Here is a 113,557-nt window from a genome sequence, read left to right as displayed (position 1 = left end):
TGATCGAAAGGGGCGGCGATTCATCCTGCAGACCACGGGCGCTAAAAACCTCGACGATGCCCGTCAGGTTTTTCTGAACGATGCAGAAAAGCGTGCGCAAATCATGCTGAAAAACGCCGACTCGTTGACCTTGCTGATCTTCCGCATGGGTGAACGTCTGCATAGCCCGAGCGTACCGGCAGCTCGCGTAGGCGGCTAATGCGACACCTGTACGCAGGCAAGCCCGTCTCCCACAACAGCCTCAGGCGTGCTGGGTTGCAGGAACGGGCTTGCCGGCGAGCTTTAGTGGTGCTCGCGCGTGGCGCGGAACTTCACATCTGGCCAGCGCTCTTCCATCAGTGCCAGGTTGACCCGGGTCGGCGCCAGGTAGGTCAGGTGACCACCACCGTCGATGGCCAGGTTTTCCATGGCCTTGACCTTGAATTCCTCGAGCTTCTTCTTGTCGTCGCACTGGATCCAGCGGGCCGACCACACGGTGATCGGCTCGTAGGCGCATTCAACCTTGTACTCTTCCTTCAAACGGCTGGCGACCACATCGAACTGCAGCACACCCACGGCACCGAGGATGATGTCGTTGCTGCGCTCTGGGAAGAACACCTGGGTCGCGCCCTCTTCGGCCAACTGCTGCAGGCCCTGACGCAGTTGCTTGGACTTGAGCGGGTCTTTAAGGCGAACGCGGCGGAACAATTCAGGGGCAAAGTGAGGAATGCCGGTGAAGCCCAGGTTCTCACCTTCAGTGAAGGTGTCGCCAATCTGGATGGTGCCGTGGTTATGCAAACCGATGATGTCGCCGGCCCAGGCTTCCTCCAGTTGCTCACGCTCGGAGGAGAAGAAGGTCAGAGCATCGCCGATACGCAGGTCTTTGCCGGTGCGTACATGGCGCATCTTCATGCCCTTCTCGTAACGGCCCGAACAGATCCGCATGAAGGCGATACGGTCGCGGTGTTTCGGGTCCATGTTCGCCTGGATCTTGAAGACGAAACCGCTGAACTTCTCTTCGGTCGGCTCCACCGTGCGCTCATTGGCTACACGCGGCAGCGGACGCGGCGCCCAGTCGACCACGGCGTCAAGGACATGGTCCACACCAAAGTTGCCCAGCGCGGTACCAAAGAACACCGGCGTCAACTCACCGTTCATGAACTCGTCCTGGTCGAACTCATGGCAAGCGCCCTGAACCAGTTCCAGTTGCTCGATGAAACGCTCGTATTCATCACCCAGGTGCGCGCGGGCCTCGTCCGAGTCGAGTTTCTCGATGATCTTCACCTCGGTACGCTCGTGACCGTGGCCCGGGGTGTAGACAATGATGTAGTCGCCGGACAGGTGGTAAACACCCTTGAAGTCCTTGTAGCAGCCGATCGGCCAGGTGATCGGCGCGGCCTTGATCTTCAGGACCGCTTCGATCTCGTCGAGCAACTCGATCGGGTCACGAATATCACGGTCGAGTTTGTTGATGAAGCTGACGATAGGCGTGTCGCGCAGGCGGCAGACATCCATCAGGGCAATGGTACGTGGCTCAACGCCTTTACCGCCGTCGAGGACCATCAGCGCCGAGTCCACCGCTGTCAGCGTGCGGTAGGTATCTTCAGAGAAGTCTTCGTGGCCCGGGGTGTCGAGCAGGTTGATCATGTGATCGCGGTAAGGGAACTGCATCACCGAGGTGGTGATGGAGATGCCGCGCTGCTTCTCCATTTCCATCCAGTCGGAGGTGGCATGGCGATCGGACTTTCGCGATTTCACCGTACCAGCGACGGCAATCGCCTTGCCCATCAGCAGGAGCTTCTCGGTGATGGTGGTTTTACCCGCATCGGGGTGGGAAATAATGGCGAAAGTGCGACGCTTCGCGACTTCGGCGGCCTGGTTGGTCATGGGAAATCGCCTGACTGGGGATTCAAAAGGGCCAAAATTATACCCGAACTTGCCGGTGGACCAAAGTCGAGACTCCCAACGACCAGGGCAGACTCACACACGGCGATCGTACAGCGGCCAAGCCCCGGTACAACGGCCGCAGCAATGGCCTTGGCATGAGCCGATGTGGACTGTTTTCAAAGACATCCATCTGTCATGCGGCTCGGTTACAAAGAGACTGCGCAACGCCGGGCGACAGACGTGTGCAAAAACGCGACATTTTTTGTTGATCTTGAACCCCTCAAGTCCTAAAGTTCGCGCCGAGCGTCCATGCTGGAAACGATCCATCCGGCTCAAGTACTGACGACGAGACAGCAAGGTCACCCGTAGCGCCTTTTTTCACCGCACGGTTGACCTTTTTGCTTTCGGCGACATGCCTTGGGAAGTAGGCGAACCAAAGTGGGGATACGGAGGGCGCTCAGCTGCAGCCACTTATTTTTTTAGTTTGCCCATGGAGTCCCTAAGCATGTCGATTCAGGTCGAAGACTACTTCGCGCGCGAAACCTTTCAAAAAATGAAGGCCTTCGCCGACAAGCAAGAAACCCCGTTCGTACTTATCGACACCCAGATGATCAGCCAGGCCTATGACGACCTGCGTGCTGGCTTCGAATTCGCCAAGGTCTACTACGCGGTCAAGGCCAACCCGGCGGTCGAAATCATCGATCTGCTGCGCGACAAGGGTTCGAGCTTTGACATCGCCTCGATCTACGAGCTCGACAAAGTGCTGGGCCGCGGTGTCACCCCAGACCGCATCAGCTATGGCAACACCATCAAAAAATCCAAGGACATCCGCTACTTCTACGAGAAGGGCGTGCGCCTGTATGCCACCGACTCCGAAGCCGACCTGCGCAACATCGCCAAGGCCGCACCGGGCTCGAAAGTCTACGTGCGTATCCTGACCGAAGGTTCGACCACCGCTGACTGGCCGTTGTCGCGCAAGTTCGGTTGCCAGACCGACATGGCCATGGACCTGCTGATCCTCGCCCGCGACCTGGGCCTGGTGCCTTACGGCATCTCCTTCCATGTGGGTTCGCAACAGCGCGACATCAGCGTCTGGGACGCGGCCATCGCCAAGGTCAAAGTGATCTTCGAGCGTCTGAAAGACGAAGACGGCATCGAACTGAAGCTGATCAACATGGGTGGCGGCTTCCCGGCCAACTACATCACCCGTACCAACAGCCTGGAAACCTACGCCGAGGAAATCATCCGCTTCCTGAGGGAAGACTTCGGTGACGACCTGCCAGAAATCATCCTTGAGCCTGGCCGCTCGCTGATTGCCAACGCCGGTATTCTGGTCAGCGAAGTGGTGCTGGTCGCCCGCAAATCGCGTACCGCGGTTGAGCGTTGGGTCTACACCGACGTGGGCAAATTCTCCGGCCTGATCGAAACCATGGACGAGTCCATCAAGTTCCCGATCTGGACCGAGAAAAAAGGCGAGATGGAAGAAGTCGTGATCGCCGGCCCAACCTGCGATAGCGCCGACATCATGTACGAGCACTACAAGTACGGCCTGCCACTGAACCTGGCTATCGGCGACCGCCTGTACTGGCTGTCGACCGGCGCCTACACCACCAGCTACAGCGCAGTAGAGTTCAACGGCTTCCCGCCGCTGAAAGCCTACTACCTGTAAACGGCTGAACCTTATCGCCGGCACGCTCGGCTCCTGCAGCGATTGCAGGAGCCGGCCTTGCCGGCGATTGCTTTATGGCATAACGCCAAGCTCGCCAAGCCGAGTGCGATAGGCCAACGCCATGGCTCGAATCTCGGGCTGTGTCGCCTGCTCCAACGCAGCGGCAGCAACCGTCAGAAAATTTGCATTCCCCGCAACCAGCGCCTGACGCAACCAGCCCAGCGCCTGCTCGACCTGCCCCCGCGCCGCCAAGACCCCGGCGTGGCTGAACTGCCCACGAAAGTCCCCGCCTTCTGCCGAGCGTCGATACCAGTCGTGTGCCGCCGACACATCGGCCGGGCAATGCACACCCTCCTCAAGGTAGCGCCCCAACAGGTTCATGGATTTCGCATGCCCTTGCTCAGCGGCTTGCCGATAACAGCACAGTGCCGCACCAGGATCTATCGCGACACCACGCCCCGTGGCCAACAGGTTGGCATAGTTGTACAGCCCCCAATCAAGCCCGGCGTCTGCCGCGAGGCGGTAATGGCGAGCGGCTTCGACAGCATCCACCTCGCCACCCCAGCCATGCTCCAGGCAACGCCCGAGCATGTTATGCGCCATGGCACTGCCCTGATTGGCGGCAATGGCGAACCAGCGTCGGGCCAACGCCGGGTCGCGCTCGATACCGCGTCCGTCCAGGAGTATCTGCCCCAGCAGCAACTGGGCCTCGACGATCCCCTGCCCCGCCGCCATCAACAGCGCTTGGGCCGCCTTGGCCGGGCTTTCTTCAAGCATCTGGCCCAGTTGATCGCCGTCGAGCACTTCTTCACGGCGTAGGTGAAAGGCCATGAGTCAGACCTCGGCCCAGCGACGCAGCAGGTTGTGGTACGTCCCCGTCAACTGAATCAGTGATGGATGATCGGGAACGTCGGCAGTCAGTTGCTGAATTGCGTTGTCCATCTCGAACAGCAGGGTACGCTGGCTGTCTTCGCGGATCATGCTCTGGGTCCAGAAAAACGCCGCATAACGCGCACCGCGAGTGACCGGGTTGACCTTGTGCAAGCTCGTCCCCGGGTACAACACCATATCGCCAGCCGCCAGCTTGACCCGCTGCAGTCCGTAGGTGTCCTGAATTTCGAGCTCACCGCCGTCGTACTCCTCAGGGTCACTGAAGAACAGCGTCGAAGACAGATCGGTACGCACCCGCTCGTGACTGCCACGGGGCTGGCGAACGGCATTGTCGATATGAAAACCAAAGTTGCCGCCTTCGCGGTAGCAGTTGACCAGCGGCGGGAAGACCTTGAAGGGCAAGGCCGCAGACATGAAACGGGGGTTGGCCCACAAGCGCTCAAGCATGGCCGCGCCAATCTCCTTGGCCAATGGATGGCCCTCGGGCAACTGGAGGTTATGCTTGGCCTTGGCCGACTGGTAACCCGCCGTGATCTTGCCGTCAGCCCAATCGGCCTGCTCCAGCGCCTCACGAATACGCAGCACTTCCTCGCGCGTAAACAGACCAGGAATGTGTAAAAGCATGGCGCGGATACCTAAGGCCAGAAAAGACGCCAATGGTATTGATTCTTATTGCATCACCACAAGCCCTTAGCGCTTGCCAAGACGAATGAGCCCGCAAAAAACACAGGATGAAAATGTAAAGATTGTAAATTCAACACAAATAACAATTCTTCTCAATTGATAGTCGTATGTATTTACATTACATTTCGCGGCCTTGAAACCTTGGGAGGGGTCATAACAATGTCGCGCCACTACGTGCCAACCGCTGTCAGTTCACCACGCTTGCTCGCTTCTGCCATCGGTGTGGCCATTACCGCCACCTCTACTGCGCACATAGCGTACGCTGCCGAAGCTGCACCGGCCAACGATGGGGCGATTGCTCTGGATGCCACCAGCATCAACAGCGTGCAGGATGAAACCTCTTACAAGACCGACACAGCAACCTCAAAGAAATACACTGCCCCACTACGCGAAACACCTAAAAGCGTGACGGTTATTCCGCAACAAGTGATCCGTGATACAGGCGCAACCAGCCTGGCAGACGCCTTGCGCACAACCCCTGGGATCACCTTTGGTGCAGGTGAAGGCGGTAACCCAGCAGGCGACCGCCCGATCATTCGCGGCTTCAACGCAGAGAGCGACGTATTTGTCGACGGCATGCGCGATGTCGCCTCGCAAAGCCGAGAAATCTTCAACATCGAATCGGTAGAAGTCAGCAAGGGCCCTGGTTCAGCGTTCACTGGCGCCGGTTCCACCGGTGGCAGCCTGAACCTGGTGACTAAAAGTGCCAAACTTGGCGATGCCTATAACGGTGGATTTACCTGGGGCTCGGACCAAACCAAGCGCACCACCCTGGACCTTAACAAGCAGCTGACCGACACCTCGGCATTTCGCCTGAACCTCATGAAGCATGAGGCCAACGTTGCCGGGCGTGACGATGTCGACGTAAGCCGCTGGGGGGTCGCACCTTCCTTTGCCTTCGGCCTGGGTACCGATACCCGCGTCAGCGTCGGCTACTACCACATGGATACAGATGATATGCCGGACTACGGCATTCCACTGACCAAGAGTGCAAACCGCAGCAAGTACAACGTCGACAAGCCCGCAAACGTCGATCGCGACAACTTCTACGGTTTAAATGATCGCGACTACCGCAAGAGCAGCAACGACAGCGGGACCATCAAGATCGAACACGATCTGAATGAGAACCTGACACTGTCCAACAGCTTCCGCATGTCGCGCTCCACGCTCGACTATATCGTTACCAACCCTGACGACAGTAAAGGCAACGTGGCCAACGGCCTGGTCTATCGCTCGACCAAAAACCGCAACTCGACCTCAAAAGGCTGGGTCAACCAGACCGACCTGAGCGCCAAATTCAATACTGGATTTATTGAGCACAGCATGGTCACCGGCCTGGAGTTTTCCTATGCCGACACCCATAACCGTGGCTACGTCATTACCTCTGATGCGGGAAAAAGCACCACATGCAGCCCTGCCCTGCTAGCCTCGGGTGACTGCACCAGCCTGTATGATCCATCGCCTGATGACAGCTGGTCAGGAACCATTACCGACAGCCCGGCGTATACCGACACAAACACCAAAACCAGTGCGGCATATGTCTTCGACACCCTGAAATTCAACGAACAATGGTCGCTGAACCTGGGTCTTCGATATGACGACTACCAAACCAAGTCAAGCGGTTACGCAACGGCAGGCCGCACGACCCCTGCGGGTAGCTTCTCCCGCGAGAACAACGCCCACCTCTGGAACTACCAACTTGGCGTGGTCTACAAGCCGCTGCCCAACGGCAGCATCTATGCCGCCTGGTCGACCTCAAGCAACCCTTCGGGTGAAACCAGCGGTAACGGTGGTCTGGAGCTGACAGCAGCCAATGGCAACCTCGAGCCGGAACGTAACCGCAACTATGAAGTAGGCACCAAGTGGGATTTCTTCGACGAGAACTTGTCGCTGACAGCAGCCCTGTTCCGCACCGACAAGACCAACGCCCGCGTCACCGATCCGGACAACGCCACCTACCAAGTGCTTGATGGCGAGCAACGTGTCCAAGGCGTCGAGCTCACCTACTCGGGCAACCTTTCGTCGAAGTGGAAGGTCTATGGTGGCTACACCTACATGGAAAGCGAGATAGTGAAGACCTCTACCGCCGCGAACGAAGGCAATCACATGCCGAGCACGCCACGTAACAACTTCACCTTCTGGTCGACCTACGACATCGTTCCGAAACTGACCGTTGGTGCCGGTGCAACCTTTGTCGACTCGCGCTTCGGTGATGAGGCCAACTCGGTAGAAGTGCCTTCCTACTGGCGTTATGACGCGATGGCAACCTATCGCCTGACCAAAAACGTTGACCTGCAACTGAACGTGCAGAACCTGACCGACAAGCGCTACTTCGATCAGGTATTCCAAACCCATTACGCTCATGTCGCAGCAGGGCGTACCGCATTGATGAGCGCGAACTTCCACTTCTAAGGCAGTTCAACGCAAAGCCCCGCCCACTTCAGTGAGCGGGGCTTTTATGTATCTCGACAGCGTGCATACCCCGCACAGGTATACAGCAAGACAAGGTGGTCGATGTGGTGAAAAAAACCCTGTTTCAACTGCACTGGTTCTTCGGTATCACCGCAGGCCTGGTACTCGCACTGATGGGCATTACCGGCGCAGCGGTGTCATTTCAGGATGAGCTGCTGCGTCTGTTCAACCCCGAAGCCCTCAAGGTTCACGTGCGTGAAGGCGGTGTATTGCCGCCGGCTGAACTGGTACGCCGGGTAGAGGCCGAGCACGGCGACAAGGTTGCCATGCTCTGGGTCGATACCCGCACCGATAACGCCGCGCGGGTGTTCTTTACCCCGCCACCTGGCGAGCGGCGAGGCGAAATGCGCTATGCCGACCCATACACTGGCGCGCTGCAAGGCGATGTCAGTGGCCAGGACTTTTTCGGCCTGATGCTGCAACTGCACCGGTTCCTGGCCATCGGCGACACCGGTCGGCAGATCACCGGCGCCTGTACCCTGATGCTGGTGTTCTTCTGCCTTTCTGGCCTCTACCTGCGCTGGCCGCGCCAGGCGCTGAACTGGCGTAACTGGCTGACCCTGGACTGGGCGAAAAAAGGCCGCGCGTTCAACTGGGACCTGCACGCGGTTGCCGGCACCTGGTGCCTGGTGTTCTACCTGCTCGCAGCACTGACGGGCCTGTTCTGGTCTTACGAGTGGTATCGCGAAGGCCTGAACAAACTGCTGGCCGACGGGCCGGTGGCGGGCGAGCAACGCAAACGCGGTGAAGGCCGCGGCCGCCCACCTGCACCAGACAAGAACGCACCGCCTCTGGTGGTTGACTACGATGCGATCTGGTCCAGCCTGCAAACGGCTGCCGGGCCAGGCCTGAGCACCTACAACCTACGCCCTGCCACCTGCTGGTGGGCAACCGGCCACCCTGTTCTACCTGCTTGAAAATTCCGATCACGAAAGAGCCTTCAACACCCTGACACTCGACCCTGCCACCGGTCAGGTGCGTAAACACGAACGCTTCACCGACAAGTCGTTCAAGGCCCAACTGCTGGCCAGTGTCTATGCCCTGCACGTCGGCAGTTACTTCGGCCTGACCGGGCGCGTCCTGATGATGCTGGCCAGCCTGAGCATGCCACTGTTCTTCATCACCGGCTGGTTGCTGTACCTCGACCGTCGGCGCAAGAAACGCCAGATCCGCGTCGCACGCAACGGTATGACCACGCCTGCATCTGGTGAAAACAGCTGGTTGGTGGGCTTTGCCAGCCAGAGCGGTTTCGCCGAACAACTGGCCTGGCAAAGCGCCGGGCAGTTGCAGGCGGCGGGCTTTGCGGTAAACGTGCGAGCCTTGGCTGACTTGAGCGAAACCGACCTGCGCCAGGCGAACAAGGCCCTGTTCGTGGTGAGTACCTTTGGCGACGGCGAAGCACCGGACAGCGCCCGTACGTTCGAGCGCAAGGTGCTCGGCCAGCCCTGGGCGCTGGGCTCACTCGACTATGCCCTGCTCGCCCTCGGTGACCGTCAATACACGCAATTCTGCGGTTTCGCCAAACGCCTGCATGACTGGCTGGGAACACGCGGGGCCAAAGCCCGCTTCGCCCCGGTAGAAGTGGATAACGCCGACCCAAACGCCCTGCAGCAGTGGCAAGAACAACTGGCACAGTTGACCGGCAGCCCAGTCGCCAGTACCTGGCAAGCACCAGCCTTCGAAGCCTGGACACTCACCCGGCGCGAACGGCTCAACCCAGGAAGCCAAGGGTCAGCCGTGTACCTGCTCGGGCTGATGCCAGCACAACCGGCACGTTGGGAAGCGGGTGATCTGGTAGAGATCCTGCCGCAGAACAACCCTGCGATCAGCCCCCGGGAGTACTCGATCGCCTCGATTGCCAGCGATGGCATGCTGGAGTTGATCGTGCGCCAGGAGCAACACCCTGATGGCGCACTGGGCCTGGGGTCAGGCTGGCTGACCGAACACGCGCCGCTGGCCGGCCCAATCAACCTGCGCCTGCGGCGTAACAGCGGCTTCCACCTCCCGGCAACGCCTGCACCGCTGATTCTGATCGGCAACGGCACAGGGCTGGCAGGCCTGCGCAGCCTGCTCAAAGCGCGTATCGAAGCAGGCGAGCGGCGTAACTGGTTGCTGTTCGGCGAGCGTAACGAAGCACACGACTTCCTCTGCCGGGAAGAGCTGCAAGGGTGGTTGCGTACGGGTGAACTGGCACGCCTGGACCTGGCGTTCTCCCGTGATCAGGCAGAAAAGGTCTACGTACAGGATCGCCTGCGCGAACAGGCGGCAGAGTTGCGCCAATGGCTGGCCGAAGGGGCGTCGCTTTATGTGTGCGGTAGCCTGCACGGCATGGCTGGTGGGGTCGATGCGCTGCTGAAGGAAGTGCTGGGCACTGCCGAGGTTGAGCACCTGATCGAGCAAGGGCGTTACCGGCGGGATGTCTACTGACGCCTGACGGCCCAGGCGTTGGCAAACCTCCCACAGGCTGCATTTTCTGTTGGAGCTGGCTTGCCTGCGATGGCGTCGGTGGGGTGGCCGTGAGTTCGCGGCGCCTGCATCGCGGGCAAGCCCGGCTCCTACAGGTTGCATTTTCTGTTGGAGCTGGCTTGCCTGCGATGGCGTCGGCGCGGTGCCAGTGAGTTCGCGGCGTCTGTATCGCGGGCAAGCCCGGCGCCTACAGGTTGCATTTTCTGTTGGAGCAGGCTTGCCTGCGATGGCGTCGGTGGGGTGACCGTGAGTTCGCGGCGTCTGCATCGCGGGCAAGCCCGGCTCCTACAGGTTGCGCGGACTCTGTTGGAGCTGGCTTGCCTGCGATGACGTCGGTGGGGTGACTGTGAGTTCGCGGCGCCTGCATCGCGGGCAAGCCCGGCTCCTACAGGTTGCACTTTCTGTTGGAGCTGGCTTGCCTGCGATGGCGTCGGTGGGGTGGCCGTGAGTTCGCGGCGCCTGCATCGCGGGCAAGCCCGGCTCCTACAGGTTGCATTTTCTGTTGGAGCTGGCTTGCCTGCGATGGCGTCGGCGCGGTGCCAGTGAGTTCGCGGCGTCTGTATCGCGGGCAAGCCCGGCGCCTACAGGTTGCATTTTCTGTTGGAGCAGGCTTGCCTGCGATGGCGTCGGTGGGGTGGCCGTGAGTTCGCGGCGGCTGCATCGCGGGCAAGCCCGGCTCCTACAAGTTGCACTTTCTGTTGGAGCTGGCTTGCCTGCGATAGCCTCGGCGCGGTGCCAGTGAGTTCGCGGCGTCTGCATCGCGGGCAAGCCCGGCTCCTACAGGTTGTTGGAGCTGGCTTGCCTACGATGACGCTTACTGCAACTCGAAGACGTCGGCGTCCAGGTTCGCCGGGAAACGCGTACGGTAGGCTGCCAGGTCGGCTGCGCTCAACACCACGGTAAATACACCATCCGCCTCTCCCGCGCTGAGCAGGCTCTCACCCTGGAAATCCAGCACCTGGCTGTCGCCCGTGTAGGCAAAGCCTTTGCCGTCTGTACCCACCCGGTTCACCGCGGCCACATAACAGAGGTTCTCGATACCGCGAGCCGGCAACAACCGGTTCCAGTGCTGGCGCCGTGCTGCCGGCCAGTTGGCGGTATAGAGCAGCAGGTCGGTGTCCTGAGGGTCACGGCTCCAGACCGGGAAACGCAGGTCATAGCAAATCAGTGGGCGCACCCGCCAGCCGTTGATCTCGAACTGCACCTGGCGCTCGCCGGGCGTGTAGTGCTTGTGCTCGCCGGCCATACGGAACAGGTGACGCTTGTCATAGTGCAGGATTTCGCCGTCTGGGCGCGCCCAGAGCAGCCGATTACGATGGCTGCCGTCCGCGGCCTGGATGATCACACTGCCGGTGATCACCGCGTTGAGCTTCTTCGCCTGGCTTTTGAGCCATTTGTACGTCGGGCCATTCTCAGGCTCTGCTAGGCGTTCGGAGTCCATGGAAAACCCAGTCGTGAACATCTCCGGCAGCACAATCAAATCGCTGCCACGGGCCTGTTCCATCAGGGTTTCAAAATGTTCATAGTTGGCCAACCGGTCCTGCCACGCCAATGTGGTCTGGACCAGGGCAACGCTCAGGTTAGGCAGTGAGCTCAGATCGCGCATAGTTTCTCCGCTGCTTGACGCAGCGTCTCCTCGCGTTTGGCAAAACACAGGCGCACCAGGCGCTGTTCGGGAATAGGTTGCTGGTAGAACACCGATACCGGGATGGTCGCCACGCCGTGTTCACGGGTCAACCACACGGACATCTCGAGATCGTTCAGGTCGGGGCGGATCTGCGAATAGTCCACCAGCTGGAAATAGGTGCCCGCCGCGCGGCTGAAGGTGAAGCGCGAGGGCGTCAGCAGGTCGCAGAACAGATCACGCTTGGCCTGATAGAAGGCTGGCAATTCTTCGACATGCTCCGGGTGCGCAGCCATGAAGTCGGCCAGCGCCCATTGCAGCGGGGTCACGCCGCAGAAGTTCACGTACTGGTGAACCTTGCGCAACTCCACGCTCAAGGCCGGCGGCGCAACCACATAACCGGTTTTCCAGCCCGTGACGTGATACGTCTTGCCGAACGAGCTGACCACAAAAGCGCGCTGATACAGAGCCTCATGGGCCAGAACGCTGGCGTGGCTTACGCCATCGAACACCAGGTGTTCGTAGACTTCATCGCTGATCAGGTAGATATCGCGCTCGGCAATCAATGCCGCCAACTGGTCAAGCTCGGCACGGCTGATCAGCGCCCCACTCGGGTTGTGTGGCGAGTTCAGAATGATCATCCGCGTACGCGGGCTGAGCGCATCGCTGAATTTCTGCCAGTCGATGGAGAAATCGTTGGGGTTCAACTGCACATGCACGCAGCGACCACCGGCCAACGCCACCGACGGCTCATAGCTGTCGTAGCACGGGTCGAAAACGATCACTTCGTCACCCGCGCGAATCACCGCATGGATGGCACAGAAAATAGCTTCCGTCGCACCGGGAGTAATGGTCACTTCAGTGTCGGCATCAACCGTTACGCCATAACTGCGGGCGATCTTTGCTGCAACCTGCTCACGCAAGGCGGGCAAGCCGGTCATCGGCGAATACTGATTGTGCCCGGCAGCAATATGGCGGCCTACCGCATCGAGCAGTTCTTGCGGGCCATTGAAGTCGGGAAACCCTTGGGACAGGTTCAGGGCGCCGGTTTGCGCGGCGAGCTGGGACATGGTGGTAAAGATGGTCGTGCCGACGTTCGGCAACTTGCTGCTGATCATGTAACCCTCTTTCTACACAGAACATCCGGCTCGAGGCGGCACGGGAGGTAAGCCCCCGAGCATAGCGGATTGAACGGTCAGGAAAAAGGTTAGGTGATCCTAATCGCCGGCACAGCCGGCGATTAGGCCTGAAAGCTTACTTGCGCTTGTCTTTGCGCTTCTTCTCGGCTTTCTTGTGGTGCGACATCAAACGACGCTTCTTGTTGACCTGGCGGTCGGTCAGCGTGTTCTTGTTGCCTTCGTACGGGTTGTCGCTGCCCTTGTACTCGATGCGGATCGGCGTACCGACCAGCTTCAGTACCCGGCGATAGGTGTTTTCAAGGTAGCGCGAATACGACTTCGGTACCTTTTCGACCTGGTTGCCGTGGATCACGATCAGCGGCGGGTTGGCGCCACCAAGGTGGGCATAACGCAGTTTGATCCGGCGACCATTGACCATCGGCGGCTGGTGCTCGCTGACCGCGTCCTCGAGGATCTGGGTCAGGCGGCTGGTCGGCCAACGGGTCACCGCAGACTTGAACGAGGCCTGTACCGATTGATACAGGTTGCCCACGCCAGTGCCGTGCAGCGCCGAAATGAAGTGAATGTCGGCGAAGTCGACGAAGAACAGCCGGCGCTCCAGCTCGGTCTTCACGTAGTCGCGTTCGCTAGGCTGCATGCCGTCCCATTTGTTCAGGGCGATCACTAGCGCACGGCCCGCTTCCAGGGCGAAGCCCAGCAGGTTCAGGTCATGGTCAACCACGCCTTCGCGGGCGTCCATGACGAAGATCACCACGTTGGCGTCCTTGATCGCCTGCAGGGTCTTCACCACCGAGAACTTTTCAACTTCCTCGTGGATCTTGCCGCGCTTGCGCACCCCAGCCGTGTCGATCAGGGTGTACTTCTCTTCATTACGCTCGAACGGAATGTAGATACTGTCGCGGGTGGTGCCGGGTTGGTCATAGACGATCACCCGCTCTTCGCCGAGCATACGGTTGACCAGCGTCGACTTGCCGACGTTTGGACGACCGATGATGGCGATCTTGATCCCGTCCTTCTCGCTCGGACCAGGAATGCGCACGGCCTCCTCGCCCTCGGCGACGTTAAGGTCGACTTCTTCCTCGTCCTTGTCGCGCGGGAACTCACCCAGCACGGTTTCCAGCAGGCCATTGATACCACGGCCCTGGGAACCGGCCACCGGCAAGGCATTGCCCATGCCCAGTGGCGAGAATTCGGCGATAGCCATCTGCGGATCGATGTTGTCGATCTTGTTCGCTACCAGGTACGAGCGCTTGTTGCGCTTGCGCAGGTGCTCGGAAATCATCTGGTCGGCGGCGGTCAGGCCCGCACGGGCATCCACCAGGAACAGGACTACATCGGCTTCTTCAATGGCCAGCAGCGACTGCTCGGCCATTTTTTCATCCATGCCCTGCTCGTCACCGGAAATACCACCGGTGTCGACCAGAATGTAAGAACGCCCTTGCCAGCGCGCCTCACCATACTGGCGGTCGCGGGTCAGACCGGACAGGTCGCCGACGATGGCGTCGCGGGTCTTGGTCAGGCGGTTGAACATGGTGGATTTACCGACGTTCGGCCGGCCCACCAAGGCGATTACGGGAACCATGCGGCTCTCCACTGCGTAAATTCAAAAAATACAAAGGCCGCTGCACAGCAGCGGCCGGAGTTCGGACGGCACCAAAGTGCCGCAACCCGAGGCCCTTGCAGGCCTCAAGCATAGACTCAGCGAATGGTCAGCGCTTCCAGCTTGCCGCTGTTGCCATACACATAAATCGTGTCACCCACCACCAGCGGACGCGCGCGCAGGCCGTCACTGTCGATGCGCTCACGGCCAACGAAACGACCATCGACCTGGCTCAGCAAGTGCAGGTAACCCTCAAGGTCACCGACTGCCACATAGCTGGAGAACACCTCAGGGGCCGACAGTTGGCGACGTGCCAGCGAATCGTTGCTCCACAGTGCGGTGGACGAACGCTCATCGATACCTTCGACCGCGCCCGTTGCTTCGCTCACGTAGACGTTACCGAAACCTTGAGCGACACCTGCCGAACTGGAAGCATCACGCTGCCAGAGCACACGACCGCTTTCCAGTTCCAGGCCGGCAACACGACCCTGGTAGCTAGCAACGTAGATCACACCACCCGACAGCAGCAAGCCACCATCGATGTCCACGACACGGTCCAGCTCGGAACGGCCTTGCGGGATGGCCACGCGCTGTTCCCAGACCGGTACACCGTTCTGGGTATCAAGGGCGATGACCTTGCCGGTCGACAGCCCGGCAACCGCCAGACGGTTGGTCACGATCGGCGCGCCTGTGCCACGCAGGGTCAGTACGGCCGGGGTGCTTTCATAGATCCAGCGGCGGTCACCCGTGCTGGCATCCAGACCGATCACGCGGTCGTCCTGAGTCTGAACGACAACCACGTCACCGTTGGTGGCAGGCGGTGCCAGCACTTCGCTGGTAACGCGCGAGCGCCACTTTTCTTCACCGGTGCTGGCATCCAGGGCAATGACGTCACCCTTGAGGGTACCGACCATGACCAGGCCATAGCCAACACCGACGGCGCCGGAAACCGGCAGTTCCAGCTTCTTCTTCCAGATCACGTCGCCGTTCAGACGATCAAGGCCCATGACCAGGCCGTTGACGTCCGCAGCATAGATACGGTCGTTCTCGATAGCCGGAACGAGCATATTGAAGGTTTCGCCCTGACCGTCACCGATCGAACGACTCCATTGCTTTTTCAGCACCACTTCTTCGGTGAACGAAGTCAGCTCGGCCGGCGGCAGTTCCTTTTTACTGTTGCTGCTGCAACCCACGGCCAGAAGAGCCAAGGCCAGCACTGCGGCAGGTTTCCATGCGATCACGTCAGGCATCCCCTTTGGCCAGGTCGTCGAGCTTGAGTTGCAGGCCACCGATGGCGGCATCGTCAGAGAGCGCCGCCTTGGCCTTCTCATAAGCGCTATGGGCGTCAGCACTGCGGCCCAGTTGCACCAGCAGGTCGCCCTTGAGCTCTTCGCGGCTGGCCAGGAACGCTTTGTCGGCATCACCATCAAGCAGTTTCAGGGCCTCGTCAGCCTTGTTCTGCGCAGCCAGCACGCGGGCCAGACGCTGGCGGGCAATCTCGCCCAGCGTGGCGTCGGCCGGCTTGTCCATAACACTCTTCAGCTCAGCGGCTGCGTCATCCAGCTTGCCGCTTTCAACCGCAACCTTGGCCACGAACAGGCTGGCGTACTGCGCATAGGCAGAACCGCCGAACTCGCTCTTGAGCTTGCCGGACAGTTCGGCAACCTTGGCGGTATCAGGCTGACCGCTCGGCGTGAGGGTCGTTTCCAGCAAGGCCTGGTAGAGGTTGGAGGCGCCTTGCGACTGATTGCCCTGGTACTTTTGCCAGGCCTGCCAGCCGAATACCACCACCAGCGCCAGCAGGCCACCGGTTACCAGTGGCTTGCCGTTACGCTGCCACCAGTCCTTGAATGCCGCCAGCTGTTCATCATCGGTACTCGACACCCCAATACTCCTTTTCACCAAATCGGCTGTTGACCCGCTTCACGCCTGCGCGAGGGAAGCTTCCAGGTGCTCGGCCAGAGCATCCCAGGCAATGTTTTGTTGTTCGCCCTGACCACGCAGGGGTTTGAAACCTACCACTTGTTGCGCCAGTTCGTCGTCCCCCAGGATCAAGGCGAACAGCGCTGCGCTCTTGTCGGCCTTCTTGAACTGGCTCTTGAAGCTGCCACCACCGGCGTTCACCTGCAGACGCAGGCCCGGCAGACGATCACGCAGCTTCTCGCTCAGGGTCAGGCCAGCCAGCTCGGCCTGCTCGCCGAACGCACACAGGTAGACATCGACCTGACGGTTGATCGACTCGGGGATCTGCTCCAGGGTTTCCAGCAGCAGGATCAAGCGCTCGATACCCATGGCGAAACCAACGCCCGGGGTCGGCTTGCCGCCCATCTGCTCGACCAGACCGTCGTAACGGCCACCCGCGCACACGGTACCCTGGGAACCGAGCTTGTCGGTGACCCACTCGAACACGGTTTTGCTGTAGTAGTCCAGGCCGCGTACCAGCTTGGTATTGATGACGTAAGGAATGCCAGCGGCATCCAGGCGCGCCTTCAGGCCTTCGAAGTGCACGCGAGACTCTTCGTCCAGGTATTCCTCAAGCTTCGGCGCACCGACCAGTACCGCCTGGGTGTTCGGGTCCTTGCTGTCGAGGATACGCAGCGGATTGCTTTTCAGGCGGCGCTGGCTGTCTTCGTCCAGTTCGCTCAGGCGTGCCGAGAGGAACTCGACCAGGGCATCGCGATAGCGCGCACGGGCTTCGCTGGTGCCCAGGCTGTTCAGCTCAAGCTTGACCGCGTCGCGAATGCCCAGCAGGCCCCACAGGCGCCAGGTCAGGACGATCAGCTCAGCGTCGATGTCCGGACCGTCGAGGTTGAAGACCTCGACACCGATCTGGTGGAACTGACGGTAGCGGCCTTTCTGCGGACGCTCGTGGCGGAACATCTGGCCGATGTACCACAGTTTCTGTACCTGGCCGCCGCCGCTGATGCCGTGCTCCAGCACCGCGCGAACGCAGGCGGCCGTGCCTTCAGGGCGCAGGGTCAGCGAGTCGCCGTTACGGTCGGCGAAGGTGTACATCTCTTTCTCGACGATGTCGGTCACTTCACCAATCGAGCGCTTGAACAGCTCGGTGAACTCGACAATCGGCGTACGAATCTGACGATAGCCGTAGGTGTCGAGCAGGCCGGCCACGGTGCTCTCGAAGTAGCGCCATAGCGGGGTCTGCTCGGGCAGAATGTCGTTCATGCCACGGATGGCTTGCAGCGATTTGCTCACGGGAAATCCTTAGCGATACGGTGTCAGCCGCGGGCGATCAGCGCCGCGTCGGCCTCGGCCTTCTCGGCCGCTTTCTGGCGGATAAGCTTTTCCAGCTCATCAACCAGGTTGTCATTGGTCAGTTTCTGCGACGGCTTGCCATCGATGTAGATCAGGTTCGGCGTACCACCGGTCAGCCCGACATGGGCTTCCTTGGCTTCACCGGGGCCATTGACCACACAGCCGATGACCGCAACGTCCAGCGGTACCAGCAAGTCTTCCAAGCGCCCTTCCAGCTCGTTCATGGTCTTGACCACATCGAAATTCTGCCGCGAGCAGCTCGGGCAGGCGATGAAGTTGATACCACGCGAACGCAGGTGCAGCGACTTGAGGATGTCGTAACCGACCTTCACTTCTTCGACCGGATCGGCCGCCAGCGAGATGCGGATAGTATCGCCAATCCCTTCGGCAAGCAGCATGCCCAGGCCAACCGCCGATTTTACCGTCCCCGAACGCAGGCCACCGGCTTCGGTGATACCCAGGTGCAACGGCTGGATGATCTGCTTGGCAAGCAAGCGGTAGGCTTCGACGGCCATGAACACATCGGACGCCTTCACGCTGACCTTGAAGTCCTGGAAGTCCAGGCGATCGAGGTGCTCGACATGGCGCAGGGCCGACTCAACCAGCGCAGCCGGGGTCGGTTCACCGTACTTTTTCTGCAGGTCCTTTTCCAGCGAACCGGCGTTGACGCCAATGCGGATCGGGATACCACGGTCACGTGCCGCATCGACCACCGCACGCACACGGTCTTCACGACCGATGTTGCCCGGGTTGATACGCAGGCAGTCGACACCCAGTTCGGCCACGCGCAAGGCAATGCGGTAGTCGAAGTGAATGTCTGCCACCAAGGGCACGCTGACCTGTTGCTTGATCTTGCCAAACGCTTCGGCAGCGTCCATGTCCGGTACCGAGACACGCACGATATCGACACCGGCATCGACCAGCCGGTTGATCTGCGCCACGGTGGCGGCGACATCGTTGGTATCGGTGTTGGTCATGCTCTGGACGGCAATGGGTGCATCGCCGCCGACAGGTACATTACCTACCCAGATTTTCCGGGATTCGCGCCGTTTGATCGGAGATTCGCCGTGCATGACTTATTGTCCCAACTTCAGGCGAGCGGTCTCGCCACTGGTGAACGGCGCAAGGTCGACTGGCTGACCGTTGTAGCTCAGTTGCACGCCCTTGGCGTAGCCGAAGCGCACCGCAAACGGTGGCTTGCCGCTGACGTCCAGGCTGTCGCCCTTGCGCTTGATGGCACTGAACAGCACCTTGCCGTTGCCGTCGATAACTGACGTCCAGCAATCGGCATTGAATTGAACATGCACCTTGCCACTGCCTGCAACCGCAGGCTCTGCGGCCGCGACGACAGCAGCCGGGGCCACAACTGGGGCCGGGGCCGGCACGACGGGCTTGGCCGGCGCAACAGGTACCACAGGTACCACAGGTGCAGCCGGAGCGGCTGGCGCTGCAGGCACGACCGCTGCAGCAGCGGGTTTGGCAGGCGTCACAGCCACTGGCGCGGCTGGAGCCACGGCCGCTGCTGGTTCGCTCGCAGGTGCAGGGGCTTCCACGTCTGGCTGGGCCTGTTCAAGGCTCAAATCAGTGCTTTGCGGTTGTTGCGATGCATCGACGGCCTGATCTTCCGGCTCGTCCAGCGGATGAATTTGCGTCGTGCCGTCGGCGCTCTCGACCTCGACATGCTCCATGGCAATGGTGGCCAGGTCCTTGCCATGCCGACGGGTTTGATCCTGCCACCAGAAATAACCACCGCCGACCACCGCCAGCAGCAGCACGAGGCTCACACCACGCAAAATGTTATGCGACAGCCGCACAGGCTCTTCGATACGGCCCAAGGCATGCACATCGCTGCCCTGGGCATGGGTGCCGGTGCACTGGTCAAAGGCCTGAACCAACGCTGCCTGATCCATGTCGAGCAACTTGGCGTAGGCACGGATATAACCACGGGCAAAGGTATGCCCAGGCAGCTTGTCGAAGGCGCCGGCTTCAAGATTGCTCAGGGAACTCACGGTCAAGTTGAGCTTGTGGGCCACTTCGGCCTGCGACCAGCCCCTGTTTTCACGGGCCTGACGCAAAATCTCACCGGGATTCTCGCGAGTCGCTGCTACTGCTTCGGGATGCGCCGCTTTCATCATTGCTCCGACAGGTATTGCTGATATTCCGGCGTACCGGGATAAAGTCGTTGTAATTGCAGGCCCAGCTCGGCGGCCTTGTTCGATTCTTCAAACACCGTTGCCAGGCGACTGCCCAGCAGCAGGCTGCGGGCATTGGGGTCGCTCAGTTGGCTGAAACGATCGTAGAAGTCTCGGGCCGGCACATAATGCCTGTCTTCGTAAGACAACTCAGCCATTTCCAACAACGCATGGGGTTGATGACGGTTGAGCCGTAAAGCCTTTTCCAGGTATTCCCGCGCCTGCTCGCGCTGATCGAGCTTCAAGGCGGTTAGCCCCAGGCTTTCGAACACCCGCGAACGTTCAGGATACAGGGTATCGGCAGCCGCGCGACGAAACATCTGCTCGGCATCGGTGTAGCGGCCTTGAGCATAAAGGAAGCTGCCGAAATTGTTGCGAATTCGGGTGTTGTCCGGGGCCTGCGCCAGCGCCTTGCGAAAGTGCTGCTCTGCCAGTGCAGCTTCACCTTCAGCCTGGAACACCAGGGCCAGGGCGGCATGCGCATCAGCATCGTCAGCATTGAGTTCAAGGGCCTTTTTCAACGGCCACTTGGCACGCTCGGTCAACCCCTGCTTCAAGTACCCCAGGCCCAACTGCACATACGCCTGAACCGCCTCGACCCGCGCCTTGCTGCTGACCGGCGTACCAGGCTCACCGGTCGACGCACAGCCTGCCAACAGAGCGACCAGCAGGATCGGCAGCGCAGCGCGTGGGGTCATGGAGATCCTCTCTTCAGTTCTGCACGGCCGTGTTCGGCGCATCACCATCAGCATTCAACTGACGAACGGCGATGTAACGCTCACTACGACGGGTGCGATCCATGACCTGACCGACCAACTGACCACATGCCGCGTCGATGTCTTCACCACGGGTGGTGCGTACCGTCACGTTGTAGCCGGCATGATGCAGGTGGTCCTGGAAACGGCGGATAGCGTTGTTGCTCGGCCGCTCGTAACCGGAATGCGGGAACGGGTTGAACGGAATCAGGTTGATCTTGCACGGAACGTTTTTCAGCAGCTCGGCCATTTCCACGGCATGTTCGAGCTTGTCGTTGACGTCCTTGAGCAGGGTGTACTCGATGGTCAGTACGCGCTTTTCGCCCAGCTCGGACATGTAGCGCATGCACGAGTCGAGCACCACGCTGAGCGGGTACTTCTTGTTGATCGGCACCAGTTCGTTGCGCAGCGCATCGTTCGGCGCGTGCAGCGAAAGTGCCAGGGAGACGTCGATGTGCTTGGCCAGCTCATCGATCATCGGTACCACGCCGGAGGTGGACAGGGTCACCCGGCGCTTGGAAATGCCATAGCCGAGGTCGTCCATCATCAAATGCATGGCCGCGACGACGTTGTCGAAGTTCAGCAGCGGCTCGCCCATGCCCATCATCACCACGTTGGTGATGGCACGGTCGATCTTGGCCGGCACAGTGCCGAACGACTTGTTGGCAATCCACACCTGGCCGATGACTTCGGCGGCGGTGAGGTTGCTGTTGAAACCTTGCTTGCCGGTGGAGCAAAAACTGCAGTCCAGGGCGCAACCGGCCTGGGACGAGACACACAGCGTGCCACGCTTGCCCTGGGGGATGTAGACGGTCTCGACGCAGCTGCCGGACGCCACGCGCACGACCCACTTGCGGGTACCGTCGCTGGAGATGTCCTCGCTGACCACTTCCGGACCGCGAACCTCGGCACAGGCCTTGAGCTTTTCGCGCAAGGCCTTGCCGACGTTGGTCATGGCGTCGAAATCATCAACGCCAAAGTGGTGAATCCACTTCATGACCTGACCGGCACGGAAGCGCTTCTCCCCGATTGAGTCGAAGAATTTTTCCATTTCCGGCTGGGTTAGACCCAACAGGTTGATTTTGCCAGTCGATGTCGTCATGGATTCACCCTCACTCGTCAGCCTTCGCTTAGCGAGTGGTTACTTCAGTAGCTGCGAAGAAGTAAGCGATTTCGCGAGCAGCAGCGGCTTCGGAGTCCGAACCGTGTACGGCGTTGGCGTCGATGGACTCAGCGAAGTCAGCGCGGATGGTGCCGGCAGCAGCTTCTTTAGGGTTGGTAGCGCCCATCAGCTCACGGTTCAGAGCGATGGCGTTTTCGCCTTCCAGAACCTGGACAACAACTGGACCGGAGGTCATGAAGGCAACCAGGTCGCCGAAGAAGCCACGAGCGCTGTGCTCAGCGTAGAAGCCTTCAGCTTCGGCTTTGGACAGTTGCTTCATTTTCGAAGCGACGACGCGCAGGCCGGCTTTTTCGAAACGAGTGGTGATCTCGCCGATGACGTTCTTGGCAACTGCGTCAGGCTTGATGATCGAGAAAGTACGTTGAACAGCCATGGAAAACTCCAGAAACAGTAAGTGAAGCGAAAAATTAAACCCGCGAATTATACGCGGGTTCTTAGGGATTGCCTAACCTGCCGAGCGTACTCAGTCGGCTTCGTCGATCCAGGCGGCCTGGATCGCTTCCAGAACCTTCTCGCCGCCGCGCTGTGGATCGTCGCTGAACTCCGGCAAAGCCAGAACCCACTGATGCAGATCGACGAAGTTCACATAACGAGGATCGACTTCCGGCTTGCTTTCGGCAAGCTGGATTGCAATTTCAAGTACATCAACCCATTTCAGACTCATGATGGCTCCTTGAATCAGTGCGGCGCTTCGGCGGCCAGGTTGATCGTGTACTTCGGAATCTCGATGGTCAGGTCTTCCTCACCCACGAATACCTGACAGGCCAGACGCGACTGGCGCTCCAGGCCCCAGGCCTTATCGAGCATGTCTTCTTCGAGCTCGTCAGCTTCCTCGAGCGAATCGAAACCTTCACGCACGATGCAATGGCAAGTGGTGCAGGCGCACACGCCACCACATGCGCTTTCCATCTCGATATGGTGCTCGTGGGCCAACTCCAGGATATTAGTACCCGGCTCCACCTCCACCACAAGACCGTCCGGACAGAACTTCTCGTGGGGCAGAAAAATCACCTGCGGCATCAGTTATTCCTCGATCTCATTCAGGTTGCGCCCGGCCAACGCGGCTTTTACCGTCGAATCAAGGCGGCGGGCTGCAAAAGCATCGGTCACCTGCGACAGACGCTTGGTCTGCTGCTCGATGGCTGCGCCATCGGTGCCGTTCATCAATTCACGCAACTCGTGCATCTGATGCTCGATCGCCAGACGCTCTTCGGCGCTGAGCAAACGGTCACCATCGACATCCAGGGCGCCTTGCACCGCCTCGATCAGGCGCTGAGCATCGACCTGGTGCTCGCGCAACTGACGGGCGGTCTTGTCGAAGCCGGCATGCTCGAAGGAGTCCTTGAGCATGCGGGCGATCTCACCGTCGGTCAGACCGTAGGACGGCTTGACCTGAATGCTGGCCTCGACACCCGAACCCAGTTCACGGGCCGCCACGCTGAGCAGGCCATCGGCGTCGACCTGGAAGGTCACACGGATTTTTGCGGCACCGGCAACCATGGCCGGGATGCCACGCAGCTCGAAACGCGCCAGGGAACGGCAGTCGCTGATCAGCTCACGCTCGCCCTGCAGCACATGAATCATCATGGCTGTCTGGCCGTCTTTGTAGGTGGTGAACTCCTGAGCGCGTGCCACCGGGATCGTGGTGTTGCGCGGAATCACCTTTTCCATCAGGCCGCCCATGGTCTCAAGGCCCAAGGACAGCGGGATCACGTCAAGCAGCAGCAACTCGCCGCCGTCGCGACGATTGCCGGCCAGGGTATCCGCCTGAATGGCAGCGCCAATGGCCACGACCTGATCCGGGTCGATTTCGGTCAGTGGCGTACGCCCAAACAGTGCGCCAACCGCCTCGCGCACACGCGGCACGCGGGTCGAGCCGCCGACCATTACCACGGCCCCGACTTCGTCCAGCTCAATGCCACTGTCGCGCACCGCACGACGGCAAGCCTTGAGGCTGCGTGCGACCATCGGCTCAATCAGCGCATCAAACGCTTCGCGGGTCAGCTCAGCCTGCCATTGGCCGTAAGCCACCGGCACGCTGTCGGCCGTGGTCAGGGCTTCCTTGGCGGCACACGCCGTTTGCAGCAGTTGGCGCTGCGCGCCCGGATCAAGGTCAGCCGACAGGCCGGCCTGCTCAACGATCCAGCTGGCAATGGCGTGATCGAAATCGTCGCCGCCCAGGGCACTGTCGCCGCCGGTAGCCAGCACCTCAAACACACCGCCGGTCAGGCGCAGGATGGAAATATCGAAGGTACCGCCACCCAGGTCATAGATGGCCACCAGGCCTTCGGCATTCTGGTCCAGGCCATAAGCCACCGCGGCCGCGGTTGGCTCGTTGAGCAGGCGCAATACATTGAGGCCCGCCAGCTTGGCGGCGTCCTTGGTGGCCTGGCGCTGAGCGTCGTCGAAATACGCTGGCACGGTGATCACCGCACCCACCAGTTCACCCCCGAGGGTGTCTTCAGCACGCTGGCGCAGCACGCGCAGGATCTCGGCCGAAACCTCTACAGGGCTTTTCGCACCCTGCACGGTATCGATGAACGGCATGTGCGATTCACCGCCGACAAAGCGGTAAGGCAGTTGATCACCCAACTGTTTGACATCCGCCAGGCCACGCCCCATCAGGCGCTTGACCGACAATACGGTATTGAGCGGGTCGCTGGAGGCAGCCGCCTTGGCTGAATGCCCGACCTCGACGCGGTCAGCGTGGTAACGCACCGCAGACGGCAGGATAACCCGACCTTCGGAGTCGGCCAGTGGTTCGGAAAGACCGCTGCGCAGCGCAGCGACCAGCGAATTGGTGGTGCCAAGGTCGATGCCCACCGCCAGACGACGCTGGTGGGGCTGAGGGCTCTGACCGGGTTCAGCGATCTGCAGTAGGGCCATGCTTATTCGGGTACCAGAGGGGCCGCCAGGGCGGCACCGGGTTAATCGTCGAGGCGCTCTTCCAACTGGCGCACTTCGTAGGCGAGCTTGTCGAGGAACTGCATGCGGCGCATCAGGCGCTCGGCCTGCTCACGCTGCGCAGCCACATCCCAGCAAGCGGCGAAGTCCTCATTGAGGGCCTCCTGAGCAACTTTCAAGCGGTGCTTGAAGGCTGCCACGCCCTCGAGGTCGGCACTGTCCTGCAAGTCTTCGAGCTCCTCGCGCCACTGCATCTGCTGCAGCAGGAACTGAGGGTCGTGGACGGTGACTTCCTGCGGCACTTCATGGCCGCCGATCGCCAACAGGTAACGGGCACGGCGCGGCGCGCTCTTGAGCGTCTGGTAGGCTTCGTTGAGGCCAGCCGAACGCTCCAGCGCCAAGCGCTGCTCGCGCTCGGAAGCATCGGCGAAGCGGTCCGGATGGACCTCGCGGGCCAGCTCGCGATAACGCGCGGCCAACTTGTCGAGGTCCAGGCGGAAGCCAGGTTGCAGGTCAAACAGGGCGAAATGACAAGGAGTACCCACAATCTGCCTCAAACGTTGAAGCTTTCGCCGCAGCCACACTCACCGCGCACGTTGGGGTTGTTGAACTTGAAGCCTTCGTTCAACCCTTCCTTGACGAAATCGAGCTCGGTACCGTCAAGGTAAACCAGGCTTTTCGGGTCGATGATCACCTTCACGCCATGGCTTTCGAAGACCTGGTCCTCACTGCCCTGCTCGTCGACGAACTCCAGCACGTAGGCCAGACCGGAGCAGCCGGTGGTACGTACGCCCAGGCGAATACCTTCACCCTTGCCACGTCCTTCGAGGGAGCGCCGCACATGGTTGGCGGCGGCTTCTGTCATGCTGATAGCCATCGGAACTCCTTAACCTGCAACAAGCGACTTAGAGCAAGCCTTTCTTCTGCTTGTAATCACGAACGGCCGCCTTGATGGCGTCTTCGGCGAGTACCGAGCAGTGGATTTTAACCGGCGGCAGCGCCAGTTCTTCAGCCAGCTGAGTGTTCTTGATGGTTTCAGCCTCGTCCAGTGTCTTGCCCTTCATCCACTCAGTGGCCAGGGAGCTGGAAGCGATAGCCGAACCGCAGCCATAGGTCTTGAACTTGGCGTCTTCGATAACACCCTGCTCGTTGACCTTGATCTGCAGGCGCATGACGTCGCCGCACGCAGGTGCGCCAACCATGCCGGTACCGACATCCGGGTCCTCGGCATTCATCTTGCCGACGTTACGCGGGTTTTCGTAATGGTCGATGACCTTTTCACTGTATGCCATGGTGCAATTCCTTCCTCATCAGAGAGCCGCTCTTGCTGGCGACTACTTAGTGCGCAGCCCACTCGATCTTGGAGATGTCGACGCCGTCTTTGTACATGTCCCACAGCGGCGACAATTCGCGCAGCTTGGTAACTGCCTCGCACACTTTCTGCGCGGCGTAGTCGATTTCTTCTTCAGTGCTGAAGCGACCGAAGGTGAAACGGATAGAACTGTGTGCCAGCTCGTCGTTGCGGCCCAGGGCGCGCAGCACGTAGGACGGCTCCAGCGAGGCCGAGGTGCAGGCCGAACCGGACGAAACGGCCAGGTCCTTGAGCGCCATGATCAGCGACTCGCCTTCGACGTAGTTGAAGCTCAGGTTCAGGTTGTGCGGTACGCGGGCGGTCATGCTGCCGTTGACGTACAGCTCTTCCAGGCCTTCGACCTGCTTGAAGAACCGCTCGCTCAGGGCCTTGATACGCTGGTTTTCGCTGGCCATTTCCTGCTTGGCGATGGCAAAGGCTTCACCCATGCCGACGATCTGGTGGGTGGCCAGGGTGCCGGAACGCATGCCACGCTCGTGACCGCCACCGTGCATGGTGGCTTCCAGGCGTACGCGAGGCTTGCGGCTGACGTACAGCGCGCCGATACCTTTAGGGCCGTAGGTCTTGTGGGCCGAGAAGGACATCAGGTCGACCTTCAGCTTCTGCAGGTCGATTTCGACCTTGCCAGTGGACTGGGCCGCGTCGACATGGAACAGCACGCCACGGGAGCGGGTCAGCTCACCGATGGCGGCGATGTCGTTGATGGTGCCGATTTCGTTGTTCACGTGCATGACCGAAACCAGGATGGTGTCGTCACGCAGTGCCGCTTCAACCATGGCCGGGGTAATCAGGCCGTCTTCACCGGGCTCGATGTAGGTGACTTCAAAACCTTCACGCTCCAGTTGGCGCATGGTGTCCAGGACCGCCTTGTGCTCGATCTTGGAGGTGATGAGGTGCTTGCCCTTGGTCGAATAGAAGTGCGCGACACCCTTGATTGCCAGGTTGTCGGACTCGGTGGCACCGCTGGTCCAGACAATTTCCCGCGGATCGGCATTGACCAGGTCAGCAACCTGGCGACGAGCATTTTCGACCGACTCTTCGGCTTTCCAGCCAAAAACATGGGAGCGCGAGGCCGGGTTACCGAAGTTTCCGTCGACCAGCAGGCACTCGCTCATTTTCTGCGCGACGCGTGGGTCGACCGGCGTGGTCGCGGAGTAATCGAGGTAGATCGGCAACTTCATTGAATATCTCCTATCAGGCGGTCGCGTCGCGCGTCGAAACGGTCATTCGACGGCGGACGTCTCAATCTTGTCCAGCTGCGGTGTCCGGCCTGCGATTCGACGCAAGTCCTGACGCTGGGCGACCTCTTGTACGTCACTGCGAGTGACAAGGTCAGCCAGGCTGATACCGCTGAGGAATTCGTGAATCTGCTGGCTGAGATCGCACCACAGGTGGTGAGTCAGGCAGGTATCGCCGGCGTGGCAATCACCCAGGCCCTGGCAGCGCGTAGCATCGACCGATTCATTGACCGCATCGATAACTTGCGCGACTTGAATGCTCCCCATGTCTCGCGACAGCTGATAGCCACCGCCCGGACCGCGCACACTGGAAACCAGACTGCTACGACGCAGCTTGGCAAACAGCTGCTCCAGATAAGAGAGGGAAATGCCTTGGCGCTCGGAAATGTCGGCCAGGGACACCGGCCCATGCTGCGCGTGCAATGCCAGGTCGAGCATGGCGGTCACGGCGTATCGGCCTTTTGTAGTCAGTCGCATGGCTAGTAGGTACCACGGAGTTACGGGATGTGAGCGAGTATGCTATTCCCGAGCATTTAAGTCAACTATAAGACCTAGTGCTTTAGTCGGGATTGAGCCTGAACGGCGGCCGAATAATAGCAAAGTCGGGGCGTGAGCACACGCCCCTTCTGTCAATGCGTCGCGGCGTCGCTACGCGGCTCGGCCTTGACCTCGGCAAAGTCCTCGTCGCGCAAGGCAGGCAGCTCCTTGGCACAGTAGTCACTGCCCAGGTTTTTCAAGGCACCGCACATGTCCTCCAGGCGCCCATCCACCGCATGCAGGTGATCAAGCAACTGACCAATGGCGCGCGCGACCGGGTCTGGCATGTCTTCGCTGACGCCGTAGGCATCAAACATGGCCTTGCGCTTGGCTTCCTGCTCGGCATCGGTCTTGACGATGATGCGCCCCGGAATACCTACCGCCGTGGCACCGGCCGGCACGGCCTTGGTCACGACGGCGTTGGAGCCGATCTTGGCCCCGGCACCCACCGTGAACGGGCCGAGCACCTTGGCACCAGCACCCACGACCACGCCATCTTCCAGCGTGGGGTGGCGCTTACCCTTGTTCCAGCTGGTACCGCCAAGCGTCACGCCCTGGTACAGGGTGACATCGTTGCCGATCTCGGCCGTCTCGCCAATCACGATACCCATACCGTGATCGATGAAGAAACGCCGCCCCACCTTGGCCCCCGGGTGAATTTCGATGCCGGTCAGCCAACGACCGAAGTTCGACACCAACCGCGCCAGCCACTTCCACTCCCGCACCCACAGGGCATGCGCTGCACGGTGCAGCCAGATTGCGTGCATACCCGGGTAGCAGGTCAGCACCTCAAAGGCATTGCGCGCCGCCGGATCACGGTGGAAAACGCTCTGGATATCTTCACGCAGACGCTCGAACATCTATTGATCCTTCCGCTTATGCGGCTCGCCACGGGCCACTTTCTGGGTTTCCGTGAGGATGCCGCGCAAAATACTCATTTCCGAACGATTCACCGAACTACGCCCATACAGTCGGCGCAAGCGCGACATCAGGTGCTTGGGCTTCTCCGGGTCGAGAAAACCGATCTCGACCAGGGTCTTTTCCAAATGCTCGTAGAACAGCTCCATCTCATCCATGGTCGCCAGCTCGCCACTGCGCACCGACGCCACTTCGACTTTCTCGACTTTCGAGGGCCGCCCCTCGACGGCCAGCCATGCCATGCGCACCTCATAGGCGAGCACCTGCACGGCGGCCCCAAGGTTCAGCGAACTGAAGTCGGGGTTGGACGGGATATGCACGTGATAATGACATCGCTGCAGCTCGTCGTTGGTCAGGCCGGAGTGCTCACGCCCGAACACCAGGGCGACTTCAGCACCCTGCCCGGCATCCTCGACTACCTTCGCGCCACACTCACGCGGGTCGAGCATCGGCCAGGGGATGCGCCGATCACGGGCACTGGTACCGATCACCAACGTACAACCGACCAGCGCCTCTTCAAGCGTTGCCACCACCTGGGCACCCGCCAGCACGTCATCGGCACCCGATGCACGGGCACTGGCTTCGTGGGAGGGGAAATGGAGCGGATCGACCAGTACCAGACGCGACAAGCCCATGTTCTTCATGGCACGCGCAGCCCCACCGATATTGCCGGGGTGGCTGGTATTGACCAGGACAACACGAATATTTTGCAGCACGGCAAGGGCTCACAGACACGGTAAAGGGGGAGCAAATCTTACAGAACCGACCGACGTTACGCTACGAAAGCAAATGTCACCCTTCTTCATAGAAAGTTTTCTGATAGAATGTTCGGCTTTCTTTAACGACCCAGGTGAAACGTCCATGCAGCCCATGCTGAATATCGCGCTGCGCGCCGCCCGCAGCGCCAGTGAACTGATTTTCCGCTCCATCGAGCGCCTGGATACCATCAAGGTTGATGAGAAGGACGCCAAGGACTACGTGTCCGAGGTCGACCGCGCCGCCGAGCAAACCATCATCGCGGCCCTGCGCAAGGCTTACCCTACCCACGCCATCTACGGCGAAGAAACCGGCCTGCACGCCGGCAGCGGCGAAGGTGAAGACTACCTGTGGATCATTGACCCACTGGACGGCACCACCAACTTCCTGCGTGGCGTACCACACTTCGCTGTCAGCATCGCCTGCAAGTACCGCGGCCGCCTGGAACACGCCGTAGTTCTGGACCCTGTCCGCCAGGAAGAATTCACCGCCAGCCGTGGCCGTGGCGCCCAACTGAACGGTCGTCGCCTGCGCGTGAGCTCCCGCACCAGCCTGGAAGGCGCACTGCTGGGCACCGGCTTCCCATTCCGTGACAACCAGATGGACAACCTGGACAACTACCTGGGCATGTTCCGCTCCCTGGTTGGCCAGACCGCAGGCATCCGCCGCGCTGGCGCCGCCAGCCTCGACCTGGCCTATGTGGCCGCAGGTCGTTTCGATGCGTTCTGGGAGTCGGGCCTGTCTGAATGGGACATGGCTGCTGGCACCCTGCTGATTCAAGAAGCGGGCGGCCTGGTGAGCGACTTCACCGGCGGTCACGACTTCCTGGAAAAAGGCCACATCGTTGCCGGCAACATCAAGTGCTTCAAGGCGGTACTGACGGCCATCCAGCCGCACCTGCCGGCCTCGCTGAAACGCTGAGTTCCAGCCAAGCAACAAGGCTAACGACAAAGCCCCTGACCGAAAGGCCAGGGGCTTTTTATTTGAGCGCTGATCACTGGCAAGCCAGTGTCACATCACCCACTCACTGCCCCGCCGGAGCCTGCCCCAGAATCAGCTGGCCATTCTTGTCCAGCGGGATCTGTGAGCCCGGGTCACGATCCATGCGCACCTTGCCGACCTTGTCACCAATCGAATACTTCACGTCATAGCCCACGACCTTCTCACTCAGGTCATTGACCGTATTACAGCGCGTCTCGGTGGTGGTGTAGGTGTCTTTGTTCTGCATGTTCTCCTGCACCTTGTTACCGGCATAACCGCCACCAACCGCACCAGCCACGGTTGCAATCTTCTTGCCGGTACCACCACCGATCTGGTTGCCCAGAAGGCCACCAGCCACGGCACCAATCACGGTACCCGCAATCTGATGCTGGTCCTTGACCGGCGCCTGGCGGGTTACCGCGACATCCTTACAGACTTCCCGTGGCGTCTTGATGGTTTGCTTGACCGGCTGAACCCCAAGCACCTGAGCATACTCAGGCCCATGGTTCACCAATTTGTAGGTTGCTACGGCACCCCCGGCAGTCACACCGACAGCACCCAGTACCGCACCCACCAGCATCGACTTGTTCACGTGAAACCTCCAGACCGTACAGACGGGTTATCGCCCGTGCTTCTCCTAGCCTTGGAGCATAAAAAAAGGCGCGAGTTCAACACTCGCGCCTATTGGGGACCACTGACCGGGTAAACGGCGTATTTACGGACGCTCGTCCACTTCCTCGGCTTTCACCGGTGGAATCAGGTCTTCGCTGCTCAGGTTCAACCAGATCAACACCACGTTGGCGATGTAGATCGAGGAGTAAGTACCCGCCAGAACACCGATGAACAGTGCAATGGAGAAGCCGAACAGGTTGTCACCACCGAAGAACAGCAGCGCCGCAATCGCCAGCAAGGTCGAAACCGAGGTGGCCACGGTACGCAGCAGGGTCTGGGTGGTGGAGATGTTGACGTTCTCGATCAGCGAAGCCTTGCGCAGTACGCGGAAGTTCTCACGTACCCGGTCAAAGACCACGATGGTGTCGTTGAGCGAGTAACCAATGATCGCCAGAACTGCCGCCAGCACCGTCAGGTCGAAGGTGATCTGGAAAAACGACAGGATACCCAGGGTCACAACCACGTCGTGGATCAGCGACACAATTGCACCGACCGCGAACTTCCACTGAAAACGGAAGGCCAGGTAGATCATGATGCCGCCCAGTGCCAGCAGCATGCCGAGGCCGCCCTGGTCACGCAGCTCTTCACCTACCTGCGGGCCGACGAACTCGACACGCTTGACCACGGCCGGGTTGTCGCCACTGACCTTGCGCAGCGCCTCGGCAACGCGGTTGCCCAGTTGCGGATCATCGCCCGGCATACGCACCAACAGATCGGTGGTAGCGCCAAAGCTCTGCACCACGGCATCGCCGAAGCCAGCCTTGACCAGCTCCTCGCGCACCTTGCCCAAATCAGCCGGCTTTTCGTAGGTCAGCTCGATGAGCGTACCGCCGGTGAAATCCAGACCAAAGTTCAAGCCCTTGTGGAACCAGCTGAACAAGGCCAGTACGGTAAGGAGCATGGTGACGGCGAACGCAACGTTGCGCACGCCCATGAAGTTAATGGTACGTAACATGGCAGCCCCTTAAACCCACAACTTCTTGAAGTCACGCCCACCAAAGATCAGGTTGACCATTGCGCGGGTCACCATGATGGCTGTGAACATCGAGGTAAAAATCCCGAGGGACATGGTCACCGCAAAGCCTTTGACCGGCCCGGTACCCATGGCGAACAGGATGCCGCCGACCAACAGGGTGGTCAGGTTGGCGTCGAGAATCGCGGTGTAGGCACGGTCGAAACCTTCATGGATCGCACGCTGAACCGACATGCCGTTAGCCAGCTCTTCGCGAATCCGCGAGAAGATCAGCACGTTGGCGTCAACCGCCATACCCATGGTCAGTACGATACCAGCGATACCCGGCAGGGTCAGGGTAGCACCCAGCACCGACATCAGGGCCAACAGCAGCACCATGTTGCCTGCCAGTGCCACGGTAGCGATCACACCGAAGAAGCGGTAAATGGCAATGATGAACAGCGAGACGAACAGCATGCCCCACAGCGACGCATCGATACCCTTGGTGATGTTGTCCGCACCCAGGCTTGGGCCAATGGTACGTTCCTCAGCAAAGTACATCGGCGCAGCCAGGCCACCGGCACGCAGCAGCAGGGCCAGTTCCGACGATTCGCCCTGGCCGTTCAGGCCGGTAATGCGGAATTGGCTACCCAGCGGCGACTGAATGGTCGCCAGGCTGATGATGCGCTTCTCTTCCTTGAAGGTCTGGATGGCAACGTCTTTCTCGACACCATTGACGACCTGCTTCTCGTAGCGAGTGGTCGGCTTCTGCTCGATGAAGATCACCGCCATGCTGCGACCGACGTTGCTACGGGTCGCGCGGCTCATCAGCTCGCCACCGTGGCCATCCAGACGGATGTTCACCTGCGGGCGGCCATGCTCGTCGAAGCTTGCCTGGGCGTCGGTTACCTGGTCACCGGTGATGATCAGGCCACGCTCAACCGCAGCTGGCGGACGACCGCCTTCACGGAACTCGAAGGATTCGGTGGTGGCTTTCGAGGCACCCGGCTCTGCACCCAGGCGGAACTCGAGGTTGGCGGTCTTGCCGAGAATACGCTTGGCTTCAGCGGTGTCCTGCACGCCCGGCAGCTCCACCACGATGCGGTTGGCACCCTGGCGCTGAACCAGTGGCTCGGCAACACCCAGCTCGTTGACGCGGTTACGTACCGTGGTCAAGTTCTGCTTGATGGAGTACTCACGAATCTCGATCAGCTTGGCCGGCGAAATCGACAGGCCCAATACGGCCATGTCGTTACGCTCGCTTGGCGTAAGCTCGAAATCGTTGAAATTCTTGCGGATCAGGGCACGTGCCTGCTCGCGGGTTGCATCGTCAGCGAAGCCCAACTGAATGCTGCCGTCTTGTTGCGGCAGGCTGCGGTAGCGCACACGCTCTTTACGCAGCAGGGTTTTGACTTCACCTTCATACACTTTCAGGCGTGCGGTAATGGCTTTGTCCATGTCCACTTCCAGCAGGAAGTGCACACCACCGGACAAGTCCAGACCCAGCTTCATTGGGCTTGCACCCAACTTGCGCAACCATTGCGGAGTGGTTTGAGCCAGGTTCAGCGCCACGACGTAATCGTCACCCAGCGCCTTGCGCACCACGTCCTTGGCAGGCAACTGGTCTTCCTGCTTGGTCAAACGCAGCAGGCCACCCTTGCCCTTCTCACCCAGGCTCGCGCCCTTGACCTGAATACCGGCATCGCTCAACGCTTTGCTGGCACGATCCAGATCGGCCTGGCCAACCTGCAGCGCAGTACTTGCACCGCTGATTTGAACAGCCGGATCGTCAGGGTAGAGGTTGGGAGCGGAATAAATGAAACCGACCGCCAGCACCAGCACGATCAGCGCGTATTTCCATAAAGGGTATTTGTTCAGCATCACGCCGCCCGTTCAAGAGACGGGGCGCCTTGCGCGCCCCGTCGATTGGTAAAAGACTTAAACTTAGATCGCCTTGAGCGTGCCTTTTGGCAGGGTCGCAGCAACGGCGCCCTTCTGGAACTTCAGCTCAACCGAGTCGGACACTTCGAGCACTACGAAGTCATCGGCAACTTTGACGATCTTGCCGGCGATACCGCCGTTGGTAACAACTTCGTCACCCTTCTGCAGATTGCTCAGCAGATTCTTCTGCTCTTTGGCACGCTTGGCCTGTGGGCGCCAGATCATCAGGTAGAAGATGACCAGGAAACCTACCAGGAAAATCCACTCAAAACCGGTACCGGCAGGGCCAGCAGCGGCAGGGGCAGCGGCGTCCGCGTATGCGGCAGGAATCAGAAAGCTCATTTAGCACTCCAGTTGCGAAATAGTACTTGTAAGGGTCGGCAAAACATCAATCCAAAGGCGGCACAGGTAGCCCGCGCTTGGCGTAGAAGGCATCAACGAAAGCGGCCAATGTACCTTGTTGAATAGCCTCGCGCAAACCAGCCATCAAGCGCTGGTAATGTCGCAAGTTATGGATGGTATTCAACATGCTACCCAGCATTTCGCCGCATTTATCCAGATGATGCAAATAAGCGCGGGAGAAGTTCTGGCAGGTGTAGCAATCACAGGTTGGGTCCAGCGGCGAATCATCATGGCGATGGAACGCATTGCGGATTTTAAGCACGCCTGTATCGACAAACAGATGACCGTTGCGCGCGTTGCGCGTAGGCATCACGCAATCGAACATGTCGACGCCGCGGCGCACACCCTCAACGAGATCTTCCGGCTTGCCTACCCCCATAAGGTAACGAGGTTTGTCAGCAGGCATCTGCCCTGGCAGGTAATCCAGCACCTTGATCATTTCATGCTTCGGCTCGCCCACCGACAAGCCACCGATGGCCAGGCCGTCGAAGCCGATCTTGTCCAGGCCTTCCAGCGACCGCATGCGCAGGTCCTGGTGCATGCCGCCCTGAACGATACCGAACAACGCCGCAGTGCTGTCGCCATGGGCGTTCTTCGAGCGCTGTGCCCAACGCAGCGACAGCTCCATCGATACCCGTGCCACGTCTTCATCGGCCGGGTACGGGGTGCACTCGTCGAAGATCATCACGATGTCCGAGCCCAGGTCGCGCTGAACCTGCATCGACTCTTCCGGGCCCATGAACACCTTGGAGCCGTCTACCGGCGAGGCGAAGGTCACGCCCTCTTCCTTGATCTTGCGCATGGCGCCCAGGCTGAACACCTGGAAACCACCGGAGTCGGTGAGGATCGGGCCTTTCCACTGCATGAAGTCGTGCAGGTCGCCATGGGCCTTGATGACCTCGGTACCCGGGCGCAGCCACAGGTGGAAGGTGTTGCCGAGGATGATCTGCGCACCAATCGCCTCGATATCCCGCGGCAGCATGCCCTTGACCGTGCCATAGGTGCCCACCGGCATGAACGCCGGGGTATCCACCACGCCACGGGGGAAGGTCAACCGACCCCGACGGGCCTTGCCGTCGGTAGCCAGCAACTCAAAGGACATACGACAGGTGCGACTCATGCTTGATCCTCGGGCCCACGTGGCGCCGGATTGCGGGTGATGAACATGGCATCACCGTAACTGAAGAAGCGGTAACCGTTTTCCACCGCGGCCTTGTAGGCAGCCATGGTTTCCGGGTAACCGGCGAAGGCCGAAACCAGCATCAGCAGCGTGGACTCGGGCAGATGGAAGTTGGTGACCAGGGCATCGACCACATGAAACGGCCGGCCCGGGAAGATAAAGATGTCGGTGTCGCCGCTGAACGGCTTGAGCACGCCATCGCGCGCGGCGCTTTCCAGCGAACGCACACTGGTGGTGCCCACCGCCACCACCCGACCGCCACGCGCACGGCAGGCGGCAACGGCGTCGACCACGTCCTGGCTGACCTCCAGCCACTCTTTATGCATATGGTGGTCTTCGATGCGCTCTACCCGCACCGGCTGGAAGGTGCCCGCCCCTACGTGCAAGGTAACGAATGCCGTGTCGACGCCCTTGGCGGCGATCTTCGCCAGCAGGTCTTCATCGAAATGCAGGCCAGCGGTTGGCGCGGCCACCGCACCGGCACGCTCGGCGTACACGGTTTGATAACGCTCGCGGTCGGCACCTTCATCCGGGCGGTCGATATACGGCGGCAGCGGCATATGCCCGACGCGGTCGAGCAGCGGCAACACCTCTTCGGCGAAACGCAGCTCGAACAACGTATCGTGGCGCGCGACCATCTCGGCCTCACCGCCGCCGTCGATCACAATCTGCGAACCGGGCTTGGGCGACTTGCTGGAGCGCACATGGGCCAGCACGCGGTGGCTGTCCAGCACACGCTCGACCAGAATCTCCAGCTTGCCGCCGGAGGCCTTCTGGCCAAACAGCCGCGCCGGGATCACCCGGGTATTGTTGAACACCATCAGATCGCCCGGGCGCAGGTGCTCGAGCAAATCGGTGAATTGCCGGTGCGCCAATGCCCCTGTTGGCCCGTCGAGGGTCAACAGCCGGCTACTGCGGCGCTCGGCCAAAGGATGGCGGGCGATCAGGGAATCAGGGAGCTCAAAAGAAAAATCGGCGACGCGCATGATGGTGTTCGGTTTGACAGGGCCGGAAAGTTTAGCGGAATCGACAAAAATTCACCATGAAAGCTGATTGACCAACGGTAGGCACCTCTTTATACTCCGCGTCCACAAGCCCTGATGGCGGAATTGGTAGACGCGGCGGATTCAAAATCCGTTTTCGAAAGGAGTGGGAGTTCGAGTCTCCCTCGGGGCACCAAACAGCAGTAACTGAACGGTTCTACCAACCTTCAGATCCAGAAAAACCGGCCAATTGAGCCGGTTTTTTTGTGCCTGCGCTACGCCGATGCCTGCCTGCGGACTCAAGGAAGAACCACCATGGGGCTGACCAGCACGATATCCCTCTATGACAGCCGATGGCCTGCCCTCTTTCTCACTGCCAAAGAGCAGATCAAGGCAGCGTTCGGCGCTGAGCTTGTTGCCATCCACCATGTCGGAAGCACCGCTGTTCCAGGGCTTGCAGCCAAGCCCGAGATTGACCTTCTCATTGAAGTTTCGGCGCACCTGAACGAAGCCCGCCGAGACACCATCATGCGTGAGCTCGGCTACGCACGAGGAAGTGATCTGTCCGCAGGCCACCATTTTTATCGCCGCGATGTTGATGGCATACGAACCCATAAGGCCCACGTTTGCCTCACAGGCCATCGCCAAATAGAACGCATGCTTCGCTTCCGGGATCGCCTCAGGCACGACCCCGTTCTTCGCCAGCAGTATCAAGACTTGAAACTTGAGCTGGAAGCCAGCAACACCGGCGGCATCGGTGAATACCTGGCAAAGAAGGCGCCTTTTATCGACGGAGTAATGGGGGCGGCCTAGGAGGCAGCTTCCTGATGCGTAGTCGAATACGACTAGAAACACGCGATTACTTCAGACCTTCCCTCGTCTTAACATATGTTCGATGATGGTCCCTGCGCATATATATAACTATGGCGCCTATGTCTTTCTGAGTGCCCCAATGACTGGCTGAATAGACATGACCTACCGTGTCCCTACACGGTAATGAAGGCAGGCTGTTTGCACATGACGAGATTGTTCACGCGCACATTGATATCGAGCTTTGACGTACCAATATCAAATTGGTAGTACACCTTCCATAACATCATAGCCCGACGACCTGTGGTGCAGAACTTTAAGAGTTTGGCCTTGCATGTTGCCTCGTAAAAAGTGCCAGCGAGCATGCGCGCAGGGCTTGCTCCCGGATCCTTCGACTGGCATGGACAGTGAGACAGGAACACCTCTGCTTTTAATGGCGGACGCCCGCGCAAGGTGATGAAGTTCTGTACACATTCATCAAAATGCTCAATCAATAACTCTTCCGCATGACGGTTTTCAAATTCAACCTGCCGTCGCGCCACAAGATCCAATGCAGCCGGCAACATAGCCCTGTACTTCTCTTCGTATTGATCGGTTGTTGGCGTTCTGCCGAGCAATTGAGCATGCAGTTTTATTTTACTATCTACCGAACTACTAGCTACCTGATCGCGCGATTGCCGACTGACAAACACATAGTAACGCGCCCCCTCCAGGCTCAGAACCAAGCCAATGGCACCAGGCCGCTTCCGAAGGTAGAGTGCTTCGGTAAGTGTGTCTCGATAAACCAACATTCGCACCTTCCTTTTCAATAAACAAGCAAAAAAATTGTAGCCAGTTCAATTCAGCAAAATCTGATACGGCCACTCTGCCTTGCTCGTCTCTCAGGGATTTTTTATTTACCTATAAAAATACAGAATCTTTGATTGCGCAATGCCGAGCACTCCTATCTGAGCGTAGGAGGTTTCTGGTTATTACTGTGCAACACTTGCTTTCTGACATAAAATTGCAGGCACTGTTAATTCTTTATTTAAATACGCCGCATGACTTTTCCTATTACAGAACGTACTGATTCTGGGTGCAAGCCAAAGTACTTTCCCGCACTATCGGCAGATAATCCGGACATAAGGTGAATGCTCTGCAGCTACCTGTGGTGTTGGAGATGTTGCGAGTAAGGCTGTGAGACTTTCCCAGCTTCGCCTTCCACACACTCTCCAAGGACGACACACCAGGCCGTGCTCTTCTAGACTCAATAGGTAGTCGCAGAAAGAACAGAGCACGTCGCTTTGGTGCAGATGAATCAACAGAGGCGTGGCAAGCTGCCTGTTATGCCCTGAACAGGTGCGGCAAATACCGCACGGGGCCCAACAAGATGCCCGCTCAGGGTGCCTGGCCAACGGCCTGAACATGCCACGCTACCGTGACGTGGTGTGAGTGCCGCAGCCGACACTCTCGGACAATCGACAACCGTCTGGTTTGCTCGTGACCGTGAGGAATGTTGTATGCCTGATGAGATGTTGCACCTGCCTTTGGTCACCCGTCTGCTGGAGCGCCACAAAGGCGCACCCGGCGCACTGTTACCGATTCTTCATGAGATTCAGGAAAGCATCGGTTACATCCCCGATGCCGCCGTCCCCGAGATTGCCCATGCCCTGAACCAGAGCCAGGCCGAGGTTCGTGGGGTCATCAGCTTCTACCATGACTTTCGCACCGCGCCGCCGGCCCGGCATATCCTGCGCCTGTGCCGGGCCGAGTCCTGCCAGAGTCGCGGCGCCGAGCAGCTCGCCGCGCAGTTGCGCGAACGCCTGCAACTGGACGACCACGGCAGCAGCGCCGACGGCAACATCAGCCTGCGCCCGGTGTATTGCCTTGGCGCCTGCGCCTGCTCGCCAGCCCTGGAGCTGGATGGCCAGGTGCATGCGCGGCTCAGTGCCGAGCGTCTGGATGCCCTGCTCGATGCTTGCCAGGAGGACGCATGATGCCGCGCCTCTACCTGCCCTGTGATTCGCTTGCCCGTGCCGTGGGTGCCGATGCGGTAGCCACCGCCCTTGCCACGCAGGCCCGGGAGCGCAACCTGCCGCTGGACTTGCAACGCACCAGCGCTCGTGGCCTGTACTGGCTGGAACCGCTGCTGGAGATGGACACCCCGCAAGGCCGAATAGGCTTCGGCCCGCTGACCGCTGCCGATGTGCCCTCTCTGCTCGATGCACTGCACGGCGATCCGTCCGCCCACCCGCTGGCCGTGGGCCCGGTGGAGCAGTTGCCCTATCTGAAAAGCCAACAACGCCTGCTGTTCGCCCGCGCCGGTATTACCCGGCCGCTGTCCCTGGACGACTATCGGGCTCACGGTGGCTTTGAAGGCCTGACACAGGCCATTGCCCTAGGCGGCGAGCAGACCGCGACCGTGGTGTTCGATTCGGGGCTGCGCGGCCGTGGCGGCGCAGCTTTCCCGGCCGGCATCAAGTGGCGCACGGTGCGCGGCACTCAGGCGGCGCAGAAGTACGTGGTGTGCAACGCCGACGAAGGCGACTCTGGCACCTTCGCTGATCGCATGCTGATGGAAGGCGACCCCTTCCTGCTGATCGAAGGCATGGCCATTGCCGGTCTCACCGTCGGGGCAAGCTACGGCTACATATATGTGCGCTCGGAGTACCCACAGGCCGTGGCCACACTGCGCGAGGCACTGGATATCGCCCGGGCTGCCGGTTACCTCGGTGCCAATGTCGGCGGCAGCGGCCAGGCCTTCGATCTGGAGGTGCGCGTCGGTGCCGGCGCTTACATTTGCGGTGAAGAAACCGCGCTGCTGGACTCGCTCGAAGGCAAACGCGGCATCGTCCGTGCCAAGCCCCCCATTCCCGCCTTGCAGGGCCTGTTCGGCCTGCCGACCCTGGTGCACAACGTGCTGACCCTGGCCTCGGTGCCACTGATTCTGGCCAAGGGTGCGCAGTTCTATCGCGATTACGGCATGGGCCGCTCCCTGGGCACCATGCCCTTCCAGCTGGCGGGCAATGTTCGTCACGGCGGCCTGGTGGAACGGGCTTTTGGCCTGACCCTCAGGGAACTGGTGGAAGACTACGGTGGTGGTACCGCCAGCGGCCGACCGCTGAAGGCCGCCCAGGTCGGCGGCCCGCTCGGCGCCTGGGTGCCGCCCGGGCAGTTCGACACGCCGCTGGATTACGAAGCCTTCGCTGCCATCGGCGCCATGCTCGGGCATGGGGGTGTGGTGGTGGCTGACGACAGCCTGGACATGGCCCGCATGGCGCGCTTCGCCCTGCAGTTCTGCGCCGAGGAATCCTGTGGCAAATGCACCCCCTGCCGCATCGGCTCGACCCGGGGCGTGGAGGTGATCGACCGCCTGCTGGCCGCACCCGACCAGCGCGGTCGCGACGAGCAGGTGATCATCCTCAAGGACCTGTGCGACACCCTGCAGTACGGTTCCCTGTGCGCGCTGGGCGGCATGACCTCCTACCCCGTGGTCAGCGCCCTCAAGCACTTCCCCGCCGACTTCGGTCTGCAGCCCTCGGAGGCCGACCAATGATCACGCTCTTCGACCCAAACACCGATATCGACCTCGGCACCCCGGCCCGCGACAGCCAGGTGCAGGTCACCCTGAAGATCGACGGCCGTAGCATCAGCGTGCCCGAGGGCACCTCGGTGATGCGCGCCGCTGCGCTGATGGGCACCACCATTCCCAAACTGTGTGCCACCGACAGCCTGGAAGCCTTCGGCTCCTGCCGCATGTGCCTGGTGGAAATCGACGGCATGCGCGGCTACCCGGCGTCCTGCACCACGCCGGTCAGTGAAGGCATGAGCGTGCACACCCAGACGCCGAAGCTCGCAACCCTGCGCCGCAACGTCATGGAGCTGTACATCTCCGATCACCCGCTGGACTGCCTGACCTGCTCGGCCAACGGCAATTGCGAGCTGCAAACCGTAGCCGGCCAGGTCGGCCTGCGCGAGGTGCGTTACGGCTATGAGGGCGACAACCATCTGGCCGACCAGAAGGACACCTCCAACCCCTATTTCGACTACGACCCCAGCAAGTGCATCGTCTGCAACCGCTGCGTACGCGCCTGCGAAGAAACCCAGGGCACCTTTGCCCTGACCATTACCGGGCGCGGCTTCGAGTCCCGGGTTGCCGCAGCCGGTGGCGAGAACTTCCTCGACTCGGAATGCGTGTCCTGCGGCGCCTGTGTGCAAGCCTGCCCCACCGCGACCCTGATGGAAAAAAGCGTGATCGAACAGGGTCAACCCGAACACAGTGTGATCACCACCTGCGCCTATTGCGGCGTGGGCTGCTCGTTCCGCGCCGAGATGAAAGGCGACCAACTGGTGCGCATGGTTCCAGACAAGAACGGCCAGGCCAACCACGGCCACTCCTGCGTCAAAGGGCGCTTTGCCTGGGGCTACGCCACCCACCCGGATCGCATCACCACGCCGATGATCCGCAAGCACATCAACGACCCCTGGCAGGAAGTCAGCTGGGACGAAGCGGTGACCTACGCCGCCAGCGAATTCCGCCGGTTGCAGCAAACATACGGCCGCGACGCGATTGGTGGCATTACCTCCAGCCGCTGCACCAACGAAGAAACCTACCTGGTGCAAAAACTGGTGCGCGCCGCCTTCGGCAACAATAACGTCGACACCTGTGCGCGGGTCTGCCACTCGCCGACCGGCTACGGCCTGAAACAAACCCTTGGCGAATCCGCCGGCACCCAGAGTTTCGACTCGGTGATGCAAGCCGACGTGATCCTGGTGATCGGCGCCAACCCCAGCGACGCCCACCCGGTGTTCGCCTCCCAGCTCAAACGCCGCCTGCGTGAAGGCGCACGGCTGATCGTCATCGACCCACGACGCATTGACCTGGTGGACTCGGTGCATGCCCGCGCCGAACTGCACCTGGCCCTGCGCCCGGGCACCAACGTGGCCATGCTCAACGCCCTGGCCCATGTCATCGTCACCGAGGGGCTGCTCAACCAGGCCTTTATCGACGCCCGTTGCGAGGGCAGCGATTTCGCCCGCTGGCGCGAGTTTGTCAGCCGCCCCGAACACTCGCCGGAAGCCCTTGGCCCCGTCTGCGGCGTAGCGGCTGCCGACATCCGTGCGGCTGCCCGCGTGTACGCCACGGGCGGCAATGCGGCGATCTACTATGGCCTGGGCGTCACCGAACATAGCCAGGGCAGCACGGCGGTCATGGGCATCGCCAACCTGGCCATGGCCACCGGCAACATAGGCCGCGAAGGCGTGGGCGTGAACCCACTGCGTGGGCAGAACAACGTTCAGGGCTCCTGCGACATGGGCTCCTTCCCCCACGAGTTGCCCGGCTACCGGCATATCTCCAACGAGGTGATACGGGCGCAGTTCGAACAGGCCTGGCACGTCACCCTGCAACCGGACCCCGGCCTGCGCATCCCCAACATGTTCGAGGCCGCCTTGGGTGGCAGCTTCAAAGGCCTGTACTGCCAAGGCGAAGACATCGCCCAAAGCGACCCCAATACCCAGCACGTCACCGCAGCGCTGTCGGCCATGGAGTGCCTGGTGGTGCAGGACATTTTCCTCAACGAAACCGCCAAGTTCGCCCACGTGTTCCTGCCGGGCAGCTCGTTCCTGGAAAAGGACGGCACCTTCACCAACGCCGAACGGCGCATCTCCCGGGTACGCAAGGTCATGGAGCCTTTGGGTGGCAAGGCTGACTGGGAAGGCACAATGGCCCTGGCCAACGCCCTGGGCTACCCGATGCACTACCAGCACCCGTCAGAAATCATGGATGAAATCGCCAGCCTGACGCCGACCTTCAGCAACGTCAGCTACGCCGCCCTGGACCGCCACGGCAGCTTGCAATGGCCGTGCAACGCCGAGGCACCGGACGGCACGCCCACCATGCACATCAAAGAATTCGTGCGCGGCAAGGGGCGCTTCATGCTCACCGGCTACGTGCCCACCGAGGAAAAGGTCAACAGCCGCTACCCGCTGCTGCTGACCACCGGGCGCATCCTCAGCCAATACAACGTCGGCGCCCAAACCCGGCGTACCGACAACGTCGCCTGGCACGAAGAAGACCGCCTGGAAATCCACCCGACCGACGCCGAAAGCCGTGGCATCAACGAAGGTGACTGGGTAGGCATCGGCAGCCGCGCCGGCCAGACCGTACTGCGTGCACGGGTGACTGAACGGGTAGCGCCAGGCGTGGTGTACACCACCTTCCACTTCCCTGAGTCGGGGGCCAACGTCATCACCACCGACAACTCCGACTGGGCCACCAACTGCCCGGAGTACAAGGTCACCGCCGTGGAAGTCAGCCGCGTCTACCACCCTTCCGAGTGGCAGAAGCGTTATCAGGAATTCAGTGACGAACAACAGCGCTTGCTCGACGAACGACGCCAGGCTCGCACCGCCGGCACACACACCGAGGGACGCCGATGAGCACTGCCAACCTGATCAAGATGGCCAACCAGATCGCCCAGTACTTCGCCAGCGAACCCGACCCGCAACAGGCCGTGCTCGGCGTGCGTAATCACTTGCAGATGTTCTGGACGCCCGCCATGCGCAAGGAATTGCTGGCCTGGCAGACGGCGCACAAAGGCGCGGACTTGCACCCCTTGGTGCAGGCGGCGCTCAGTGGCTCGGGCTGGGAGGCTTAGGTTCAAAAGGGGCATTGCCCTCGCGCGGCTATCAGGCCGCGCGAGGCACCTGTGGGGCATTTAAAGAGGGTGAAGCAGCTGCGTCAGAAAGAAGCGGGATACCGTTCTGATGCTACGCCTGGTAGCACAGTATTATGGTATCCCGCATACCACTAGTAACACCTGAAAACGCAACCGCTCAAGAACGCGCCTTACAGAGCTGCATTATCCCTGGCCCGGATATTGCTGAACCTTCTGGCAACCCATCCGAGACGCACCTCAAATGGCCAATCACTCATTACCCACTGGCAACACCCATGCCTGTCACTGGCCGAAAGCCTGTGGGCGTGAGCGTGCGTTGCCAACCGGTGCCATGAGAGGTTTTCTCCGGCGCGCAGCAGCGCCATTGCGGGTCATGCTCAAACGCCTACCGGCCTGCGTTGCGGCCAAACAGAATGGTTTCTGGCAGATAGTCTGATCGGTCTTCCTGACGAGAGCTCTTCTCGATCATTACCGTAGCGCCCGCCCTGCCGGTGTGCTGCGGCCCTTCATCCGATGGTTCCCTGGAAACGGCTTCAATCGCCCGTTCCTGGAGACCTGCACCCGGAAGACCTTGATGACCAACACAACCGCAGTGCTCGTTATCGACTTGCAGAAAGAAGATGGCTTTGCACTAGAACGATTTGACCACGTGGTCGCCAACGCGGCCTCGCTGATCGACGCCGCCCGTGGCTTGGGTATCCCGCTGTTCTACACCCGCCACGTCAACGATGCGCAAGGCCGGGACCTGGCCCCCGGCGAACCCGTGGACGAACACGGCAAGCCGACCAGTTACCTGGCAGGTACGCCTGCTATTGAGATCATCGATGCGTTGGCCCCACAGGCCGGCGATGTGGTGATCGACAAGCACCGCTACAGCGCCTTTCATGGCACCCGGCTGGCCCAGATGTTACACAGCAGGGGTATCCGCCACCTGGTGGTGTTTGGCGTGCTGACCGATGTGTGCGTGATGACCAGCCTGTTCGATGCCTACCAACATGACTTCCAACTCAGCCTCGTTTCAGATGCCTGCACGGCAACGACGCTGGCAGCGCATTACTCATCGCTGCTGATCCTCTCCAACTGGATTTACGGGCTGGAAATCTATTCCACCGCGCATCTCCTTCGCCATTGGCAAAACCAACCGGCGTCTTCGGTGCGAACACTCGAACCTGATCACCTCGCCTTCCAACCCGAAGCGTTCGTCGAAGCGATCCACAGCTTCGAAAACCGCCTTGCCCGTGACTGCTGAACGCGGAGATTGCCATGAAAATAGAAAACAGAAGCATTGATTTCATTCCAGAACATGAGCGCTACGGCCAGCCCCGTTCGCTGTTCTTTGTCTGGTTCGGCGCCAACGCCAACATCACCACCGTCGCTGCGGGCGTGCTGCCGATCAGCCTGGGGCTCAACCTGTTCTGGAGCGCACTGTCCATCCTGCTGGGCTCCATGATCGGCGCGATCTTCATGGCCTCGCATTCCGCCCAGGGGCCGAGGCTGGGCATTCCGCAGATGATCCAAAGCCGAGCCCAGTTCGGCGTATTCGGCGCAATAGTGCCGTTGCTGTTCGTCATGCTCATCTACCTGGGGTTCTTCGTCAGCAACACCTTGCTCGCCGCCCAGGCCGTCGCCACCACGAGCCCGCTCAGCAACGAGGGCAACATCGTCCTGCTCGGCGTACTGTGCTTTTTGGTCGCCCTGTTCGGCTACCAACTGATCCATCGCCTGCAGAAGGCCCTCTCGTTCATCTCCATCGGCGTGTTTGGTACGGCTACGCTGCTGGCGCTTGCGCTTCCGGTGGCGCCTGAGCAATGGTCACCACAGGGCTTCCACCTGGCAAGCTTCCTGGCCTCGGTCAGCATTGCAGTCACCTGGCAGTTGTCCTATGCGCCGTATGTGGCGGACTACTCCCGCTACTTGCCCACAAGCACCCCGACCCGGCACGTGTTCTGGTACAGCTACCTGGGCACCGTCATTGGCGGCAGCTGGATGATGCTGCTCGGTGCCGTGCTGGCCAAAGCCATGACCGGCTTTGCAGACAATGTGGGCTTGAACCTGGTGGGGCTGCTCGGCGGTGGAACGCTGCTGATGTTCGCGTTCATTCTGTACGGCCAGGTCGCCATCAACGTGTTCAACCTTTACGGCGCGTTCATGTCGACCGTCACGGTGATCGAACCGTTCGCCCCGCTGAAAGTAACCCCTCTCGCAAGGGCCGGGTTCATGTTCATCATCTGCGCCGCCGCCACCGGCTTATGCACACTGGCTCAAGATGACTTCATCCAGTTCTTCCTGAACTTCATCTTCTTCATGAGCTACTTCCTCATCCCCTGGACGGCCATCAACCTGGTGGACTACTACGCGCTACGTAAAGGCGTTTACCAGATTGCCGACATCTTCGAGCCAAAGGGTATCTATGGCCGGGTGAACTGGATCGCCATCGGCGTGTTTCTGAGCACCATCCTGCTTGAAGTGCCGTTCATGAATACCTCGCTTTACGCCGGGCCGATTGCGACCGGGTTGCAGGGCGTTGACCTGGCATGGGCCGTCGGCCTGGTGTTCCCGGCGATCAGTTACTACTGGCTGATGAACAAGCGCACAGCCCTGCAAGGCGTGACCGCGAAGGTGTAAGCGCAACGCGTGGGATGCAGGCTTGCCTGCGATAGCGGCAGCGGGGTGTCAACCAGTCTGCGGCGCCAGCATCGTTGGCAAGCCAACTCCCACAGGGATCCATGCAAAACACTGCATGTTCTGTGGGAGATTCCATGGTTCTTGCGTGCCCATGAGGTCAAACCACTTGATTGCGAAAGATCTTCACAGACAAGGCAATGAAAGCCCGGGCTGCCGGCGACGATTGGCTCTTGTCCAACACGGCAATCCCAACATGTCGCCTGACTGCCGGGTCGAGCACTTTCGTGAGGTACTGCGAGGCATCACGTTCAGGCAAAGCGGATTCGGCTACTACCGTCACAGCATCGCCCCGCGCCACTGCAGCCAAGGTGCTCATTAGCTGAGAGGTTCTATAACGGATTTTGGGGTTCAATCTCGCGGCCACAAAGAGTCGCGAAACCAACTCAGACGAACCGGCTTCTGTCAGTACGAACGGATCTGAACACAAGTCATTCAACGTCACCGCCTCCTTGGCCGCCAAACGGTGCCCACAAGGTAGCAAGGCAACCATTTGGTCCTCGATCAACGGGTAGGTATCGAACTGGGCCTCCGGCAGGGCAACGAACCCAACGTCCACTCGCCTATCCAATAGCCACTGAACGACCTGGCGGTCGGGCCCCTCGTCCACATGTACCTCGATACCAGGATAGATCCTGCGGTAGTCGGCAAGGATTCGCGGCAGCAATCGTTGTGATGACGTGGGGCCAAATGAACCGATGCGCAGGGTGCCCAGCTTCATGCTCCGCGCATCAGAGGCTTCTTGTCGAATTGCATCAGCCAGCCCGAGCATCGATTGAGCGCGCTGGAGCAACCTTGCCCCAATGTCCGTCAATTCGACCTGGCCCTGGTGCCGAAAAAGCAACTCAACGCCCAGCTCCTGCTCAAGCGCCCTGATGGCATGAGACACCGCTGACTGGGAGATCCCCAGTTGGGCAGCCGCCAGCGTGAACCCACGTCGCCCGGCGACGACGATAAAAATTTCGAGCTGAGTCAGCGTCATCGCACAACCATGAGTAATCACTCATTTCCATATGAGCCCAATTCAGCATAAGGATAGAACACTGAAGCATAACGAGATAGGCCTAGGCGCCTTTTGACATCGCAGTAATCAAGGAGATTTTTATGGGCGCTCAATGGAAAACTGAAGGCGTATCGGCGCTATGGCCAGAGATCAATGGACCACTCTTGGCTTCGTATGGAATGGCTGGCCAATACGCACTCAGGAATGAAATTAAAGAACCATCCAAACAAACACTATCGGTGTTTGAGGCCATTACCGGCAACTACGTTAACGAGGTCAACCCGAGACTTCAGGCTCTAGATAACTCATACACATTCAAGTCCACCTCCATACTCTGACGTCAGGCTTACATCATGCGCCTTCAATCAAAAGCAAGAACACCTGCGTCCGACAGCCTCACTTACCTCAAGCTATCCTTGGTGGCGATCATTTGGGGCGGAACGTTTGTTGCGGGTCGCTACATTTCTTCCGACACCCCACCAATGCTGTCGGCAAGCCTGAGGTTCATGCTTGCTGGCGCTACGCTTACCCTATTCCTGATTTTCTCCAGAAAAATGTTTATCAAGATCAACCGATCTCAACTGGTGAAAATACTTGGCCTTGGATTCTGCGGCATATACACCTACAACCTTTTCTTCTTTTATGGGCTCCATTACACCACCGCATCCCGGGCCTCACTGATCGTCGCCCTCAACCCAGCAGTAATGGCCCTTTTTTCCTTCCTCTTTTACCGGGAAAAACTCACGTTTACGAAGACCTCCGGAATAGGCCTCTGCCTTATGGGTGCGGCAGCGGTGATTTTCAGTAAATCACCAAACACCTTTCTTGCGGAGAACAGCGACTGGCGCGGTGATGCCTTAATTTTCGGGTGCGTATTGAGCTGGGTGATCTATAGCGTGTTCTGCAAAACCATAGTCAACGAAATTGGCTCCTTACATACAGTGACCTACTCCATCTGGGCTGGCGCAGCGATGCTGACGGCGACAGCCACCGCTACAGGGCAATTCAATTTTGCTTCAGTGAGTGCGCTATCCACAGGCGACTTTTTTAGCCTGCTGTACCTGGGTGCAATAGGTTCCGCATTGGCCTACATCTGGTACTACCAGGGCATCCAGACAATCGGCGTCACACGCTCCGGGGTGTTCATTGCTCTTAACCCGCTAACCGCCGTTCTGCTGGGCGCACTGTTGCTCGGTGAGCAACTGACGAGTCCGATGTTGATAGGAGGCGCCCTGATCATCACAGGCATCCTGATCTGCAATCGGGCAACCCCAAGCGATCAACGCCTGAATGAAGGTATCTACCGCGAAAATTGACTTAATCCCCTCCAGGACGACGAAGACGCGCGTCGAGCAAAAGCGGGCGGCCAGAGGTGACCTTTTGCGCCTGGGCCACCTGATACCGGTGCTCGACGTCGTACAGCTCGTGCGCTTGGGCACTGCCAGCGATTCTTGACGAACGTTTCTGATCAGTGAGAAGTGGCCATTACACACAGAGGGCTGCAACCCCCGCCATCATTCGGCCTGAATAAGGCCTTTGGTCCCGGCATCACTATCCGTCCAGTAATCCTCATCCTTCAGCCGCCGATCCCCCTGAATCATGAAGAGGATCGTGCCAGCCCGAAATTGCAGCCCGCCATCGGTGCGTTTGGCTTTGACCGGTTTGCCGTTCACCCAAACATGCTCTTTTTCATCAATACGAATGGTGGCAACCGTCGCGCCTGAAGCACTTTTAGCCACCCACTGCCCGGCGTATGGGGTCTGGCTTTTGGTGCTGTCTGCTGCCGGTGCTGCGGGCTCAACAAACCCCGCCTTGGCATTTTCGGCCTTGCTCTTGGTGATATCGCACCCCTGAAGCTCGCTCATCTGGGTGCAACCCGACTGCTCAAGCTGCTTACGGTACTTTTCGCTGATGGCATAAGCCGGTGATTGCGCAAGTACCGTAATGGCCAGCACGGCAAAGACTGCCTTGTTCATGGAGCCACCTCATCTGATCAACGGGTTTCTGAGCGTGAGCTTACTGAGTTGCCCACACTGCGCGTCGCACCAACACGAAAGAACGAAGTCGTAGCGATACACACAAGCGCAGGTGAATCACTGCGCCCCTCGCCAAGGCTAGCGAGCCTGATAGCGACTCGCCAATCAAACGGGTGATTTGCCATTGCCGGTTTGCAGCAAGGGCTTGCTCATGCGGCGCATTGAATTGCCCCACAGTTGCCTTTCACGGTGGGTATCTATCAGCCAATAGCGGGCATTCAACATAGGCGAGCGTCTGCTCCTTGATCAGCGAGGACTCTAGACAGAAGCCATACCTCTACGGCATTTGCCGTTAGACCCTCATGACTGGGAAGCTCGCATAAAAAGCGAGTTATGACCATTTTTCTTGCCCCGGATAGCCATTCGAACTGAATCGCCAGGCGAGAGGGCCGCGCAGCTACTGACGAGCCCCTCTTCTCCGGCAGGGAGCCCGTGGTCAGATCAATGGAAATAGCCGGTCAGAGCCGATGGGCGGTCGGGCCAGTGCAAATACGCACATAGATGGCTCAGCCGGCCTGTTACAGATAGTCTCTATCCTTCAACTTCAGAATCTAGGAAGTGATATGGAATTTATCTCTGCTACAGAAATGGAAAGGCCTCGAACTGCTCACGAGCTTTTGCCGTGGGTGGAAAGGACGATGGATGAAATCGCAAAGACAGAGGACGGAGTGTCCGCACTTCGATTTTTGGAAGGAGGGTGCAAACAGCTTTCCGAAGAAATCTATCCTTTGGCGATCTGGGCTGTCACCCTGGATAGGCCCGAGCACGTCAAGATTGAGCCAAAGATTGGGTCGCAGAACCACGATGCCATCGTCACCACGCATGACGTAGATCAGCCATTTCATGTAGAGATCACCCAGGCTCACAAGGGCGATCAGGAGTATTACAGACGCCTGTTTCTTGAGCGTGAAGGTTGGGCGCCAGGCCCTTCGCATGATCTGAAGAAACGTGGAACGAAAGCGAGAGGTATCGAGGTTGAAGCAGGGCGTACGCTGGCGAGTTTTGAGGCCGTAAAGCGTAAGAGCTTCGAACTGATTAGCGACGCCATACAACGGAAGCTGAAGAAAAAATATCCCTCTGATACTCGTTTACTGGTCGCATTTGAGGATTTGGCGATTGCAGGAAGCGACGACATCAACGCACAACTGTACGAGGTGATACAGGTGGCCACTCAAGAACGAGTCTGCCCGTTCACTCATATTTATCTGGTTGGACTGTCACGCAGATTGCTGATCAATTGGGAGAGCAAGAATGCGACTCGCTGAATTGCCTAGGAGCGCTAGTTACTACCCAAACTGCCCGATGATCAGCCACCTGGATGCGCTGGGCACAGATCATCTACTGATAGCGAGTCATCGTCTCTGCAAGCAAGCCTCACCGCGTCAGCGACAGTAAGGGAGCGAGTAGGTATCCAGAGGTTGTCCACGACCAAGTACCTCTGCTTTGTGACGTCGTTGCGTAGCCCCACGGCCTTCAACATCCGATCGATAAGGCTCAATGTTGCGCTCACAGGCGTGGTTTCAAAAGTGACGTCGAATACCGCTGCGTCCATCTGTAGATAGTTCTTGCTGTTTATCGGGGGCATGAGGAAAGGGGTGATCTTATTAGCAGGCAAGACCGTTCCGTTCAGTTCATGAAACTCAGTGACTGGAACCGAGCTGGTATTGCCGCCTGGTAGGACGTAGTCGCCCATGCCGGTGGGTTCGATGGGAACTCTTCGAGTGAGGTGAGCAATAGGCTTCTGCGGCGGATACTCCACCTCAAAGCGCTTGACGATCTGATCTGCTGAGTTTTCGTTTGCAAGATTGAACGCGTAATACCGACCGTGCGGTTTTACGAACGAGAGCGTCACGTCCCCTACCAAGAAATTGTAAACCGTCGTGGAGGCAACACTGATCAGCCCAAGCGCTGCTACTGCCTTTACAGCCTTGCTCATCCATCGTTTAGGGGCAGCATAGGGGACAGGGCGTTTGAACGATTTTGGTCTTTGTGAAGAACTTCGATTTGCCAAGATTTCGAATCCATTACTGATCGAGTCTAATCATCCCTGCTTCAGATGATGCGCGCAAACTCAGAGCACAGATCGCTTCTTTAACTATCATTCAGACTTAGGGTCGTTGGGCAGGACTCATGAATAAGTAATAATGCGCGTCGAGTGACTGCTTCTGGCCGAAAGCAGTCCACCACGAAGGGCTTCTACCCCAAATAGAACATCAAAAAATCTACTATCGACAGCAGAAACAGGCCCCCCATACCCCGTAAATCGAATCGCTATTCACTCCATCCCCCCGACTCACCAAGCCTCTGACTTGTCCCATCTACCCCACCACGCTACCCTGCCCCACATCGCTGCATATCAGCGACCCAAGCTTGGCGGCTTGAGAAAAATAGGCGTAACCCACTATCCGGTTGCGGGCGCTGTGATGTGTCCGTGATGCCGCATTACATGGAAAGCCTCTCATGCCCAACCTCAAAAACCTGAAAACCACCGGCACCACCACCTTCGGCCGTTACGGCCAGGATGACCACCTCTTCCGCGTCAATCCTGATATCCCCATTTCCCTTGCCCTTGAATACGCCTCGAACCTGCTGAAGTGCGCCAACACGCTGGCGTTGGATATCGCCATGGGCGAGGGTTCTGCGCAGGCGGCGTGGTCGGCGTGGTATTTAGGGGAGATGGCCAAGGCGCTGACGGATGATGTAAGCCAGGCGCTGGCGGAGCATGGGGTGGATTGAGGCGGGCTTCGGGCAGGCGTTGCCCATCGGTGGTAATTGGCCTGCCCGGGCGCTGTAAAGTGGTCGGTTTGGCAGCCGTTGATGGCTCTACCCTGCACGTCTTCCCGGTTCAACCTTGATGTGTAGCAGGTGAGTGCAATGGCTAATGAGCAAACCGCAGTAACGGTACGTGCAGTGCAAAGCAGCGACTATGAGCAGTGGTTGCCGCTGTGGCTGGCCTATCAGGATTTCTATGAGGTGGCGTTGAGCGAGGAAACCACGCGCACGGCCTTCCAGCGCATGCTCGACCCGAACGAGCCGGTGTACTCGGCCGTTGCGGTGCAGGGTGATGAACTGGTCGGTTTTGTGAACGCGGTGTTGCACCGTTCAACCTGGTCGGTGGATAACTTCTGCTACCTCGAAGACTTGTACGTAGCCCCGACGATTCGGGGTGGCGGTACCGGTAAGTTGTTGATCGAGTGGGTACAGCGCTTTGCCCGGCAACAGCAGTGTGCGCGGTTGTATTGGCACACCCATAACACCAACAAGCGGGCACAGAAGCTGTACAACTGGGTGGCTGAGAACTCCGGCTTTATTGAGTACCGCATGGCGCTGTAACGCTCAGGGCCAATACGGCACGGTGGTGTTCGTCATGGACATCGCCGTGCGCTCGCACCAAGATGGCCGGCTTATCAAGGAATAGCGTTGCGCGGTTGACGGACCACATGCCCCACAATTTCGAGCTGGATACGCTCAAGATCCGCATCGCCGACCCGAAGTTGGCGCCCCTGGAACTGCGTGTACGCGTGCAGCGTGCGCTGCGCCAGTTGATTCTGGACGGTGTGCTGGCGCCCGGTTCGCGCTTGCCGGCCACGCGTACGCTCGCGCAGTCGTTGGCTGTCTCGCGTGACACGGTCGAGATGGCCTACGTTCAGTTGCAGCTGGACGGCTATATCGTTCGCCGTGAAGGCTCTGGCAGTTTCGTCTCCGAGAAGATCGGGCCCAGTTTGCGTGGCACCCGCACGCGCAAGGCGAACCTTGCCGGGTTGCCGCTCCGTGCGGATGGCGCCGTGGCGCTCAGTGCGCGGGGTGCAGATATTCTGGCCAGTGGCGGCGTCGCCGATCAGCAGGAGGTCAGGGCGTTCGCGACCGGGCTGCCGGAAACCCGTACCTTCCCGATGAACATCTGGGAGCGCCTGCAGCGCCAGGCCTTGAAGGACTATCGCCCCAGCGCCCTGTTACATGGCGACCCGCAAGGGGCCGAGCCGCTGCGCCAGGCCATCGCCGGTTACTTGAACCTGGAGCGCGGGGCCAAGGTGACGGCAGACCAGGTGCTGGTGTTGAGCAGCACCCGGCAAGCGCTGTTCTTGTGTGCGCAGGTGTTGGTCGATGCCGGCAAGCCCATCCTCATGGAAGACCCCGGTTACTTCGGCGCACGCAAGGCCTTTGAGTTGGCGCAGTTGAAGATTGTGCCGGTGCCGGTGGATGAGAAAGGCTTGCGCACTGACAGGCTGTACGCCGACACCAGCGGCGCCAGCACCCTGTATGTGACGCCGTCGCACCAGTACCCCACCGGCGCCACGCTGGCGCTGGAGCGGCGCCTGGAACTGACCGCCTGGGCGGCCGAGCGCCAGGGCTGGATCATCGAGGACGATTACGACAGCCAGTTCCATTACGAGGGCTTGCCGACGGCCTGCGTGCAGGGTGTGGATAAGTACAATCGGACGATCTACCTGGGCACGTTCAGCAAGTCGCTGTTCCCCGGTTTGCGCATGGGCTACATGGTGCTGCCGCAGGAACTGGTGAAACCCATGAGTTACGCCCGCAGCATTCTCGATGGCCACACCCCGCAACTGGCGCAGTTGACCTTGGCGCGCTTTATCGAGGACGGGCACTTTGGCGCGCACATCCGCGCCATGCGCAAGATCTATGCGGTACGCCGTGAAGCGATGGCCGATGCGGTGGAGCGCCACCTCTCGCCTATCGTTACGGCGCGCTTGCCACCGGGCGGCTTGAACATGCCATGTGTGCTGACCGAGGGCTGGTCGGAACCGGAGACCATCCGGCAAGCGGCCAGGGCCGGTATTTTGTTGCCCGGGCTGAGCCGGCTGTATGCCACGCCGCCAGCGGTCGGCGGCTGGTTGCTGGGGTTTGCCGCGCTGACCCCGCATGAGATCGAGACGGCGATACAACGGTTGGTCAAGGCCATCACCTAGCCGTTTAACGCCCTGCTGCTGGCCCGATGTGGTCTGGTTGCCGTGGGCTAACTGGACTGATCGGGCCCACCAGCCAGGCGCTACGCTCCTCCCTCACTCGGCGGGGAATGCGGCACGTGCTTCCCTGCTGTTGTCAGCCCATCAGGAAGGAACCCCCGCGTGATTCGATCAACAACCGGCCTGCGCGCAAGCGACCTTGTATCCCCCAGCATTGCGGCACTGATTTCAGTCATCGTGAACTATGGCGGCACGTTCGTGCTGGTGTTTCAGGCGGCGCAACTGGCCCAACTCAGCGCGGCGCAAACGGCGTCCTGGGTGTGGTCGGTGAGTATCGGCGTCGGCGTGACCGGCGCCTGGCTGAGCTACCGCTACCGTGAGCCGATCATTACCGCCTGGTCTACGCCGGGTGTGGCCTTTCTGGCGACGGTGATGCCGTTCACGCCGTATGGCGAGGTAATCGGTGCCTACATGCTGTCGGCAGTCGGCTTTATCGTGCTGGGCCTGTCCGGTGCGTTTGAGCGACTGGTGCGCTGGATTCCGAGCGGTATTGCCGCAGGCCTGCTTGCGGGCATTCTGCTGCAATTTGGCGTGAATGCGTTTGGCGGCGCCAGCGCCGACCCGCTGTTGGTGATTGTGCTGGTGCTGGCCTATGCGGTGCTGCGCCGCTTCACCTCGCGCTTTGCCATGGTCGGCATTCTGCTGATCGGCCTGGCCCTGCTCTTGGCCCAGGACAGAATCGACGTGCAGCAACTGCAGTTGAGCCTGGCCGCACCGGTGTTTGAAATGCCGCAGTTCTCGCTAGGTTCGCTGCTGGGTGTGGCGCTGCCGCTGTTTGTCATTACCCTGACCGGGCAGTACATGCCGGGCATGCTGGTGCTGCGCAATGACGGTTTCAAGACCAGCGCCAACCCGATCCTCACCGTCACCGGCCTGGGTTCGTTGCTGATGGCCCCGTTCGGCGCGCACGCGTTCAATGTGGCGGCAATCACCGCAGCCATCTGCACGGGCAAGGATGCCCACGAGAACCCGTCAAAGCGCTACATCGCCGGGCTGGTGTGTGGCGCGCTGTATGTGATGGTCGGTATTTTCGGCGTCACCCTGGCAACGCTGTTCATGGTGTTGCCGCGCACCTTCGTCACCACCCTGGCGGGCTTGGCCTTGCTGGGTGCGATTGGCGGCAGCCTGGCCAATGCCATGGTGGATGCCCGCACCCGCGAGACTGCCCTCATTACCTTTTTGGCCACCGCAGCGAATGTCACCTTGCTGGGTGTCGGTGGGGCGTTCTGGGGGCTGGTCGCGGGCCTGGTGGTTCATCTGCTGATCCATGGCGGGCGCAAACCGCTGGCAGGCTTACGCGCGCAGTAGTGGCCGAGCAATCCGTGTTTTTTTGCCCTGTTTGGGCACTACTTGGCGTGGCCTTGACTTGCGTCAATGGCCGCGCCTTACATACCCCCGTGGGTATAACGTAGCATTGCGCCATGAGTGTTCTGAGCCCCGGAACACTCGCCAAACTCCTCAGCAGACGTTGCTGGATGGCGCCAGGTTTACCCCTCGAACGTCGTCGCAATGCCCGCCTGATCGACCTCGGAGTCACAGCGTGCCCAACGATGCCCCCAAGTCCCCATGGCGAATCCCGCTGGTGCGGGAAATTGGCATCATCCTCGTGGTCAAGCTGGTCATCCTCTTCAGCATAAAAGCCATCTGGTTCAGTGAACCAACGGTGCCGGTCAACGGCAGTGCGCGCTTCGACGCCCACCTATTCGGCACGCCACCCCCTTCGCAACTCACCGAGGAGAAACCGAGATGATCTCGGAATCCGTAGTCGATCTGTCGCGCCTGCAATTTGCAGTCACCGCGATGTACCACTTTTTGTTTGTGCCCTTGACCCTGGGGCTGGCGTTTCTGCTGGCCATCATGGAGTCGGTCTATGTCATGACCGGCAAGCAGGTGTACAAGGACATGGTCAAGTTCTGGGGCAAGCTGTTCGGGATCAACTTTGCCCTGGGGGTAACCACCGGGCTGACGATGGAGTTCCAGTTCGGCACCAACTGGGCCTACTACAGCCACTATGTGGGGGACATCTTTGGTGCGCCGCTGGCCATTGAAGGGATGATGGCGTTCTTCCTCGAGTCGACCTTCATCGGCCTGTTCTTCTTTGGCTGGGACCGCCTGAGCCGCGTGCAGCATTTGGCCGTGACCTGGCTGGTGGCGATTGGCTCGAACATGTCGGCGCTGTGGATTCTGATCGCCAACGGCTGGATGCAGAACCCGGTGGGTGCCGAGTTCAACTTTGAAACCATGCGCATGGAGCTGACCAATTTCGGCGCGCTGCTGTTCAACCCGGTCGCGCAGGTGAAGTTCGTTCACACCGTCTCTGCCGGTTATGTGACAGGCGCCGTGTTCGTGCTGGCGATCTCCAGCTACTACCTGCTGAAGAAACGTGACCTGGCGTTTGCCCGTCGCTCGTTTGCGATTGCCGCAGTGTTCGGCCTGGCCTCGACCATTTCGGTGATCCTGCTGGGTGACGAATCCGGCTACGAGATCGGTGATGTACAGACGACCAAACTGGCCGCGATTGAAGCCGAATGGGAAACCGAACCGGCGCCTGCCGCGTTCACCCTGTTTGGCTTGCCGAACCAGGAACAGCAACGTACCGACTATGCGGTGAAGATCCCGTATGTGATGGGCATCATCGCAACGCGTTCGGTGGACAAGCAGGTCACCGGTATCAAGGACCTGATCGCTCACCACGAGGTGCGCATTCGTAACGGCATGATCGCCTATGGCCTGCTGGAGAAGCTGCGTCATGGCGACAAGAGCGAGGCCAATATCGCCGCGTTCAATGAGGTGAAAAAAGACCTCGGCTACGGCCTGCTGCTGAAGAAGTACACCCCGAGCGTGGTCGACGCCAGCGAAGCACATATCAAGCAAGCCTCGCTGGACACCATTCCGGATGTCTTCACCATGTTCTGGAGTTTCCGCGCCATGGTGGCGTCCGGTTTCCTGATGCTGGTGCTGTTCGTGCTGGCCGCCTGGGCCTCGATCAAGCGCAATGCCGAGAACAAGCCATGGCTGCTCAAGTTTGCCGTGTGCAGCCTGCCACTGCCGTGGATTGCCGCCCAGACCGGCTGGGTGGTGGCCGAGCATGGTCGTCAGCCGTGGTCGATTGCCGAAGTGCTGCCGGTTCACCTCTCGACCTCGTCGCTGTCTGCGGGCGATGTGATGGGCTCGCTGCTGGCACTGATCGCCTTCTACAGCCTGCTGCTGGTGATCGAGATGTACCTGATGATCAAGTTTGCCCGCCTTGGCCCGTCCAGCCTGCACACCGGGCGCTATCACTTCGAGCGTGACGCTGTCGCGCACACCGTCAAGGCTTGAGGAGCAGATCATGTTTGATTACGAAACACTGAAGCTGGTGTGGTGGGTGTTGATCGGCGTGCTGCTGATCGGCTTCGCCTTGACCGACGGCTTTGACATGGGGGCCATGGCGCTCATGCCGTTCGTGGGTAAGACCGACAATGAGCGGCGGGTGGCGATCAATACCATTGCCCCGCACTGGGATGGCAATCAGGTGTGGTTCATCACCGCCGGTGGCGCGCTGTTCGCGGCGTGGCCGATGGTCTATGCGGTGGCGTTTTCCGGGCTGTACTGGGCCATGCTGCTGGTGCTGTTTGCCCTGTTCTGCCGGCCGGTAGGCTTTGACTACCGCAGCAAGCTGGAAAACCAGAAGTGGCGCAACGCCTGGGACTGGGCCCTGTTCACCGGTGGCGCCGTACCGGCCCTGCTGTTTGGCGTGGCCTTCGGCAACCTGTTTCTGGGCCTGCCGTTCCGCCTCGACGAGCTGATGCGCTCCAGCTACGAAGGCTCGTTCTTCGGTTTGCTGCACCCGTTCGCCCTGCTCGCTGGCGTGGTCAGTTTGAGCATGCTGAGTATGCACGGCGGGGCTTGGCTGATGCTGCGTACCGATGCCGATCTGCATGCACGGTCCCGTGTGGCCACCCGCTTGTGCGCACTGGTGTACCTGACGGCCTTTGCCGGTGCGGGCGCCTGGCTGGTGGCCTCGATTCCTGGGCTGACCCTGGCCGATGGGCTCAACACCGGTGGTGCGATCAACCCGCTGAGCAAACAGGTGGCGGTGGGTAACGCCGGCTGGCTGGCCAACTACAGCCACTACCCGCTGACGATCATCGCCCCGCTGCTGGGCTTTGCCGGCGCGCTGCTGGCCCTGCTCGGTGCCCAACTGAACCGCGCGGGCGTGGCCTTCCTCGGCAGTAGCCTGGCGATTGTCGGCACCATCTGCACCGCCGGCTTTGCGCTGTTCCCGTTCGTGTTTCCATCGAGCCTCGATGCCGCCTCCAGCCTGACGGTATGGGACGCGGTCTCTAGCCAGAAGACCCTGGGCATCATGTTCATCGTGGCGTGCATTTTCGTGCCGCTGATCCTGGGTTACACGCTGTGGTGCTACACCCGCATGTGGGGACGCCTGACCAACAAGACCATCGAAGCCAACCCTCACGGGCTGTATTGATCCGAGCCTGTTCGGCGCAGGCCTGCCTTGCGCCGATCAGCACACCCGCCGCCCAACGCGGCAAGGAGAACATCATGTGGTACTTCACCTGGATACTCGGCGTACTGTTGGCCTGCAGCTTCGGCATCATCAACGCCCTGTGGCTGGAAACCCACCAGAACCTTGATGAAGAGGTGACGGGTGACCAGTAAGCCCCGTCCGTGGCTACAGCGCGGTTACAGCCGCGCTGTGTCGCTGCTGCTGGCGACACCGTTGACGTTGATTTTCCTGATCCACCCGGCGGTGATGCTGGACGCCGATGGCCACTACAGTCATCGGCTGATCATGCTGAGCATGCTGGGTATCTCCAGCGGCTTCATTCATGGGGTGGGTTTTGACCCGCAAAGCCGGCTGTGGCGCAGTGTCTTCCATCCCCTGCTGGGATGGCTGCTGATGGGGCTGGGCTATGCCATCCTCTGGCAAGCCCGCGTTCAAGCCGTGGCTTAGGTGTACTTGGTAAAGATGGCGCGAACCTGGGCGAGTTTTTCCTGATTGCTCTGTTCAGGGCTGAGGATCGCGTCTTCCACCAGGCACACCAACATTTCCTGATAGGCCTTGTCGAGGGCCTTGCGTGCCGCACTGAACTGCTGGGCAACCGCTTCACACTCATCACCGCGCGTGATCATTGCCTGGATGCCGCGAACCTGTCCCTCGACGCGGGCCAGCCGCTTGAGGATGGCATCCCTGCTCTTTGATTCTTGTTGTTTTATCATGTCTGAACTCTGTAATACGCCATAAGGTCGATACGCTGCTCTTCCTGAGCAACCCTTCAGGTTTTCTCCCGTGAATAACGCTGTTCGTAGTGGGTCGCATTTTCGGCCCGCCACTTTGCATGGCCGACTGTACCGTGTCCAGCAAACGAAACCCGGTCTCAGGTCAACGGTTTGCGATTCATGCGGCGCTCGCGCAGTTGCTGTTTCAGCCGCCGCACTGGCGGGGCATACAGAAAGCCAAACGACACGCTGTTTTTCCGGCCTTTTATCGCGTGGTGCATCAGGTGGGCACGGTACAGCCGCTTCAGGTACGGATGGCGCGGCCTGGGTCGCACCGGCCAGTGGCGGTGCACGATGCCGTCATGGATGACGATATAGATCACACCAAACGCTGCCACGCCGGCACCGATCCACTGCAGCGGGTCATGGCCGGCGTTGCCCTCTGCGATCAGGCCGACGGCCACCAGTGCGAGGGCCAGCAGGTAAACGTCGTTGGTTTCCAGGGCGCCCAGGTGTTTTTCATGGTGGGACCGGTGCAAAAACCAGCCCCAGCCATGCATGACGTACTTGTGCGCCAGATAGCCGACACCTTCCATGGCCGTCAGGGTACAAAGGAATATCGCGAGGTGGGCAATCATAGGAAACAGGTGGCTCGGTAAACGTCGGCGTCAGGGTATGTGAACACTGGCCGACGGTCTAGGCTCACGGCTTGGAAAGCATTTCCCGGTGCTTGCGCAGTTGCTCGATCATCTGCTCCATGTGTGCAATGGCCTTGTCGACTTTTTCCACGGAGTCGAGGTTCATCATGGGGCCTTGGTTCATCATCGAACCCTGGTTCATCCCGCCCATCATTTTGCCACCGCCCATGCAGCCGCCCATTTCGGACATGCCGTTACCCATGGCCTGCTGGTGAGCCTTCATCATTGCCTGACGCTCTTCAGGGGTTTTGCTGGCCATCCAGCGTTCGTGCATTGTGCGCATTTCGGTCATGTGCTGCTGCCACTGCTGGTCTGCGTCAGGCGGCGTTTGCGCGCCGACACCACAACTGACCAGTAACAACGCCAAGCCAACAACGGGGAGTGATCTGCTCATGTTCGAACACCTTAACGGGTGGAGGTCGTTGTTTCACTCTAGGCCAACGTGCCCACTTGCGCTTGACTTACATCAGGCAGATAGACACTTCGAGCACCCGGCCAAAAAAGCCGTCGCACCCAGCGCTATATAGATATTAATATAGCGAACCACCCTCATAGGAAAGGAAGCCCTGCATGAACGCACCCGCCAAGGAAGCCGTAGGCGAGGCCTACGACATCGAGGCCATGAAGTACGCGCAAGCCATGACCTGGCGCGCGATCGACATGCTGTCGGCATTGATCCGTCCCGGCATGCGCGAGTCCGAGGCTATTGCACTGGGCAAGCAGGTGCTCGCCGAGTTGGAGATGCAACGCATCTGGCATCCGCTGTTGGTGCGCTTTGGCAGCAACACCCTGAAGATGTTCAAGGAGCGCTCCGAGGGTGACCCGGTGCTGGGTGAAGACGATATTTTCTTCATCGACATGGGTGCGGTATGGCGCGGGCACGAGGGCGACGCCGGGGCAACCTTCACCACCGGTACGGATGCGCAAATGGTGGCCTGCGCCGCTGCCGCCAAAACGCTGTTCGACACGGTGCAACAGCGTTGGGCCAATGAGCGCGTCGCGGGGCAGGAACTCTATCGCTACGCCGAAGAGCAAGCCGAGGCCATGGGCTGGCGCTTGAACCTGAACATCAAGGGCCACCGTGTCAGCGATTTCCCGCATGCGATCTATCGGGGAGGCGACCTGGGGGATTTCGAGCGCTGCCCGAATGCCGGCCTGTGGATCCTTGAAATCCAGATTGCCCACCCCGAAAAGCCCTATGGGGCATTTTATGAGGACCTGCTGGCCTGACACGCAGAACACAGGTATGAGCGAGAGAACCTACCCTTATAAAGCCTGGCTGCTGACACGCAGCTTTCAGCCCCTGGAGATAGAGTTGGTCGCCAGGGGCTACATTGGCAGTGCGTACGATTGCACCGAAGCCGGTCGCAACTACCACATCGAGGACTTGTACCCCTCGAAAGAGGCCGTCATCGCTTACGGTGAAAGACGCTTGGCCGAACTTGCCGAAGAGCTGGCAAAACAGAACCTCAACCTGGAAAAACGGCGCTGTGAACTGCTGCGGCACAAGTGATCACCAAACGTACTGAACTGGCGTAATCAAGCGGCCTTCAGTTGGCGCGCACCTCGGCCCGGTGGGCGCGGAAGTGGTGCTGCTCGGTACGGCGGCGATGATGATCAACGTCGGCTAGCGCTTCTGAGCACAACAGGCCGCATCACAGGCCGCCGGCGGTGCTTTCCAACCATTCGGCCAACTGTTCGGGAGGCAGCGGGCGGGTGAACAGGTAGCCCTGCCCCACTTCGCAACCTTGAATCTGAAGCAGCGCACGTTGTGCTTCGTTCTCCACACCTTCGGCTACCACGGTGAGGTTCAAGCTCTCGCCAATACGAATCACTGCGCGGGTCAGGGCCTGTGCCGCAGTGTCGTGCTCCATGTCATGCACAAAGCTTTTGTCCAGCTTGAGGGTGCTCAACGGAATGCGCCGCAAGTAGCTCAAGCTGGAATAACCGGTGCCGAAATCGTCCATCGCCAATTCAATGCCCAGCGCATGCAATTCGTGCAGGTTGAGCATGATGCTCGGGTTGGGGTCGAGCATGACGCTTTCGGTAATTTCCAGGGTCAGGTCATGGGGCTGCAGTGCGTATTGCTTGAGCGTGTCGATGATCTGCCGTGGCAGGTCGCGGTTATGGAAGTTGGTCGCTGACAGGTTCACCGATACCCCCGGCACCGCCAAACCCTCGCTGCGCCATTGGGCCAGTTGCCGACAGCTTTGCGTGAGCGCCCAATCGCTTAGCGCGCCAATCAAGCCGGACTCTTCAGCCAGTGGAATAAAGCGGGTCGGCGACACATGGCCAAAGACCGGGTCATGCCAGCGTGCCAGCGCCTCAACGCCCAACAGGGCGCCCGTCTTCAGGTTCACCAACGGCTGGTAGTGCAGTTGCAGGCGCTGGCCCAGCAGGGCATTACGCAGCGCGATTTCGAGGGTGAGGCGTTCTTGAGCAAGCTGGTTCATGTCGTTGCTGAAGAAACTGAAGCGACCACGCCCGCGGGTTTTCGCCTGGTACATGGCAAGGTCGGCACAATGCAGCAGGGTTTCCATATCCTGACCGTCATCCGGGTACTGGCTGATGCCAATGCTGGCGGACGGCATCAGGGTAATACCACCGATGTCACAGGGCATGGAAATCAATGCCTGCAGGCGCTCTACGGTGTCCACAGCCTGGGCGGCGGTACAGGGGTTGAGGACGATGACGAACTCATCGCCCGACCAGCGCCCGATGATCTCGCTGTTGTAGGCGTCGCTGCGCAAGCGCTCGGCGATCAGGCACAGCAGGTCATCGCCTGCCGGATGACCGAAGGAATCGTTGACTTGCTTGAAGCGGTCAAGGTCGATGAACAGGACCGCCAGCGACTGCTGGTTGCGCTCGGCGCTGGCAATCGCCTGGTCGGCATTGGCCAGCAGCAGATTGCGGTTGGGCAACCCGGTGAGGCTGTCGTAGAACGCCAACTGACGGATCTTCAGGCGCGCGCTATCGCGCTCCAGGGCCAAGGCGCACAGGTGGGTACAGATCTGCACCAGACGCTTGTGAAACTCACTGGGGTCGCGCACCTCCCGATAATAGAAGGCGAAGGTACCAATCACCTGGCCTGCGCTGGTTTTGATCGGTGTCGACCAGCAGGCGCGCAATCCCAGGGGCAGTGGCAGGTGTTTATAGGGCGCCCAGAGCGGGTCGTTTTCAATATCACGCACGTGTACCGGCGAACCGATAAAGGCAGCCGTGCCACAGGAGCCTACGTCCGGGCCAATCACCACACCGTCCAGCGCGCGCGCGTAGCTCTGCGGCAGGCTTGGGCTGGCCAGCGGGCGCAACATGCAGTGCTCATCGACACGCAGAATCGAGGCAACCACCTCGGGCGCAATGCGCTCGACTTCGTTGCAGATCAGCGTCATCACTTCGGCCAGCGGTGCCTCACCCGCCATCGACTCCAGCGCCTTGCGCTGCAGCACTTCATGAATCTTGGCATCGGTGAGGTCGTTGACCACGCAGACGACGTGACTGAACGCACCGTGCCCATCAACAATAGGGTTGACCCGCAAGGCGCACAGCAGGGGCTGTTTATGCTTGCTGTAAAGCAGTTCTTCACTGCTGTAGGAGTTCCCGGTGTCCAGGTGTTCAAGCACCTCGCTCAACGGCGTGATCTGGGCCTGCAGGCTGTTGAACAGTTGCATGAGCGGCTTGCCGAGCAACTCCTGCGGCGTGTAGCCAAAAAGCCTGTGCACCGCGTCATTCGCAAACAGCACACAGCCCTTGTGATCCGCCAGCACCAGCGCATTGTGCGAATGCTCGGCAAACAGCGAGATCAGCCGTGTACGCTCGTGTTCAAGGTGCTCCTGCTCGACACGGGCAGTGACATCGGCCGCAAACTGGACCACTTTGGCCACTCGCCCATCAGCCGCGAAGACCGCTTTATAGGTTGCGGCCAACCACAGCTGGCGACCATCAGCACTCGTGTACGGGTACTGGCCGCTGATGGCCTGCCCGTTCCTGAGGCTGCCCCATAGCCGATCACACGCCGAGACATCGCTCAGGCTGCTGGCGTATAGCATTCGATGGTGAAGGCCGCAGAGTTGCGAAGGTGAATAGCCGAAGAGTTTCTGGTAGAGGCCGTTGGCAGCCAGCAGGATGCCGTCGGGTGAAAACTCGGCAATCGCCAGCGAGTCATCGAGGATGCTCAGCAGCGCCTTATGTTCCAACGTCGGGGGCAAGGGTTCGCTCGACAACAGGGACATGGCTGACCTTCTTTCCATAGAGCAACTAAACACTTGACCCGTCCGCTACCCATGGGGATAAGCGTGGCGTACAGAATTCTAACAAACTCAAAAACACCATCATATTGCCATCATCCTTTTGCCACTTATCAAAGTCAATAAATAGCAATGCCAAACAGCCCTTTTAACGCTGAACAGGCCACGCTGCGCGGGCACGGCACACCGTGAACTTCGCCCTGATAAAAGCCATTAAACGATTCAGTGAAGACGATATGTGCTGTCTTGAACAGGTATAACTACTGCATGCTGGAGTATGTTCCAGGGCCTGTAACTATACCTTGGAACATATATGACTGTTTGCAGATCCGTTTATGTATGCAGCACCGCTGATCTGCCAAGGTCAAGCACCATTATGGCCCAAGCAACGTGGCCAACTCATCTGCCCGCTCCTTGGTCATGCGCAGGGTACATGCGGCACCATTGAGTATGTCCATGGTGCCGCCGGTAAGGGTGTAGTACATCCCGCAGTTGGCATCACGGTATTTGATCCACGCACGCTGAGCATCACGCAATTTGCCTTGCTGGGCAGGTTCCAGCCCGGCCATGGCGGTTTTATAGCCTTGGTTCAAGCGAGCGTCCTGGCGCTTGATCTCGGCGCCACTGCATTCATTCATGGTGGAGGTAACACCGCCGGAGGCATCCATGCACTGGCTGTACGCCGCCGAGTAGCCGTCTTTCGCCAGCACCGCTTGCGTCGTTGTACACAGCAATAGCGCGGCGCAAAGGGTCGTTTTTTTCATGTTCTAGGTCCTTGGGAACGTCAACAGATCGACAGAAAGACGCAGCATGCAGACCGGGCAGCGCCAAGACAATGGGAAGCATTGCCCCCTTGGGTGGCCTATTTGCAGGCGCAACGGGCTGATGGCGCGAAACACCCGACTACACAGCCGTGCCTGATCGTGGCCGGTAGGGTGGTGGTTCAGTGCGGCACCTCGGCCAGCCGTTGAGGCACCATGCCGTCCTCGGCAGATACCGTCTGGCGCTCGATTTTTACCTGATGCAGCGGCCCGAGGTTGCCACTGGCCCAAAACACCGTGGCACTCAGTGCGATCAGAATCAGCCAGTCGAGCAGGCGCCAACGAGGTATTTCGACACCCTTTCGTCGCTGCCAACAATGCCAGCCCTGCCCTGCGGCAAACACTGTAAACGCGGCGAGCCAGAGGTAGTAGCCCCAACCAAACCCGGCCACACGGGCGAAATCATAGCTGTGGTTGTCCGGCACCCGGCTTATCCACAGGCAGGAAAGCGCCAGCCCCCAGGCCGCCAGGGCTATGACTAACGCCAACCACGGCCAGCGCCGTCGACACAGCAAGGCGAGGCCGAGCAACGGGTTGGCGAACCAGCCATAGAGCTCGAAAATAACGCCCCACCAGCCGGCAATCAGCAAATGCATCGCCGAAAACGCGCTGCCCGTATTCAGCTCAAGGGCATCGAAAAACAGGCTGCAAAGGAACAGCATCACGCTGATCGAGAGGTAACTTGGGCGCACTGTCATATCCATTTGACCGTTTCAAAAGTGCGCCACCCTAAGCGATCACGCCGCTCGACGCTTGTATTTTCGCCCTGTTACGCACAAAACCAGACAGCTCAGGCGGCTGAGGCGCCGTCGTCGTCCGGCCAGCTCGGCTCGTTGGCTTCCAGCGGTGGCAACCCATGGGCCGCCCGCGCCTTATCGCAGGACGGATTGGGCTGGCCATTGACCCAGGCTGCATCAAACTCACGGCAAGGCGTTGAGCGTTGCTCATACAGCGAGCAACTGACCGCCTTGCCCACTTCACCCTCAAGGCCGATGCAACGGCTGGGCTTACACCCTGTGCCCAGCATGGCAACACGGCTAGGGCTGATCTGCTCGACCAACTCGTCGGGCACCAGCCCGCCAGCCGAGCTGCATTCACCCCAGAAAAAAGACACACGGAAATACGCGCAGCAGGCACCGCAATTCAAACAAGGATTGTTTTCGGACATGATGGGGAACAGGGGGGAGGAATATCGTTATAGGGAGAAACCCGAGCAATATTCTATGCTTCGCCCAGTATTTGAACAGTGGGCGCAAAAATTAAATTCGCGTTCCCGACAGACTGCTACTGCCCGGCCAAGGAGGCCTTTGATGTCGTTGACTCACCGCCCTGTTGTCGCTACTGACCTCGCCTTGCTCTGCACCTTCCCGCAAGGCCCGGAAGAACTCTACTTCATGTTCCCGAAAGCCTCGTTTCCATTGACCGAGGCACAGTTGCAAGCCTCCATTGATCAGCGCGCCAACTCAACGGTGGTCGAGCTGAATGGGCGGGTTGTCGGCTTCGCCAACTTCTATGAATGGGAGCGAGGTGGGCGCTGTTCGATTGGCAATGTGATTGTCGACCCGGCAGCCCGGGGCCAGGGTGTAGCCCGTTACCTGATCGAACAAATGATCGCGATGGCACGGGAGCACTACCAGGCCAAGGACGTGGAATTGTCCTGCTTCAACCAGAACACCGCCGGCCTGTTGTTGTACCCACAGTTGGGCTTTGTGCCCTACGGAATCGAAGAGCGCAGCAATCAGCGCGGCGAGCGGGTGGCGTTGGTGCAGATGCGCCTGCAGAGGGCTTGAGCATCACAGGCAAGCCTGCCCCAACCGTTGTGGGTGCAGGCTTGCCTGCGATCTTAATCGCGGGCGGGCTTGGTCGCTTTCGGCAGTTCCAGGCCGTCTGCGCGGAACATCTGGCGAATACCCCGCAGTGCCTGGCGGATACGGTCCTGGTTCTCGATCAGGGCGAAACGCACGTGATCGTCGCCGTAATCACCAAACCCGATGCCTGGCGATACGCAGACCTTGGCCTCGGCCAGCATTTTCTTGGCGAACTCCAGCGACCCCAGGTGCGCATACGGCTCGGGGATTTTTGCCCAGACGTACATCGAGGCCTTGGGGTTTTCAACCATCCAGCCGATCTCGTGCAGGCCTTTGACCAGCACGTTGCGCCGCTGCCGGTATTGCTCGGCGATGTCGCGCACGCACTGCTGATCGCCTTCCAGAGCGGCAATCGCCGCGACCTGCAGCGGTGTGAAGGTGCCGTAGTCGTGGTAGCTCTTGATCCGCGCCAGGGCATTGACCAGCTCCGGGTTACCAACCATGAAGCCGATCCGCCAGCCCGCCATGTTGTAGCTCTTGGACAAGGTGAAGAACTCCACCGCAATGTCCTTGGCGCCCGGCACCTGCATGATCGACGGGGCTTTCCAGCCGTCGTAGACGATGTCGGCGTAGGCCAGGTCGTGAACCACCAGCACGTCGTACTGTTTGGCCAGTGCCACCACGCGCTCGAAGAAGTCCAGCTCTACGCACTGCGCGGTCGGGTTGGACGGGAAGCCGAGAATCATCATCTTCGGTTTGGGGATCGACTCGCGAATCGCCCGCTCCAGCTCATTGAAGAAGTCCACCCCCGGCACCAGCGGTACGGAACGCACCTGGGCACCTGCGATCACGGCACCGTAGATATGGATCGGGTAACTGGGGTTGGGCACCAACACTGTGTCGCCATGGTCGAGGGTGGCAAGCATCAAGTGCGCCAGGCCTTCCTTGGAGCCAATGGTCACGATGGCTTCGCTTTCAGGGTCGATGTCGACCTCGTAGCGCTCTTTGTACCAACGCGAGATGGCGCGGCGCAGGCGTGGAATGCCGCGGGATGTCGAATAGCCGTGGGTGTCTTCACGCTGGGCAACCTGCACCAGTTTCTCGACGATGTGCGGTGGCGTAGCCCCATCGGGGTTGCCCATGCTCAGGTCGATGATGTCCTCGCCACGACGGCGTGCAGCCATCTTGAGTTCGGCGGTGATGTTGAAGACGTAAGGGGGGAGACGATCAATGCGCGCAAAGCGGCGCGGCGAACCTTGGTCAGCCATGGCTTCCTCGAAGACGTAAGCGCCCGGAACCGTCCGAGCGACGTTGGCCACTGCGGTGGCCGAGGCAAACAATAGAGCGCCAAGGTCACCGCTGTCCAGAGCTACCGAAGAAAATTGAGCAACTTAGCAGATGTCTTTGTAGGCCCCGTCATGCCACTCCAGCGGCGTGGCCAAGCCGGATTTGGGGCTCAGGTGGCTACCCTGGATCGAAGAAAACGGCACACCGTTACTGCCCAGGCTCACCGCTCGCTCGTTTTTATCCGATTCGGTGATGAGGGTATAAGAGTGCTTGCGCATGGCCTGATAGCGCGGGTCGTGGTCGTTCAAGGCCTTGTGATGCACCTTCAACTGCCCTTCATTCAACTGCAAACGCTTGCTCAACGAGGTGCCCCAACGGGTCAGGCAGGTTTCCGCGAAATGCCGCACGATCAACCCCGGCTCGGCCAACGCCTTGTCCCCCGAGGCACCGTCGGCAGCGGCATTGCCCACCAGGGTAGCGTGTCGGCCCGGCATCGGGTACACGCATGTACGGGTGCTGCTGGCGGTCTGCGGAATGACACAGGCGAAGCCTTTGGAGCGCTCGTCGCGTGCGTAGAACGCTACATACTCCTTCACGTTCGCTGCCAGTTTTACCCGGTTATCCTGGAAATTGAGCAAGCCAGGTACCGGGTCGATTGCAAAGATATTCACCGGTATGTGCTTGAGCGCTGCGTCGTTGGCCATGGCGTTGGCCAGCATATGGCAACTGATGCCACCACGGCTCCAGCCAACCATGTTCACTTGGGTAGGTATGACGCCGTTCTTGCGGAAAGTCTTGATGATCTGTTCCTGCAACTGCTGTGGTGTAACGTCACGCTTACCATAGCTATAGCGACGCCAGAACCAGGAACCACTGGCCTCAAGGTCCTTGATCGGAACACCGGCGGCTTTCAGCTGGTTGTACTCCTGCTCGGTCAAATCCTGACGCTGCCAATCGCAGCGGCCTTTGATGATCTGCAGTGCATGACCTACGTTTTCATCCCAACCTCTGCCAAACAAGGTGCCGGTCATGCCGTATGCCTTGTTTTCGACAAACATTTCATCCGCCTGCAGGTTGCCGCTTCCTGGGCCATCAATGATGACCCAATCAGCAAACTCCCGGCCCTGCGTGTTAGAGGCCAGCGTCGACACCAACTCGCCATCCCAGAAGTTGGGGTGAAGGTCGTCAAAACGATGGGAACCGGTACCACAAAAATACACTGTCAAAATGCTCATGCTGCCAACTCGATCTGATTGAAGATGGCAGCAGACTAAACGCAGCGAAAAAACGCAGGCATACGGAAACGCGCCCAAAAAAAACCCCGGCATTGAGCCGGGGCTTTTCATGAAGCAGGCGACTGTCAGTGCGCGTAAGTCAGCAACAACTCGGTCGGCACTTTGGTGTCCAGCGACATCATCACGCTCAGGGCGGTAATGGTGAAGATCGAGAACACGAACAGCTTGCGTGCCCAGAGGCGATCATCTACTGCCTTGTAGCCGGTCCAGGCCATGTACAACCAGTACATGCCCATGGCCGCTGCTACCGCCATGTAGCTCATGCCGGCGTAACCGCCGATGGTGAGCATCAGGGTGGCAAGCAGGAACGCGATGATGTACAGCAGGATGTGCTTCTTGGCGACCCCAATGCCGCGCTTTACCGGCAATACCGGAATCGACGCTGCGAGGTAGTCGTTGAAGCGGAAGATCGCAATCGCATAGGAATGCGGCATCTGCCACAGGCTGAACATCACCAGCAGGGTCAGCGCAGCCAGGTCGAAGCTGTTGCTCACGGCGCAGTAACCGATCACCGGAGGCATGGCACCGGACAGGCTGCCAACCAGGGTGCCGTGCACCGATTTACGCTTCAGGTACAGGCTGTAGAAGCCGACGTAGATGACGAAGCCGATCAGGGCAAACAGCGCCGCCAGCGGGTTGGCCTTGACGTACAGCAGGCCAAAGCCGGCCACCCCGAGCAGGGTGGCGTAGACCAGCGCCAGTTTCAGCGAGATCAGGCCCTGAACCATGGCGCGGTTCTTGGTACGTTCCATCTTCAGGTCGATGTCACGGTCGATGCAGTTGTTGAACACGCAACCGGACGCCACCACCAACGAAGTACCAATAACCGTCGCCAGGAACAGTGCGAAGTCGACATGCCCTTGCGCGGCAAGGAAGAAACCGCCTGCCACAGAAAGCACGTTACCGAAAATGATCCCCGGTTTGGTGATTTGGATAAAGTGCTTAAAGGACATGCTGTCTACCTCACTTCGCCATCATGCTGGTGTGGATGCTGAACATGATCCACAGGGACAGACCGACCAGCAGCACGATAACCAGCCCTGTGAACAGGAAGGCACTGACGTTCCAGCGCTGCTCACGCGAGCTGTCCAGGTGCAGGAAGTAGAACAGATGGACGACTACCTGGATCACTGCGAAGGCCACCACGATCAGGATGGTCATGTCTTTTGGCAGGCTTGGGTACATCACCAGACCAAATGGAATGACCGTCAGGATGACCGACAGGATGAAACCGATCGCGTACGACTTGTAGCTGCCGTGGCTGGCGTCGTGACTATGGTGAGCGTTAGCCATTTACAGAACCCCCAGCAGGTAGACAACGGTGAACACGCAGATCCAGACCACGTCCAGGAAGTGCCAGAACAGGCTCAGGCAGCTCATGCGGGTCTTGTTGGTCGCGGTGATACCCTTCTTGTTGATCTGGTACATCATTACAGCCATCCAGATCAGGCCGCCGGTCACGTGCAGACCGTGAGTACCCACCAGTGCAAAGAAGCCCGACAGGAAGCCACTGCGCTGAGGACCGAAGCCCTCAGAGATCAGCAGGTGGAACTCGTTGACTTCCATCACGATGAAGCCAAGGCCCAACAGGAAGGTGATGGCCAACCAGGCCAGCACACCATTCTTGTTGCCCTTGTACATCGCCAGCATCGCGAAACCGAAGGTGATACTGGAGAACAGCAGCAGCGCGGTTTCAGCCAGTACGTAGTTCAGTTCAAAGATGTCATGACCCGACGGACCACCGGCGAAGTTATTCGACAGTACCCCGAAGGCCGCGAAGATCGACGCAAACAGGATGCAGTCGGTCATCAGGTAGAGCCAGAAACCGAATACGGTCATCGGGCCCGAGTCGTGGTGTTCTTCGTGCCCATGGTCGTGACCATGAGCAGCATCAGCATTCAATACATGACTGGACATTGATTAAACCCGTTCAAACGATTCGACACGTGCGCCATGCACTGGGGAGCCGGTTGCCAGGCCCAAGGCCTTCAAACGCTCACCCTCGATGCGGGCGACTTCCTCTGCAGGAACCATGTAGCCCTGGTCGTCACGTGCAGCGTGAGCAACGAAGACAGCAATGGTGCCAACCAGGCTGGCGACAACCAGCCACCAGATGTGCCAGATCATGGCGAAACCGAACACAGTGATCAGTGCACCCATCCACACGCCAGTGGCGGTGTTGTTCGGCATGTGGATCGCGCTGTACTTGGCAGGAGCCTTGTAAGCAGAGCCATCACGCTTGGCTTCGGTGAATGCATCCAGGCCGGCATTAACTGGCAGGGTGGCGAAGTTGTAGAACGGTGGTGGCGACGAAGTCGACCATTCCAGGGTGTGGCCGTTCCACGGGTCACCGGTGACGTCCATGTTCTGCTTGCGATCACGGATCGAAACGTACAGCTGGATCAGCTGGCAGGCGATACCGAACAGGATCAGCACCGCACCGACCACGGCAACGTACAGGTACGGTTCCCAGGCAGGGTTGGTCGAGCTGTTCAGACGACGGGTCATACCCATGAAGCCCAGCGCGTACAGTGGCATGAAGGCCACGTAGAAGCCGGAGATCCAGAACCAGAAGGCCGCTTTGCCCCACTTCTCGTTCAGGGTGAAACCGAAGGCTTTCGGGAACCAGAAGGCGAAACCGGCGATGTAGCCGAATACCGCGCCACCGATGATCACGTTGTGGAAGTGAGCAATCACGAACAGGCTGTTGTGCAGAACGAAGTCAGCACCTGGAACCGCCAGCAGAACGCCGGTCATACCACCGATGGAGAAGGTGATCATGAAGCCCAGGGTCCAGCATACTGGCGCGGTGAAGCGCAGACGGCCCTGGTAGATGGTGAACAGCCAGTTGAACAGTTTCACACCGGTCGGGATCGAAATCAGCATCGTCGCCAGACCGAAGAAGGTGTTGACGCTAGCGCCCGAACCCATGGTGAAGAAGTGGTGCAGCCAAACGCCGAAGCCCAGTACCGAGATCGCGCCGCTGGCGTAGATCATCGACTTGTGGCCGAACAGACGCTTGCCGGTGAAGGTCGAAATGACTTCCGAGAACACGCCGAACGCCGGCAGGATCAGGATGTACACCTCAGGGTGACCCCACGCCCAGAACAGGTTGACGTACATCATCGGGTTCCCACCAAGCTCGTTGGTGAAAATGTGGAAGTCCAGATAACGGTCAACAGTCAGCAGTGCGAGTGTAGCGGTCAGGATCGGGAACGATGCAACGATCAGGATGTTGGCCCAGGTGCAGGTCCAGGTGAAGATCGGCATGTCCATCAGCTTCATGCCAGGCGCGCGCATTTTCAGCACGGTGGCAAGGAAGTTGACGCCCGTTAGCGTTGTCCCCAATCCGGATATCTGTAGCGCCCAGATGTAGTAGTCCACACCGACACCAGGGCTGTACTGAATCCCGGCCAGCGGCGGATAGGCAACCCAGCCGGTCTTGGCGAATTCACCAACGCCCAGGGAGATGTTGACCAGCGCAACGCCGGACACCAGCAGCCAGAAGCTCAGGGAGTTCAGGAACGGGAAGGCCACGTCACGCGCACCGATCTGCAGCGGCAGAACGATGTTCATCAAGCCGGTGAAGAATGGCATCGCCATGAAAATGATCATGATCACACCGTGAGCGGTGAAGATCTGGTCATAGTGTTCGGGCGGCAGGTAGCCCTCGCCGCCGCCAGTGGCCATGGCCAACTGGGTACGCATCATGATGGCGTCGGCAAAGCCGCGCAGCAGCATGACCATCGCGACGATGATGTACATCACCCCGATTTTCTTGTGGTCGACCGAAGTCAGCCACTCAGTCCACAGGTAGGTCCACTTGCGGAAATAGGTGATAGCACCGATCAGCGCGATACCGCCGAGCGCGATCATGGCAAGGGTCACCATGACTATCGGCTCGTGATACGGTATCGCATCCAGACTTAGTTTACCGAACATCTCTTACTCCTCTGCCCCAGCAGCTGAATGCATACTCGTGTCCACCTCTTGCACAGCGGCTACTTCCTTGCTGGCTTCCTTCTCGTGGTGCACAGGCTTGCCACGTTTCATGCCTTCGTACTTGTCGACGATGGTCTGGAAGAAGTCAGCCGGTGCAGCGCCGTACAGCGCAACCGGATTGTTTTCGCTTGGTTTGGCCAGAGCCTCGTACTCAGCTGCTTCCAGCTGCTTAGGCGACTGCTTGACTTCGTTTACCCAGGCGTCGAAATCAGCCTGAGAGGTGGCAATTGCCTTGAACTTCATACCGGTGAAACCCGCACCGCTGTAGTTGGCGGAGATACCGTCGAACTCACCCTTCTCGTTGGCGATCAGGTGCAGCTTGGTGGTCATACCGGCCATGGCGTAGATCTGACCGCCCAGGCCCGGGATGAAGAACGAGTTCATGACCGCATCGGAGGTCACGCGGAAGTTAACCGGGGTGTTGGCCGGGAAGACGATCTTGTTGACCGTGGCAATGCCTTGTTCCGGGTAGATGAACAGCCATTTCCAGTCCAGCGCGACCACGTCGATCTGTACCGGCTTAACCTCGGAGTCCAGAGGGCGATACGGATCCAGTGAGTGGGTGGTCTTGTAGGTGACATAGCCCAGCGCAATGATGATCAGTACCGGGATGGTCCAGACCGCCACTTCGATCTTGGTCGAGTGCGACCAGTCAGGCGTGTAGTTGGCCGCCTTGTTGGAAGCACGGTACTTCCAGGCGAATGCGATGGTCATCAGGATGACCGGAATCACCACCAACAGCATCAGGCCGGTAGCGATCAGGATAAGGTTCTTTTGCTCAATGCCGACCTGACCCTTAGGGTCGAGCAGGGTCCAATTGCACCCACTGAGAAAAAGCATGCCTAAAAAGGGCAGAATGCCAAACAGTCTGGGGTAACGCTTTTTACTCATTTCACGACCTCTAGAGCAGCTTGCTTCAATGCAATTTGTGTTTTGGTCGCCAACACTTCGTCCTGCCAAGCGTTAGCATTTACGGGATCGAATAGGGTTATGCATGGAGGAGCACTGTGGCGACTCAGCAAAACCTTATATAACGACGGTTATTATTTTGACTTCGTAGGCAACGGGCCTGTCTTCAGACCAAGTCCATTTGGTGCGGGAAATCACGGAGGGGGGTCAGCCCGGCATCGCCGCTGGCGATGCTCGACAGAGTCAGCGAAAAGAGCCTTAGCTCCTTTAATCCTGCGACTCGCAAGCGGTGCCGAACGGAAATTGGGGGCGATTGTAGATATGTAACCTGGCATTGACTATGACTTATTGCGCAACAGTCCTTTACAGAATCTGTAACAATAAATCGTTCAAAATCAATTTTGCGACAGTTTGTCGCACCCCTGCCGGTACGTCTGAAAGGCCCGTACTACAAGGGCTGCGACTTGATCCAGATCAATGCTGCTGCGACATTCAAGGCGTACCGGATGTCGCAGCACGCTTGCCCGAGGCGTGACTTTTGTCTAAGGCTGGCGACGGTTGCGGTAGATGCCCAGCGGCACCAGAACAGCCGTCAGTGAAAAGGCCAGCAACGCCCATTGCGCCAGCGACAAACCCAGTACCGGCGGGTAGGGCGTGGAGCAAAAGCCATCGACCTGGAACACCAGCGGCAGAACCGAAGCCAGCGGCAACCCGTCGACGATCGGTTGCAGGGTGTCGATCCCACAACTGACGGCCGGGTTAGCCAGAATATAGACATGGTTGCCCGCAGCGGCGATGCCGCCTATGGCGCTTAGTACTACCAGTATCTCGAAGACCGTCAGGCTGCGCTTACCGGGCATGGCCGCACCGATGAAGGCAAACAGGGCAATCAGCAGCAACGCGTAGCGCTGCAGGATACACAGCGGGCACGGGGCCTCACCTAGGACGATCTGCATATACAGTGCGCCGCCGATCAACGCCAGGCAGATTATCCCCAGCAGAACCAGAAAGCGCCGCTCTCGATTCAGGCGCTGTACGTGTTCATTCATTGCCGTTCCCTTTAATAGATAAATGACTCCGCTGGCGGCACACCGCCACAAGAAAGTCTACACGCTGGCTCTGGCCTTTGAATGTGCAAAATTCGCGCCCCGCTCCGGCCATCGCGGCTCGACCGATCGCCGACCGTTACCTCGGGGCAACGGACCGTATCGGAAAGGAGGCATGCGTGATAGACATCAGGCAGTGAAGGATAAGCCGATTAATGCAGGATTAACCTCTAAAGGTTTTTACACATCGGGCTTTTTACCGCTGCGGTGCAGCGTATTGAACCGCCAGCAAGGCCGGCTCCAGGCAGGAGCCGGCTTTGCTGGGGATTGTGAAGGGTTATTCCAGCGCTGCAGCCGGCCCGAAGAACTCATAACGGCTCTGCTGCTCCGGCACACCCAGGCCTTTCAGGTGACGCTTGACGGTCGCCATGAAACCCTTGGGCCCGAGGAAGTAGGCATCCAGGTCACGCTCAGCCGGCAGCCACTGATCCAACTGGTCGAGGGTCAACAGCCCCACGGCATCGGCAGCCGGGCTGGCACCATCGTCTTCGGCGTAGCAGTAGAAGCGCTTGAACTGCGGATGCGTCGCCGCAAGGTCATCGATCCAGCCACGGAAGGCATGCACAGCACCGTTACGGGCGCAGTGGATAAAGTGAATCAAGCGGCCCGTGGACAGCGCAGCCTCCACCATCGCCAGCGTCGGCGTGATGCCTACGCCACCACTGATCAGCACCAGCGGCTTGTCGCTGGCGGCCAAGGTGAACTCGCCCGACGGTGGGAACAGGTTCAGGGTATCGCCCACCTGCAGTTGCTCGTGCAGGTAGTTGGAGACTTTACCTCCCTCCTCACGCTTGACACTGATGCGGTACTGGCCGCCCTTGCTCAATGCCGACAGCGAGTAGTTGCGACGATGCTCTTCGCCATCGATGAACAACTGCAGGCCGATGTATTGACCCGGCTCTGCCGCCAGAATCGCACCGCCATCTTCAGGCGCGAAGTAGAAGGAAACGATCTCGCTGCTCTCCTCCACCCGCGCGGCCAGCTTGAACACCCGCGCACCACGCCAGCCACCGACGGCTTCGGCTTTCTGGTCGTAAACCTGGGCTTCGGCACCGATCAGGATGTCGGCCAGTTGTTGATAGGCTGCACCCCAGGCGGCAATGACTTCAGGGGTGGCAATTTCACTGCCCAACACTTCTTCAATGGCGCGCAGCAGGCAGCTACCGACGATCGGGTAGTGCTCTGGCAGGATCTGCAAGGCCACATGCTTATTGATAATCTGCCCGACCCAGGCCACCCAATTGCTCGAGCTGGTCGATGTGCCGCGCATACATCAGTACGCCATTGGCCAATGCACGTGGCTGGTCACCGCTGGCTTGGTGAGCCTGGTTGAACAGCGGGCGCACCTCGGGGTACTCGCTGAGCATGAGCTTGTAGAAGTGCGTGGTCAGTGCTTCACCACCGCTTTCCAGCAGCGGCACGGTTGCTTTGATGATTGCACGGTCTTGGGCATTGAGCATAAGGGTACTCCTGAGCCTATGGCTTCTGTAAAAACTGCCATGAGTAATTCAGGAACCGTGCCAAGTTTAAAATTCAATAAAATCAATAACTTAAAAAATATAGAGTCATTATGACCCCATCTGTTTTATAGTCATTTCGACCAACAGGAGTCATTATGACCGCAAAGCCCCTGCTCACCGCCCTGCTGCCACTGGTTAGCGACCTGTCCCGCGAGCTGCCGGAACGCGAACGCTATCGACGCCTGCTGGAGGCCATGCGAACCCTGTTGCCATGCGACGCTGCGGCCTTGCTGAAACGTGAGGGCGAATGGCTCGTGCCATTGGCGGTCGACGGTTTGAGTACCGACACCCTGGGGCGGCGCTTCAAAATCAGCGAGCACCCGCGTTTTCAGGTGTTGCTAAGCCGTCACGAACCCACACGCTTTGCCAGCGACAGCGACCTGCCCGACCCTTATGACGGCCTGGTCGAAGGCCTGCACCAGCACCTTGAAGTACACGACTGCATGGGCTGTCCGCTGTTCGTTGATGAACAGCCTTGGGGGCTGATTACCCTGGACGCACTCGCCCCGGAACGCTTTCAGCAGATCGAGCTTGATGCCCTGCAAGCCTTCGCCAGCCTGGCCGCCGCAACGGTCAAGGTGGCCGAACGGATCGAGCGCCTGGCCCTGCGCATAGAGGACGAACACCAACGAGCCGAACTCTACCGCGAGGCCAGTGGTTTTCAGGAGCGGGAGTTGATCGGCCAGAGCAAGCCGCACAAACGTCTGCTTGAAGAGATCGCCTTGGTAGGCGGCAGCGACCTGACTGTGTTGATCACCGGCGAAACCGGGGTCGGCAAAGAGTTAGTGGCCCAGGCCATTCATGCAGCCTCGTCACGCGCCGACAAGCCGCTGATCAGCCTGAACTGCGCCGCCCTGCCCGACACCCTGGTGGAAAGCGAACTGTTCGGCCATGTACGTGGGGCCTTTACCGGCGCAGTGGGTGAACGCCGCGGCAAGTTCGAGCTGGCCAACGGCGGCACGCTGTTTCTCGATGAGGTCGGCGAGCTGTCCCTACAGGTGCAAGCCAAATTGTTGCGCGTGCTGCAAAGCGGCCAGTTGCAACGGCTGGGTTCGGATCAGGATCATCGGGTGGATGTGCGCCTGATTGCCGCCACCAACCGCGACCTCTCCGAAGAGGTGCGCGCCGGTCGCTACCGCGCCGACTTCTATCATCGCCTGAGCGTCTACCCACTGCAGGTGCCGCCGCTGCGCGAGCGTGGGCGCGATGTGCTGCTGATCAGTGGCTACTTCCTTGAACAGAACCGCTCCCGCATGGGCCTGAACAGCCTGCGCCTGACCCCCGACGCACAAGCCGCACTGCTGGCCTATAACTGGCCAGGCAATGTCCGCGAGCTGGAGCACTTGATTGGCCGCTCGGCACTCAAAGCCCTTGGACAACACCCGGAACGACCGAAAATTCTCAGCCTGAGCGCCAGCGACCTCGACTTGCCGGCACCCCACAGTGAGTCAGCATCGGTCAGCAACAATGCAAGCCCTGCCAATGCGACGGTGGTCGGCGACCTGCGCCTGGCGCTAGACACCTACCAGCGCGACCTGATCAAAGCCAGCCTGGAACGCCATCAACACAACTGGGCGAGTGCCGCACGCGAGCTGGGCCTGGATCGGGCCAACCTCAATCGCCTGGCCAAGCGCCTCGGTCTACGCTGACGTATTAAAGCCAGCCGATGCCGGGCCGATAACCCGACATCTCACCCTGTTCTTAAACCTTGAAGGTGCCTATGGTCTCGCAAAAAGCCCGTGCGGACTCGCTGTCGCTGCTGTTGTTCACCCTGCGCAGCGGCAAGCTGATGGCCATCAACCTGCTCAAGGTCAGCGAGATTATCGCCTGCCCGCCGCTGACCCGGTTGCCTGAGTCCCACCCTCATGTCAAAGGCGTCGCCACCTTGCGCGGCAACTCGCTGTCGGTGATCGACCTGTCCCGCGCCATCGGCGAGCGCCCCTTGCTCGACCCGGACGGGGGCTGCCTGATCGTTACGGATATCAGCCGTTCAAAACAGGGCCTGCACGTACAAGCCGTAAGCAAGATCGTTCACTGCCTGAGTACCGACATTCGCCCGCCACCCTTCGCCTCGGGCGGCAAGTCGTTCATTACCGGGGTAACCCAGGTCGACGGTACGCTGGTGCAAGTGCTGGACATCGAAAAAGTGATTCACGGCATTACCCCTGCGCCTCACGATCACACCCATATCGAGCTGGCTCCAGAAGACGCTGCGGTGCTTGGCGCTGCCAATATTCTGGTGGTCGACGACAGCCAGGTGGCCCTGCAGCAGTCGGTACACACCTTGCGCAACCTGGGTATCGAGTGCCACACCGCCCGCAGCGCCAAGGAAGCCATCGACAAACTGCTGGAGCTGCAAGGCACTGATCAGGAGATCAATGTAGTGGTCTCGGACATCGAGATGTCCGAAATGGATGGCTACGCCTTTACCCGCACCCTGCGCGAAACGCCGGACTTCCAGCACCTCTACGTGCTCCTGCACACCTCGCTGGACAGCGCCATGAACAGCGAGAAAGCCAAGGCCGCCGGAGCCAATGCCGTACTGACCAAGTTTTCCTCTCCGGAGCTGACCGACTGCCTGATCCATGCTGCGCGTACGGTGGCCGACTTCGGCCAGTGAAGGCATTGTGCTCACTTGTCGGGCAGTCGGTCTGAGGCATAATCGCAAGCAACCGTCACTGCCCACGAGGCGCGCACCATGAGAAACGCCGTAATGACCCTGTGCCTGTTGGCCTTGCCTCTCACCCAGGCGAGCGCCTCCAGCGATGCAGCCTGGGCCGACGCGCAACACCAGGCATTGGCCACCTGCGTAGCCGCCAGCCAACTCACCGCAGTCAAGCCGCTCAAGCAGAGTGCCTTGTTCGATGACAGCGTGGGTTACACGGCGATCCTCTTGCAGGGGCACTACAAGCCTGCGCACATGAAGAACAAGGCCGGTACCGAGCTGTGCCTGTACCACCGTGAAACCCGTACTGCCCACGTGACCGAGTGGGATGCCGTCACACCCGTCCGCTAAGAAGAAGCCCACTACCGTGTCTCTTTCCACCCCGTTCAATTGCGTTGGCTGCGGCAAATGCTGTACCGATCATCATGTGCCCCTGACCCTGGCCGAAGCCGGGCGCTGGAGCGCATCCGGCGGCCAACTGATTGTCTTGCTCGAAGCGTTTTTCGAGCAAGGCCCAGGGCTGCCCGACGGCCAGCGCGAGCATGCCTTGCGCCGCAGTTTTCCGGTGGCGTGCGGCGCGAGCCAGATCCACCTGGCGGTGACCTTTGCGGCGTATAACGTCGGCCCCTGCCGCAACCTGGATGCGGATTACCGCTGCCGCATCTACACGGAACGGCCACTGGTGTGCCGCATCTACCCAATGGAAATAAACCCGCACATTCCGCTGCGCCCCGAGGCCAAGGATTGCCCACCCGAAGCCTGGCAGGATGGGCCGCTGTTGATTCACCGCGACCAGCTCCAGGACCCGGAACTGGCAGCACTGATCGAGCAATCGCGTCAGGCTGACCGCGAAGATATCCGTGCCAAAGTTGCGATCTGCCAACACCTGGGCATTGATGTCAGCGCGGTCAAGGGCAACGGTTTCACCGCTTACCTGCCCACCGTCGAGGCCATGGCGAGTGCGATCCGTGACGTCGAGGCCTCTGCCGATACCGGCAGCGCTTGGCGCCTGCACGTGACCGATCCGCTATTGGCCGAGCAATTGCAAACGCTGGGTGCGCAGGTCACCAGCGAACCGGCGACCTACTACAGTTTCATTCCACTTCAGGCCGGTTAACTGCGGCGGCGCCAGAATTCGTCAGCCAGTTGCCGCAAGCCCTCGGCCAGTTCGGCAACATTGCTGGAGTTCAGGTGGCCGCGCTGCCCGGCACTGACCGTGACTTCGCTGGCTTGGCGAATGCTGGTGATGTTGCGGTTGATGTCTTCACTGACACTGCTTTGCTCTTCGACCGCCGCCGCAATCTGCAGGCTCATTTCATTGATCTGGGTAACCCGCTGACTGATGCCATCAAGCGCACTGGCAGCACGCTGTGCCTGCTCAACGCTATTGCCGACATAGGTACTGCTCTGTTGCATCGCCAGCACGGCATTGCGCGCACCGCTTTGCAACACGCCGATCATGCGTTGAATTTCCTGAGTCGATTGGGCGGTGCGCTTCGCCAGACCGCGCACTTCGTCAGCCACCACGGCAAAGCCGCGCCCCTGGTCCCCTGCCCGAGCCGCTTCGATGGCGGCGTTCAAGGCCAGCAGGTTGGTCTGCTCGGCAATGCTGCGAATGACATCCAGCACACTGGAAATCTCACTGCTGTGGCTCTCCAGGTTGTGGATAACTTGCGTGGCAACCTCCAGCTCACGGGCCAACTGCAAAATCGCGTTCTGGCTCTGATCAACGAGCTGCTGCCCGCTCTGGGTTTCATCTTCAGCCTGGTCCGCCGCCTGTGAGGCCTGCTGAGCACTGCTGGCGACCTGAGCCACACTGGCCGCCATCTGGTGGATGGCAGTAGCCACCTGATCCGTTTCACTTTGCTGGCCCAGCGTACTGTTGTGACTGCTGTGCAAGTGGCTGGCCAGCTCAGCCGCTTCCACCGCCAAGCGCTTGGACGTGTCGCCAATGCGCCCAACCACAGCGCCCACCTGAGACTCCAGCATCAGCATGGCAAACTCGATTTGCCCGACACCATCCCGGCGACCGGTATACAGCTGCTGGCTCAACGGGTTGTCCGCAACCGCCTTGGCACGGCGTCGCAAGCGTTCAAAGGGACGTAACAGGGGAAATACCACGGCGGCACTCAGTGCAGAGCTCAGCGCCAGGGTCAGTATATTCGACAGTGGCAGCAGCCAGTGCGCGGCCATTGCCACGGCAAATGCCAGGCTCATGCCGCCCCATAACTGCCACTCCAGCCTCGGCACAGGCAGACGCTGCAACCAACTGGTACGACCACTGCGCAACTGGGCATACATCCGCTCGGCGGCCTCGACGTGCGCAGCTGCCGGTTTGGTGCGTACCGACTGGTACTCAACCGTCTGCCCCTGGCTGGTGATCGGTGTCACAAATGCACTGACCCAGTAATGATCGCCATTCTTGCAACGATTCTTCACCAGCCCCATCCACGAACGCCCGCGCTTGAGCGTCTGCCACATCTGCTCGAAGGCCAACGGCGGCATGTCCGGGTGGCGCACGAGGTTATGGTGCTGCCCTATAAGCTCTTCACGACTAAAACCGCTGATGCTGACAAAGTCATCATTGGCGTAGGTAATCGCGCTGGTAAGGTCAGTGGTAGAGAGGATGTTGGCATCGCCGGGATAATCCATATTGCGGCCAGTCACAGGCAGATTGCTCTTCATTGTGGGCGCTCATTATTGTTGGCAGAAAATCGGCAGGGCGTTCGACTCTAAGGTGTTTTTTTTCTGAAACATTGACTTGGAGCAGGATATTGGCAAATGGCCATACTCGCGTTGTCAGCCGAAAGATGCTCACAGACTGATCAGTCACATCGCCCAGGACAGACACGCGCCTCCGCCATTTTTACCGAAAATGCAACAGTTCTTATCCGAATACTCTCTGTTTCATTCGAACATTTCCGACTAATTTATGTACACCTAACTAGCACTTGCTCTGCAAGAAGGTTTGTCGAAATGTCCAACAGTATGGGTATTGCCAGCGTTTTTGTTCTGTCTTCTTTGTTGTTGTCGCCGGTCGTAATGGCCGAAGAGTCGCAAGCGTTCGTGGCTCAGAATGCCGCCCGCGCCGCCGCACTCGACAACGCTCGCCACGCGATTGCAGAACAGGGTAAAGACCGCTTGGAAACCCAGAAAAACGCAGCGTCCAAGGTTTCGGCGAGTGACCGTAGCGACAGCTGACAGGCGCCCAGCGCCCCCTCTGCTCTCCCCCCGAAAACCGCACCGGTGATGCATTCACCGGTGCGGTTTTCGTCTAAAGCCGCTGCTGATCAGCGGCTTTTTTTGGCGCGGTAAAAAGTGCCTGAGTCTGATCGTCCTTACCCCCTGACGGTCGTTGTTTCGCACAATAAAAAACAGCCACACCTTCACCCAAGGAGTTAACCACGGTGAGCATTGCTTTACGATTCACACCACTATTCGTTGCACTGGCTGCAACGATGCCTTTCACAGCCCAAGCAGACGACGAACCCGCTGAAGGTTTCATCGAAGGCTCCAGCCTCAAATTGCTTAGCCGTAACTACTACATGAATCGCAACCAGCTCTCGCAAGGCCAGCGCGATAACAAGGAGTGGGGCCAGGGCTTCATTGGCAAGTTTGAGTCGGGCTACACGCAAGGCCTACTCGGCTTCGGCCTTGATGCGCATGCCATGCTCGGCCTGAAGCTCGATGGTGGTGGCGGTACCGGCAACTCCAGCATCCTGCCGGTCAGCAGTACCAGCAAAGAAGGTTACGAGTACGGCAAGGCTCCGGATTCCTTCTCGACCGCAGGGGCGGCGCTCAAGCTCAAGGCCTTCGACACCGAGCTCAAGGCCGGTGACCTGTTCCTGAACAACCCGGTGATCGCCGGGGGCGAAAGCCGCATGTTGCCGCAGACCTTTCGCGGGGTCAGCCTGACCAACAACAGCCTCGACGGCCTGATGTTCGACGCCGGCCAGGCCAGCTTCACCAAGCTCTACAACCAAAGCGGGCACAGCCGCATCGGCACCTCTTATGGCGAACTGCCAGACGACCGCGAAAGCCGCCACCTGAACTGGGCCGGGGTAGCCTGGAGTTCGATTCCGAACCTCACCGCCAGCCTGTATGCCGCGGAACTCAAGGACATCTGGAACCAGTACTACGCCGACATCGATTACACCTATCAGGTGAACGATCTGGTCAGGCTCAACCCGGGCGTGCATTTCTATCACACCCAGGACACGGGCGATGCGCTGCTGGGCAACATCGACAACAACACCTACAGCCTGCACTTCACCGTCGGTATCGGTTTTCATGCGATCACCGCGGTGTATCAGCGCGTCAACGGCAACACCCCGTTCGACTACATCACCCAGGGCGACAGCATCTACCTGGACAACTCGCAGATCTACTCGGACTTCAACGGCCCCAACGAGCGCTCCTGGAAGCTCAAGTACGCGTATGACTTCGCGGGCCTTGACGTACCCGGCCTGACTTCGGTGGTGTCCTACTCACGCGGTGAGCTGGACCTGACCAAAGTCGACCCGAACAGCGCAGGCTACGGCGAAACCTGGTACAACCCCGATGGCAAGAACGCGCAGCACTGGGAGCGCGACATCGACCTGCAGTACGTGTTCCAGGAAGGCAACCTCAAGGACCTTTCCGTCCTGCTGCGCTGGGCCGCCCACCGGGGTAGCCAGGGCTATTCGCAGGTGGATAACAACGTCGATGAATACCGTGTGATCGTCGAGTATCCGCTAAACATTTTCTAACCTGCGGCATCGCAGGCGAGCCAGTCATGCCTTCGGGGCTGCAATAGCCTTGTTGGAGCAGGCTTGCCTGCGATGGGAGCGTTCGGGCGCCAGCACGTACACAGCGCCCGTATCGCAGGCACAACCTGCACCTGCAGAGACCTACGCACCAAAAGGCACCCGCCGTTCATCTGTTGAACCTGACAAGGTAGCGACATGCATAACCTTAGATCTTGTCCGACAATACACACACCCCTAAAATACGCCGCCGCGCACCCTCCGTGCACTCCCTCTTGCTCATGACCTATGGTCAAACACTGGCAACCATGACTTCGCGCACCCGGCCTCAACGATCTGCCCTGTACCGAAGCCATCCGGAACTGGTTCTTAACCTAGGCAGTTGCCTGACGGTTCTGGCGATCGTTGCTATCGTCACGTTCCTGTTGATGCGCGAACGTGCGAACGTCGAGCAGGCCGCCGTTCGCTCGGCACGCAACATCGTGCAGTTGATCGACACCGACATTGTGCGCAACGTAGAACTCTACAACCTGTCCTTGCGGGGCCTGATCTGGGCGGCACAGCGCCCGGAGCTGTTGACGATCCCGCCTGAACTGCGCCACCAGGTGCTGTTCAACCAGGCCTTCAGTGTGCCATTGCGCGGCGACATCCTTTGGCTCGACAGTAATGGCGATGTGGTCGCTGACTCCAACAGCACGACCCCACGCAGTGCCAACTTTGCCGACAGCAAGGTATTCCAGGATCACCGGGCAAACCCTGGCCTGGGCCTGCTGATCAGCCAACCGTTCAAGGCACGGCTTGGCGACCTGGACTGGTGCATTGGCTTCAGCCGCAGGATCTCGGACATCCATGGCGAATTTGCTGGCGTCGCCGCCGGTGCATTGCGCCTGTCGTACTTCGACGAGCTGTTCCAGCGCCTGGACATCGGCCAGGAAGGCAGCATCAACCTGATCAATACCAACGGCGTACTGCTCGCCCGGCACTCGGCGGTGGACAACCGCCAGTTGGTGGGCAAGGACTTCAGTCAGGAGCCGAACTTCCAACGCGCCATGCAAGCAGGCAAAGGCAGCTTTAGCGCAGCCTCGTCACTGGATGGCAAAGAACGTCTGTTCACCTTTTCCCGGGTCACCGACCTGCCATTGATGGTGGTCGTGGCCCTGCCCACTGAAGAAGTATTCGCATCGTGGCTGCGAACCGCACTGGTCGTGGGTACCGCAACAGGCGTGCTGTGCCTCGGCATTCTCTGGCTCACGCTGTTGCTGGGTCGCGAGCTGCGCCGCCGCCAGGATGCCGAACAAGGCTTGGCCACCCTCGCCGCCACCGACAGCCTGACCAACCTGCCGAACCGGCGGCGCCTGGACCAGGTGCTACGCCAGGAATGGGCCAGGGCCAAACGCAACGCCCGCCCCTTGTCGGTGCTGATGGTGGACGTAGACCGCTTCAAGGCCTTCAACGAGCGGCACGGCCATCAGGGCGGCGATCAGGCACTGCGCAAAGTGGCCGCGACCATCCAGCGCTGCATCCGTCGGCCAGCAGACCTTGCCGCCCGGTATGGCGGCGAAGAGTTTCTGATCATCCTGCCGGAAACCGATACGCTGGGCGCCCATCAACTGGCCGAGAACCTGCGCCGCCAGATCGAAATGCAACCGCCGTACGCCAACGATGTGCAGCCGGTAACTGTCAGCATCGGCGTTGCCACCCACGCGCCAGACTGCCCGCAGCACAGCCTCGACGCGTTGTTGAGGGCTGCCGATGAGGCGCTTTACCAAGCCAAGCACAACGGCCGCAATCAGGTCGTTTAGCCTCAGCGCCGGCCGGGGGCAAATCTGTATGCTGTTTTTCGACGGGATCTGTCCTTTGGCGCACCTGTCGAATGCCTGTATCGTCGTGCCCTCGACGTCACAGGTTGTTGCCGCATCATGAACCCCGAAGCCCTTGAACTGCTGGTCACCCGCGAAATGCCTTTCGGCAAGTACAAAGGCCGCTTGATCGCGGACCTGCCCGGCCAGTACCTGAACTGGTTCGCCCGTGAAGGCTTTCCAAAGGGCGAGTTGGGCAGCCTGTTGGCACTGATGCATGAAGTCGACCACAACGGTCTGTCGGACTTGCTCGTTCCCCTGCGTAAAAAACACCCACGCCCCCGCCCCTGACACAGCGAGCCTGCGCATGAAGCACCTGCCCCAGTCTGAGCCCTCCCTTCTGGCCCGCGACGAGGGCTACTGGCAAAACGTTGCCTCGCGCTACGACATCGAGCCTGGGCCGATCAACCTTGAGTACGGCTACTTCGGTCGCATGACACGTACGGTCGCCGAGCGCTACCAAGCGCATATCATGGCGATCAACCGGGGCAATTCACTGCCGGTGCGTCAGCAGTTCGATCAGGTAGGCACCCTGCAGATCCACGCCGCCCTGGCTGAACTGTTGCAGGTTCCAGCACACACGGTGGCCCTGACGCAAAGCGCATCGGCATCGATGCTGTCGCTGATCCGCAACTACAACGGCCTGCGCCCAGGCGATCAGGTACTGATCAGCGATCTTGAATACGACAGCGTACAGCGCGCCATGCGCTGGCTGGCGCACCACCGTGGTGTGGAAGTGATCGAAATCCGTCATCCGCACCCGGCCACTTTCGACAACCTGCTTGACAGCTACCGCCAGGCGTTCGAGCGCTACCCTCGACTCAAGCTGATGGCCCTCACCTATGTGACCCACCGCACCGGGTTGGTGATGCCGGTGCAGGCCATTGCCGCCTGTGCCCGAGCACACGGTGTCGAGGTCATGCTCGACGGTGCCCATGCCCTGGGGTTGGTGGACTTCAGACTGGATCAGTTAGGCATCGACTTCGCCGCCTTCAACCTGCAGAAGTGGATCGGCGCGCCGCTGAGTCTGGGCGTGTTGTACATCGCCGAAGAACGCCTGCAGGCCATCGACCCCGACATGAGCGAGGCGAGTTACCAACGCGATGACATCCGCTCACGGGCGCCGTACGGCACGCCGAACATTCCTGCCTGGATGACCTTGCCGACTGTATTTGAAGAGCACCGGGCCATGGGTGGCGCCAGCGTAAAAGGGGCACGCCTGAGTTACCTGCGTGACCTTTGGGTTGAGCAGGTGCGCGCATTGCCCGGTATCGAAGTGCTGACCCCGGACGATCCGCGCCTGTACTGCGGCATCACCTCATTGCGCTTTACCCGCCAGCCTGACCAGCCGGCCATGGTTCGGCGCCTGCTGGACGAGCACAACCTGTTCACCGTGGCCCGCGATGGCTCAGCCTGCGGACCGTGCATTCGGGTGACGCCCGGCTTCACGACAACACCGGACGATATCCAGGCGCTGGTCCGCGCCCTGCACGAACTGGCCTGAGCCCCCTCAGGCCTTGACCGGCTCGACCGCCAACTCGGCAACGTCGCTGCGCTTGAGCAGCGCGTACAACACGGCGGTCAACAGGCTACCGGCGAGAATCGCCAACAGGTAGAGCAGCGCGTGGTTGATGGCGTTCGGGATCAACAGCACGAACAGCCCGCCATGGGGTGCCATCAGCTTGCAACCGAAGTACATCGACAAGGCACCGGTCAACGCCCCGCCGGCAATGCTGGCGGGAATCACCCGCAGCGGGTCTTTGGCCGCAAACGGAATTGCGCCTTCGGAAATGAAGCACAGCCCCAGCACCAAGGCGGCCTTGCCCGCTTCTCGCTCACTCTGGGCAAACTTGCGCCGTGCGATAAAACTGGCAATACCCAGCCCGATCGGCGGCACCATACCCGCCGCCATGGTCGCAGCCATCGGTGCATAACTCTGCGAGGCCAACAGCCCCACGGAAAACGCATACGCAGCCTTGTTGATCGGCCCGCCAAGGTCAACGCACATCATCCCGCCCAGCAGGATGCCGAGGAGAATGGCATTGGTGGTGCCCATGCTGTCGAGGAAATGGGTCAGCCCCGCGAGCATCTGCGCCACTGGCTGGCCGACCACATAGATCATCACCAGGCCCGTGAACAGGCTGGCCAGCAACGGAATGATCAGGATCGGCTTGAGTGCTTCCAGGCTGCTGGGCAGTCGCGCCCAGCGGTTGATGGCCTTGGCGCTGTACCCGGCAAGAAAACCGGCGACGATGCCGCCAATGAACCCGGCACCCAGGGTGCTGGCCAGCAAGCCGCCAATCATGCCCGGCGCAAGGCCTGGGCGGTCGGCAATCGAGTAGGCGATGTAGCCGGCCAGCAACGGCACCATCAGCTTGAAGGCCGCCTCACCACCGATCTGCATCAGCGCCGCCGGTAACGTGCCTGGCTGTTTGAACGCCTCGATACCGAAAACAAAGGACAGAGCGATCAGCAAACCACCTGCCACCACCATCGGCAACATGAACGAAACACCGGTCAGCAGGTGCTTGTAGACACCGGTCTTCTCACCCTTGGCCGGTGCAGCCTGCCCGGCAGCCGACGCCGACTCCTGCTTGCCTTCGGCCAACGCTTTATCCAGGGTAGCGCGCGCCTGTTTCAGGGCAATGCCAGTGCCGCAGCGGTAGATCCGCTTGCCGGCAAAACGCTCGGTGGCCACTTCGATATCGGCGGCCAGCAACACCACATCCGCGTCGGCAATCGCCTGGGCGCTGAGCGGTGTGCGGGCGCCGACTGAACCCTGGGTTTCCACTTCAAGCTGGTAACCCAGTTGCTGCGCGGCCTGCTGTAACGCCTCGGCGGCCATAAAGGTGTGAGCCACACCGGTCGGGCAGGCGGTGATGGCGACAATGCGTTTGCCCTGTACGACGGGCGCCGCAGCCTCGACCACCGGCTGATAAACCTCGGCCTTCTGGGCCGCCTCACGCAAGAAATGATCGACATCCTGCAGCGCTTGCGATGGGGTGCTGCGGAACAACCGCTTGCCGGCAAACCGTTGCAGGTCCAGCGGGCCGCTGCTGACCACCAGAACCCAGTCAGCCGCTTCGATATCCGCCGCCTGAAGTTGCCGCTCAGGGTGTGCCGGGTCGTGAACTTCGACGCTGGTGCCATAGCCCTGGCGGCGGGCCGCAGCCTCCAACAAGCGTGCACTGAGCACGCTGGAGACCATGGCGTTGGGACAAGCCGTGACAATCGCCAGTTTCATGTTCAACCCTCTTGTTCTGCTGCCGGGGTGTGGATACGGATCTCACGCTGCAACTGCACGAGGTACTGTGGGTCGGTAATGCCAAAGCCGATCTGGCTCACGGCCATGGCCGCAATGGCAGTTGCCCGCCGCAAGGTGGTCTTGGCGTCGTCGCCAGTCAGCAGCCCGTGGACCATGCCCGCCAACAACGAATCACCGGCACCCACGGTACTGGCGACCTTCACGCGGGGCGGCGAGGCGTGCAAGGTGGCCTGGGCGTTGAACCAGGTAACGCCCTCGGCCCCTTGAGAAATCACCACTTCCTCAATGCCCAGGTCCAGCAAACGGCGCGCTGCGGCGTGTTGCTCGGTAAAACTGTGCAGCGGCGTTTCCAGTACTTCAGCCAGTTCGTCGGTATTGGGCTTGACCAACCACGGCATGCTGGCAAGGCCGGCCCGCAAGGCCTCGCCACTGGTGTCCAGCGCCACCTTCAGCCCCAAGGCCTTGAGGCGGGCAAGCAGTTGTGCAAACCACAGCACGGTGACGCCAGGCGGCAGGCTACCGGCCACGACCACGGCGTCATGCCCCGGTGCGATGTGCTCAAGACGCTCCAGCAGCGCCACAAAGGCCGATTCGTTGACCTCCGGCCCCGGGCCATTGATGTCCGTCACCCGCCCTGTGCCTTCGACCAGCTTGATATTGCTACGGGTCTGCCCCGGAACACGAATGAAGCCGTCAACAAAGCCACGCTGTACCATCAGCGCCTCAAACGGTTGAAGGTTATCCGCCCCCAGAAAACCGCTTACTGTCACCTGGTGCCCCAGGTCGGCCAGCACCTGAGCCACGTTGAGCCCTTTGCCAGCGGCATGAGCCTGCAGGCCTTTGCTGCGGTTGACGGTGCCCGGCTGCAAGTGCTCCAGCGTAACGGTGAGGTCCAGTGCCGGGTTTAGGGTCAGCGTCAGGATCTTGGCCATCAGAGTATCTCCACCAGCGCCCGCACATCGGCGGCGCTACCCTGAGCCAACGCGTCACGCGCCAACTGCCGGGTGTGTTCATAATTCAGTTCACGTACCTGAGCCTTGACCTCGGCGATGCTGCGCGCCGCCACGCTCAGTTCATCCACCCCAAGGCCCAGCAGGATTGGCACCGCCTGTGGGTCGGCCGCCAGTTCGCCGCATACCCCGACCCACTTGCCGTGGGCATGGGCTGCACGCACCGTCGTGTCGATCAAGTGCAGTACCGCAGGGTGCAGGCCATCGGCCTGGGCGGAAAGCGTCGGGTGACCACGGTCAATGGCCAAGGTGTACTGGGTCAGGTCATTGGTGCCGACGCTGAAGAAGTCCACTTCACGGGCCAGCACCGGCGCCAGTATGGCCGCCGAAGGCACTTCGATCATGATCCCTACCTGCAGGTCGCTGACCTCGATTTCCTGACGCAGGCGCTCGACCATCGCCCGCGCTTCGCGCCACTCCTCCAACTGCCCGACCATCGGAAACATGATCCGCAGCGGGCGGTTGTCGGCGGCGCGTAACAGGGCCCGCAGCTGGCTCTCCATGATCTGCGGCCGTTGCAGCGTCAGGCGAATACCGCGTACACCGAGGAACGGGTTTTCTTCCTGTTCGATCGGCCAGTAGGGCAACGGTTTGTCCCCTCCGACATCAAGGGTTCGCACCACCAGTGGCCGCCCGTCGAGACCATCGAGCACCTTGCGGTACTCCGCCTCCTGAGTCGCTTCATCGGGCGCGCTCTGGTGGGCCATGAAAATCAGCTCAGTGCGCAGCAAGCCGATGCCTTCGGCTCCGTGGTCGACCACCGCCGCGATACCTGCGCTTTCACCGATGTTGGCAAAGACTTCGATCGCGTGCCCATCCAGGGTGTGCGCCGGTTCCAGACGACGCGCACGGGCGGCCTGCAAACGCTGTTCACGACGATCACGCTCGGCCAGGGAGCGCTGCAACAGCGCAGGCTCGGGCGCCACATGCAAACGTCCGCGCTGGCCGTCGAGCAGCAACGGCGTGCCTTGGGCAATCAACAACACTGACGCCCCCGCCCCCACCACCGCAGGAATGCCAAGCGCACGGGCAACAATGGCGCTGTGCGCGGTAGCGCCCCCGCGGGCGGTAAGAATGCCGGCAACACGGGCCGGGTCAAGCCGGGCGACATCGGAAGGCCCAACCTCTTCCATGACCAGCACATAAGGCGCGTCCGGCAAGGCTACATCGGCCTCGCCACACAACTGAGCCAGCACCCGGCGACCGACGTCGCGCAGGTCGGCGGCACGTTCAGCGAGCAGGGCATCGTGCAGGGCTTCCTGCTGTCGGGCTGCGCCATCGATTACCGCCATCCACGCGGCTTCGGCGCTTTCGCCCTGGCGCAGACGCTGTTCAACCTCATCGCCCAGTTCGGGGTCGTCGAGCATTTCCAGGTGGGTGATGAAGATTTCACGGATCGCCTTGGCCTGGCTGCGCTTGATCACCCCGTCGATATCTTCACGTACGGCCGCGAGCGCCTGCTGCAATCGCTCGCGCTCCACTGCAGGTGATTCACCGCGCAGTGGATAGTCGAATTCGCGCAACACCTGGACATGCGCCGGGCCGCTGGCGATTCCAGGGGCGGCCGCCACCCCTTGAATCAACGCACCTGCCACCGGGGCCTGAACCAGCGGTTGTATCACCTCGGCAACCACAGGCTCGGGCGCAAGAGTCGGCAACGGCTCGATCTCCTCGCCCAGCCCCTCTTCCACTGCGGCCAGCAAGGCCGGCAACGCGTCAGCCGCAATGCTTGGCTCGGCGATGAATTCCAACAACTGCCCACGGTGAGCACCCAGGCTGAGCAGCTTGCTCAAGCTCTTCGCCGAGACGGCAACCTGACCGGTTTCCGGCAAGCGCAGGCGAATTTCGCCCTCAAAGGCCTTGGCCAACTGCGCAAGGATCTTGGCCGGGCGCGCGTGCAGGCCATGGGCATTGGCCAGGGTAATGCGTGCGCTGGGCCAGTCGACCGGCACTTCGCCACCCAATACTTCCAATACCGTGCGGCTGCTGGTGGCGCGGAACAGCTCCTGGCCACGGCCTTCGATCAGCAGTGTGCATAAACGTTCGAGCAGCGCCTGATGGGCTTCGCCCAGGCTGGCCAGACAGAACAACCCGTTCAAGGGCTGGCCCAGGTAACGCAGCGGTTGTGCCGGGGTCACGAACGCCAGGCCCGGTTGCCGCACCGTCTGCTCGCTGTGCAACCACCAAAGCCCATCGCCCAGTGGCAACGCTTCGACTTGCTGGAGCACCGCCGCAAAGCCGTTCCCCACGCATTCGGCACGCCGCAGCAGGCGTGCGCCGCGCCAGACCAGCTCCTCGAAATCTTCCGACGGCACGCCAAGGCCGATCAGTTGAGCATCCAGCGCCAACGCTTGCGGTGCGCCCTGCAGCAATTTCAACAGTGCCTCGGCAGAGGAGGCACGGCGCAGCGCCTCACCCAAGTCGGTTTCACCCAAGGCCCGGGTCAGCAGTTGCAGCAGCCGCAGGTGCTCATCGGATTTGGCGGCGATGCCAATGGCCAGGTAAACCTTCTGACCGTCGCCCCAGTCCACACCGTCGGGAAACTGCAACAGCCGCACGCCGGTGGTATGCACCAGGTCGCGGGTCTGTGGAGTGCCGTGGGGAATGGCGATGCCCTGGCCAAGAAAGGTCGAGCCTTGTGTCTCGCGGGCCTGCAACCCGGCCAGGTAACCTTCGGCGACCAACCCGTCAGCGACCAGCAGGTCCGCCAACAGTTGCAGTGCGGCCGGTTTATCCACAGCCGTCTGGCCCATGGATATCTGCTCTACGGTGAGCTCGAGCATGACCCTCTCCTTTGCAGCGCCAGGTGGGCGCCGAGGTATTGTTGTGGATATTTCAGCACAGTCCTCAGAGGTCTGGCCTTGGCGCCGGTGGCTAGCAGGGCAGAAAAAGCGCCAGCTGAAACGTTTAATCTATAATGACGATCACGTTACTCGATAATCTGCGATCTATGAAGCCCCATCTTGTCGGGCAACTGCGACAATAGTCGTCTGCGCTACTGCGATGAGATCGGCGAAACTACCCAGTCAGGCTTCGCAGCCAAGACCTGGTAATAACAAGGATAATTCGGTGAAACTCAGCGATATCGCTCGCCTGGCCGGTGTGTCTGTGACCACCGCCAGCTATGTCATCAATGGCAAGGCCGAACAGCAACGCATCAGTAACAGTACTGTAGAGCGGGTGCGTGCAGTGGTCGATGCACATGGCTTCACGCCCAACCCACAGGCCGCGGGCCTGCGCAGCAGACACACGCGCACCCTGGGGTTCATCCTGCCTGATCTGGAAAACCCCTCCTACGCGTGCATCGCCAAACGGCTGGAGCAAGGCGCCCGCGCCCAGGGCTATCAGTTGCTGATCGCCAGCAGCGACGACAACCCCGAGAGCGAGCGGCAGTTGCAGCAGTTGTTCCGCGCACGCCGTTGTGATGCCTTGTTTGTCGCCACCTGCCTGCCAGAAGACGACGACAGCTATCGGCAATTGCAGGCTAAAGGCCTGCCGATCATTGCCATCGACCGTACGCTGGACGCCGCGCATTTCTGCTCGGTGGTCAGTGATGACCAGAACGCCAGCCTGCAGTTGACCCGCAGCCTGCTGGAATCGGCGCCCAAGCACATCGCCCTGATTGGTGCGCGTGCCGAACTGAGCGTCAGCCAGGCCCGTACCCGTGGCTTCGATCAGGCGCTGGAAGGCTTTACCGGCAGCATCAGCCACTATCAGGGCGAGGCCTTCAGCCGTGACTGCGGTCGCCGCCTGATGGGCGAACTGCTGGCCGATCTGGGCCGCCTGCCCGACGCACTGGTGACCACCTCCTACGTGCTGCTGCAGGGCGTGTTCGACGTACTGCAAAGCCGTCCAGCCGACTCCCGTGCTGTGCATCTGGGCACCTTTGGTGACACCCAGTTGCTGGACTTCCTGCCACTGCCAGTCAACGCCATGGCCCAGCAGCACGGGCTGATCGCCGAAACGGCGCTGAAACTGGCTTTGGCGGCGGTTGAGAAAAACGATTACACACCGGGTGTCCATGCCATTGGCCGGACCTTCAAACAGCGAATCTTTGCGGCCTGACCATGCGCCTGATCGACACCCACACGCACCTGGACTTTCCGGACTTCGATGCTGACCGCACAGCATTGCTGGCCAATGCCCGGGCCCAGGGTGTCGAGCGCATGGTGGTGCTGGGGGTGTATCGGGACAACTGGCAACGGATCTGGGACCTGGTGCAAAGCGACGCACAGTTGTATGCCGCGTTTGGCCTGCATCCGGTGTACCTGGATGAGCACCGCGCCGAGGATCTGCTGGCACTGAAAGACTGGCTGAACCGCTTGCACGGCGCGCGCCAGCTGTGTGCAGTGGGTGAGTTTGGCCTGGACTACTACCTGGAAACCCTCGACCGGGATCGGCAAAACACCTTGTTTGAAGGCCAGTTACAGCTGGCAGCTGACTTCAACCTGCCAGCACTGCTGCATGTACGGCGCAGCCACGCTCAGGTCATTGCAACCCTCAAGCGCTACAAGCTGGCTCGCGGTGGAATAATCCACGCGTTTGCCGGCAGTTACGAAGAAGCCAGGGAGTACATCAAGCTGGGCTTCAAGCTCGGCCTGGGTGGCGCGGCCACCTGGCCACAGGCACTGCGCCTGCGCAAAACCATTGCGCGTTTGCCACTGGACAGCGTGGTACTGGAAACCGACGCCCCGGACATGGCACCGGTGATGTTTGCCGGGCTGCGCAACAGCCCGGAACACCTGCCACAGATTGCCAGCGCGCTGGCCGAGCTGATGGGCATTGTGCCCGAGCAGTTGGCCGAGGCCAGCAGCCTCACGGCCTGTGAGCTATTTGGCTGGTAACCCCTCGTACAGCGAACGGGCCTGATCCTAGACCCGAAACGCCCCAATCAAACGCTTGAGCTCCAGCACCTGGGTAGACAGTTGCCGGCTGGCATCTTCGGTCTGGTGCGCGCCGTCACTGGCATGCTCGGCGGCGCGGTTGATCTGCACGATGTTCTGGTCGATGTCATGGGCTACCGCGGTCTGCTGCTCTACCGCAGCGGCAATCTGCTGGTTCTGGTCGACGATCGTACTGACGGCCCCCAGAATGTTCTCCAACGCCTGCTGCACCTGCTCGGACTGGCCCACCGTCCCCGATGCCATCTGATGGCTGCTGTCCATCGCCTTGACCGCAGCGCCCACGCCACCCTGCAAGCGTGAAATCATCTGCTCGATTTCTTCGGTCGATTGCTGAGTGCGCTTGGCCAGTGTTCGCACCTCATCGGCCACCACGGCGAAGCCACGGCCTTGTTCGCCGGCTCGGGCCGCTTCGATAGCCGCGTTCAATGCCAGCAGGTTGGTCTGTTCGGCAATGCTCTTGATCACCTCCAGTACCCGGCTGATGGCCTGGCTGTCATTGGCCAACTGGTTGATCACCTGTACCGATTGATCAATCTCACTGGCCAGGCGGGCAATGCTGCCTTGCTGCAACGCCACCAGGCTGCGCCCACTGACGGTATCCCGATTGACCCCATGGGCGCTGTTGACCGCCGCCGCCGTGCTGCGTGCGACCTCCTGGGCCGTCGCCGACATCTGGTTCATCGCCGTGGCCACCTGTTCGATCTGCCCCCGCTGACCGCTGACCGCCTGGTTGCTGCGCGCAGAAACGGCATGCACCTGCCCGGCCTGGTACTCAACCTGCGCCACGGTCTGGCCAACCTGCTCGATCAGGTCGTGAATACGCCGCACCGTGGCATTGAACACCTGCCCCAACTCACCCAGCTCATCGCGGCTGTGGGCCTGGAAGTTCACGGTCATGTCGCCGGCCGCCACCTCATCCATCACAACGCCAAGACGCTTCAGCGTGCTGCGGGTCGAGGCATAGAAGCCGCTGTACAGGTAGACGATCAACAGGAATATGCCCGCCAGGGCCGCCACCAGCAGTGTCATGTGCTGACGGTATTCCCCCAGTCGCTGCTGCAACTCCAGGCGCAGAAAGTCCACGGTTGCACTGTTGAGTTGGTAGGTCTGCGCCATCAAGTCGCTAGCCTGTTGATAAAAAGCTGGCCACGGCGCATCAAGTGTGTCGGCCATGACCACCTGCTCCTCGAACAGCTCACTGGCCTGCTTCAATGAGGACTGGCTGGCTGCAGCGTGCGCCCCCAGGCTCGCCTTCGCCCGCGGCTCAATGGCCAGGGCGTCCTGCACCTTGATCGCATAGTCCGCTGCGAGTTTGTCGAGGGCCTGCAGCAGTTCCTCGAAACGGGTACTGGAGGACGAATTGAGAAAGCCTTGACCAAGGGAATAGGCGCCCATGGCTCGCCCCTCACCCAAGGCCTGAGTGACCTGCGGGGTTGCGCTGATCAACAGCTCACTGAGTTGGCGAACGACACGCTCATCATCCTGGCTCAGCCCGGCCTGGCTGGCGATGAGCTTGCTCAGCACCTGGGCCTGCGCCAGCAGCTTGTCAAACAGTGCTGCCTTGCTCAACAAGGACGATTCGCTCTGCGCGCGCTGGAACACGGCCAGCATTTCACTGCGTTTGCCCTCGAAGGCTCGCACCTGCGCCTCATCGACCGACACCGAGTTCAAACCCTGCAGGCGGGACAACAGTTGCTGTTCAAGGGCCGAGATTTTCACCTCGACATCCTCGGCCTTGCCCGACTGCCCCAGCACAGCATTGATCTGCACCAGGTTGCCCAAGGTTTCCAGATCACTGCGCAACATCAGGCTGCTGCCAAGCAGATCAAGGCTTTGCAGCTCGACACGGGTGGCATTGAGCTGGGCATACGCGTCGCGGACCAGATAGAAATTGGTCACCAGCATGGGCAGGAAAAACAGGACGCTGATCAGGCTGAACTTCTTCCCGAAACTCAGGCGGTTCATCAGCGCAACGGCGGGATACAAGAGGCGCTTCACGGGTCGTCTCCTTGATTCTTATTGTTCTATAGGCGCAATGGCTCTAGGCCACCGGCGATGTTCACCAGGTCCTGTATAACGCATATCGATGCGGGGTTTTGTAACTTAAGGTTAACCGGCGGATCGAGCCCGAGCTCGATCCGCCATGGTTTCAGGCAAGGACGGTCCAGAGGGCGAAGCCGGCGTACCAGAGTACGGCGGAACGCAGCAGCAGTTCCCAGAGGGTGTCCAGATCGGCAAGGCCATCAGGGCCGACCGCAGCGCCCTGAGAGAGCTCACCCGCCGCACGGCCGGCGATGTGAATCAGCCGACCGGCGCTGATGTGCCAGTTCAGCAACTCGTGCAACAACGCACGGCTGACCGCAACGAAATTGCCGACCAAGGCAAAGCTCAAGGCCAACAAGCGTACGGGCAGCCAATCGAAGGCATGCCGTACCTGCCCGGCACAGTCACGCAATGCCTCGTTACGCGCATGAGCCGCCGTCAGTGCCAACAGGCGGTAACCCAACGCGATGGCCGGGCCCAGCAGGAAGTACCAGAAAATCACCGCGAACAGGCTCTGGTAGGCCTGCCACAGCAGATGCCCTTCAACCCGCTCAATCAACATGGTTTCATTGTCGGCGGCCAAGCCCAGATCACGCTCAGCCACATGCAGTGCGGCCTGCTCATCGCCACGCCGCCACGCATCGCGAAACGCGCCCAGCGACGCCTTCACATCACCGCGCCCCAAGCTGTAAATCAGCACCAGCAAGTGGATCGGAAAGACCAGCAAACCATACGCCACCGGTTCCAGCGCATGCACGAGCAACGCCAGCAACGCCACCGGCAGCAGCACCAGAATACCCAGCGCCCACCACGGATGGGTTTTGCCGCTACGCTCCAGTCGCGCCAACTCGCCAAGAAAGAAGCCATCGCGTTGCAGGCGCTGACGCAATGCCGAAAACTTCTCGATCCACAACACCAGCAACAACACCAGAAAACTCATGATTTCTCCTCGCTATCCTGCAGGGCGGCGCGGTAACGCGCCCAATCAAAGGCTGGGCCCGGATCCGTCTTGCGACCCGGGGCAATCTCACTGTGGCCGCGAATCCGTTCGCGGCTAATCGCTGGCCAGGCCGCCTGCAGTTGCCGGGTCAGCACCTGCAAGGCCTGATACTGGGCATCGGTGAAGGGCATATCGTCGGTGCCCTCCAGTTCGATACCCAAAGAAAAGTCGTTACACCCTTCGCGACCGTCAAATGCCGAGACACCGGCGTGCCAGGCCCGATCCAGGCAGGACACGAACTGGGTGACGGCACCATCACGCTCGATCAAAAAATGCGCAGAAACGCGCAAGGTCTTGATGGTCTCGAAAAACGGGTGCTCGTCAGGGTCCAAACGGTTCTGGAAGAACGCCTGAACCTTGCCGGTGGCGAATTGCGCTGGCGGCAAGCTGATATTGTGGATCACCAGCAGGGAAATGGCTTCGCCATCAGGGCGGGCGTTAAAGTTTGGCGAAGGGCAATGGGTGATGCCGGCAACCCAGCCGGTAGCACGGTCCAACTGCATAGAAATTCCTGAAAGCAACCCAAAGACAACGCCAGTATGCCCCGTCGCACAGGCAGATGTATCGTGAAAAAGTGTGTTCTCGAGTAGCCAAACCCTGCACAACACGCCGCTTGTTTGCTGCAACCCCGGCACGGGCTGACCTATAATCCCGGCCACTTAGCTTGTGGAGCCCGCCATGCCGAATTTACGCCTCGCCGATCTGACTGCCGAAATCGAAGCCAACGTGCGCCGTGCGTTGCTCGAAGACATTGGCAGCGGCGACATCACTGCCCAACTGATCCCCGCCGAACGCCTGGCCAAGGCCACCATCATCACCCGTGAGAACTGCGTCATCAGCGGTACTGCATGGGTGGATGCGGTGTTCCGCCAGCTCGACCCTCGGGTGGCGGTGCATTGGCAGGTCAGGGACGGCGACCGGGCCAGGCCCAACCAGATCCTGTTCACCCTTGAAGGGCCGGCACGCTCGCTGCTCAGTGGTGAACGCAGCGCCTTGAACTTCCTGCAAATGCTCTCCGGTGTTGCCACCCAAGCGCAGTTCCTCGCCGACAAGGTTGCCCATACCCAGGTCAAACTGCTCGACACCCGCAAGACGCTCCCAGGCCTGCGCCTGGCGCAGAAGTATGCCGTCACCTGCGGCGGCTGCCACAACCACCGGATCGGCCTCTACGACGCCTTCCTGATCAAGGAAAACCACATTGCGGCCAGCGGCGGCATCGCCGAAGCGATCACCGCGGCACACCGCATCGCCCCCGGCAAACCCGTGGAAATCGAAGTGGAAAGCCTGGCCGAGCTGAAGCAGGCACTGGACGCTGGTGCCGACATCATCATGCTCGACGAACTGAGCCTGGACGACATGCGCGAAGCCGTCCGTCTGAATGCTGGCCGTGCCAAACTCGAAGCAAGCGGCGGGATCAACGAAAGCACCTTGCTGGTGATCGCCGAAACGGGGGTGGACTACATATCCATCGGTGCCATGACCAAGGACGTCAAGGCGGTGGACCTGTCGATGCGCCTGAGCCTGTAAGGGCTCAGAGGGCTTACCGCACCTACGCGGCCCCTGGCCTGAAAAAACAAACCCCCGCTCAAAGGCGGGGGTTTGTCATCTACCTGCGCAGAATCAATGTGCCGCGTTCTGCAGGCCATCCAGGTAGCGCTCGACGTCCAGTGCAGCCATGCAACCGGCACCGGCCGAGGTAATCGCCTGGCGGTACACATGGTCAGCCACGTCACCGGCAGCAAACACACCCTCGATGTTGGTGGCAGTGGCGTTGCCGTCACGGCCGCCGTTGACTACCAGGTAGCCGTCCTTGAGGGTCAGTTGGCCTTCGAACAGCGACGTGTTCGGGGTATGGCCAATGGCGATGAACACGCCGTCGACCTTGATGTCTTCGCTGCTGCCATCGTTGTTCTTCAGACGCGCACCAGTCACGCCCATGTCGTCACCCAGCACTTCGTCCAGCGTGGCGTTGAGCTTCAGCACGATCTTGCCTTCGGTCACACGGGCGTGCAGCTTGTCGACCAGGATCTTCTCGGCACGGAAGGTCTCGCGGCGGTGAACCAGAGTGACCTTGCTGGCAATGTTGGCCAGGTACAGGGCTTCCTCGACAGCGGTGTTACCGCCACCCACTACGGCCACCTCACGGTTGCGGTAGAAGAAACCGTCACAGGTAGCGCAGGCCGAAACACCTTTGCCCATGAAGGTTTCTTCCGACGGCAGGCCCAGGTAGCGAGCGCTGGCACCGGTGGCGATGATCAGTGCATCACAGGTGTAGGTGGCGCTGTCACCTTTGAGGGTGAACGGCTTTTGCGCCAGGTCTACGGCGTTGATGTGGTCGAACACCACTTCAGTCTCGAAACGCTCGGCGTGCTCCTGCATACGCTGCATCAGTGCCGGGCCGGTCAGGCCGTGGGCGTCGCCCGGCCAGTTGTCGACTTCGGTGGTAGTGGTCAACTGGCCACCAGCCTGCATGCCGGTGATCAGCAGCGGCTTGAGGTTGGCACGGGCAGCGTACACCGCGGCGCTGTAACCGGCAGGGCCGGAACCGAGGATGATCACTCGCGAATGACGTACTTCAGACATGACACTCTCCTGTCGACCTGGCCTGCAGCGGCCAGTGTCGTAACGCCGGGATCGCCGGCTGGAATAAAAAAGAACCTGCGAAGCACTTGGGGAAGGCTATTGGCCGCAGGTCCTGAAAACAGCGGGTTACAGGCTCTTGGCGTTTTCCGCCAGGTAGTCGGCAACACCCTTGGCATCGGCCTTCATGCCTTTCTGGCCTGGACGCCAGCCGGCCGGGCACACTTCACCGTACTGTTCGGTGAACTGCAGGGCTTCGACCAGACGAATCATCTCGTCGACTTCACGACCCAGCGGCAGGTTGTTGACTACCTGATGCTGCACCACGCCTTTCTGGTCGATCAGGAACGAAGCGCGCAGGGCAACGCCGGCGTCATGCTCGATACCATAGGCACGGGTGATTTCGTGTTTAACGTCAGCGACCATGGTGAATTCGACTTCGCCAATGCCGCCCTTCTCCACCGGCGTGTTGCGCCAGGCGTGGTGGGTGAACTGCGAGTCGATGGAAACACCGACCACTTCAACACCCAGCTCACGGAACTTGTCCATACGGTTGTTGTGGGCAATGATTTCCGACGGGCAGACGAAGGTGAAGTCCAGCGGCCAGAAGAACAGCACGACGTATTTGCCGCGCAGGGAGGAAAGCTTGAAGCTGTCAACGATCGAACCGTCACCCAGCACTGCCGCGGCATCGAAATCAGGGGCTTGCTTGTTAACCAGAATGCTCATGAAAACTCCTTGAAGATTGAATTCGAAGGCGTTGAAAAGTTGTGCGCACTGTAGCGAGGTGGCAGAGATTAAGGAAATATCCTTAGACAATCTACCTTATAGACGACCTCTATTTACCGTCTTGGGAATGGCCTGATCCTCTATGACCTACGGGTCACAAGCGACCTCGGCTTTTGTTACATCGCGTGTCGCCAAGCCTTGCCGGCTTTCACCGGGTGCCCAAACTGGGTAATGTCAGCGCGTTTTATCCTCACGCGGAGCCTTCTATGCAAGCCCCTGTTCTTTCTGGCCCGGACTACCTGCGCCAGGGCTTAAAACTGGTACTCAGCCCGGGCCTGCGACTGTTCGTGTTGCTGCCTTTGACTATCAACCTCGTACTGTTTTTCGGCCTTGTTTACCTTGCCGGGCACCAGTTCAGCCTGTGGGTCGACACGTTGATGCCCAGCCTGCCGAACTGGCTGAGTTTTCTCAGCTATATCCTGTGGCCGCTGTTTGTCGTGCTGGTAGCGCTGATGGTGTTCTTCACCTTCACCCTGCTCGCCAATATCATCGCCGCCCCGTTCAATGGCTTTCTGGCTGAAAAGGTCGAAGCGGTAATACGCGGCAGCGATCAGTCGCCGCCGTTCAGTTGGAGCGAACTGGTCGCCATGGTGCCGCGCACGCTGAGCCGTGAGCTGCGCAAACTGGGCTACTTCCTGCCACGCACCATCGCCCTGTTCATCCTGTCGCTGATTCCGGTGGTCAACCTGATCGCGGCGCCATTGTGGCTGGTGTTCGGGATCTGGATGATGGCCATTCAATACATCGACTACCCGGCCGACAACCACAAGCTGGGCTGGAACGAAATGCTCGCCTGGCTGCGGGAAAAACGCTGGAAGAGCCTGAGCTTCGGCGGCTCGGTGTACCTGGCGCTGCTGATCCCGTTCGTCAACATCCTGATGATGCCGGCGGCGGTAGCAGGGGCCGTGGTGTTCTGGGTACGTGAAGACGGTGACAAGGCGCTAGCGCCGACGAAGGTAAGCTGACGCCTTGATACGGCCTGCCTTCTGGCAGGCCGTATCGCTTCTGGTCAGGCTGGCATCAGCTCGCCAGGTGGCTGGAGAACTGGCCTACCGCGCTGACAACGCGCTTGGCGCCGTCCTGAATTTCGACAATCACCGTTCCGGTCTGCCCGACCAGCTCCAGGCCTTGTTCGGCCTGACGCTTGCTGCTGTCGATAATGTCCACTGCGGCTTTGGCCAGCTGTTCGTTCTGCTGCACCACCCGGGCGATTTCCTCGGTGGCGGCGCTGGTACGCGACGCCAATTGCCGTACTTCGTCGGCAACCACCGCGAAACCACGGCCTTGTTCACCCGCGCGAGCGGCTTCAATGGCCGCGTTGAGCGCCAGCAGGTTGGTTTGCCCGGCAATGTCGCTGATGGTCTTGATGATCGAGCCGATCACCTGAGACTGCTTGTCCAATGCCTCGATACCCTCCGCTGCATCCTGCATGTAGGCCTCAAGGCCACGCATGACTTCAACGGTATTGCTCACAACTTCGGCGCCCTTCTGAGCGCTGGCGTCGGTCTGCTGAGAGGTCTCGTAGGCAATGTTGGCGGCCTCGGCAACAGCTTGTTCCTGCTTGACCTGATCGGTGATTACCGTGGCGAACTTGACCACTTTGTACAGCACGTCGTGCGCATCGATGATTGGGTTGTAGGACGCCTCCAACCAGACTTCACGCCCATGGGCATCAATGCGCTTGAAACGGTCAACGATGAACTCGCCACGGCGCAGCTTGTCCCAGAACGCCTGATAATCGGGCGAGTTGTAATCTTCCGGCGTACAGAACACCCGGTGGTGCTTGCCGCGCAGCTTCTCGAGGGTATAACCCATCGTCTGCAGAAAGCGGTCATTGGCCGTGAGCACTTCGCCGTCGAGATTGAACTCGATCACAGCCGTAGAGCGCATCAGCGCATTGATCAGGCTTTCATGCTCACGAGAGGTTTCAATGGTGCGGGTCAGGTCGCTGGAGTGCAGCGTAAAGTACTGAAGCCGCCCTGCACTGTTCTTGACTGGCTGCAAAATCGAACGCAGCCAGGCTTCCTCACCGTTGCCACGCAGCAGACGGAAAGCACCATTGAGGTGTTCACCGCGGGTGATGGCACCCCTCATTTTCGTGTAAAAATCGAGCTGTTTGACGTGGGACGGAACGATTTCTTCGATGTTGCGGCCAACCAACTGGCTGCTGTCGTACAGCATCTCTTTCTCGAAGTTGCTGTTGACCGACTCGATACGGCCCTGCGGGTCTAGGTGCAGTACCAGCATCTCACTGTCGAGGCTGCTTTTGACCTGCTCCATGGAAAGCAGGTCTTCACGCAGCTGGAGGATTTCTTTTTTCAGTTTGCTGTTGAACATTACCGCCCCTGGAGCGCAAGACCTTCAATTGAATGCATCTGCATCGGCCGATTGTTCGACATTCTTGAGCGCACCGGTGCGAAATATTTCGGTCACACAAGCCCCAAGGTCAGGCGTCACAAAGCCGTCATGCCACCGTCACGCCTGCGCAATCCGCGGGCATGAAACTGTACGTCATGACAGCACATACCTTGCGCATCGCCCTGGTCAGCGAGACCTTCCCACCCGAAATCAACGGGGTCGCCAACACGCTGGGCCGCCTCAGCGAGGGCCTGCGCTCACGCGGGCATGATGTCGAACTGGTGCGCCCGCGCCAGGCAAGTGATTTACCTGGCACAGGCGACGACCAGGCACTGTTGTGCCGTGGCTGGCCACTGCCCGGCTACCCCGGCTTGCAATGGGGCCAGGTGTCGATGCACAAACTCCTGCGTCACTGGCGCCGGCAGCGCCCGGACGTGCTGTACATCGCGACCGAAGGCCCCCTCGGCTTGAGCGCCCTTCGGGCTGCACGGCGCCTGGGGATTGCCGTGGTCAGTGGCTTTCACACCAACTTTCAGCTGTACACCGCCCCATACGGTCTGGGCCTGCTGAAGCATGCACTCACCCACTACCTGCGCTGGTTTCACAACCGCACGCACACCACCCTGGTACCGAGTATCAGCCAGCGCCAGACACTGCAACGACGAGGTTTCGAGCGCCTGGGCCTGCTCGCCCGCGGTGTCGACAGCCACCTGTTCAACCCGGCGCGACGCAGCCAGACGCTGCGTGAACACTGGGGGTTGGGTAACGAGGACATTGCCCTGATGTACGTCGGGCGATTGGCTGTGGAAAAGAACCTGGGCCTGTTACGCCGCAGTGTCGAGGCGCTGTGCCAGGCTTATCCACAGCGGCGCATCAGGCTGATTGTGGTCGGCGACGGCCCTCAGCGGGCTGCACTGGAACAGCAACTGCCACAGGCGGTTTTCTGTGGTGCCCAACGCGGCACAGCCTTGGCCGAACACTATGCGTCCGGGGATATCTTCCTGTTCCCCAGCCTCACGGAAACCTTCGGCAATGTCGTGCTTGAAGCCCTGGCGTCAGGGCTGGGGGTCGTTGCCTACGATGAAGCCGCTGCGGCTCAGCATATCCGCCACGGGCACAGTGGCGCACTGGCCATGCCAGGTGACGAGAATGCATTCATCGACGCCGCCAGTTGGCTACTTGAAGACAGTGAGACCTTGCGCCGGGTACGCCTGAATGCTCGCCAACATGCCAGCCGCCAATGCTGGCCAGCGATTGTCGAGCAATTCGAGGCCTACTTGCGTACAGCGTGCGAACAAGCGGCCAGCGTGCGCCAACCACCTGTCCCACTGACGATCAAACCGGGCTCATCCGCACCTCACGGGTGAACGAAATCGCCCGTTAGAACGGGTTAGCCCAGGGCTTTCTCGATCGCCTGCACCACGGTCGGATCATCCGGCGCGGTACGCGGAGCAAAGCGGGCCAACACCCGACCATCCTTGCCAACCAGAAATTTTTCGAAGTTCCAGGTGATATCGCCTGGGAACTCCGCGCCTTCGCCAGCCAGCAAACGGTACAGGGGGTGTCGCTGCGGACCGTTAACGTCCAGTTTGCTGCCCAGAGGGAAATTCACCCCATAGTTAAGGCTGCAAAAGGCCTGGATCTCGCTCTCGGTGCCCGGCTCCTGCCCGGCAAACTGGTTGCACGGCAAGCCCAGCACGTTGAAACCCTTGGCTTTGTACTGCTGATAGAGGTTTTCCAGCGCAGCGTATTGCGGCGTCAACCCACACTTGGAGGCGACGTTGACCACCAGCACCACCTGGCCCTTGAAGGGCGCCAGGGGTAACTCCTGGCCATCCAGCGCTTGCAACTTCAGGTCGTGAAATACACTCATGACTAACTCCTCTATTGCCAATCCGGGCCACGGCGCCCTTTTGGCTCGCCCACTAAAAAGGCGCCCGGGCTGATCGCAGGTCCCAGTGGGTGCCTGACCGATCGTCCCGACCGCCTTCGCGACTTCCTGAGCTTAGCGCAGAAAATCAGTGGTGATGACCACCTTCGCCGTGGATGTGGCGATGTGCGATTTCTTCTTCGCTGGCGTCACGAACGTCTACCACTTTGACCTGGAAGGTCAGGCGCTGGCCAGCCAGTGGGTGGTTGCCATCGACGGTAACGTCGTCGCCGTCCAGATCACGGATGGTGACGATCTGCATTTGGCCGTCCGGCGCCGAAGCGTGGAACTGCATGCCGACTTCCAGCTCGTCGACACCTTCGAACATGCTTCGGTTCAGGGTGCTGACCAGTTCAGCCAGGTATTCGCCGTAGGCATCTTCAGGTTCGATGGCAACGTTCAGTTCCTCACCGGCTTTCTTGCCTTCCAGAGCCTTCTCCAGGCCCGGGATGATGTTGCCTGCGCCATGCAGGTAGACCAGCGGAGCGCCGCCGGCGGAGCTGTCGATGACCTCACCAGCGTCGTTGGTCAGGGTATAGTCGATGGAGACAGCCTTGTTGGCGGCGATCAGCATGGGGCGAGACCTTTTGCAGAAGAATATAGAGCCATAAGTGTAACCAAGGCCTCGTCCGAAAGCGAACGTAACCCAGACAAACGGAATACCATGAGCGACAGCCGCATTCTCGGTTTTCATCAGGACGAGGACGGCCACTGGGTGGTCGAATTGTCCTGCGGCCATACTCAGCACCTGCGCCACCAGCCGCCCTGGCAATCGCGCGCGTGGGTGCTGGACGCCGACCAGCGCCAACAGCGTATCGGCCAGCCTTTTTCCTGCGGCTGGTGCGCGCAGGGTGTCGATAGCGATACCCTTGGCAATTGATTCTTTTGCACAGCTCACCTCGAGACGCTCGCATGCAGACATTTTTTATCGCGCCGACCGACTTTGGTGTCGGCCTGACCTCCATCAGCCTGGGCCTGGTCCGCACCTTGGAGCGGGCCGGCCTGAAGGTGGGCTTTTTCAAGCCGATCGCCCAGCCACACCCAGGAGATACCGGTCCAGAGCGCTCCACCGAGCTGATCGCACGCACCCACGGTTTGAAGCCGCCGAAGCCACTGAGCCTGGCCCACGTCGAGCGCATGTTGGGCGACGGCCAGCTCGATGAGCTGCTCGAAGAAATCGTCACCCTCTACCAGCAAGCCTGCGAGGGCAAGGACGTGGTCGTCGTGGAAGGCATGGTGCCGACTCGCCACGCCAGCTACGCTGCGCGGGTCAACCTGCACCTGGCGAAAAGCCTGGATGCCGAGGTCATCCTGGTCTCGGCACCGGAGAACGACGTGCTGGCCGAACTGTCCGGGCGGGTCGAGCTGCAAGCGCAGCTGTTCGGTGGGCCGAAGGACCCGAAAGTGCTTGGGGTGATCCTCAACAAGGTGCGTAGCGACGAAAGCATGCACGCCTTCGCCACGCGCCTCAAAGAACACTCGCCGGTGCTGCGCAGCGGCGATTTCCGCCTGCTTGGCTGCATCCCCTACCAGGCCGACCTCAATGCACCGCGCACCCGCGATGTGGCGGAACTGCTTGGCGCCCAGGTGCTCAACGCCGGGGACTGTGAACAACGGCGGATGAACAAGATCATCCTCTGCGCCCGTACCGTCGCCAATACGGTGCCACTGCTTACGCCTGGCACCCTGGTGGTAACCCCCGGCGACCGCGACGACATCATCCTCGCCGTCAGCCTGGCATCGATCAATGGTGTACCGCTGGCCGGCCTGCTCCTGACCAGCGACAGCAAACCCGACCCGCGCATCCTCGAACTCTGCCGGGGAGCACTGGCGGCAGGCCTGCCGGTACTGTCGGTGAGCACGGGTTCCTACGACACAGCCAACCAACTGAACCAGCTCAACAAGGAAATACCGGTCGACGACCGCGAGCGCGCCGAGATTATCACCGACTTCGTCGCCAGCCACCTCGACGCCAGCTGGCTGCATCAGCGCTGTGGCACCCCACGGGAGATGCGCCTGTCACCTGCGGTGTTCCGTTATCAACTGATCCAACGTGCCCAGCAGGCCAACAAACGCATCGTCCTGCCGGAAGGCGCCGAGCCCATGACCGTGCAGGCTGCGGCCATCTGCCAGACCCGCGGCATCGCCCGGTGTGTGCTGCTGGCCAAACCGCAAGAGGTGCAGGCGGTGGCCCGCGCCCAAGGTATCGAGCTGCCAGAGGGCCTGGAAATCCTCGACCCGGACTTGATCCGCGAGCGCTATGTCGAGCCGATGGTCAACCTGCGCAAAAGCAAGAGCCTCAACGCGCCAATGGCGGAGCAGCAACTGGAAGACCCGGTGGTCATCGGCACCATGATGCTGGCGCTGGACGAAGTCGACGGGCTGGTCTCGGGCCTGGTGCACTCCACCGCCAACACCATCCGCCCGGCCTTGCAACTGATCAAGACCGCGCCGGGCTGCACCCTGGTCTCGTCGGTATTCTTCATGCTCTTCCCCGAGCAGGTGCTGGTGTACGGCGACTGCGTGATGAACCCGCACCCCAGCGCCAGCGAGCTGGCCGAAATCGCCCTGCAGAGCGCCGACTCGGCCGAAGCCTTCGGCATCACGCCACGGGTTGCGATGATCAGTTACTCCAGTGGCGACTCAGCAAGCGGCGAAGAGGTGGAGAAAGTACGCGAAGCCACCCTGCTCGCCCAGGAAAGCCAACGCGACCTGCAGATTGACGGCCCACTGCAATACGACACGGCGGCCAACGAAAACACCGCCCGCGAACTGGCGCCAAACAGCCCGGTAGCAGGTCGCGCCACGGTGTTCGTCTTCCCAGACCTCAACACCGGCAACACCACCCACAAAGCCGTGCAGCGCAGTGCCGACTGCGTCAGCCTCGGGCCAATGCTGCAAGGCCTGCGTAAACCGGTCAACGACCTGCCCCGCGGCGCCCAGGTCGACGACATCGTCTACACCATTGCCCTGACTGCGATTCAGGCCAACCGCTCTCTGGATAGTTGAACCATGCTCGCTTTTCTGCCCGCGCCTGTGCGCGGGATCATTGCCTCGTTGCTGCTGGGGCTGAACACCCTTGTGTGCTGTACCCCGCTGTTCATCGTCAGCCTGTTCAAGCTGTGCTTGCCGTTTCCGGCGGCACAGAAGCTGACCGACGAACTGATGCGCCACATCCACGAAGCCTGGATCAGCAACAACAAGGGCTGGATGAACCTGATCAGGCATACCCACTGGCAGGTGGAGGGCCTGCAAGGGCTCGGCTACCAGCACAGTTATCTGGTCACCAGTAACCACCAGAGCTGGGTGGACATCCTGGTGCTGCAGTACGTGCTGAACCGGCGTATTCGGCCGCTGAAGTTCTTCCTCAAGCACGCCCTGATCTGGGTACCGGTGATCGGGCTGGCCTGGTGGGCACTGGGCTTTCCGTTCATGAAACGCTACTCCAAGGCCCACCTGGCCAAACACCCGGAGAAGCAAGGCAAGGACCTGGAAACCACGCGCCGCACCTGCGCAAAGTTTCGTGGCACGCCAACCGCCATCTTCAACTTTGCCGAAGGTACCCGCTTCACCCAGGCCAAACATGTCGAACAGCAGTCACCGTTCCAGCACCTGCTCAAGCCCAAGGCCGGCGGCATCGCCTTCGTGCTGGATGCGATGGGTGAACAACTGCAATCGATCATCAACGTGACCCTCTACTACCCAGACGGTGCGCCGGGTTTCTGGGACCTGCTGTGCGGGCGGATGACACGGGTAGCGGTGCATATTCAGGAACTGGCCATTCCCGAGGAGTTCCTCGGCAAAAGCTATGACCAGGATGACGCGTACCGGCTGGCGTTCCAGCAATGGATCAACCGGCTATGGGAAGAGAAGGATCAGCATTTGGCGCAGTTACACCGTCAACGCTGATACCCGTAAGGCGGGTTACTACATACCGTAGCAATCCGCCTTGCTGGCCACAGGCCGACGGTTACTGGTACTGCTGACCAGGAATCGGCTTCAGGTTGACCTCTACACGACGGTTTTGTGCACGGCCATTGGCATCGGCGTTGCTCGCAACCGGCTGATCCGGGCCAGCACCGCGTACCGACAGACGCGAACTGTCAACGCCCTGGGATGTCAGGTAAGTGCTGACAGCCTGCGCACGGCGCTGCGACAGGTCCATGTTGTGCTGGCGGCTGCCGGTGCTGTCGGTGTAGCCAACGATTTCAATGGTGTTCTGGTTGAACTGCTTGAACGAGTTGGCCAGGTTGTTCAGCGGCGAATAGAAGCTTGGGGCGATATCCGACGAGTCGGTGCCGAAGGTAATGTTGCCCGGCATGATCAGCTTGATCTGATCGCCCTGGCGCTGCACTTCCACGCCGGTGTTGGCCATGCTTTCACGCAGTGCCGCTTCCTGCTTGTCGGCGTAGTAACCGTAACCGGCCGCCGCTGCACCCACAGCTGCCGCACCGATCAGTGCGCCCTTGCCACGGTTGTCGTGGTTGATTGCAGCACCCGCGATTGCGCCGGCCAGCGCGCCAAGGCCGCCGTACTTGGCAGTTTTGCTCATTCCAGTGCTTTGCTGTGCCTGCCCTTGGTTATCGTAAGGGCTTGGGGTGGCACAACCGGACAGCATGGCAACAGCAGTAGCGACGATAATCAGACGACGCGAGGTGAACATGGAAAAGCTCCTACAGGGATTCTAAAGCACATCGAAAATTGGCAGACCTATACGGGCGTTGGAACGCGACAAACGCAAATAATTCCCTGGCTTAGGCCCGAACAAATGGATTTTCACGCATTTCATCACCCAAACGGGTGTCTGGTCCATGCCCGGTTATAACGGTAGCGTCCTCATCCAGCCGGTACAGGCGCTCTTTGATCGAACGGACAATGGTCGGCTGATCGCCGCCCCATAAATCGGTACGGCCAATACCACGACGAAACAGCGTGTCGCCAGCGATCAGCAACTTGGCATCGGCGAACCAGAAACTCATCGAACCCGGGGTATGCCCCGGCGTGTGCAAGGCAACCCCACAACCGCACGCCAACTCTTCGTCATCGGCCAGCCAGCGATCCGGCGACGGTACCGGCGTGTAGGGTACGCCGAACATCCGGCACTGCATTTCCAGGTTATCCCAGAGGAACTGGTCTTCCTTGTGCAAGTGCAGCGTAGCACCGGTCTTTTCCTTCAACAGGCCGGAGGCCAGGAAATGGTCCAGGTGCGCATGGGTATGGATGATACTGACCAGCTTCAAACCGTGAGCTTCAAGGCGCGCGATAATCTGCTCATGGTTGCCGCCCGGGTCGACAACGATGGCCTTCTTGGTAATCGGGTCGCCGATCAGGGTGCAGTTGCACTGCAAAGGGCCGACGGGGAAAGTTTCGCGGATCAGCGCGGGGCTGGCGGTTTGCATGAGATGATCCTGCCAAAAGGTGATGGCATATTTTGGCACAGCCGGCTGAACCCGCCGATATCACTTTCGTGAAAACAGGCCGGTAGTCGGTTCAAAACCCCAGCGCCAGCGTCTGCCTGCCTTCCAGTGCCAACAGGAACTGCTTGGCCGCCAACCCACCGGCATAGCCGGTCAAACTGCCCGAGGCGCCAATCACCCGGTGGCAAGGGACAATGACCGAAATCGGATTCTTGCCGTTGGCTGCCCCTACGGCGCGCACTGCTTTCGGGCAGCCAATCTGCCGGGCGATGTCACTGTAGCTACGGGTTTCGCCAAACGGGATCGTCAACAGCGCTTGCCAGACCTTGCATTGAAACTCAGTACCGACAAAGTCGAGGTCCAACTCAAAGCGCTTTCGTGTACCGGCGAAGTACTCACCGAGCTGCCGCTCGGTGGCCAGCAACACCGGGTTTTCAACCGCCTCACGCACGGCACTCAAGAGAACCCGATTGGGCTTCTCGTTTTCCCAGAGCACTGCGGCGAGCCCGGAGGCGCTTGCAATCAGGGTCAATTGGCCGACAGGTGAACCCATCATCTTGAATACGTAGGACATGCCCTGAATTCCATAAATCATCGTGAGGTCAGCAGCGCATCCCCATCTGAAGGCTCCAGATGAAATTCGCGTTTTTTTGACGCCAAATTAACCAACTAGCCTGTATCAACGCTACAGATTCTGATAAAAAGCGCGATACCGTAGCGGCCACCCAAGGAAAGGCCGCCGTTCGCCCAGGAAGCTAAAATGCCCAGTCCACTCGGTTACTCCTCTGTCTGGTACGCCTCTCTCAGCAACAACGTCCAGCTCAACAGCCTTTTGTTTGGTACTGCCTGGGGCAACGGCGCGAGTACGACGAACCTGACGTACAGCTTCATCAATCCATACGTCTCGCTTTTCGCCCGCAGCTATTCCGACGACAACGAGTACCAGGCAAGCTATGCCCTGACTGCGCCGCAACAGGCCGCCGTCACCAGCGCCCTGAATAGCTGGTCTGCGGTAGCCAACATCAAGTTTACCCAGGTAAAGGAAACTACGAGCAACGTCGGCGACCTGCGTTTTGGCGGTTACGCCTACATGAGTGACGACACCGCAGCCTGGGCCTACTTTCCTGACAGAGCGCCCAGTGCTGGCGATGTCTGGATCGGGCCAGCAACCAACAACAAGGCGCCGGTCAAGGGCACCTATGACTACATGACCTTTGTGCATGAGATTGGCCATGCACTTGGCCTGAA

Annotated in this window: 106 protein-coding genes, 1 tRNA gene and 4 pseudogenes (2 of these 111 running past the window's edge); 46 read left to right on the top strand and 65 right to left on the bottom strand. The window is 60.1% G+C overall.

Features of this window, described 5'->3' with window-relative positions; all coding sequences use genetic code 11:
* A protein-coding gene (locus tag ACZ9H3_RS19785) for a dermonecrotic toxin domain-containing protein (protein ID WP_476222167.1) crosses the window boundary here: on the top strand, window positions 1-199 show its end. 4,889 nt of this gene lie to the left of the window's left edge; 199 of the gene's 5,088 nt are visible here — the last part of the coding sequence; the start codon falls outside the window, past its left edge; its stop codon occupies window positions 197-199.
* 83 nt (window positions 200-282) lie between these two features.
* Here the strand turns inward: ACZ9H3_RS19785 and ACZ9H3_RS19780 are convergent, their stop codons facing one another.
* Window positions 283-1,866, bottom strand: a complete 1,584-nt coding sequence (locus ACZ9H3_RS19780) for a peptide chain release factor 3 (protein ID WP_163934046.1) — start codon at window positions 1,864-1,866, stop codon at window positions 283-285.
* Window positions 1,867-2,371: 505 nt separating this feature from the next.
* Between ACZ9H3_RS19780 and ACZ9H3_RS19775 the strand changes: the two genes are divergently transcribed.
* The gene (locus tag ACZ9H3_RS19775) at window positions 2,372-3,535 is read left to right on the top strand and encodes a type III PLP-dependent enzyme (RefSeq protein WP_065759367.1); all 1,164 of its coding nucleotides are present in this window, start codon (window positions 2,372-2,374) and stop codon (window positions 3,533-3,535) included.
* Window positions 3,536-3,607: 72 nt separating this feature from the next.
* Here the strand turns inward: ACZ9H3_RS19775 and ACZ9H3_RS19770 are convergent, their stop codons facing one another.
* Window positions 3,608-4,366 (bottom strand): tetratricopeptide repeat protein, encoded by a 759-nt coding sequence (locus tag ACZ9H3_RS19770; RefSeq protein ID WP_099773617.1) that lies wholly within the window; start codon window positions 4,364-4,366, stop codon window positions 3,608-3,610.
* A gap of 3 nt (window positions 4,367-4,369) precedes the next feature.
* The gene (locus ACZ9H3_RS19765; RefSeq protein WP_099773616.1) at window positions 4,370-5,050 is read right to left on the bottom strand and encodes a Fe2+-dependent dioxygenase; all 681 of its coding nucleotides are present in this window, start codon (window positions 5,048-5,050) and stop codon (window positions 4,370-4,372) included.
* 219 nt (window positions 5,051-5,269) lie between these two features.
* On the opposite strand from ACZ9H3_RS19765, the gene ACZ9H3_RS19760 reads away from it, so the two are divergent.
* Both ACZ9H3_RS19760 and ACZ9H3_RS19755 read left to right on the top strand, forming a co-directional pair.
* On the top strand, window positions 5,270-7,522 hold the full coding sequence (locus tag ACZ9H3_RS19760; protein ID WP_454240802.1) for a TonB-dependent receptor: 2,253 nt from the start codon (window positions 5,270-5,272) through the stop codon (window positions 7,520-7,522).
* A 104-nt stretch (window positions 7,523-7,626) separates the two neighbouring features.
* Window positions 7,627-10,009: pseudogene (locus ACZ9H3_RS19755) on the top strand (PepSY domain-containing protein).
* An 853-nt stretch (window positions 10,010-10,862) separates the two neighbouring features.
* Here ACZ9H3_RS19755 and ACZ9H3_RS19750 read toward each other — a convergent pair.
* From ACZ9H3_RS19750 to trmJ, 21 genes are all read right to left on the bottom strand, one after another.
* On the bottom strand, window positions 10,863-11,654 hold the full coding sequence (locus ACZ9H3_RS19750; RefSeq protein ID WP_065761960.1) for an amidohydrolase: 792 nt from the start codon (window positions 11,652-11,654) through the stop codon (window positions 10,863-10,865).
* Entirely contained in the window at window positions 11,642-12,790 is a 1,149-nt protein-coding gene (locus ACZ9H3_RS19745; protein ID WP_065761961.1) for a pyridoxal phosphate-dependent aminotransferase, read from the bottom strand. The genes ACZ9H3_RS19750 and ACZ9H3_RS19745 overlap by 13 nt, the downstream gene beginning before the upstream one ends.
* A gap of 136 nt (window positions 12,791-12,926) precedes the next feature.
* Window positions 12,927-14,393 carry a ribosome biogenesis GTPase Der gene (der, locus tag ACZ9H3_RS19740; RefSeq protein WP_099773612.1) on the bottom strand — a complete coding sequence of 489 codons (1,467 nt, stop codon included), beginning with the start codon at window positions 14,391-14,393 and terminating at the stop codon, window positions 12,927-12,929.
* 116 nt (window positions 14,394-14,509) lie between these two features.
* The gene (gene bamB / locus ACZ9H3_RS19735) at window positions 14,510-15,661 is read right to left on the bottom strand and encodes an outer membrane protein assembly factor BamB (protein ID WP_218197067.1); all 1,152 of its coding nucleotides are present in this window, start codon (window positions 15,659-15,661) and stop codon (window positions 14,510-14,512) included.
* Window positions 15,654-16,295 carry a YfgM family protein gene (locus ACZ9H3_RS19730; RefSeq protein WP_065761364.1) on the bottom strand — a complete coding sequence of 214 codons (642 nt, stop codon included), beginning with the start codon at window positions 16,293-16,295 and terminating at the stop codon, window positions 15,654-15,656. The genes bamB and ACZ9H3_RS19730 overlap by 8 nt, the downstream gene beginning before the upstream one ends.
* Window positions 16,296-16,334: 39 nt before the next feature.
* The gene (gene hisS, locus ACZ9H3_RS19725) at window positions 16,335-17,624 is read right to left on the bottom strand and encodes a histidine--tRNA ligase (protein ID WP_065761363.1); all 1,290 of its coding nucleotides are present in this window, start codon (window positions 17,622-17,624) and stop codon (window positions 16,335-16,337) included.
* Window positions 17,625-17,647: 23 nt separating this feature from the next.
* The gene (ispG, locus tag ACZ9H3_RS19720; protein WP_065761362.1) at window positions 17,648-18,757 is read right to left on the bottom strand and encodes a flavodoxin-dependent (E)-4-hydroxy-3-methylbut-2-enyl-diphosphate synthase; all 1,110 of its coding nucleotides are present in this window, start codon (window positions 18,755-18,757) and stop codon (window positions 17,648-17,650) included.
* A gap of 3 nt (window positions 18,758-18,760) precedes the next feature.
* A complete protein-coding gene (locus tag ACZ9H3_RS19715; protein ID WP_330522006.1) occupies window positions 18,761-19,816 on the bottom strand; it encodes a RodZ domain-containing protein in 1,056 nt (351 codons plus the stop codon).
* Complete coding sequence (gene pilW, locus ACZ9H3_RS19710) at window positions 19,816-20,574, bottom strand: type IV pilus biogenesis/stability protein PilW (RefSeq protein ID WP_099773610.1); 759 nt, start codon at window positions 20,572-20,574, stop codon at window positions 19,816-19,818. The genes ACZ9H3_RS19715 and pilW overlap by 1 nt, the downstream gene beginning before the upstream one ends.
* Before the next feature lie 13 nt (window positions 20,575-20,587).
* Window positions 20,588-21,733, bottom strand: coding sequence for a dual-specificity RNA methyltransferase RlmN (gene rlmN, locus ACZ9H3_RS19705; protein ID WP_065761359.1), 1,146 nt, complete (start codon window positions 21,731-21,733; stop codon window positions 20,588-20,590).
* A gap of 28 nt (window positions 21,734-21,761) precedes the next feature.
* Window positions 21,762-22,187, bottom strand: coding sequence for a nucleoside-diphosphate kinase (gene ndk, locus ACZ9H3_RS19700; protein ID WP_065761358.1), 426 nt, complete (start codon window positions 22,185-22,187; stop codon window positions 21,762-21,764).
* Window positions 22,188-22,277: 90 nt separating this feature from the next.
* Window positions 22,278-22,478, bottom strand: coding sequence for a Fe-S cluster assembly protein IscX (gene iscX, locus ACZ9H3_RS19695; protein ID WP_065761357.1), 201 nt, complete (start codon window positions 22,476-22,478; stop codon window positions 22,278-22,280).
* Between the two features lie 14 nt (window positions 22,479-22,492).
* Window positions 22,493-22,834, bottom strand: coding sequence for an ISC system 2Fe-2S type ferredoxin (fdx, locus tag ACZ9H3_RS19690; RefSeq protein WP_065761356.1), 342 nt, complete (start codon window positions 22,832-22,834; stop codon window positions 22,493-22,495).
* A gap of 3 nt (window positions 22,835-22,837) precedes the next feature.
* A complete protein-coding gene (hscA, locus tag ACZ9H3_RS19685; protein ID WP_065761355.1) occupies window positions 22,838-24,700 on the bottom strand; it encodes a Fe-S protein assembly chaperone HscA in 1,863 nt (620 codons plus the stop codon).
* A 41-nt stretch (window positions 24,701-24,741) separates the two neighbouring features.
* Complete coding sequence (gene hscB / locus ACZ9H3_RS19680; protein WP_065761354.1) at window positions 24,742-25,263, bottom strand: co-chaperone HscB; 522 nt, start codon at window positions 25,261-25,263, stop codon at window positions 24,742-24,744.
* 8 nt (window positions 25,264-25,271) lie between these two features.
* Window positions 25,272-25,595, bottom strand: a complete 324-nt coding sequence (gene iscA, locus ACZ9H3_RS19675) for an iron-sulfur cluster assembly protein IscA (protein WP_065761353.1) — start codon at window positions 25,593-25,595, stop codon at window positions 25,272-25,274.
* A gap of 28 nt (window positions 25,596-25,623) precedes the next feature.
* The gene (gene iscU, locus ACZ9H3_RS19670) at window positions 25,624-26,010 is read right to left on the bottom strand and encodes a Fe-S cluster assembly scaffold IscU (protein WP_002552476.1); all 387 of its coding nucleotides are present in this window, start codon (window positions 26,008-26,010) and stop codon (window positions 25,624-25,626) included.
* A 46-nt stretch (window positions 26,011-26,056) separates the two neighbouring features.
* Window positions 26,057-27,271, bottom strand: coding sequence for an IscS subfamily cysteine desulfurase (locus tag ACZ9H3_RS19665; protein ID WP_065761352.1), 1,215 nt, complete (start codon window positions 27,269-27,271; stop codon window positions 26,057-26,059).
* Between the two features lie 42 nt (window positions 27,272-27,313).
* Window positions 27,314-27,805, bottom strand: a complete 492-nt coding sequence (gene iscR, locus ACZ9H3_RS19660; protein ID WP_476222089.1) for a Fe-S cluster assembly transcriptional regulator IscR — start codon at window positions 27,803-27,805, stop codon at window positions 27,314-27,316.
* A gap of 152 nt (window positions 27,806-27,957) precedes the next feature.
* Window positions 27,958-28,725: a serine O-acetyltransferase gene (gene cysE, locus ACZ9H3_RS19655; RefSeq protein WP_065761350.1), complete on the bottom strand. Its 768-nt coding sequence runs from the start codon at window positions 28,723-28,725 to the stop codon at window positions 27,958-27,960.
* Window positions 28,726-29,499: a tRNA (cytosine(32)/uridine(32)-2'-O)-methyltransferase TrmJ gene (trmJ, locus tag ACZ9H3_RS19650; protein ID WP_454240789.1), complete on the bottom strand. Its 774-nt coding sequence runs from the start codon at window positions 29,497-29,499 to the stop codon at window positions 28,726-28,728.
* A gap of 145 nt (window positions 29,500-29,644) precedes the next feature.
* On the opposite strand from trmJ, the gene suhB reads away from it, so the two are divergent.
* Window positions 29,645-30,460, top strand: a complete 816-nt coding sequence (gene suhB / locus ACZ9H3_RS19645; protein WP_065761348.1) for a type III secretion system regulator SuhB — start codon at window positions 29,645-29,647, stop codon at window positions 30,458-30,460.
* A 103-nt stretch (window positions 30,461-30,563) separates the two neighbouring features.
* On the opposite strand, the gene ACZ9H3_RS19640 is transcribed toward suhB, so the two are convergent.
* From ACZ9H3_RS19640 to queA, 6 genes are all read right to left on the bottom strand, one after another.
* Entirely contained in the window at window positions 30,564-31,112 is a 549-nt protein-coding gene (locus ACZ9H3_RS19640) for a glycine zipper 2TM domain-containing protein (RefSeq protein WP_330522004.1), read from the bottom strand.
* Window positions 31,113-31,235: 123 nt separating this feature from the next.
* Entirely contained in the window at window positions 31,236-32,147 is a 912-nt protein-coding gene (gene secF, locus ACZ9H3_RS19635) for a protein translocase subunit SecF (protein ID WP_476222085.1), read from the bottom strand.
* 9 nt (window positions 32,148-32,156) lie between these two features.
* Complete coding sequence (gene secD / locus ACZ9H3_RS19630) at window positions 32,157-34,025, bottom strand: protein translocase subunit SecD (protein ID WP_065758838.1); 1,869 nt, start codon at window positions 34,023-34,025, stop codon at window positions 32,157-32,159.
* A gap of 63 nt (window positions 34,026-34,088) precedes the next feature.
* Entirely contained in the window at window positions 34,089-34,427 is a 339-nt protein-coding gene (yajC, locus tag ACZ9H3_RS19625; RefSeq protein ID WP_065758839.1) for a preprotein translocase subunit YajC, read from the bottom strand.
* A gap of 46 nt (window positions 34,428-34,473) precedes the next feature.
* Complete coding sequence (tgt, locus tag ACZ9H3_RS19620; RefSeq protein ID WP_176717408.1) at window positions 34,474-35,589, bottom strand: tRNA guanosine(34) transglycosylase Tgt; 1,116 nt, start codon at window positions 35,587-35,589, stop codon at window positions 34,474-34,476.
* 14 nt (window positions 35,590-35,603) lie between these two features.
* Window positions 35,604-36,653, bottom strand: a complete 1,050-nt coding sequence (gene queA, locus ACZ9H3_RS19615; protein ID WP_065758841.1) for a tRNA preQ1(34) S-adenosylmethionine ribosyltransferase-isomerase QueA — start codon at window positions 36,651-36,653, stop codon at window positions 35,604-35,606.
* A 108-nt stretch (window positions 36,654-36,761) separates the two neighbouring features.
* Here queA and ACZ9H3_RS19610 point away from each other — a divergent pair.
* Together ACZ9H3_RS19610 and ACZ9H3_RS19605 are read left to right on the top strand one after the other, a co-directional pair.
* A tRNA-Leu gene (locus ACZ9H3_RS19610) sits at window positions 36,762-36,846 on the top strand.
* 119 nt (window positions 36,847-36,965) lie between these two features.
* On the top strand, window positions 36,966-37,463 hold the full coding sequence (locus ACZ9H3_RS19605) for a GrpB family protein (RefSeq protein WP_476222082.1): 498 nt from the start codon (window positions 36,966-36,968) through the stop codon (window positions 37,461-37,463).
* A 173-nt stretch (window positions 37,464-37,636) separates the two neighbouring features.
* Here the strand turns inward: ACZ9H3_RS19605 and ACZ9H3_RS19600 are convergent, their stop codons facing one another.
* Window positions 37,637-38,251 (bottom strand): hypothetical protein, encoded by a 615-nt coding sequence (locus tag ACZ9H3_RS19600; protein ID WP_476222080.1) that lies wholly within the window; start codon window positions 38,249-38,251, stop codon window positions 37,637-37,639.
* A gap of 708 nt (window positions 38,252-38,959) precedes the next feature.
* Here ACZ9H3_RS19600 and ACZ9H3_RS19595 point away from each other — a divergent pair.
* From ACZ9H3_RS19595 to ACZ9H3_RS19570, 6 genes are all read left to right on the top strand, one after another.
* Window positions 38,960-39,436: a formate dehydrogenase subunit gamma gene (locus ACZ9H3_RS19595; RefSeq protein WP_454240785.1), complete on the top strand. Its 477-nt coding sequence runs from the start codon at window positions 38,960-38,962 to the stop codon at window positions 39,434-39,436.
* Complete coding sequence (locus ACZ9H3_RS19590; RefSeq protein ID WP_476222078.1) at window positions 39,433-40,995, top strand: formate dehydrogenase beta subunit; 1,563 nt, start codon at window positions 39,433-39,435, stop codon at window positions 40,993-40,995. Before ACZ9H3_RS19595 ends, ACZ9H3_RS19590 begins: the two co-directional genes overlap by 4 nt.
* Window positions 40,992-43,880 carry a formate dehydrogenase subunit alpha gene (gene fdhF / locus ACZ9H3_RS19585; protein ID WP_476222076.1) on the top strand — a complete coding sequence of 963 codons (2,889 nt, stop codon included), beginning with the start codon at window positions 40,992-40,994 and terminating at the stop codon, window positions 43,878-43,880. Before ACZ9H3_RS19590 ends, fdhF begins: the two co-directional genes overlap by 4 nt.
* On the top strand, window positions 43,877-44,098 hold the full coding sequence (locus ACZ9H3_RS19580) for a formate dehydrogenase subunit delta (protein WP_065758854.1): 222 nt from the start codon (window positions 43,877-43,879) through the stop codon (window positions 44,096-44,098). The genes fdhF and ACZ9H3_RS19580 overlap by 4 nt, the downstream gene beginning before the upstream one ends.
* A gap of 595 nt (window positions 44,099-44,693) precedes the next feature.
* Entirely contained in the window at window positions 44,694-45,368 is a 675-nt protein-coding gene (locus ACZ9H3_RS19575) for a cysteine hydrolase family protein (protein ID WP_330521997.1), read from the top strand.
* Between the two features lie 14 nt (window positions 45,369-45,382).
* Window positions 45,383-46,744: a purine-cytosine permease family protein gene (locus tag ACZ9H3_RS19570; RefSeq protein WP_476222073.1), complete on the top strand. Its 1,362-nt coding sequence runs from the start codon at window positions 45,383-45,385 to the stop codon at window positions 46,742-46,744.
* Between the two features lie 157 nt (window positions 46,745-46,901).
* Here ACZ9H3_RS19570 and ACZ9H3_RS19565 read toward each other — a convergent pair whose 3' ends face one another.
* Complete coding sequence (locus ACZ9H3_RS19565; protein WP_476222072.1) at window positions 46,902-47,783, bottom strand: LysR family transcriptional regulator; 882 nt, start codon at window positions 47,781-47,783, stop codon at window positions 46,902-46,904.
* A 122-nt stretch (window positions 47,784-47,905) separates the two neighbouring features.
* Here ACZ9H3_RS19565 and ACZ9H3_RS19560 point away from each other — a divergent pair, with 122 nt between their 5' ends.
* Complete coding sequence (locus ACZ9H3_RS19560) at window positions 47,906-48,142, top strand: hypothetical protein (protein ID WP_065758858.1); 237 nt, start codon at window positions 47,906-47,908, stop codon at window positions 48,140-48,142.
* Between the two features lie 15 nt (window positions 48,143-48,157).
* Complete coding sequence (locus ACZ9H3_RS19555; protein ID WP_476222069.1) at window positions 48,158-49,120, top strand: DMT family transporter; 963 nt, start codon at window positions 48,158-48,160, stop codon at window positions 49,118-49,120.
* Between the two features lie 198 nt (window positions 49,121-49,318).
* On the opposite strand, the gene ACZ9H3_RS19550 is transcribed toward ACZ9H3_RS19555, so the two are convergent.
* Window positions 49,319-49,780 (bottom strand): hypothetical protein, encoded by a 462-nt coding sequence (locus ACZ9H3_RS19550; RefSeq protein ID WP_454240779.1) that lies wholly within the window; start codon window positions 49,778-49,780, stop codon window positions 49,319-49,321.
* 623 nt (window positions 49,781-50,403) lie between these two features.
* Between ACZ9H3_RS19550 and ACZ9H3_RS19545 the strand changes: the two genes are divergently transcribed.
* Window positions 50,404-51,105: a hypothetical protein gene (locus tag ACZ9H3_RS19545; RefSeq protein WP_476222067.1), complete on the top strand. Its 702-nt coding sequence runs from the start codon at window positions 50,404-50,406 to the stop codon at window positions 51,103-51,105.
* A 41-nt stretch (window positions 51,106-51,146) separates the two neighbouring features.
* Here ACZ9H3_RS19545 and ACZ9H3_RS19540 read toward each other — a convergent pair whose 3' ends face one another.
* Window positions 51,147-51,776 carry a hypothetical protein gene (locus tag ACZ9H3_RS19540; protein ID WP_476222065.1) on the bottom strand — a complete coding sequence of 210 codons (630 nt, stop codon included), beginning with the start codon at window positions 51,774-51,776 and terminating at the stop codon, window positions 51,147-51,149.
* Window positions 51,777-52,300: 524 nt separating this feature from the next.
* On the opposite strand from ACZ9H3_RS19540, the gene ACZ9H3_RS19535 reads away from it, so the two are divergent.
* From ACZ9H3_RS19535 to ACZ9H3_RS19495, 9 genes are all read left to right on the top strand, one after another.
* Window positions 52,301-52,576: a DUF3077 domain-containing protein gene (locus tag ACZ9H3_RS19535; RefSeq protein ID WP_102051882.1), complete on the top strand. Its 276-nt coding sequence runs from the start codon at window positions 52,301-52,303 to the stop codon at window positions 52,574-52,576.
* Between the two features lie 138 nt (window positions 52,577-52,714).
* Window positions 52,715-53,173, top strand: a complete 459-nt coding sequence (locus tag ACZ9H3_RS19530; RefSeq protein WP_409280907.1) for a GNAT family N-acetyltransferase — start codon at window positions 52,715-52,717, stop codon at window positions 53,171-53,173.
* 107 nt (window positions 53,174-53,280) lie between these two features.
* Window positions 53,281-54,771: a MocR-like pyridoxine biosynthesis transcription factor PdxR gene (gene pdxR / locus ACZ9H3_RS19525; RefSeq protein WP_476222062.1), complete on the top strand. Its 1,491-nt coding sequence runs from the start codon at window positions 53,281-53,283 to the stop codon at window positions 54,769-54,771.
* A 159-nt stretch (window positions 54,772-54,930) separates the two neighbouring features.
* The gene (locus tag ACZ9H3_RS19520; RefSeq protein WP_476222060.1) at window positions 54,931-56,136 is read left to right on the top strand and encodes a benzoate/H(+) symporter BenE family transporter; all 1,206 of its coding nucleotides are present in this window, start codon (window positions 54,931-54,933) and stop codon (window positions 56,134-56,136) included.
* Between the two features lie 232 nt (window positions 56,137-56,368).
* Window positions 56,369-56,578: a cytochrome oxidase putative small subunit CydP gene (gene cydP / locus ACZ9H3_RS19515; RefSeq protein WP_065758868.1), complete on the top strand. Its 210-nt coding sequence runs from the start codon at window positions 56,369-56,371 to the stop codon at window positions 56,576-56,578.
* Entirely contained in the window at window positions 56,575-58,149 is a 1,575-nt protein-coding gene (locus tag ACZ9H3_RS19510) for a cytochrome ubiquinol oxidase subunit I (RefSeq protein ID WP_454240767.1), read from the top strand. Before cydP ends, ACZ9H3_RS19510 begins: the two co-directional genes overlap by 4 nt.
* A 10-nt stretch (window positions 58,150-58,159) precedes the next feature.
* A complete protein-coding gene (gene cydB, locus ACZ9H3_RS19505; RefSeq protein ID WP_476222058.1) occupies window positions 58,160-59,299 on the top strand; it encodes a cytochrome d ubiquinol oxidase subunit II in 1,140 nt (379 codons plus the stop codon).
* Window positions 59,300-59,373: 74 nt separating this feature from the next.
* Entirely contained in the window at window positions 59,374-59,490 is a 117-nt protein-coding gene (gene cydX, locus ACZ9H3_RS19500) for a cytochrome bd-I oxidase subunit CydX (RefSeq protein ID WP_065758871.1), read from the top strand.
* Window positions 59,480-59,785, top strand: a complete 306-nt coding sequence (locus ACZ9H3_RS19495; RefSeq protein WP_065758872.1) for a cyd operon YbgE family protein — start codon at window positions 59,480-59,482, stop codon at window positions 59,783-59,785. The genes cydX and ACZ9H3_RS19495 overlap by 11 nt, the downstream gene beginning before the upstream one ends.
* On the opposite strand, the gene ACZ9H3_RS19490 is transcribed toward ACZ9H3_RS19495, so the two are convergent.
* The 3 genes from ACZ9H3_RS19490 to ACZ9H3_RS19480 form a co-directional block, all read right to left on the bottom strand.
* Window positions 59,782-60,051: a metal-sensing transcriptional repressor gene (locus ACZ9H3_RS19490; protein ID WP_065758873.1), complete on the bottom strand. Its 270-nt coding sequence runs from the start codon at window positions 60,049-60,051 to the stop codon at window positions 59,782-59,784. The genes ACZ9H3_RS19495 and ACZ9H3_RS19490 overlap by 4 nt on opposite strands.
* 158 nt (window positions 60,052-60,209) lie before the next feature.
* Entirely contained in the window at window positions 60,210-60,689 is a 480-nt protein-coding gene (locus ACZ9H3_RS19485; protein WP_330521975.1) for a sterol desaturase family protein, read from the bottom strand.
* A gap of 64 nt (window positions 60,690-60,753) precedes the next feature.
* The gene (locus ACZ9H3_RS19480; protein WP_330521974.1) at window positions 60,754-61,143 is read right to left on the bottom strand and encodes a hypothetical protein; all 390 of its coding nucleotides are present in this window, start codon (window positions 61,141-61,143) and stop codon (window positions 60,754-60,756) included.
* Between the two features lie 176 nt (window positions 61,144-61,319).
* Here ACZ9H3_RS19480 and ACZ9H3_RS19475 point away from each other — a divergent pair, with 176 nt between their 5' ends.
* Both ACZ9H3_RS19475 and ACZ9H3_RS19470 read left to right on the top strand, forming a co-directional pair.
* Window positions 61,320-61,979 carry a M24 family metallopeptidase gene (locus ACZ9H3_RS19475; protein ID WP_476222054.1) on the top strand — a complete coding sequence of 220 codons (660 nt, stop codon included), beginning with the start codon at window positions 61,320-61,322 and terminating at the stop codon, window positions 61,977-61,979.
* A 16-nt stretch (window positions 61,980-61,995) separates the two neighbouring features.
* Window positions 61,996-62,262, top strand: a complete 267-nt coding sequence (locus tag ACZ9H3_RS19470) for a hypothetical protein (protein ID WP_330521972.1) — start codon at window positions 61,996-61,998, stop codon at window positions 62,260-62,262.
* Between the two features lie 142 nt (window positions 62,263-62,404).
* Here the strand turns inward: ACZ9H3_RS19470 and ACZ9H3_RS19465 are convergent, their stop codons facing one another.
* The 4 genes from ACZ9H3_RS19465 to ACZ9H3_RS19450 form a co-directional block, all read right to left on the bottom strand.
* Window positions 62,405-64,981 carry a sensor domain-containing protein gene (locus ACZ9H3_RS19465; RefSeq protein WP_330521971.1) on the bottom strand — a complete coding sequence of 859 codons (2,577 nt, stop codon included), beginning with the start codon at window positions 64,979-64,981 and terminating at the stop codon, window positions 62,405-62,407.
* A gap of 389 nt (window positions 64,982-65,370) precedes the next feature.
* The gene (locus ACZ9H3_RS19460; RefSeq protein WP_065758880.1) at window positions 65,371-65,760 is read right to left on the bottom strand and encodes a lysozyme inhibitor LprI family protein; all 390 of its coding nucleotides are present in this window, start codon (window positions 65,758-65,760) and stop codon (window positions 65,371-65,373) included.
* Window positions 65,761-65,939: 179 nt separating this feature from the next.
* Window positions 65,940-66,509 carry a hypothetical protein gene (locus ACZ9H3_RS19455; protein ID WP_476222050.1) on the bottom strand — a complete coding sequence of 190 codons (570 nt, stop codon included), beginning with the start codon at window positions 66,507-66,509 and terminating at the stop codon, window positions 65,940-65,942.
* Between the two features lie 98 nt (window positions 66,510-66,607).
* Window positions 66,608-66,985: a YkgJ family cysteine cluster protein gene (locus ACZ9H3_RS19450; protein ID WP_065758882.1), complete on the bottom strand. Its 378-nt coding sequence runs from the start codon at window positions 66,983-66,985 to the stop codon at window positions 66,608-66,610.
* Window positions 66,986-67,127: 142 nt separating this feature from the next.
* Here ACZ9H3_RS19450 and ACZ9H3_RS19445 point away from each other — a divergent pair, with 142 nt between their 5' ends.
* A complete protein-coding gene (locus ACZ9H3_RS19445; protein WP_476222047.1) occupies window positions 67,128-67,607 on the top strand; it encodes a GNAT family N-acetyltransferase in 480 nt (159 codons plus the stop codon).
* A 53-nt stretch (window positions 67,608-67,660) separates the two neighbouring features.
* Here the strand turns inward: ACZ9H3_RS19445 and alaC are convergent, their stop codons facing one another.
* The 9 genes and pseudogenes from alaC to hmpA form a co-directional block, all read right to left on the bottom strand.
* Window positions 67,661-68,893, bottom strand: coding sequence for an alanine transaminase (gene alaC / locus ACZ9H3_RS19440; protein ID WP_065758900.1), 1,233 nt, complete (start codon window positions 68,891-68,893; stop codon window positions 67,661-67,663).
* A 123-nt stretch (window positions 68,894-69,016) separates the two neighbouring features.
* Window positions 69,017-70,147 carry a hypothetical protein gene (locus tag ACZ9H3_RS19435; RefSeq protein WP_476222045.1) on the bottom strand — a complete coding sequence of 377 codons (1,131 nt, stop codon included), beginning with the start codon at window positions 70,145-70,147 and terminating at the stop codon, window positions 69,017-69,019.
* Window positions 70,148-70,272: 125 nt separating this feature from the next.
* Window positions 70,273-71,160 (bottom strand): heme o synthase, encoded by an 888-nt coding sequence (gene cyoE, locus ACZ9H3_RS19430; RefSeq protein WP_330521966.1) that lies wholly within the window; start codon window positions 71,158-71,160, stop codon window positions 70,273-70,275.
* Window positions 71,161-71,170: 10 nt separating this feature from the next.
* The gene (cyoD, locus tag ACZ9H3_RS19425) at window positions 71,171-71,500 is read right to left on the bottom strand and encodes a cytochrome o ubiquinol oxidase subunit IV (protein WP_065758886.1); all 330 of its coding nucleotides are present in this window, start codon (window positions 71,498-71,500) and stop codon (window positions 71,171-71,173) included.
* Window positions 71,501-72,124: a cytochrome o ubiquinol oxidase subunit III gene (gene cyoC, locus ACZ9H3_RS19420; RefSeq protein WP_099773582.1), complete on the bottom strand. Its 624-nt coding sequence runs from the start codon at window positions 72,122-72,124 to the stop codon at window positions 71,501-71,503.
* 3 nt (window positions 72,125-72,127) lie between these two features.
* A complete protein-coding gene (gene cyoB, locus ACZ9H3_RS19415; RefSeq protein ID WP_330521965.1) occupies window positions 72,128-74,149 on the bottom strand; it encodes a cytochrome o ubiquinol oxidase subunit I in 2,022 nt (673 codons plus the stop codon).
* Between the two features lie 3 nt (window positions 74,150-74,152).
* Window positions 74,153-75,100 (bottom strand): ubiquinol oxidase subunit II, encoded by a 948-nt coding sequence (cyoA, locus tag ACZ9H3_RS19410; RefSeq protein WP_065758889.1) that lies wholly within the window; start codon window positions 75,098-75,100, stop codon window positions 74,153-74,155.
* A 560-nt stretch (window positions 75,101-75,660) separates the two neighbouring features.
* A complete protein-coding gene (locus tag ACZ9H3_RS19405; protein WP_065758890.1) occupies window positions 75,661-76,167 on the bottom strand; it encodes a disulfide bond formation protein B in 507 nt (168 codons plus the stop codon).
* A gap of 334 nt (window positions 76,168-76,501) precedes the next feature.
* Window positions 76,502-77,684 (bottom strand): annotated as a pseudogene (hmpA, locus tag ACZ9H3_RS19400) (NO-inducible flavohemoprotein).
* Window positions 77,685-77,839: 155 nt separating this feature from the next.
* Here hmpA and norR point away from each other — a divergent pair.
* The 4 genes from norR to ACZ9H3_RS19380 all read left to right on the top strand — a co-directional run bounded on the left by norR (window position 77,840) and on the right by ACZ9H3_RS19380 (window position 81,526).
* On the top strand, window positions 77,840-79,393 hold the full coding sequence (gene norR, locus ACZ9H3_RS19395) for a nitric oxide reductase transcriptional regulator NorR (protein ID WP_476222040.1): 1,554 nt from the start codon (window positions 77,840-77,842) through the stop codon (window positions 79,391-79,393).
* Between the two features lie 71 nt (window positions 79,394-79,464).
* On the top strand, window positions 79,465-80,364 hold the full coding sequence (locus ACZ9H3_RS19390; protein ID WP_065758893.1) for a chemotaxis protein: 900 nt from the start codon (window positions 79,465-79,467) through the stop codon (window positions 80,362-80,364).
* Between the two features lie 78 nt (window positions 80,365-80,442).
* Window positions 80,443-80,760, top strand: a complete 318-nt coding sequence (locus tag ACZ9H3_RS19385) for a hypothetical protein (protein ID WP_330521962.1) — start codon at window positions 80,443-80,445, stop codon at window positions 80,758-80,760.
* Window positions 80,738-81,526: a YkgJ family cysteine cluster protein gene (locus ACZ9H3_RS19380; RefSeq protein WP_065758895.1), complete on the top strand. Its 789-nt coding sequence runs from the start codon at window positions 80,738-80,740 to the stop codon at window positions 81,524-81,526. Before ACZ9H3_RS19385 ends, ACZ9H3_RS19380 begins: the two co-directional genes overlap by 23 nt.
* Here ACZ9H3_RS19380 and ACZ9H3_RS19375 read toward each other — a convergent pair.
* Window positions 81,523-83,094 (bottom strand): methyl-accepting chemotaxis protein, encoded by a 1,572-nt coding sequence (locus ACZ9H3_RS19375; RefSeq protein WP_476222037.1) that lies wholly within the window; start codon window positions 83,092-83,094, stop codon window positions 81,523-81,525. The two genes, ACZ9H3_RS19380 and ACZ9H3_RS19375, sit on opposite strands and share 4 nt — an antisense overlap.
* Window positions 83,095-83,385: 291 nt before the next feature.
* Between ACZ9H3_RS19375 and ACZ9H3_RS19370 the strand changes: the two genes are divergently transcribed.
* The 5 genes from ACZ9H3_RS19370 to ACZ9H3_RS19350 all read left to right on the top strand — a co-directional run bounded on the left by ACZ9H3_RS19370 (window position 83,386) and on the right by ACZ9H3_RS19350 (window position 88,517).
* A complete protein-coding gene (locus ACZ9H3_RS19370) occupies window positions 83,386-83,610 on the top strand; it encodes a hypothetical protein (protein WP_330521960.1) in 225 nt (74 codons plus the stop codon).
* Window positions 83,611-83,867: 257 nt separating this feature from the next.
* Window positions 83,868-85,157, top strand: coding sequence for an OprD family porin (locus tag ACZ9H3_RS19365; RefSeq protein ID WP_476222034.1), 1,290 nt, complete (start codon window positions 83,868-83,870; stop codon window positions 85,155-85,157).
* A 305-nt stretch (window positions 85,158-85,462) separates the two neighbouring features.
* Window positions 85,463-86,956: a GGDEF domain-containing protein gene (locus ACZ9H3_RS19360; protein WP_476222032.1), complete on the top strand. Its 1,494-nt coding sequence runs from the start codon at window positions 85,463-85,465 to the stop codon at window positions 86,954-86,956.
* Window positions 86,957-87,070: 114 nt separating this feature from the next.
* Window positions 87,071-87,304 (top strand): DUF3820 family protein, encoded by a 234-nt coding sequence (locus ACZ9H3_RS19355; protein WP_083199871.1) that lies wholly within the window; start codon window positions 87,071-87,073, stop codon window positions 87,302-87,304.
* A 16-nt stretch (window positions 87,305-87,320) separates the two neighbouring features.
* On the top strand, window positions 87,321-88,517 hold the full coding sequence (locus tag ACZ9H3_RS19350) for an aminotransferase class V-fold PLP-dependent enzyme (protein ID WP_330521957.1): 1,197 nt from the start codon (window positions 87,321-87,323) through the stop codon (window positions 88,515-88,517).
* Window positions 88,518-88,523: 6 nt separating this feature from the next.
* Here ACZ9H3_RS19350 and ACZ9H3_RS19345 read toward each other — a convergent pair whose 3' ends face one another.
* The 3 genes from ACZ9H3_RS19345 to ptsP are packed head-to-tail and all read right to left on the bottom strand — an operon-like array spanning window position 88,524 to window position 94,071.
* Window positions 88,524-90,257, bottom strand: a complete 1,734-nt coding sequence (locus ACZ9H3_RS19345) for a PTS fructose-like transporter subunit IIB (protein WP_476222030.1) — start codon at window positions 90,255-90,257, stop codon at window positions 88,524-88,526.
* A gap of 2 nt (window positions 90,258-90,259) precedes the next feature.
* Window positions 90,260-91,210 carry a 1-phosphofructokinase gene (gene pfkB, locus ACZ9H3_RS19340; RefSeq protein WP_476222028.1) on the bottom strand — a complete coding sequence of 317 codons (951 nt, stop codon included), beginning with the start codon at window positions 91,208-91,210 and terminating at the stop codon, window positions 90,260-90,262.
* Entirely contained in the window at window positions 91,210-94,071 is a 2,862-nt protein-coding gene (gene ptsP, locus ACZ9H3_RS19335; protein WP_476222026.1) for a phosphoenolpyruvate--protein phosphotransferase, read from the bottom strand. Before ptsP ends, pfkB begins: the two co-directional genes overlap by 1 nt.
* A 286-nt stretch (window positions 94,072-94,357) precedes the next feature.
* Here ptsP and cra point away from each other — a divergent pair, with 286 nt between their 5' ends.
* Entirely contained in the window at window positions 94,358-95,353 is a 996-nt protein-coding gene (gene cra / locus ACZ9H3_RS19330) for a catabolite repressor/activator (RefSeq protein WP_065761151.1), read from the top strand.
* Between the two features lie 2 nt (window positions 95,354-95,355).
* On the top strand, window positions 95,356-96,132 hold the full coding sequence (locus tag ACZ9H3_RS19325) for a TatD family hydrolase (protein ID WP_476222024.1): 777 nt from the start codon (window positions 95,356-95,358) through the stop codon (window positions 96,130-96,132).
* A gap of 27 nt (window positions 96,133-96,159) precedes the next feature.
* Here the strand turns inward: ACZ9H3_RS19325 and ACZ9H3_RS19320 are convergent.
* The 3 genes and pseudogenes from ACZ9H3_RS19320 to ampD all read right to left on the bottom strand — a co-directional run.
* Window positions 96,160-96,732 (bottom strand): annotated as a pseudogene (locus tag ACZ9H3_RS19320) (methyl-accepting chemotaxis protein); the annotation flags it as partial.
* A gap of 1,609 nt (window positions 96,733-98,341) precedes the next feature.
* Window positions 98,342-99,175 (bottom strand): regulatory signaling modulator protein AmpE, encoded by an 834-nt coding sequence (gene ampE / locus ACZ9H3_RS19315; RefSeq protein WP_099773570.1) that lies wholly within the window; start codon window positions 99,173-99,175, stop codon window positions 98,342-98,344.
* Window positions 99,172-99,738 carry a 1,6-anhydro-N-acetylmuramyl-L-alanine amidase AmpD gene (ampD, locus tag ACZ9H3_RS19310; protein ID WP_099773569.1) on the bottom strand — a complete coding sequence of 189 codons (567 nt, stop codon included), beginning with the start codon at window positions 99,736-99,738 and terminating at the stop codon, window positions 99,172-99,174. The genes ampE and ampD overlap by 4 nt, the downstream gene beginning before the upstream one ends.
* A 175-nt stretch (window positions 99,739-99,913) precedes the next feature.
* On the opposite strand from ampD, the gene nadC reads away from it, so the two are divergent.
* Window positions 99,914-100,762 carry a carboxylating nicotinate-nucleotide diphosphorylase gene (gene nadC / locus ACZ9H3_RS19305; RefSeq protein ID WP_476222022.1) on the top strand — a complete coding sequence of 283 codons (849 nt, stop codon included), beginning with the start codon at window positions 99,914-99,916 and terminating at the stop codon, window positions 100,760-100,762.
* 93 nt (window positions 100,763-100,855) lie between these two features.
* On the opposite strand, the gene trxB is transcribed toward nadC, so the two are convergent.
* Both trxB and ACZ9H3_RS19295 read right to left on the bottom strand, forming a co-directional pair.
* Complete coding sequence (gene trxB / locus ACZ9H3_RS19300; RefSeq protein WP_099773567.1) at window positions 100,856-101,818, bottom strand: thioredoxin-disulfide reductase; 963 nt, start codon at window positions 101,816-101,818, stop codon at window positions 100,856-100,858.
* A 126-nt stretch (window positions 101,819-101,944) separates the two neighbouring features.
* Window positions 101,945-102,544 (bottom strand): peroxiredoxin, encoded by a 600-nt coding sequence (locus ACZ9H3_RS19295; protein ID WP_330521949.1) that lies wholly within the window; start codon window positions 102,542-102,544, stop codon window positions 101,945-101,947.
* Between the two features lie 266 nt (window positions 102,545-102,810).
* On the opposite strand from ACZ9H3_RS19295, the gene cysZ reads away from it, so the two are divergent.
* Window positions 102,811-103,569 (top strand): sulfate transporter CysZ, encoded by a 759-nt coding sequence (cysZ, locus tag ACZ9H3_RS19290; RefSeq protein ID WP_454240742.1) that lies wholly within the window; start codon window positions 102,811-102,813, stop codon window positions 103,567-103,569.
* 55 nt (window positions 103,570-103,624) lie between these two features.
* On the opposite strand, the gene ACZ9H3_RS19285 is transcribed toward cysZ, so the two are convergent.
* On the bottom strand, window positions 103,625-104,941 hold the full coding sequence (locus ACZ9H3_RS19285) for a methyl-accepting chemotaxis protein (RefSeq protein ID WP_330521947.1): 1,317 nt from the start codon (window positions 104,939-104,941) through the stop codon (window positions 103,625-103,627).
* Window positions 104,942-105,117: 176 nt separating this feature from the next.
* Between ACZ9H3_RS19285 and ACZ9H3_RS19280 the strand changes: the two genes are divergently transcribed.
* Window positions 105,118-106,329 carry a glycosyltransferase family 4 protein gene (locus ACZ9H3_RS19280; RefSeq protein WP_330521946.1) on the top strand — a complete coding sequence of 404 codons (1,212 nt, stop codon included), beginning with the start codon at window positions 105,118-105,120 and terminating at the stop codon, window positions 106,327-106,329.
* A gap of 23 nt (window positions 106,330-106,352) precedes the next feature.
* Here ACZ9H3_RS19280 and ACZ9H3_RS19275 read toward each other — a convergent pair whose 3' ends face one another.
* Together ACZ9H3_RS19275 and ACZ9H3_RS19270 are read right to left on the bottom strand one after the other, a co-directional pair.
* The gene (locus ACZ9H3_RS19275) at window positions 106,353-106,835 is read right to left on the bottom strand and encodes a glutathione peroxidase (RefSeq protein WP_065759115.1); all 483 of its coding nucleotides are present in this window, start codon (window positions 106,833-106,835) and stop codon (window positions 106,353-106,355) included.
* 145 nt (window positions 106,836-106,980) lie between these two features.
* On the bottom strand, window positions 106,981-107,466 hold the full coding sequence (locus ACZ9H3_RS19270) for an FKBP-type peptidyl-prolyl cis-trans isomerase (RefSeq protein ID WP_065759116.1): 486 nt from the start codon (window positions 107,464-107,466) through the stop codon (window positions 106,981-106,983).
* Between ACZ9H3_RS19270 and ACZ9H3_RS19265 the strand changes: the two are divergent.
* The 3 genes and pseudogenes from ACZ9H3_RS19265 to ACZ9H3_RS19255 all read left to right on the top strand — a co-directional run bounded on the left by ACZ9H3_RS19265 (window position 107,435) and on the right by ACZ9H3_RS19255 (window position 110,801).
* Window positions 107,435-107,772, top strand: a pseudogene (locus ACZ9H3_RS19265) (DUF3565 domain-containing protein). The gene ACZ9H3_RS19270 and the pseudogene ACZ9H3_RS19265 overlap by 32 nt on opposite strands.
* A 32-nt stretch (window positions 107,773-107,804) precedes the next feature.
* The gene (pta, locus tag ACZ9H3_RS19260) at window positions 107,805-109,901 is read left to right on the top strand and encodes a phosphate acetyltransferase (protein ID WP_330521945.1); all 2,097 of its coding nucleotides are present in this window, start codon (window positions 107,805-107,807) and stop codon (window positions 109,899-109,901) included.
* Window positions 109,902-109,904: 3 nt separating this feature from the next.
* Window positions 109,905-110,801, top strand: a complete 897-nt coding sequence (locus ACZ9H3_RS19255; protein WP_476222018.1) for an acyltransferase — start codon at window positions 109,905-109,907, stop codon at window positions 110,799-110,801.
* A gap of 61 nt (window positions 110,802-110,862) precedes the next feature.
* On the opposite strand, the gene ACZ9H3_RS19250 is transcribed toward ACZ9H3_RS19255, so the two are convergent.
* The 3 genes from ACZ9H3_RS19250 to ACZ9H3_RS19240 all read right to left on the bottom strand — a co-directional run bounded on the left by ACZ9H3_RS19250 (window position 110,863) and on the right by ACZ9H3_RS19240 (window position 112,883).
* Window positions 110,863-111,555 (bottom strand): YiaD family glycine zipper/OmpA-like lipoprotein, encoded by a 693-nt coding sequence (locus tag ACZ9H3_RS19250; protein WP_065759119.1) that lies wholly within the window; start codon window positions 111,553-111,555, stop codon window positions 110,863-110,865.
* Between the two features lie 91 nt (window positions 111,556-111,646).
* A complete protein-coding gene (locus ACZ9H3_RS19245) occupies window positions 111,647-112,291 on the bottom strand; it encodes an MBL fold metallo-hydrolase (protein ID WP_476222016.1) in 645 nt (214 codons plus the stop codon).
* 91 nt (window positions 112,292-112,382) lie between these two features.
* Entirely contained in the window at window positions 112,383-112,883 is a 501-nt protein-coding gene (locus ACZ9H3_RS19240) for a methylated-DNA--[protein]-cysteine S-methyltransferase (protein ID WP_099773561.1), read from the bottom strand.
* A 186-nt stretch (window positions 112,884-113,069) separates the two neighbouring features.
* Here ACZ9H3_RS19240 and ACZ9H3_RS19235 point away from each other — a divergent pair, with 186 nt between their 5' ends.
* Window positions 113,070-113,557 carry the beginning of a M10 family metallopeptidase C-terminal domain-containing protein gene (locus tag ACZ9H3_RS19235; RefSeq protein WP_476222013.1) on the top strand. 2,884 nt of this gene lie beyond the right edge of the window, so the window shows 488 of its 3,372 coding nt (coding positions 1-488); its start codon is at window positions 113,070-113,072; its stop codon lies beyond the right edge, outside the window.

It is taken from the genome of Pseudomonas sp. TE3910 (genome assembly GCF_056279025.1).
The sequence above is the reverse complement of the archived record's forward strand: the minus strand, read 5'-3'. Positions and strand labels throughout refer to the sequence as shown.

Coding starts and splice junctions, on each gene's coding strand:
- ACZ9H3_RS19780 (WP_163934046.1), bottom strand. CDS start 1,866: ATGACCAACCAGGCCGCCGAAGTCGCGAAGCGTCGCACTTTCGCCATT.
- ACZ9H3_RS19775 (WP_065759367.1), top strand. CDS start 2,372: ATGTCGATTCAGGTCGAAGACTACTTCGCGCGCGAAACCTTTCAAAAA.
- ACZ9H3_RS19770 (WP_099773617.1), bottom strand. CDS start 4,366: ATGGCCTTTCACCTACGCCGTGAAGAAGTGCTCGACGGCGATCAACTG.
- ACZ9H3_RS19765 (WP_099773616.1), bottom strand. CDS start 5,050: ATGCTTTTACACATTCCTGGTCTGTTTACGCGCGAGGAAGTGCTGCGT.
- ACZ9H3_RS19760 (WP_454240802.1), top strand. CDS start 5,270: ATGTCGCGCCACTACGTGCCAACCGCTGTCAGTTCACCACGCTTGCTC.
- ACZ9H3_RS19750 (WP_065761960.1), bottom strand. CDS start 11,654: ATGCGCGATCTGAGCTCACTGCCTAACCTGAGCGTTGCCCTGGTCCAG.
- ACZ9H3_RS19745 (WP_065761961.1), bottom strand. CDS start 12,790: ATGATCAGCAGCAAGTTGCCGAACGTCGGCACGACCATCTTTACCACC.
- der (WP_099773612.1), bottom strand. CDS start 14,393: ATGGTTCCCGTAATCGCCTTGGTGGGCCGGCCGAACGTCGGTAAATCC.
- bamB (WP_218197067.1), bottom strand. CDS start 15,661: ATGCCTGACGTGATCGCATGGAAACCTGCCGCAGTGCTGGCCTTGGCT.
- ispG (WP_065761362.1), bottom strand. CDS start 18,757: ATGCACGGCGAATCTCCGATCAAACGGCGCGAATCCCGGAAAATCTGG.
- ACZ9H3_RS19715 (WP_330522006.1), bottom strand. CDS start 19,816: ATGAAAGCGGCGCATCCCGAAGCAGTAGCAGCGACTCGCGAGAATCCC.
- pilW (WP_099773610.1), bottom strand. CDS start 20,574: ATGACCCCACGCGCTGCGCTGCCGATCCTGCTGGTCGCTCTGTTGGCA.
- rlmN (WP_065761359.1), bottom strand. CDS start 21,733: ATGACGACATCGACTGGCAAAATCAACCTGTTGGGTCTAACCCAGCCG.
- ndk (WP_065761358.1), bottom strand. CDS start 22,187: ATGGCTGTTCAACGTACTTTCTCGATCATCAAGCCTGACGCAGTTGCC.
- iscX (WP_065761357.1), bottom strand. CDS start 22,478: ATGAGTCTGAAATGGGTTGATGTACTTGAAATTGCAATCCAGCTTGCC.
- fdx (WP_065761356.1), bottom strand. CDS start 22,834: ATGCCGCAGGTGATTTTTCTGCCCCACGAGAAGTTCTGTCCGGACGGT.
- hscA (WP_065761355.1), bottom strand. CDS start 24,700: ATGGCCCTACTGCAGATCGCTGAACCCGGTCAGAGCCCTCAGCCCCAC.
- iscA (WP_065761353.1), bottom strand. CDS start 25,595: ATGGCTATCAGCATGACAGAAGCCGCCGCCAACCATGTGCGGCGCTCC.
- iscU (WP_002552476.1), bottom strand. CDS start 26,010: ATGGCATACAGTGAAAAGGTCATCGACCATTACGAAAACCCGCGTAAC.
- ACZ9H3_RS19665 (WP_065761352.1), bottom strand. CDS start 27,271: ATGAAGTTGCCGATCTACCTCGATTACTCCGCGACCACGCCGGTCGAC.
- iscR (WP_476222089.1), bottom strand. CDS start 27,805: ATGCGACTGACTACAAAAGGCCGATACGCCGTGACCGCCATGCTCGAC.
- cysE (WP_065761350.1), bottom strand. CDS start 28,725: ATGTTCGAGCGTCTGCGTGAAGATATCCAGAGCGTTTTCCACCGTGAT.
- suhB (WP_065761348.1), top strand. CDS start 29,645: ATGCAGCCCATGCTGAATATCGCGCTGCGCGCCGCCCGCAGCGCCAGT.
- secF (WP_476222085.1), bottom strand. CDS start 32,147: ATGTTACGTACCATTAACTTCATGGGCGTGCGCAACGTTGCGTTCGCC.
- secD (WP_065758838.1), bottom strand. CDS start 34,025: ATGCTGAACAAATACCCTTTATGGAAATACGCGCTGATCGTGCTGGTG.
- yajC (WP_065758839.1), bottom strand. CDS start 34,427: ATGAGCTTTCTGATTCCTGCCGCATACGCGGACGCCGCTGCCCCTGCC.
- tgt (WP_176717408.1), bottom strand. CDS start 35,589: ATGTCCTTTGAGTTGCTGGCTACCGACGGCAAGGCCCGTCGGGGTCGG.
- queA (WP_065758841.1), bottom strand. CDS start 36,653: ATGCGCGTCGCCGATTTTTCTTTTGAGCTCCCTGATTCCCTGATCGCC.
- ACZ9H3_RS19605 (WP_476222082.1), top strand. CDS start 36,966: ATGGGGCTGACCAGCACGATATCCCTCTATGACAGCCGATGGCCTGCC.
- ACZ9H3_RS19600 (WP_476222080.1), bottom strand. CDS start 38,251: ATGTTGGTTTATCGAGACACACTTACCGAAGCACTCTACCTTCGGAAG.
- ACZ9H3_RS19595 (WP_454240785.1), top strand. CDS start 38,960: ATGCCTGATGAGATGTTGCACCTGCCTTTGGTCACCCGTCTGCTGGAG.
- ACZ9H3_RS19590 (WP_476222078.1), top strand. CDS start 39,433: ATGATGCCGCGCCTCTACCTGCCCTGTGATTCGCTTGCCCGTGCCGTG.
- fdhF (WP_476222076.1), top strand. CDS start 40,992: ATGATCACGCTCTTCGACCCAAACACCGATATCGACCTCGGCACCCCG.
- ACZ9H3_RS19580 (WP_065758854.1), top strand. CDS start 43,877: ATGAGCACTGCCAACCTGATCAAGATGGCCAACCAGATCGCCCAGTAC.
- ACZ9H3_RS19575 (WP_330521997.1), top strand. CDS start 44,694: ATGACCAACACAACCGCAGTGCTCGTTATCGACTTGCAGAAAGAAGAT.
- ACZ9H3_RS19570 (WP_476222073.1), top strand. CDS start 45,383: ATGAAAATAGAAAACAGAAGCATTGATTTCATTCCAGAACATGAGCGC.
- ACZ9H3_RS19565 (WP_476222072.1), bottom strand. CDS start 47,783: ATGACGCTGACTCAGCTCGAAATTTTTATCGTCGTCGCCGGGCGACGT.
- ACZ9H3_RS19560 (WP_065758858.1), top strand. CDS start 47,906: ATGGGCGCTCAATGGAAAACTGAAGGCGTATCGGCGCTATGGCCAGAG.
- ACZ9H3_RS19555 (WP_476222069.1), top strand. CDS start 48,158: ATGCGCCTTCAATCAAAAGCAAGAACACCTGCGTCCGACAGCCTCACT.
- ACZ9H3_RS19550 (WP_454240779.1), bottom strand. CDS start 49,780: ATGAACAAGGCAGTCTTTGCCGTGCTGGCCATTACGGTACTTGCGCAA.
- ACZ9H3_RS19545 (WP_476222067.1), top strand. CDS start 50,404: ATGGAATTTATCTCTGCTACAGAAATGGAAAGGCCTCGAACTGCTCAC.
- ACZ9H3_RS19540 (WP_476222065.1), bottom strand. CDS start 51,776: ATGAGCAAGGCTGTAAAGGCAGTAGCAGCGCTTGGGCTGATCAGTGTT.
- ACZ9H3_RS19535 (WP_102051882.1), top strand. CDS start 52,301: ATGCCCAACCTCAAAAACCTGAAAACCACCGGCACCACCACCTTCGGC.
- ACZ9H3_RS19530 (WP_409280907.1), top strand. CDS start 52,715: ATGGCTAATGAGCAAACCGCAGTAACGGTACGTGCAGTGCAAAGCAGC.
- pdxR (WP_476222062.1), top strand. CDS start 53,281: ATGCCCCACAATTTCGAGCTGGATACGCTCAAGATCCGCATCGCCGAC.
- ACZ9H3_RS19510 (WP_454240767.1), top strand. CDS start 56,575: ATGATCTCGGAATCCGTAGTCGATCTGTCGCGCCTGCAATTTGCAGTC.
- cydB (WP_476222058.1), top strand. CDS start 58,160: ATGTTTGATTACGAAACACTGAAGCTGGTGTGGTGGGTGTTGATCGGC.
- cydX (WP_065758871.1), top strand. CDS start 59,374: ATGTGGTACTTCACCTGGATACTCGGCGTACTGTTGGCCTGCAGCTTC.
- ACZ9H3_RS19490 (WP_065758873.1), bottom strand. CDS start 60,051: ATGATAAAACAACAAGAATCAAAGAGCAGGGATGCCATCCTCAAGCGG.
- ACZ9H3_RS19485 (WP_330521975.1), bottom strand. CDS start 60,689: ATGATTGCCCACCTCGCGATATTCCTTTGTACCCTGACGGCCATGGAA.
- ACZ9H3_RS19480 (WP_330521974.1), bottom strand. CDS start 61,143: ATGAGCAGATCACTCCCCGTTGTTGGCTTGGCGTTGTTACTGGTCAGT.
- ACZ9H3_RS19475 (WP_476222054.1), top strand. CDS start 61,320: ATGAACGCACCCGCCAAGGAAGCCGTAGGCGAGGCCTACGACATCGAG.
- ACZ9H3_RS19470 (WP_330521972.1), top strand. CDS start 61,996: ATGAGCGAGAGAACCTACCCTTATAAAGCCTGGCTGCTGACACGCAGC.
- ACZ9H3_RS19465 (WP_330521971.1), bottom strand. CDS start 64,981: ATGTCCCTGTTGTCGAGCGAACCCTTGCCCCCGACGTTGGAACATAAG.
- ACZ9H3_RS19460 (WP_065758880.1), bottom strand. CDS start 65,760: ATGAAAAAAACGACCCTTTGCGCCGCGCTATTGCTGTGTACAACGACG.
- ACZ9H3_RS19450 (WP_065758882.1), bottom strand. CDS start 66,985: ATGTCCGAAAACAATCCTTGTTTGAATTGCGGTGCCTGCTGCGCGTAT.
- ACZ9H3_RS19445 (WP_476222047.1), top strand. CDS start 67,128: ATGTCGTTGACTCACCGCCCTGTTGTCGCTACTGACCTCGCCTTGCTC.
- alaC (WP_065758900.1), bottom strand. CDS start 68,893: ATGGCTGACCAAGGTTCGCCGCGCCGCTTTGCGCGCATTGATCGTCTC.
- ACZ9H3_RS19435 (WP_476222045.1), bottom strand. CDS start 70,147: ATGAGCATTTTGACAGTGTATTTTTGTGGTACCGGTTCCCATCGTTTT.
- cyoE (WP_330521966.1), bottom strand. CDS start 71,160: ATGTCCTTTAAGCACTTTATCCAAATCACCAAACCGGGGATCATTTTC.
- cyoD (WP_065758886.1), bottom strand. CDS start 71,500: ATGGCTAACGCTCACCATAGTCACGACGCCAGCCACGGCAGCTACAAG.
- cyoC (WP_099773582.1), bottom strand. CDS start 72,124: ATGTCCAGTCATGTATTGAATGCTGATGCTGCTCATGGTCACGACCAT.
- cyoB (WP_330521965.1), bottom strand. CDS start 74,149: ATGTTCGGTAAACTAAGTCTGGATGCGATACCGTATCACGAGCCGATA.
- cyoA (WP_065758889.1), bottom strand. CDS start 75,100: ATGAGTAAAAAGCGTTACCCCAGACTGTTTGGCATTCTGCCCTTTTTA.
- ACZ9H3_RS19405 (WP_065758890.1), bottom strand. CDS start 76,167: ATGAATGAACACGTACAGCGCCTGAATCGAGAGCGGCGCTTTCTGGTT.
- norR (WP_476222040.1), top strand. CDS start 77,840: ATGACCGCAAAGCCCCTGCTCACCGCCCTGCTGCCACTGGTTAGCGAC.
- ACZ9H3_RS19390 (WP_065758893.1), top strand. CDS start 79,465: ATGGTCTCGCAAAAAGCCCGTGCGGACTCGCTGTCGCTGCTGTTGTTC.
- ACZ9H3_RS19385 (WP_330521962.1), top strand. CDS start 80,443: ATGAGAAACGCCGTAATGACCCTGTGCCTGTTGGCCTTGCCTCTCACC.
- ACZ9H3_RS19380 (WP_065758895.1), top strand. CDS start 80,738: ATGCCGTCACACCCGTCCGCTAAGAAGAAGCCCACTACCGTGTCTCTT.
- ACZ9H3_RS19375 (WP_476222037.1), bottom strand. CDS start 83,094: ATGAAGAGCAATCTGCCTGTGACTGGCCGCAATATGGATTATCCCGGC.
- ACZ9H3_RS19370 (WP_330521960.1), top strand. CDS start 83,386: ATGTCCAACAGTATGGGTATTGCCAGCGTTTTTGTTCTGTCTTCTTTG.
- ACZ9H3_RS19365 (WP_476222034.1), top strand. CDS start 83,868: ATGCCTTTCACAGCCCAAGCAGACGACGAACCCGCTGAAGGTTTCATC.
- ACZ9H3_RS19360 (WP_476222032.1), top strand. CDS start 85,463: ATGACTTCGCGCACCCGGCCTCAACGATCTGCCCTGTACCGAAGCCAT.
- ACZ9H3_RS19350 (WP_330521957.1), top strand. CDS start 87,321: ATGAAGCACCTGCCCCAGTCTGAGCCCTCCCTTCTGGCCCGCGACGAG.
- ACZ9H3_RS19345 (WP_476222030.1), bottom strand. CDS start 90,257: ATGAAACTGGCGATTGTCACGGCTTGTCCCAACGCCATGGTCTCCAGC.
- pfkB (WP_476222028.1), bottom strand. CDS start 91,210: ATGGCCAAGATCCTGACGCTGACCCTAAACCCGGCACTGGACCTCACC.
- ptsP (WP_476222026.1), bottom strand. CDS start 94,071: ATGCTCGAGCTCACCGTAGAGCAGATATCCATGGGCCAGACGGCTGTG.
- ACZ9H3_RS19325 (WP_476222024.1), top strand. CDS start 95,356: ATGCGCCTGATCGACACCCACACGCACCTGGACTTTCCGGACTTCGAT.
- ampE (WP_099773570.1), bottom strand. CDS start 99,175: ATGAGTTTTCTGGTGTTGTTGCTGGTGTTGTGGATCGAGAAGTTTTCG.
- ampD (WP_099773569.1), bottom strand. CDS start 99,738: ATGCAGTTGGACCGTGCTACCGGCTGGGTTGCCGGCATCACCCATTGC.
- nadC (WP_476222022.1), top strand. CDS start 99,914: ATGCCGAATTTACGCCTCGCCGATCTGACTGCCGAAATCGAAGCCAAC.
- trxB (WP_099773567.1), bottom strand. CDS start 101,818: ATGTCTGAAGTACGTCATTCGCGAGTGATCATCCTCGGTTCCGGCCCT.
- ACZ9H3_RS19295 (WP_330521949.1), bottom strand. CDS start 102,544: ATGAGCATTCTGGTTAACAAGCAAGCCCCTGATTTCGATGCCGCGGCA.
- cysZ (WP_454240742.1), top strand. CDS start 102,811: ATGCAAGCCCCTGTTCTTTCTGGCCCGGACTACCTGCGCCAGGGCTTA.
- ACZ9H3_RS19285 (WP_330521947.1), bottom strand. CDS start 104,941: ATGTTCAACAGCAAACTGAAAAAAGAAATCCTCCAGCTGCGTGAAGAC.
- ACZ9H3_RS19280 (WP_330521946.1), top strand. CDS start 105,118: ATGACAGCACATACCTTGCGCATCGCCCTGGTCAGCGAGACCTTCCCA.
- ACZ9H3_RS19275 (WP_065759115.1), bottom strand. CDS start 106,835: ATGAGTGTATTTCACGACCTGAAGTTGCAAGCGCTGGATGGCCAGGAG.
- ACZ9H3_RS19270 (WP_065759116.1), bottom strand. CDS start 107,466: ATGCTGATCGCCGCCAACAAGGCTGTCTCCATCGACTATACCCTGACC.
- pta (WP_330521945.1), top strand. CDS start 107,805: ATGCAGACATTTTTTATCGCGCCGACCGACTTTGGTGTCGGCCTGACC.
- ACZ9H3_RS19255 (WP_476222018.1), top strand. CDS start 109,905: ATGCTCGCTTTTCTGCCCGCGCCTGTGCGCGGGATCATTGCCTCGTTG.
- ACZ9H3_RS19250 (WP_065759119.1), bottom strand. CDS start 111,555: ATGTTCACCTCGCGTCGTCTGATTATCGTCGCTACTGCTGTTGCCATG.
- ACZ9H3_RS19245 (WP_476222016.1), bottom strand. CDS start 112,291: ATGCAAACCGCCAGCCCCGCGCTGATCCGCGAAACTTTCCCCGTCGGC.
- ACZ9H3_RS19240 (WP_099773561.1), bottom strand. CDS start 112,883: ATGTCCTACGTATTCAAGATGATGGGTTCACCTGTCGGCCAATTGACC.